This window comes from Chryseobacterium sp. II3a (assembly GCF_057815135.1).
This window is the reverse complement of record NZ_JBYPZJ010000006.1, coordinates 57,672-173,014: the sequence shown is the minus strand read 5'-3', so window position 1 is coordinate 173,014 and position 115,343 is coordinate 57,672. Positions and strand designations below refer to the sequence as shown.

The 115,343-nt window shown below is 35.2% G+C and carries 105 protein-coding genes and 4 tRNA genes (2 of these 109 cut by a window edge); 35 read left to right on the top strand and 74 right to left on the bottom strand.

The window, feature by feature from the left end:
• A protein-coding gene (locus AC3HD6_RS15690; protein ID WP_488897187.1) for an HD domain-containing protein crosses the window boundary here: on the top strand, positions 1-82 show its end. 536 nt of this gene lie to the left of the window's left edge; the window shows 82 of its 618 coding nt (coding positions 537-618); its start codon lies off the left edge, out of view; the stop codon is at positions 80-82.
• A 482-nt stretch (positions 83-564) separates the two neighbouring features.
• On the opposite strand, the gene AC3HD6_RS15685 is transcribed toward AC3HD6_RS15690, so the two are convergent.
• From AC3HD6_RS15685 to AC3HD6_RS15640, 10 genes are all read right to left on the bottom strand, one after another.
• Complete coding sequence (locus AC3HD6_RS15685; protein ID WP_488897186.1) at positions 565-1,341, bottom strand: alpha/beta fold hydrolase; 777 nt, start codon at positions 1,339-1,341, stop codon at positions 565-567.
• A gap of 36 nt (positions 1,342-1,377) precedes the next feature.
• Positions 1,378-2,367 carry an NAD(P)H-dependent flavin oxidoreductase gene (locus AC3HD6_RS15680; RefSeq protein ID WP_488897185.1) on the bottom strand — a complete coding sequence of 330 codons (990 nt, stop codon included), beginning with the start codon at positions 2,365-2,367 and terminating at the stop codon, positions 1,378-1,380.
• A 79-nt stretch (positions 2,368-2,446) separates the two neighbouring features.
• The gene (locus AC3HD6_RS15675; RefSeq protein ID WP_488897184.1) at positions 2,447-2,944 is read right to left on the bottom strand and encodes a hypothetical protein; all 498 of its coding nucleotides are present in this window, start codon (positions 2,942-2,944) and stop codon (positions 2,447-2,449) included.
• Positions 2,945-3,091: 147 nt separating this feature from the next.
• Positions 3,092-4,459, bottom strand: coding sequence for a peptidylprolyl isomerase (locus AC3HD6_RS15670; protein WP_488897183.1), 1,368 nt, complete (start codon positions 4,457-4,459; stop codon positions 3,092-3,094).
• A gap of 86 nt (positions 4,460-4,545) precedes the next feature.
• Entirely contained in the window at positions 4,546-5,469 is a 924-nt protein-coding gene (locus tag AC3HD6_RS15665; protein WP_068941885.1) for a PfkB family carbohydrate kinase, read from the bottom strand.
• Between the two features lie 27 nt (positions 5,470-5,496).
• Positions 5,497-6,054 (bottom strand): gliding motility lipoprotein GldD, encoded by a 558-nt coding sequence (gene gldD / locus AC3HD6_RS15660; RefSeq protein WP_488897182.1) that lies wholly within the window; start codon positions 6,052-6,054, stop codon positions 5,497-5,499.
• A 44-nt stretch (positions 6,055-6,098) separates the two neighbouring features.
• On the bottom strand, positions 6,099-7,133 hold the full coding sequence (gene mutY, locus AC3HD6_RS15655; protein WP_488897181.1) for an A/G-specific adenine glycosylase: 1,035 nt from the start codon (positions 7,131-7,133) through the stop codon (positions 6,099-6,101).
• Between the two features lie 79 nt (positions 7,134-7,212).
• Positions 7,213-7,668 carry a hypothetical protein gene (locus AC3HD6_RS15650; RefSeq protein ID WP_488897180.1) on the bottom strand — a complete coding sequence of 152 codons (456 nt, stop codon included), beginning with the start codon at positions 7,666-7,668 and terminating at the stop codon, positions 7,213-7,215.
• A gap of 77 nt (positions 7,669-7,745) precedes the next feature.
• Entirely contained in the window at positions 7,746-9,110 is a 1,365-nt protein-coding gene (locus tag AC3HD6_RS15645) for a DUF5458 family protein (RefSeq protein WP_488897179.1), read from the bottom strand.
• A 20-nt stretch (positions 9,111-9,130) separates the two neighbouring features.
• Complete coding sequence (locus tag AC3HD6_RS15640) at positions 9,131-9,577, bottom strand: hypothetical protein (RefSeq protein WP_488897178.1); 447 nt, start codon at positions 9,575-9,577, stop codon at positions 9,131-9,133.
• 482 nt (positions 9,578-10,059) lie between these two features.
• Between AC3HD6_RS15640 and AC3HD6_RS15635 the strand changes: the two genes are divergently transcribed.
• Complete coding sequence (locus AC3HD6_RS15635) at positions 10,060-11,106, top strand: hypothetical protein (protein WP_488897177.1); 1,047 nt, start codon at positions 10,060-10,062, stop codon at positions 11,104-11,106.
• 62 nt (positions 11,107-11,168) lie between these two features.
• Here the strand turns inward: AC3HD6_RS15635 and AC3HD6_RS15630 are convergent, their stop codons facing one another.
• The 5 genes from AC3HD6_RS15630 to AC3HD6_RS15610 form a co-directional block, all read right to left on the bottom strand.
• Complete coding sequence (locus AC3HD6_RS15630; protein WP_488897176.1) at positions 11,169-13,265, bottom strand: M13 family metallopeptidase; 2,097 nt, start codon at positions 13,263-13,265, stop codon at positions 11,169-11,171.
• Positions 13,266-13,628: 363 nt separating this feature from the next.
• Complete coding sequence (locus AC3HD6_RS15625; RefSeq protein ID WP_488897175.1) at positions 13,629-15,680, bottom strand: M13 family metallopeptidase; 2,052 nt, start codon at positions 15,678-15,680, stop codon at positions 13,629-13,631.
• Between the two features lie 191 nt (positions 15,681-15,871).
• A complete protein-coding gene (locus tag AC3HD6_RS15620; RefSeq protein ID WP_488897174.1) occupies positions 15,872-17,929 on the bottom strand; it encodes a M13 family metallopeptidase in 2,058 nt (685 codons plus the stop codon).
• A gap of 299 nt (positions 17,930-18,228) precedes the next feature.
• Positions 18,229-21,627: a trifunctional glycoside hydrolase family 18/polysaccharide deacetylase/glycosyltransferase family 2 protein gene (locus AC3HD6_RS15615; protein WP_488897173.1), complete on the bottom strand. Its 3,399-nt coding sequence runs from the start codon at positions 21,625-21,627 to the stop codon at positions 18,229-18,231.
• A gap of 89 nt (positions 21,628-21,716) precedes the next feature.
• The gene (locus AC3HD6_RS15610; protein WP_488897172.1) at positions 21,717-22,967 is read right to left on the bottom strand and encodes a CinA family nicotinamide mononucleotide deamidase-related protein; all 1,251 of its coding nucleotides are present in this window, start codon (positions 22,965-22,967) and stop codon (positions 21,717-21,719) included.
• Between the two features lie 105 nt (positions 22,968-23,072).
• Between AC3HD6_RS15610 and AC3HD6_RS15605 the strand changes: the two genes are divergently transcribed.
• The gene (locus AC3HD6_RS15605) at positions 23,073-23,546 is read left to right on the top strand and encodes a DUF7832 domain-containing protein (RefSeq protein WP_068941862.1); all 474 of its coding nucleotides are present in this window, start codon (positions 23,073-23,075) and stop codon (positions 23,544-23,546) included.
• Between the two features lie 196 nt (positions 23,547-23,742).
• Here the strand turns inward: AC3HD6_RS15605 and AC3HD6_RS15600 are convergent, their stop codons facing one another.
• The 6 genes from AC3HD6_RS15600 to AC3HD6_RS15575 all read right to left on the bottom strand — a co-directional run bounded on the left by AC3HD6_RS15600 (position 23,743) and on the right by AC3HD6_RS15575 (position 28,925).
• Entirely contained in the window at positions 23,743-24,285 is a 543-nt protein-coding gene (locus tag AC3HD6_RS15600) for a lipocalin family protein (RefSeq protein WP_488897171.1), read from the bottom strand.
• Between the two features lie 74 nt (positions 24,286-24,359).
• Positions 24,360-25,094 (bottom strand): LytR/AlgR family response regulator transcription factor, encoded by a 735-nt coding sequence (locus tag AC3HD6_RS15595; RefSeq protein ID WP_068941858.1) that lies wholly within the window; start codon positions 25,092-25,094, stop codon positions 24,360-24,362.
• Between the two features lie 84 nt (positions 25,095-25,178).
• Entirely contained in the window at positions 25,179-25,595 is a 417-nt protein-coding gene (locus tag AC3HD6_RS15590) for a DUF6326 family protein (RefSeq protein WP_488897170.1), read from the bottom strand.
• The gene (locus AC3HD6_RS15585) at positions 25,592-26,308 is read right to left on the bottom strand and encodes a DUF4386 domain-containing protein (protein WP_488897169.1); all 717 of its coding nucleotides are present in this window, start codon (positions 26,306-26,308) and stop codon (positions 25,592-25,594) included. Before AC3HD6_RS15585 ends, AC3HD6_RS15590 begins: the two co-directional genes overlap by 4 nt.
• 99 nt (positions 26,309-26,407) lie before the next feature.
• Positions 26,408-27,133, bottom strand: a complete 726-nt coding sequence (locus AC3HD6_RS15580; RefSeq protein WP_488897168.1) for a PA3715 family protein — start codon at positions 27,131-27,133, stop codon at positions 26,408-26,410.
• 10 nt (positions 27,134-27,143) lie between these two features.
• Positions 27,144-28,925 carry a tetratricopeptide repeat-containing sensor histidine kinase gene (locus AC3HD6_RS15575; protein WP_488897167.1) on the bottom strand — a complete coding sequence of 594 codons (1,782 nt, stop codon included), beginning with the start codon at positions 28,923-28,925 and terminating at the stop codon, positions 27,144-27,146.
• 198 nt (positions 28,926-29,123) lie between these two features.
• Here AC3HD6_RS15575 and AC3HD6_RS15570 point away from each other — a divergent pair, with 198 nt between their 5' ends.
• From AC3HD6_RS15570 to AC3HD6_RS15555, 4 genes are all read left to right on the top strand, one after another.
• Positions 29,124-30,878 carry an amidohydrolase family protein gene (locus AC3HD6_RS15570; protein ID WP_488897166.1) on the top strand — a complete coding sequence of 585 codons (1,755 nt, stop codon included), beginning with the start codon at positions 29,124-29,126 and terminating at the stop codon, positions 30,876-30,878.
• A gap of 176 nt (positions 30,879-31,054) precedes the next feature.
• On the top strand, positions 31,055-31,729 hold the full coding sequence (locus tag AC3HD6_RS15565; protein ID WP_488897165.1) for an SIMPL domain-containing protein: 675 nt from the start codon (positions 31,055-31,057) through the stop codon (positions 31,727-31,729).
• Positions 31,730-32,041: 312 nt separating this feature from the next.
• Positions 32,042-33,640, top strand: a complete 1,599-nt coding sequence (locus AC3HD6_RS15560; RefSeq protein WP_488897164.1) for a DUF4139 domain-containing protein — start codon at positions 32,042-32,044, stop codon at positions 33,638-33,640.
• 18 nt (positions 33,641-33,658) lie between these two features.
• The gene (locus tag AC3HD6_RS15555; RefSeq protein ID WP_488897163.1) at positions 33,659-34,846 is read left to right on the top strand and encodes a VWA domain-containing protein; all 1,188 of its coding nucleotides are present in this window, start codon (positions 33,659-33,661) and stop codon (positions 34,844-34,846) included.
• Positions 34,847-35,037: 191 nt separating this feature from the next.
• Here the strand turns inward: AC3HD6_RS15555 and AC3HD6_RS15550 are convergent, their stop codons facing one another.
• Positions 35,038-36,243 carry an NAD(P)/FAD-dependent oxidoreductase gene (locus tag AC3HD6_RS15550; protein ID WP_488897162.1) on the bottom strand — a complete coding sequence of 402 codons (1,206 nt, stop codon included), beginning with the start codon at positions 36,241-36,243 and terminating at the stop codon, positions 35,038-35,040.
• Positions 36,244-36,358: 115 nt separating this feature from the next.
• Between AC3HD6_RS15550 and AC3HD6_RS15545 the strand changes: the two genes are divergently transcribed.
• Together AC3HD6_RS15545 and AC3HD6_RS15540 are read left to right on the top strand one after the other, a co-directional pair.
• The gene (locus AC3HD6_RS15545; protein ID WP_488897161.1) at positions 36,359-36,739 is read left to right on the top strand and encodes a SpoIIAA family protein; all 381 of its coding nucleotides are present in this window, start codon (positions 36,359-36,361) and stop codon (positions 36,737-36,739) included.
• 174 nt (positions 36,740-36,913) lie between these two features.
• Positions 36,914-37,258, top strand: coding sequence for a mannan-binding lectin (locus AC3HD6_RS15540; RefSeq protein WP_488897160.1), 345 nt, complete (start codon positions 36,914-36,916; stop codon positions 37,256-37,258).
• Positions 37,259-37,377: 119 nt separating this feature from the next.
• On the opposite strand, the gene AC3HD6_RS15535 is transcribed toward AC3HD6_RS15540, so the two are convergent.
• Positions 37,378-38,580: an MFS transporter gene (locus AC3HD6_RS15535; protein WP_488897159.1), complete on the bottom strand. Its 1,203-nt coding sequence runs from the start codon at positions 38,578-38,580 to the stop codon at positions 37,378-37,380.
• A 178-nt stretch (positions 38,581-38,758) separates the two neighbouring features.
• Here AC3HD6_RS15535 and AC3HD6_RS15530 point away from each other — a divergent pair, with 178 nt between their 5' ends.
• Complete coding sequence (locus AC3HD6_RS15530; protein WP_488897158.1) at positions 38,759-39,664, top strand: AraC family transcriptional regulator; 906 nt, start codon at positions 38,759-38,761, stop codon at positions 39,662-39,664.
• A gap of 271 nt (positions 39,665-39,935) precedes the next feature.
• Here AC3HD6_RS15530 and lipA read toward each other — a convergent pair whose 3' ends face one another.
• Complete coding sequence (gene lipA, locus AC3HD6_RS15525) at positions 39,936-40,802, bottom strand: lipoyl synthase (RefSeq protein ID WP_066698565.1); 867 nt, start codon at positions 40,800-40,802, stop codon at positions 39,936-39,938.
• A gap of 114 nt (positions 40,803-40,916) precedes the next feature.
• On the opposite strand from lipA, the gene AC3HD6_RS15520 reads away from it, so the two are divergent.
• Positions 40,917-41,546 (top strand): hypothetical protein, encoded by a 630-nt coding sequence (locus AC3HD6_RS15520; protein WP_488897157.1) that lies wholly within the window; start codon positions 40,917-40,919, stop codon positions 41,544-41,546.
• 235 nt (positions 41,547-41,781) lie between these two features.
• Here the strand turns inward: AC3HD6_RS15520 and AC3HD6_RS15515 are convergent, their stop codons facing one another.
• A complete protein-coding gene (locus AC3HD6_RS15515; RefSeq protein WP_488897156.1) occupies positions 41,782-42,342 on the bottom strand; it encodes an RNA polymerase sigma factor in 561 nt (186 codons plus the stop codon).
• A gap of 206 nt (positions 42,343-42,548) precedes the next feature.
• On the opposite strand from AC3HD6_RS15515, the gene tyrS reads away from it, so the two are divergent.
• The gene (gene tyrS / locus AC3HD6_RS15510; protein ID WP_488897155.1) at positions 42,549-43,844 is read left to right on the top strand and encodes a tyrosine--tRNA ligase; all 1,296 of its coding nucleotides are present in this window, start codon (positions 42,549-42,551) and stop codon (positions 43,842-43,844) included.
• Between the two features lie 76 nt (positions 43,845-43,920).
• On the opposite strand, the gene AC3HD6_RS15505 is transcribed toward tyrS, so the two are convergent.
• From AC3HD6_RS15505 to AC3HD6_RS15490, 4 genes are all read right to left on the bottom strand, one after another.
• Positions 43,921-44,967: a fatty acid desaturase gene (locus tag AC3HD6_RS15505; protein ID WP_488897154.1), complete on the bottom strand. Its 1,047-nt coding sequence runs from the start codon at positions 44,965-44,967 to the stop codon at positions 43,921-43,923.
• Between the two features lie 193 nt (positions 44,968-45,160).
• Positions 45,161-45,538 (bottom strand): hypothetical protein, encoded by a 378-nt coding sequence (locus AC3HD6_RS15500; protein WP_488897153.1) that lies wholly within the window; start codon positions 45,536-45,538, stop codon positions 45,161-45,163.
• A gap of 44 nt (positions 45,539-45,582) precedes the next feature.
• Positions 45,583-46,611 (bottom strand): T9SS type A sorting domain-containing protein, encoded by a 1,029-nt coding sequence (locus AC3HD6_RS15495; RefSeq protein ID WP_488897152.1) that lies wholly within the window; start codon positions 46,609-46,611, stop codon positions 45,583-45,585.
• 365 nt (positions 46,612-46,976) lie between these two features.
• A complete protein-coding gene (locus AC3HD6_RS15490; RefSeq protein ID WP_488897151.1) occupies positions 46,977-47,447 on the bottom strand; it encodes a hypothetical protein in 471 nt (156 codons plus the stop codon).
• Between the two features lie 396 nt (positions 47,448-47,843).
• Here AC3HD6_RS15490 and AC3HD6_RS15485 point away from each other — a divergent pair, with 396 nt between their 5' ends.
• Both AC3HD6_RS15485 and AC3HD6_RS15480 read left to right on the top strand, forming a co-directional pair.
• Positions 47,844-48,029: a hypothetical protein gene (locus AC3HD6_RS15485; RefSeq protein ID WP_488897150.1), complete on the top strand. Its 186-nt coding sequence runs from the start codon at positions 47,844-47,846 to the stop codon at positions 48,027-48,029.
• A 68-nt stretch (positions 48,030-48,097) separates the two neighbouring features.
• The gene (locus AC3HD6_RS15480) at positions 48,098-48,316 is read left to right on the top strand and encodes a hypothetical protein (protein ID WP_488897149.1); all 219 of its coding nucleotides are present in this window, start codon (positions 48,098-48,100) and stop codon (positions 48,314-48,316) included.
• 378 nt (positions 48,317-48,694) lie between these two features.
• Here AC3HD6_RS15480 and AC3HD6_RS15475 read toward each other — a convergent pair whose 3' ends face one another.
• Both AC3HD6_RS15475 and AC3HD6_RS15470 read right to left on the bottom strand, forming a co-directional pair.
• Positions 48,695-50,392: a helix-turn-helix domain-containing protein gene (locus AC3HD6_RS15475; RefSeq protein WP_488897148.1), complete on the bottom strand. Its 1,698-nt coding sequence runs from the start codon at positions 50,390-50,392 to the stop codon at positions 48,695-48,697.
• Between the two features lie 152 nt (positions 50,393-50,544).
• Entirely contained in the window at positions 50,545-50,967 is a 423-nt protein-coding gene (locus AC3HD6_RS15470) for a hypothetical protein (protein WP_488897147.1), read from the bottom strand.
• Between the two features lie 203 nt (positions 50,968-51,170).
• Here AC3HD6_RS15470 and AC3HD6_RS15465 point away from each other — a divergent pair, with 203 nt between their 5' ends.
• Together AC3HD6_RS15465 and AC3HD6_RS15460 are read left to right on the top strand one after the other, a co-directional pair.
• Positions 51,171-53,144 carry a sensor histidine kinase gene (locus tag AC3HD6_RS15465; RefSeq protein WP_488897146.1) on the top strand — a complete coding sequence of 658 codons (1,974 nt, stop codon included), beginning with the start codon at positions 51,171-51,173 and terminating at the stop codon, positions 53,142-53,144.
• Complete coding sequence (locus AC3HD6_RS15460) at positions 53,134-53,772, top strand: response regulator (protein ID WP_488897145.1); 639 nt, start codon at positions 53,134-53,136, stop codon at positions 53,770-53,772. Before AC3HD6_RS15465 ends, AC3HD6_RS15460 begins: the two co-directional genes overlap by 11 nt.
• Positions 53,773-53,818: 46 nt before the next feature.
• Here the strand turns inward: AC3HD6_RS15460 and AC3HD6_RS15455 are convergent, their stop codons facing one another.
• Positions 53,819-54,253: a hypothetical protein gene (locus tag AC3HD6_RS15455; protein ID WP_068941820.1), complete on the bottom strand. Its 435-nt coding sequence runs from the start codon at positions 54,251-54,253 to the stop codon at positions 53,819-53,821.
• 350 nt (positions 54,254-54,603) lie between these two features.
• On the opposite strand from AC3HD6_RS15455, the gene AC3HD6_RS15450 reads away from it, so the two are divergent.
• The 3 genes from AC3HD6_RS15450 to AC3HD6_RS15440 all read left to right on the top strand — a co-directional run bounded on the left by AC3HD6_RS15450 (position 54,604) and on the right by AC3HD6_RS15440 (position 57,222).
• Complete coding sequence (locus AC3HD6_RS15450) at positions 54,604-55,242, top strand: alpha/beta hydrolase (RefSeq protein ID WP_488897144.1); 639 nt, start codon at positions 54,604-54,606, stop codon at positions 55,240-55,242.
• A gap of 121 nt (positions 55,243-55,363) precedes the next feature.
• On the top strand, positions 55,364-56,689 hold the full coding sequence (locus AC3HD6_RS15445) for a PDZ domain-containing protein (protein ID WP_488897143.1): 1,326 nt from the start codon (positions 55,364-55,366) through the stop codon (positions 56,687-56,689).
• 5 nt (positions 56,690-56,694) lie between these two features.
• On the top strand, positions 56,695-57,222 hold the full coding sequence (locus AC3HD6_RS15440) for a hypothetical protein (RefSeq protein ID WP_488897142.1): 528 nt from the start codon (positions 56,695-56,697) through the stop codon (positions 57,220-57,222).
• Here AC3HD6_RS15440 and AC3HD6_RS15435 read toward each other — a convergent pair.
• The 3 genes from AC3HD6_RS15435 to AC3HD6_RS15425 all read right to left on the bottom strand — a co-directional run bounded on the left by AC3HD6_RS15435 (position 57,215) and on the right by AC3HD6_RS15425 (position 59,809).
• On the bottom strand, positions 57,215-58,243 hold the full coding sequence (locus tag AC3HD6_RS15435) for a L,D-transpeptidase (protein ID WP_488897141.1): 1,029 nt from the start codon (positions 58,241-58,243) through the stop codon (positions 57,215-57,217). The two genes, AC3HD6_RS15440 and AC3HD6_RS15435, sit on opposite strands and share 8 nt — an antisense overlap.
• A gap of 122 nt (positions 58,244-58,365) precedes the next feature.
• Positions 58,366-58,842 carry a hypothetical protein gene (locus AC3HD6_RS15430; RefSeq protein ID WP_488897140.1) on the bottom strand — a complete coding sequence of 159 codons (477 nt, stop codon included), beginning with the start codon at positions 58,840-58,842 and terminating at the stop codon, positions 58,366-58,368.
• Complete coding sequence (locus AC3HD6_RS15425; RefSeq protein WP_488897139.1) at positions 58,829-59,809, bottom strand: heme-binding domain-containing protein; 981 nt, start codon at positions 59,807-59,809, stop codon at positions 58,829-58,831. The genes AC3HD6_RS15430 and AC3HD6_RS15425 overlap by 14 nt, the downstream gene beginning before the upstream one ends.
• Before the next feature lie 168 nt (positions 59,810-59,977).
• Between AC3HD6_RS15425 and AC3HD6_RS15420 the strand changes: the two genes are divergently transcribed.
• Positions 59,978-61,087, top strand: coding sequence for a LytTR family transcriptional regulator DNA-binding domain-containing protein (locus tag AC3HD6_RS15420; RefSeq protein WP_488897138.1), 1,110 nt, complete (start codon positions 59,978-59,980; stop codon positions 61,085-61,087).
• A gap of 28 nt (positions 61,088-61,115) precedes the next feature.
• On the opposite strand, the gene AC3HD6_RS15415 is transcribed toward AC3HD6_RS15420, so the two are convergent.
• The 28 genes from AC3HD6_RS15415 to AC3HD6_RS15280 form a co-directional block, all read right to left on the bottom strand.
• Positions 61,116-61,874 (bottom strand): response regulator transcription factor, encoded by a 759-nt coding sequence (locus AC3HD6_RS15415; RefSeq protein ID WP_488897137.1) that lies wholly within the window; start codon positions 61,872-61,874, stop codon positions 61,116-61,118.
• A gap of 514 nt (positions 61,875-62,388) precedes the next feature.
• Positions 62,389-62,823, bottom strand: coding sequence for a hypothetical protein (locus AC3HD6_RS15410; protein ID WP_488897136.1), 435 nt, complete (start codon positions 62,821-62,823; stop codon positions 62,389-62,391).
• Positions 62,824-62,888: 65 nt separating this feature from the next.
• Complete coding sequence (locus AC3HD6_RS15405) at positions 62,889-64,529, bottom strand: SWIM zinc finger family protein (RefSeq protein WP_488897135.1); 1,641 nt, start codon at positions 64,527-64,529, stop codon at positions 62,889-62,891.
• Positions 64,530-64,532: 3 nt separating this feature from the next.
• Positions 64,533-67,865 (bottom strand): WGR domain-containing protein, encoded by a 3,333-nt coding sequence (locus tag AC3HD6_RS15400; protein WP_488897134.1) that lies wholly within the window; start codon positions 67,863-67,865, stop codon positions 64,533-64,535.
• 43 nt (positions 67,866-67,908) lie between these two features.
• The gene (locus AC3HD6_RS15395) at positions 67,909-69,423 is read right to left on the bottom strand and encodes a retron St85 family RNA-directed DNA polymerase (RefSeq protein ID WP_488897133.1); all 1,515 of its coding nucleotides are present in this window, start codon (positions 69,421-69,423) and stop codon (positions 67,909-67,911) included.
• A gap of 638 nt (positions 69,424-70,061) precedes the next feature.
• Positions 70,062-70,135 (bottom strand) — tRNA-Asp (locus AC3HD6_RS15390).
• A gap of 32 nt (positions 70,136-70,167) precedes the next feature.
• Positions 70,168-70,241 (bottom strand) — tRNA-Asp (locus tag AC3HD6_RS15385).
• A 33-nt stretch (positions 70,242-70,274) separates the two neighbouring features.
• A tRNA-Asp gene (locus AC3HD6_RS15380) sits at positions 70,275-70,348 on the bottom strand.
• A 32-nt stretch (positions 70,349-70,380) separates the two neighbouring features.
• Positions 70,381-70,454: transfer RNA gene (locus AC3HD6_RS15375), tRNA-Asp, on the bottom strand.
• Between the two features lie 132 nt (positions 70,455-70,586).
• Entirely contained in the window at positions 70,587-70,904 is a 318-nt protein-coding gene (gene trxA / locus AC3HD6_RS15370; protein WP_027374941.1) for a thioredoxin, read from the bottom strand.
• Positions 70,905-70,988: 84 nt separating this feature from the next.
• Positions 70,989-72,164 (bottom strand): cysteine desulfurase family protein, encoded by a 1,176-nt coding sequence (locus tag AC3HD6_RS15365; protein WP_488897132.1) that lies wholly within the window; start codon positions 72,162-72,164, stop codon positions 70,989-70,991.
• 2 nt (positions 72,165-72,166) lie between these two features.
• Positions 72,167-72,637: a hypothetical protein gene (locus AC3HD6_RS15360; RefSeq protein ID WP_488897131.1), complete on the bottom strand. Its 471-nt coding sequence runs from the start codon at positions 72,635-72,637 to the stop codon at positions 72,167-72,169.
• 24 nt (positions 72,638-72,661) lie between these two features.
• The gene (locus AC3HD6_RS15355; RefSeq protein ID WP_488897130.1) at positions 72,662-73,249 is read right to left on the bottom strand and encodes an HAD family hydrolase; all 588 of its coding nucleotides are present in this window, start codon (positions 73,247-73,249) and stop codon (positions 72,662-72,664) included.
• Positions 73,250-73,252: 3 nt separating this feature from the next.
• Positions 73,253-73,978 (bottom strand): SDR family NAD(P)-dependent oxidoreductase, encoded by a 726-nt coding sequence (locus tag AC3HD6_RS15350; protein ID WP_488897129.1) that lies wholly within the window; start codon positions 73,976-73,978, stop codon positions 73,253-73,255.
• Positions 73,978-75,297: an FAD-binding oxidoreductase gene (locus AC3HD6_RS15345; protein ID WP_488897128.1), complete on the bottom strand. Its 1,320-nt coding sequence runs from the start codon at positions 75,295-75,297 to the stop codon at positions 73,978-73,980. Before AC3HD6_RS15345 ends, AC3HD6_RS15350 begins: the two co-directional genes overlap by 1 nt.
• Entirely contained in the window at positions 75,294-76,181 is an 888-nt protein-coding gene (locus AC3HD6_RS15340; protein ID WP_068941652.1) for a decaprenyl-phosphate phosphoribosyltransferase, read from the bottom strand. The genes AC3HD6_RS15345 and AC3HD6_RS15340 overlap by 4 nt, the downstream gene beginning before the upstream one ends.
• A gap of 108 nt (positions 76,182-76,289) precedes the next feature.
• A complete protein-coding gene (locus AC3HD6_RS15335; RefSeq protein WP_068941650.1) occupies positions 76,290-76,979 on the bottom strand; it encodes a YiaD family glycine zipper/OmpA-like lipoprotein in 690 nt (229 codons plus the stop codon).
• A 25-nt stretch (positions 76,980-77,004) separates the two neighbouring features.
• Entirely contained in the window at positions 77,005-77,496 is a 492-nt protein-coding gene (locus AC3HD6_RS15330) for a hypothetical protein (RefSeq protein WP_488897127.1), read from the bottom strand.
• Positions 77,497-77,722: 226 nt separating this feature from the next.
• Positions 77,723-79,396: a S8 family serine peptidase gene (locus tag AC3HD6_RS15325; RefSeq protein ID WP_488897126.1), complete on the bottom strand. Its 1,674-nt coding sequence runs from the start codon at positions 79,394-79,396 to the stop codon at positions 77,723-77,725.
• Positions 79,397-79,472: 76 nt separating this feature from the next.
• The gene (locus AC3HD6_RS15320; RefSeq protein ID WP_488897125.1) at positions 79,473-80,090 is read right to left on the bottom strand and encodes a WbqC family protein; all 618 of its coding nucleotides are present in this window, start codon (positions 80,088-80,090) and stop codon (positions 79,473-79,475) included.
• A gap of 57 nt (positions 80,091-80,147) precedes the next feature.
• Entirely contained in the window at positions 80,148-81,797 is a 1,650-nt protein-coding gene (gene lepB, locus AC3HD6_RS15315; protein ID WP_488897124.1) for a signal peptidase I, read from the bottom strand.
• 131 nt (positions 81,798-81,928) lie between these two features.
• Positions 81,929-82,630: a 4-hydroxy-tetrahydrodipicolinate reductase gene (dapB, locus tag AC3HD6_RS15310; protein ID WP_488897123.1), complete on the bottom strand. Its 702-nt coding sequence runs from the start codon at positions 82,628-82,630 to the stop codon at positions 81,929-81,931.
• 60 nt (positions 82,631-82,690) lie between these two features.
• Positions 82,691-83,329 carry a DUF5683 domain-containing protein gene (locus tag AC3HD6_RS15305; protein ID WP_488897122.1) on the bottom strand — a complete coding sequence of 213 codons (639 nt, stop codon included), beginning with the start codon at positions 83,327-83,329 and terminating at the stop codon, positions 82,691-82,693.
• Positions 83,330-84,220, bottom strand: a complete 891-nt coding sequence (locus tag AC3HD6_RS15300; protein WP_068941641.1) for a ParB/RepB/Spo0J family partition protein — start codon at positions 84,218-84,220, stop codon at positions 83,330-83,332. It lies immediately after the preceding gene.
• A gap of 69 nt (positions 84,221-84,289) precedes the next feature.
• The gene (locus AC3HD6_RS15295) at positions 84,290-85,063 is read right to left on the bottom strand and encodes a ParA family protein (protein WP_045494103.1); all 774 of its coding nucleotides are present in this window, start codon (positions 85,061-85,063) and stop codon (positions 84,290-84,292) included.
• Between the two features lie 163 nt (positions 85,064-85,226).
• Complete coding sequence (locus AC3HD6_RS15290) at positions 85,227-86,075, bottom strand: energy transducer TonB (protein ID WP_488897121.1); 849 nt, start codon at positions 86,073-86,075, stop codon at positions 85,227-85,229.
• Between the two features lie 196 nt (positions 86,076-86,271).
• The gene (locus AC3HD6_RS15285) at positions 86,272-86,562 is read right to left on the bottom strand and encodes a hypothetical protein (protein WP_488897120.1); all 291 of its coding nucleotides are present in this window, start codon (positions 86,560-86,562) and stop codon (positions 86,272-86,274) included.
• A 293-nt stretch (positions 86,563-86,855) separates the two neighbouring features.
• A complete protein-coding gene (locus AC3HD6_RS15280) occupies positions 86,856-88,142 on the bottom strand; it encodes an adenylosuccinate synthase (protein WP_488897119.1) in 1,287 nt (428 codons plus the stop codon).
• A gap of 187 nt (positions 88,143-88,329) precedes the next feature.
• Here AC3HD6_RS15280 and AC3HD6_RS15275 point away from each other — a divergent pair, with 187 nt between their 5' ends.
• The 3 genes from AC3HD6_RS15275 to AC3HD6_RS15265 all read left to right on the top strand — a co-directional run bounded on the left by AC3HD6_RS15275 (position 88,330) and on the right by AC3HD6_RS15265 (position 90,711).
• Positions 88,330-89,112, top strand: coding sequence for a hypothetical protein (locus AC3HD6_RS15275; protein WP_068941634.1), 783 nt, complete (start codon positions 88,330-88,332; stop codon positions 89,110-89,112).
• On the top strand, positions 89,102-89,584 hold the full coding sequence (locus AC3HD6_RS15270) for a type II toxin-antitoxin system VapC family toxin (protein ID WP_488897118.1): 483 nt from the start codon (positions 89,102-89,104) through the stop codon (positions 89,582-89,584). The genes AC3HD6_RS15275 and AC3HD6_RS15270 overlap by 11 nt, the downstream gene beginning before the upstream one ends.
• A gap of 194 nt (positions 89,585-89,778) precedes the next feature.
• Positions 89,779-90,711: an alpha/beta fold hydrolase gene (locus AC3HD6_RS15265; protein ID WP_488897117.1), complete on the top strand. Its 933-nt coding sequence runs from the start codon at positions 89,779-89,781 to the stop codon at positions 90,709-90,711.
• Between the two features lie 220 nt (positions 90,712-90,931).
• On the opposite strand, the gene AC3HD6_RS15260 is transcribed toward AC3HD6_RS15265, so the two are convergent.
• The gene (locus AC3HD6_RS15260) at positions 90,932-91,633 is read right to left on the bottom strand and encodes a LytR/AlgR family response regulator transcription factor (protein ID WP_488897116.1); all 702 of its coding nucleotides are present in this window, start codon (positions 91,631-91,633) and stop codon (positions 90,932-90,934) included.
• Complete coding sequence (locus tag AC3HD6_RS15255; protein ID WP_488897115.1) at positions 91,630-92,652, bottom strand: sensor histidine kinase; 1,023 nt, start codon at positions 92,650-92,652, stop codon at positions 91,630-91,632. The genes AC3HD6_RS15260 and AC3HD6_RS15255 overlap by 4 nt, the downstream gene beginning before the upstream one ends.
• Before the next feature lie 143 nt (positions 92,653-92,795).
• On the opposite strand from AC3HD6_RS15255, the gene AC3HD6_RS15250 reads away from it, so the two are divergent.
• Entirely contained in the window at positions 92,796-94,961 is a 2,166-nt protein-coding gene (locus AC3HD6_RS15250) for a TonB-dependent receptor domain-containing protein (RefSeq protein ID WP_488897114.1), read from the top strand.
• Between the two features lie 96 nt (positions 94,962-95,057).
• Here the strand turns inward: AC3HD6_RS15250 and AC3HD6_RS15245 are convergent, their stop codons facing one another.
• Positions 95,058-96,647 carry an ABC-F family ATP-binding cassette domain-containing protein gene (locus AC3HD6_RS15245; protein WP_488897113.1) on the bottom strand — a complete coding sequence of 530 codons (1,590 nt, stop codon included), beginning with the start codon at positions 96,645-96,647 and terminating at the stop codon, positions 95,058-95,060.
• A gap of 196 nt (positions 96,648-96,843) precedes the next feature.
• Between AC3HD6_RS15245 and AC3HD6_RS15240 the strand changes: the two genes are divergently transcribed.
• The 6 genes from AC3HD6_RS15240 (at position 96,844) to AC3HD6_RS15215 (ending at position 102,279) form a co-directional block, all read left to right on the top strand.
• The gene (locus tag AC3HD6_RS15240) at positions 96,844-97,398 is read left to right on the top strand and encodes a phosphoribosyltransferase (protein WP_045494079.1); all 555 of its coding nucleotides are present in this window, start codon (positions 96,844-96,846) and stop codon (positions 97,396-97,398) included.
• Positions 97,399-97,522: 124 nt separating this feature from the next.
• Entirely contained in the window at positions 97,523-98,101 is a 579-nt protein-coding gene (locus tag AC3HD6_RS15235; RefSeq protein WP_066698685.1) for an adenylate kinase, read from the top strand.
• A 64-nt stretch (positions 98,102-98,165) separates the two neighbouring features.
• Positions 98,166-99,149 carry a GTPase ObgE gene (obgE, locus tag AC3HD6_RS15230; protein WP_488897112.1) on the top strand — a complete coding sequence of 328 codons (984 nt, stop codon included), beginning with the start codon at positions 98,166-98,168 and terminating at the stop codon, positions 99,147-99,149.
• Positions 99,142-100,173 (top strand): DUF6438 domain-containing protein, encoded by a 1,032-nt coding sequence (locus AC3HD6_RS15225; RefSeq protein ID WP_488897111.1) that lies wholly within the window; start codon positions 99,142-99,144, stop codon positions 100,171-100,173. Before obgE ends, AC3HD6_RS15225 begins: the two co-directional genes overlap by 8 nt.
• 47 nt (positions 100,174-100,220) lie before the next feature.
• Positions 100,221-100,709 (top strand): DUF6438 domain-containing protein, encoded by a 489-nt coding sequence (locus AC3HD6_RS15220; protein ID WP_488897110.1) that lies wholly within the window; start codon positions 100,221-100,223, stop codon positions 100,707-100,709.
• Positions 100,710-100,965: 256 nt separating this feature from the next.
• On the top strand, positions 100,966-102,279 hold the full coding sequence (locus AC3HD6_RS15215; RefSeq protein WP_488897109.1) for a DEAD/DEAH box helicase: 1,314 nt from the start codon (positions 100,966-100,968) through the stop codon (positions 102,277-102,279).
• Positions 102,280-102,320: 41 nt separating this feature from the next.
• On the opposite strand, the gene AC3HD6_RS15210 is transcribed toward AC3HD6_RS15215, so the two are convergent.
• The 8 genes from AC3HD6_RS15210 to AC3HD6_RS15175 form a co-directional block, all read right to left on the bottom strand.
• Entirely contained in the window at positions 102,321-103,088 is a 768-nt protein-coding gene (locus AC3HD6_RS15210) for a TatD family hydrolase (protein ID WP_488897108.1), read from the bottom strand.
• Between the two features lie 5 nt (positions 103,089-103,093).
• Positions 103,094-103,615, bottom strand: coding sequence for a DUF4269 domain-containing protein (locus AC3HD6_RS15205; protein ID WP_488897107.1), 522 nt, complete (start codon positions 103,613-103,615; stop codon positions 103,094-103,096).
• A complete protein-coding gene (locus tag AC3HD6_RS15200; RefSeq protein WP_488897106.1) occupies positions 103,612-104,565 on the bottom strand; it encodes a GSCFA domain-containing protein in 954 nt (317 codons plus the stop codon). The genes AC3HD6_RS15205 and AC3HD6_RS15200 overlap by 4 nt, the downstream gene beginning before the upstream one ends.
• A gap of 74 nt (positions 104,566-104,639) precedes the next feature.
• The gene (locus tag AC3HD6_RS15195; RefSeq protein WP_185245414.1) at positions 104,640-105,611 is read right to left on the bottom strand and encodes a polyprenyl synthetase family protein; all 972 of its coding nucleotides are present in this window, start codon (positions 105,609-105,611) and stop codon (positions 104,640-104,642) included.
• Positions 105,612-105,773: 162 nt separating this feature from the next.
• On the bottom strand, positions 105,774-106,079 hold the full coding sequence (locus AC3HD6_RS15190; protein WP_082811081.1) for a hypothetical protein: 306 nt from the start codon (positions 106,077-106,079) through the stop codon (positions 105,774-105,776).
• 140 nt (positions 106,080-106,219) lie between these two features.
• Positions 106,220-107,362, bottom strand: a complete 1,143-nt coding sequence (locus AC3HD6_RS15185; protein ID WP_488897105.1) for an inorganic phosphate transporter — start codon at positions 107,360-107,362, stop codon at positions 106,220-106,222.
• Positions 107,363-107,385: 23 nt separating this feature from the next.
• Positions 107,386-108,024, bottom strand: coding sequence for a DUF47 domain-containing protein (locus tag AC3HD6_RS15180; RefSeq protein ID WP_045494045.1), 639 nt, complete (start codon positions 108,022-108,024; stop codon positions 107,386-107,388).
• Between the two features lie 151 nt (positions 108,025-108,175).
• Positions 108,176-109,870, bottom strand: coding sequence for a DEAD/DEAH box helicase (locus tag AC3HD6_RS15175; protein WP_068941589.1), 1,695 nt, complete (start codon positions 109,868-109,870; stop codon positions 108,176-108,178).
• A 227-nt stretch (positions 109,871-110,097) separates the two neighbouring features.
• Between AC3HD6_RS15175 and AC3HD6_RS15170 the strand changes: the two genes are divergently transcribed.
• The 5 genes from AC3HD6_RS15170 to AC3HD6_RS15150 form a co-directional block, all read left to right on the top strand.
• The gene (locus tag AC3HD6_RS15170; RefSeq protein ID WP_488897104.1) at positions 110,098-111,408 is read left to right on the top strand and encodes a TolC family protein; all 1,311 of its coding nucleotides are present in this window, start codon (positions 110,098-110,100) and stop codon (positions 111,406-111,408) included.
• Positions 111,409-111,411: 3 nt separating this feature from the next.
• Positions 111,412-112,668 carry an efflux RND transporter periplasmic adaptor subunit gene (locus AC3HD6_RS15165; RefSeq protein ID WP_488897103.1) on the top strand — a complete coding sequence of 419 codons (1,257 nt, stop codon included), beginning with the start codon at positions 111,412-111,414 and terminating at the stop codon, positions 112,666-112,668.
• A gap of 41 nt (positions 112,669-112,709) precedes the next feature.
• On the top strand, positions 112,710-113,459 hold the full coding sequence (locus AC3HD6_RS15160; RefSeq protein WP_488897102.1) for an ABC transporter ATP-binding protein: 750 nt from the start codon (positions 112,710-112,712) through the stop codon (positions 113,457-113,459).
• A 22-nt stretch (positions 113,460-113,481) separates the two neighbouring features.
• Positions 113,482-114,711 (top strand): ABC transporter permease, encoded by a 1,230-nt coding sequence (locus tag AC3HD6_RS15155; protein ID WP_488897101.1) that lies wholly within the window; start codon positions 113,482-113,484, stop codon positions 114,709-114,711.
• A 101-nt stretch (positions 114,712-114,812) separates the two neighbouring features.
• On the top strand, positions 114,813-115,343 hold the 5' portion of the coding sequence (locus AC3HD6_RS15150; protein WP_488897100.1) for a DUF2461 domain-containing protein. The gene runs 138 nt beyond the window's last position; only the first 531 of its 669 coding nucleotides appear in the window; its start codon is at positions 114,813-114,815; its stop codon lies beyond the right edge, outside the window.

The window sequence follows — 115,343 nt, the reverse complement described above, 5'->3', positions numbered from 1 at the left end:
TATCTTTAAAACAGATTATTTTAAAGAGAAATATGAGAAACAGGCAAGATCAAATATTGCTGCTGAAATCCAAATATTATAATAAAAAAGAGATGCAAATTTGCATCTCTTCACACATTCATATCGAACAAATATTTAATGATTTGCATCATTAATTTTCGTACCTCTTACTAAAACCTTATTTTCAAAAATAGAAAATATAATATCTATTCACTGTGATAATCATTGTTTATTTATTGTAATTTCCAGGCTAAAATTAATACTATAACTACACATTAATGTTATCCTTTTTTTTAGAAAATCAATTATAATTTGTCTTATCTAATTGTTTATAAACTGGAAAATAATCGAACTATTATTCTCTTCAACTTAAATATTTTTAATTGTTTCGATTTCAATTTTAATACATATTGTACAATATCGTAGTCAATATGAAAGTTTAATAATACATAAACCTATATACCTATGGGGTATTTTTTTTAAACCATATAGGAATACACATCAGTAAAATGAAAAAAGCTATCCCAAATTGAGATAGCTTAATGTATTATTTCATCAAATTTATTAGAATTTGGAATTATTCCTGATAAATTCTATTGCTTTTGCCAATACCAGTTCTGGAACTTGCTTATGTGGTGTATGCCCAACTCCGGGGATAATATATTGCTCCGCACTTCCACTAACCTGAGTAACAGTTTTCTCCACCTGATCCAAAGTACCATATTCGTCGGCTTCTCCCTGAATAAACAGAAGCGGGCAGATAATATCTTTTAACAGGTACTCTATATTCCAGGATATGTAATCATCACGAGTCCATGTTTCTGTCCATGCTTTGAATAGCATTTCTACCTTATCTCCATGGTATTTCTGAAGTCGCTCCGGCAAGTTGGTAGTCTTATAAGCCTCCCAGGCATCATAAACCCCTTTTAAAGTCACTTCTTCCACAAAAATATGACCCGCTTCACAGATTACAGCATCTACTCTTTCCGGATATTTCGCTGCAGTAATTAAAGCAATGGTTCCTCCATCACTGTGTCCAAACAAAATAGTGTGGTCAATATTGAGTTGTACCAATAATTCATTTAACAGATCTGCTTCCAGCTCCATATAATTCATCGGCCTTATGTGTGTAGGCATAGAATTAGATTTTCCATATCCTAAACGGTCATAGACCAGAACATTGCATTGTACAGCTTCTGAAAGTTTGGCTGGAAAATCCCGCCAAAGCTGAACAGATCCAAGTGAATCATGCAAAAAGACAATGGTTGGTTTATTTTCGAACGAATTGTAATATTCTGTATATAGTTCTTTCCCTTTTACATCAATGATTCTTTCCTCCATCAATTCAAATTATAATATTATATCTCCTACAGCTTTTTAAAAAGAAGGCATTTTTGTTTCTTCAAATTCTTTTAATAAATGAGTAAAGACTGTTTCTACAGGAAGGATATCATGAATCAAAGCAGAAACCTGGCCTATTTCAAGCTCACCATCTTCCATATCACCTTCAAACATTCCGCGTTTTGCTCTGGCTCTCCCCAATGAAGCAACCAATGCTTCTTTATTTCTTCCAGCCTGGTAGATGTCTTCCAGTTCACTGAAGAATTTATTTTTTACCATCCTTACCGGAGCAAGTTCTTTTAACGTAAGATGAGTATCTCCTTCCTGGAGTTCTGTAATTTTCTTTTTCCAGTTTTCATGTGCACTTGCTTCTGTAGTAGCTGCAAAGCGGGAACCGATTTGTACACCGTCAGCTCCAAGAATCATGGCTGCCTTCATCTGAGAACCTAAGGCAATTCCTCCAGCTGCAATTAATGGTTTTGAGATATGTTGTCTAACGTTTGGAATAAGGCAGAATGTTGTAGTCTCATCTCTACCGTTGTGCCCCCCGGCTTCAAATCCTTCTGCTACTACTGCATCCACTCCTGCATCTTCACATTTTACTGCAAATTTGGTAGAAGAAACTACATGAGCGACCTTTATCCCTTCTTTTTGCAAGGTCTCTGTATATGTTTTCGGATTTCCGGCTGATGTAAAGACAATCTTTATGCCTTCTTCCATAATAATCTGAATGATTTCTTCAATATTAGGATACAACATCGGAACATTCACTCCAAAAGGCTTATCTGTAGCCTGTTTACACTTCTGAATGTTTTCTCTAAGGATATCAGGATACATACTTCCTGCTCCAATTAATCCTAGTCCACCACAATTGGAAACGGCTGATGCCAGTCTCCATCCGGAATGCCAGATCATTCCTGCCTGGATAATTGGATATTTGATATTAAAAAGTTCTGAAATTCTATTTTGGCTGGCCTGCATATCATGTAATTTTTTTGCTGAGTTGAAATCTATAAAATTGCTCATGTTGTAAAAATACTAAAAACAAAGATTGTCAAGCACCTATATCCATTAAAAAAATCACTACAAAAGCAACTAAATACCACTATTTCCTATACTGCTCCAGAGCTGTATCTATTAGAAAACTGATCTTAAAAAAATTCTGAACTAATTCGCCTATGTTTTCCTGTATTTTATCCATTTTTAAGTCAACCCAGCCCTGCATTAATGTCAATGGACCGTATTCGACATCTACATTAGGCCAATCTTTTTCATATTTCGCAAATTTATCTCTAAAATCTTGTGCAAATTTCCTGCTGGATAATGTATAATTCTTTAATTCTCTAAGTTTTAGAGCATGGATATTATAATACATCCTTTCTTCCTGAACCGTTTTATCATTGATCCATATTGAAAAGAAAATTCGGCCTAAAGACTCTAAGGGCGACGTCAGGTCTGAGGACCATTCCGGTTTATAAATTTTAAGAGCAACAGAGTCCATAACAATAGTAGCAGATAATTTTAACCCATTATTATCAAGTTTTTCCTGAAACTCTTTTGTTATCGCCGAGTGGAATTTATTCAGATAAAAATCGTAATCCATCTTTTCATTTTTGTAAAGTTATCAAATAATTACATCCACTGTACAGGTACTTAATATCTGTTTACAACTATCACAAGGAATTATTTTATTTATAATCATAACTTTTCAGGCACAAAAAAACCTTCAGAATTTCTGAAGGTTTTGATTTTATTTTTTGATTGATTCTTTCTTCCAGTTGGATTTGAAGTTACAGTTATCATAACGTCCGTCGATGGAGATGAAAGTAGTTGGCAACTTGGAGTTAACAAATTTCTCAACCATTTCGTTTTTCTTTTTATTGAGCGCCATCTGCTTGATTCTGCTAAAGTCTGTTTCCAGAGTGATCTGGTGTGAAGGAATGACATCATCAAGTTTAATGATTTTCACAGCTTTTCTTCTGTTATCTTCATCTTCAAAAGCAGTTGTAATATCTCCTTTGTTCAGACCAGCCAATTCATAGCTGATAGTTCCCGGGATACTTTCTCTTTCAATTTTATCAGAACCGTCGCCACCGGGAATGATACCTGCATTGAATTTAGTTCTTTTATCATCTGAGAACTTGAATGCTGCATCTTTAAATGTCATCTTTCCGTCTACAATTAAACCTCTGATGCTGTCTAATTTTGCTTTCGCCATTTTAAGTTCTTCATCAGTAGGAGTAGCTTTTAAAAGAATGTGTCTTGCATCATATACTTTACCTGATCTCTTCAATAACTGAATGATGTGATATCCGAATTCAGATTCAATAGGATCTGAGATTTCGTTTTCCTGAAGGTTTAATGCTGCAGCTTCGAAAGGCTTCACCATCTGTCCTTTGTTGATGTTTTTATATAATCCACCATTAGAAGCAGAACCTTCATCTTCAGAATAAATTCTCGCCTGGCTTTCAAATGTTTCCCCACCAAGAATATCCTGCTTGATCTTTTTCAGTCTGTTGATAAGATCTTGCTTGTGAGCTTCCGTTAAGGTAGGATACATCATGATCTGAGCTAAAGTAACTTCATCTTTTACCTGTGGAAGCTGAATTTTATACATATTATAAAAGTCAGTTACCTCATTTGGCGTAACGTCTGCTTTATCTGTAACTCTCTGATATTTTGCCTGTCCGTAATATTGATCCGTATCGATTTTCTCGATAGCGTTTTTCATTTCGTAAGAATTTCTGAATTTATAAGCCGCTAATAGTGATTTTTCATCCGGAAATTGAGAAAGCAACTGACGGTATTTTTGATTAGCCTGCTCTTTGATTGCAGCAGAACGGTTTTCAATTAACGTATCTTTTTTTGCTTCGTATACAAGAAGTTTGTTGTTGATAAGGCTTTCAAGGAACTCACATTTATCTGTGTTGCTGGCTCCCTGTTGTTTCCCATAATTCATCTGCTCCGTAACATCTGATTCTAAAACAATTTCATTTCCGATCACAGCAGCAATACCATCCACTAAATCTCCTGGTTTAAGCTGGGCTTTCATCATATTAGAAGAAAATATCATGATGAAAATCCCAAGAAGATAAGTGATTTTTAGTTTATTTGTCATTTTACTATTTTAACAAGTTGCAAATTTAGAATTCTTAACGAAATTCACTCAATTTTTTATTATAAATATTTCTTAAAAAGACTTATTTACTGCAGTTCAACATCAAATGTCGTCAATTCTTTAAATTGTCTCAATCTGCCAAACATATCTGATTCGTTTACTTCTTCTATTCTTTGTGTTCCGAATTTTTCTACAGTGAAAGAAGCCATTGCAGATCCTACGATTAAAGCAGACTTCATTGTATCAAAATCAATTTTACCTTTTTTAGCAAGGTAAGCGGCAAAACCACCTGCGAAAGTATCTCCAGCACCGGTTGGGTCAAAAACATCTTCTAATGGAAGTGCAGGGATTGCAAATACTTTATTGTCATGGAAAAGTAAAGCTCCGTGCTCTCCTTTTTTGATGATTACATATTCAGGTCCCATTGTGTGGATCTTCTTAGCAGCTTTTACCAGAGAATACTCTCCTGAAAGTTGTCTTGCTTCTTCATCGTTGATGGTAATTACATCAGTTTTAGCAATCATATCCATCAAAATATCCCACGCACAATCCATCCAGAAATTCATGGTATCAAGAATCACAAGCTTAGGACGGTTGTTCATTTTTTCCAATACAGATAATTGAACTCCAGGGTGTAGGTTACCAAGTAATAAAATTTCAGCATCCTGCATTGAATCCGGGATTTTCGGGTCAAAGTTCTCCAATACGTTTACTTCAGTAGCTAAAGTATCTCTGGTATTAAGGTCATTGTGATATTTTCCTGACCAAAAGAATGTTTTTCCTTCTTTTACGATTTCAATTCCTTCGATATTTACATCTCTGTTTGTAAACATATCAAGGTGTTCCTGTGGAAAGTCTCCTCCTACTACAGAAACAATACCGGATTTAACGCCTAAAATAGATGAAGTGATCCCAATATAAGTAGCAGCTCCGCCTAAAATTTTGTCCGTTTTACCAAATGGTGTTTCAATTGCATCAAATGCAACACTTCCTACAACTAAAAGTTTCATATATTTTTCAATGTATATTAAAAGTAATTATTTTTTCCATTCAAAAGAGTCCAGCAGGTGTTTCATATCATTTTTGATATAGTTCACTGCAGGAGCCAAAGAGTCCGGTTTCGGTCTCGTATTAAAGTATAAGTAACCAGTCACGAAGTGCTTCGTGCTGTCTGTAATGTAAAATTGAAGATTGGAAGCGCTCTGCCCTTTCAGTTCATAAAAATTCCCGTAAACTTTCTTTTCAGGGTATTCAAAGGATTTTGTATCTATGGAACTGGCTTTAATGGTATGTTCATATACCATTTTTTCAGCTTCTTTGATATGTTCTGCAAAGTCGTTCTGTATCGGATAATAGGTTACAAAAACCTTTGCTTTCATTTGAGGGTAGTTCAGATAATACCAGCACGGTTTTTTCGCTGCGGTAATATTAGCAAAATCCGAATACTCGAAAGTATAGGCACAGTTGTTTTCAAACTTTTGATATTTCGGAGCCGGATATTCCAGACGCAGTTCTCCGTACGGTTTCGGAACCGGGTCTTTTCCACATGAAATTAAAAACAGTGATACAAAAATAAAAATGACTTTTTTAATCATTTTGCAAAAGTACAAATTAGATTTCAGATTTCGGAAGACAAATTTCAGTCTTTCAATGAGTTTTGAATGTAATTTTCCAGAGGCTTCGGAAAGGATTTTTCATGAGACCCCTCAACATCGGTAATCTGGTATTGATTTTCAGTCATAAAACTATTCCAGATATCTTCTGAAGGTACCTCAACCTTAAATATTTCAATGCTTAAATTCTTGTGTGTCAGCTTATGATTAACGGTCTTCGAGCCTGTAATAAAGGTTTCCATTTCATCAGAAATAGAAGTTGGAAATTCAAATAATTTTTTCCAGATAAAGTCATCTTTTCTCTGACGGATAAGAAATTTACCATTTCTCTGAACAAAATAATAGGTTAAAGCAAGATCTTCAGCCTTTACTTTTTTTGTTTTAACAGGGTAATCTGAAATTTTTTGTAAAGAAAAAGCAAGACAGTCTTCATTTATCGGACATTCACCACATAATGGATTTTTAGGTTTACAGATTTCTGAGCCAATATCCATCATCGCCTGATTAAAATCTCCAACATTATCCGGCATTATCAAAGTTGCCAGCTCTGAAAAATAAGTAAAAGCCCTCGAATTTGAAATATCAAAATCGTCTGCAAAGAAACGACTGAGAACCCGGTAAAAATTACCATCAACGGCTGGCATTTTTCCATTAAAACAAATACTTGAAATAGCTGCAGCCGTATATTTACCAATTCCTTTCAGCTTTAAAATTTCTTCGTACTGATTGGGAAATATACCATCGTAATCATTCATAATCTGCTGAGCAGCTTTATGAATATTAATCGCTCTTGAATAATATCCTAAGCCTTTCCAATAAAGTAAAACTTCATTTTCTTCAGCTTCAGCCAAAGTTTTTACATCTGGAAATCTTTTAATGAAATTATTATAATGATTAAGCCCCTGATTAATTCTTGTCTGCTGAAATACAATTTCACAGATCCAGATTTTATAAGGATCTTTTGTCTGTCTGAAAGGCAGATCCCTTGCATTATTGCGATACCATTCCAAAAGCCTGTTTCCTACATGAAGAAACTCTGAAGCTGTATTATTCTTTTCCAAAAACCAATCAATTTAAGTCGCTGAAGAGGTTCTATCTCTTCGCCCTGCATTATTTCAGAAACGCAAAGATAGGTTTATTTTATTTTTTCTTCACAGAATATACAGACGCACCTCTTAACCATTGGTATTTGAGGTTTCTGTCTTTCGCAATAAAACGATACCCATTCAATTTTTTCAGATATAAGTACATAGAATCTTCTTTAAGTTTTATCTTGTGAGGAGATAAAAACATCATTGGCATTTCCAACGTGGAATCTCTTACTGTTTTTACAATTCTCCCTGATTTTACTTTATAAAGGAAAAACGGTTTTCCACGCCCCTTTGAACTGTCTGCCAGTTTTACTTCCGAGCTTGCTAACACCAGTTCACTGCCATCAAAGCATTCTTCTGGACTCATGATATAAGCTTTTCCTTCCTGACGTTCGTCAGCAAAAAGATCTTCCTCATATTGGTCAGGGCTCTGATATTTTTTTTCACAGCTTATCAAAAATACCATCAGGGCGAGTGGCAGGCCAATGGCAAGTTTAATATTCATTTTAATATTCATAGGTATTGGTAGAAAAAAACCGATGTAAAAAATGCATCGGTTTTTATATTTAAAATAAGGTATTATTATTCCTGAGTGTATTGTGCATCCCATTCGTTACCATCATCTCCTTTATGTCCGTCTAGTTTAATAACGAAACTTTTTGTAGGGAAATAAGGCGTCATACGAATATCCAGCCATACTCTGTCTTTGTTTACTCTATCCTGTTCGAAACGAACAATCTTAAATTTCTCGATCAATTTGTCCGGTCCTTTGATGTTATCAAGGAAGGTTACGATTTGTCTTCTTAAATCATCTTCGTTTTTAGCATTCCAGTTTTCGAAGGCTCTTCTGTTCAGGAAATCTAATAATACTTTAGTTACATAGTCGAATACACGAACTACTGAATACGTCTGAAGACCGATGTTGTCTCCTGTAAATAATGTCTTCGCAGAGAAAGCCATAATTTTACCATATTCGTTAACCATTGGTACAAGACCCATTTTTTCCAACTGAGAAATTTCACTTTTCTTCAATTCGAATTTTACAGCGTCTACTTCGTTGATATTACCGTGTTTCTTACCTGCCGCTACCTGAGACATTAATGTCTTGTGGATTTTACCTGCTAATGAAGTGGATGGTGGAAGTTCTACGTTTTCTTCTTCTCCTACTTCTTCAGCTTTTCCACGTCCTACTAGCCAGTTACACGTCATGATCACGTTACTTCTGTGAAGTTCTCCACCTGTAAGGTTGGCAGAATGGAATAAGTCTACAACGTCATCCGGTTTATCAAGGTTAGCAAAGTCTGTAACCATCATCACTTTGTTCTCGTTACAGATTTTAGCCCACTTTTCAACAACTTTATTAGATCCTAAGTATCCAGGAATAGCAAGAAGTGAGTAATTATCTCTAAGGTCTAAACGGTCGTAGTAATTTTTGAATTCTTCAGCAATGGCATCAATGAATAAAGGATTATCTAAGTCTGAAACCTGATCAAGGCTTGCATTCACAATACTTACGTTATCCACTTTATCCAATTCTGTATTTTTATAGAATTGAGCTACGGTTCTGTAGTTGGTTTCTAACATACGAACTGCATCCAGTGTATTTTTCAGATTTTTCTTTAAGTTCTGATCAGCCTGTTGTGCTTTGGTTTTGCATGTATCTGCCATTTTATCAGCAGATTCACTACCTTCCAAAAGGTTTACCCAAAGGTTAATCTTTTGAAGAAGTTCTTTTCTTTCTTCTGATTTATTGTTATCGTTAAGGAAGATTTCTTTCCTAGCTTTTCTTGTTGGGTTCATATTGGCGATACCGTCTACAACGGATTCAACAAAGCCAAAACCTCCCAATTTATTGAGCTCTGCAAGCGGGTTGCCCTTTGGCTGCCCCGAGTGCTGCTGCTGTTGTCCCTGCTGCTGGCTTTCTTGCGCCTGTAATTTGCTATCCATGATTTAATGTAAGTCTTTAATTATTTTTCAAGTTCTTGTGCTACTTCTTTCAATACTTCGATGAACGCCGCTCTTGTCTGGTCGTTCTCCAGCATATTACGAAGAATTTTATTGGTTTTCAACTGACGTACAATTTTGTTGTACTGCTCCTGTTCCATGCTCAGCTGCTGAAGATAGTCAGATTTCTGAGTAAGGCTTTTAGGAGTAAAGTCTCCAAGATTTTGAAAACGGAATTCTTCGTCAACCAATCCTCCGTCTTCTGTTTCATGCTGTACTGCTACAGAAGGTTGAAAGTGTCTGAACACATCTTCCACAGTTTTTAATCCTGTTACAATTTCAGGGTTATAAGATTCTTCTGTTGTAAGCTGGCTTACTATCAGTGATTTATTTTCCTGTATTTCCTGAATAGCTTCATTAGCGTCTACTTTTACTTCGTTTCCGCCAACACCATAATTAAACATTGCCATATTATTATTATTTTGAGATTTACTATTTTGGTTTGGATCTGTCTTTTAGTAATTTACAGATAAATCAAATAAATTACGAATCCAAAGTTTAAATTTAAAAAAAAACTGTAACATACAAAATTTTTCTTAAATTATTTAATTTCCCCTACATTTATTCAACATAAAATCAACATTTTACAATGTCACTAAGCTATGAAAAAATAAATAAACTTAAGCGGGTCAGAATTAGAAATTAATATTATTTGGTCAGAGGATAGAAAAGGAGAATAGAAGTTACACATATCAACGCTTAAAATCTTGATATGTATAGAAAAAAGGTCATTAGAAATGTCTTAAGTTCTGTTTTAATTTCAATAACTGTCTTTTTCCGGGTCCTGACATCATTAAAAAACGAAATACCTTATGCTGAACTTATATTAAAATAAGAACTTCTGCAACCTGAGGAAGAAATTTTCTTTATATTTAAATCAAGAAAACAGAATATGAAAGATGTAAAGATTGCATTCAGAAAACCCATATATCCTGTTTCAGAAGCATTAGAACAGTATTTGGAAAAGCATAACAGAACTACCAAAATTAAATTTCTGTATGAGGATTTATTACGATTCACAGATAGTGTAAATATTCTGGACAAAGAGGGCAAAGATACTTTATGGCTCGGTGTAATGTATCCTGAATACGAGTTTAAAGAAATAGAGGCTAATTTAAATAAAATTTATACCCTTCTTCATTCTGATGGTGATGAAGCTACTTTACCTTATCTGACGGTGGATACAATCGACTTCTGTACTTTCGGCAATTCTAAACCTTTTCGAATTCGGGTAAGAAATATTCTGAATGATAATTACACTAATTTTTATATTAAACAGGCAGATGCTTCCCGAATATACGGACTGGAACTAGAAGATCTGCTTTCCCCCAACCGAATTAATTTCCTGATTTATAAAAACACTTTGATAGAAGAACATATCTTAGGAATTCCCGGTGATGTGTTTATTCAGAAACATTTACCTCAGTGTACAGAGTTGGAAAAGGCGCAGATTTCTAAGGAATTTGTAAAATTCAATGAACGTTGTCTCATTGGCTTACTCGGTGATATGCGTTCTTATAATTATGTGGTCATTCCCATACACGACTTTGATCAGGTTATCTATAGAATTCGCCCCATCGATTTTGACCAGCAAAGCTATGAAGGGAATCTGAAGGTTTATCTTCCCCAGTATTTCAAAGAAAATAACTTGATGGTCACTATGGTATTGGAAAAACTAAAGCCAAATTCTATAGAACAGTATCGTAAAGAGGTGCGTTCACAAATTGTAAAAAGAGTCACCAGCAGCAAAAACAGGTTTGATGAACTTATTTCTATTATGAAAAAGGAAAATATTGCACCGGAAGCTCATATTACAGAACTCAAAACAGCTTTGCAAAAGCTTACCTATGATGTCAATTTCAAATATTGCAAAACGATGGGAGATATTATAGAAACCGGAATAAAATTCGTTATCCGGAATTATAAAAAAGCATATTAAGAAAGAATCCGCCTCATATTCGAGACGGATTCTTTCTTTTCTAACAATTCTTTTGGTATTTCTTACCAAATTTTTATTCTGTCCTCAGGAGTTTTATACATTTTATCGCCTGGTTTGATATCAAATGCCTTGATAAAAGAATCCTGGTTCACCAAAGGCCCGAATGCTCTGTACATTCCCGGAGAGTGCGGATCTGTTTTCACCTGGTTAATCATATATTCATTGGTTGCTTTTGTTCTCCAAACGGTAGCCCAACTCATAAAGAATCTCTGATCCTGAGTGAATCCACTGATTTTCCCTGGATTTCCTTTATCTTTAAGATACATTTGAAGAGCATCATAAGCTACTGCTACTCCACCTAAGTCACCAATATTTTCTCCACTTGTAAATTTACCGTTCACAAAGCTTCCTTTTACAGGTTCATAAGCACTGTACTGAGCTGCTAACTGAGCCACTTTTGCGTCAAAATTCTTACGATCAGCATCCGTCCACCAATTGTTAAGGTTTCCATCACCATCGAAACGGGAACCACTATCATCAAAGCCATGAGAAATCTCATGACCGATTACAGCTCCGATTCCACCGAAGTTTACGGCGGCATCTGCTTTAGGATTGTAGAAAGGGGGTTGAAGAATGGCTGCCGGGAATACGATCTCGTTGTTTGATCCGCTATAGTAAGCATTTACTGTTTGCGGAGACATTCCCCATTCTGTTTTATCCACGGGCTTTCCTACTTTATCTAAGTTTCTTTGATATTGCCAAGCTGATACATTTTGTAAGTTAGCATATAATGATCCTCCTTGTTTTGGAGATTCTACTTTTAATTGGCTATAATCTTTCCATTTATCCGGGTAAGCAATCTTTACTGTGAACTTGGATAGTTTTTCCTGAGCTTTTACTTTTGTTTCTGGAGACATCCAGTCGATGTTCGCAATATGGGCTTTGAATGATTTTAAAAGATAATCAATATAAGTTTCCATCTGCTGTTTTGCTTCTGGAGTAAAGTATTTCTCTACATATAATTTCCCGAATGCTTCTCCAAGAACACCATTCACAAGCGTTAAACCTCTTTTGTTCATAGGACGTTGCTCTTTTTGCCCTTGTAGATCTTTTGCATAGAAATCAAATCTGATCTGCTCAAGATTTTCGTCTAGGTTACTTGCATTACCATTAATCAGGTGATATTTCAGGTAGTCTTTCAATAAAGGTAAGTTTTTCTGCGTGATAAACTGATCCATATTCTGGTAGTATTTCAGTTCTCCGATGATTACTCTGTCTGTATTTACTCCTGCATCTTTAAGATATTTTGCAAGATCAACGTTTTTCACTACTCCAGATAATTCAGAAACATTTTTAGGATTGTATCTTAGATTAGCATCTCTGTTCTGCTCCAATGTCAGTAAATAGTTGGCCAGCTGCTTTTCAAAATCCACTACATTCTGTGCCGCCTGAGCAGCGTTTTTATAGCCTAAAACACCGAATAGTTTTCCAACATAAGCCTGATATTGTCCTAATGTTTTAGTATTAGCTTCGTTTACTTTCTGATAGTAATCTCTTCCTAAACCAAGATCCGGACCACCAAGATATACAGCGTTCATTTTGGAGTTTTTCATATCAGCTCCGGCTCTCCATCCGTAAAAGGAGTTATCTCCTATTTTTGTAGCTTCTAAAAGGTATTTCTGAAACTCATTAAGATTTTTAATGGCATCAATTTTTGCAAGATCTGCTTTGATAGGATTTAATCCGTCTGCATTTCTTTTCGCTGTATCCATAAAAGATGCATAAAGGCTCTGGATTTTCTGTCCTTCAGAACCTGCCGTATAGTTTTCGGAAAGGATTTTATTCAAAATATCCAATGAAGCATCATCTACATTTTCTCTCAAAGCATTGAAAGAGCCCCAATTGGCTTTATCTGAAGGAATCTGAGTAGTTTTCACCCAATTTCCGTTCACATAGCTAAAAAAGTCATCCTGTGGACGAACACCTTTATCCATATAAGATAAATTGATTCCTTCCTCTTTTACTTCTTCTTTTGCCGGTGTTGCAACTTTTGCAGCAGCCTCTGTTTTTGTCTCTGTCCCTGCAGTTTTTGCTGCACCACACGAATTTAGCAATACAATACCTGAGAAGGCAAGTATACCAATATTTAGCTTTTTCATTGAAGATAATTTTTGATTATACACAAACTTATCAAATATACAAAGTTTAATGGTAAGTGATGAAGGATAATTGCTAATTGATAAGAATAATAGTGAGTTTTGAGGTTTAAAATTTAAGGGTAAGGGTTAATGGGTTCATTATTTTAATTTTGTATAGGGTTGTTGTATGTGTGTGAATGAACCACCCCGTCAAAAATTCAAAGAATTTTTGACACCCCTCCGGAGGATGGGAATGATGGTAGTCATTCCTTATTGATTTTTGGTTAAAATAGTTCGTATGTGCCGCCCTATTACCTATTACCTATTACCTATTACCTATTACCTAATTAAAAAAACCGCTCATTGCTGAACGGTTTGTCTATTTTACCAGATTTTGATTCTTTCTTCCGGTGCTTTGTATAGTTTATCTCCTTTTTTCACATCGAACGCCTCATAAAATGAATCAATATTAATTAATGGGGCAAAACTTCTGAGATACCCTGGTGAGTGTTTATCAATTTTGATCTGAAGAAGAAGATATTTTTCAGGTGCTTTTGTTTTCCATACAGTAGCCCAGCCCATAAAAAACCGTTGGCTCTGAGTAAAACCACTGATCTTTCCTGGATTTCCTTTGTCTTTTAAATACATTTGAAGAGCATCATAGGCTACCGCTACTCCACCCAAATCTCCAATATTTTCACCATTCGTATGGATTCCGTTGATGAAAGATCCTTTTACCGGTTCATATTGGGAGTATTGTGCGGCAAGAGCTTTTGTTGCTTTCTCAAAATTGGCTTTATCTTCAGGCATCCACCAGTCTACTAGATTTCCGTCGCCATCAAACTGAGCTCCTGAATCATCAAATCCATGGCTTATTTCATGGCCGATGACTCCACCAATTCCTCCGAAATTAACAGCCGCATCAGCCTCAGGGTTAAAAAACGGTGGTTGGAGGATGGCTGCCGGAAATACAATTTCATTGTTCACCGCTCTGTAATACGCATTTACAGTCTGTGGAGTCATTCCCCATTCTGATCGGTCAACTGGTTTTCCTATTTTTTCCAACTTTTTACTATAGTTCCATACAGCAATATTCTGAAGATTGTTATACAATGAACTTCCCGGAATAATTTCTAAAGCTGAATAATCTTTCCATTGATCAGGATAGCCTACTTTTACACTAAATTTATTAAGCTTATCCATGGCTCTTTCTTTAGTGGCTGGTGACATCCATGTTAAATTTTTGATATGAACAGCAAAACTTTTCTTTAAATAATCAATAAGCTCAACCATTTGGGCTTTGGATGCTGCAGGAAAATATTTTTCAACATATAGCTTTCCAAAAGCTTCTCCTATATTTCTGTTAATTAATTCAAGGCCTCTTTTATTCAAGGCTCTCTGTTCTTTCTGCCCAAATAAGTATTTTCCAAAGAAATTAAAATTAATAGCATCCATCTTTTCACTTAAATAGGCCGCATTTCCATTAATTAGATGGAATTTCATATAATCTTTAACCACGGGAAGGTTTTTCTCATTGACTAACTTATCCAGATTTTTATAATAATTAAGTTCTCCAATAATCACTTTATCTGTATTTACTCCTACTTTTTTAAGATAAGCCGGAAGATCTATTCCTTTTACCAGATCCGAAAGCTCAGCCATAGTCTGTGGGTTGTATTGAAGTGTATTATCACGACTCTGTTCATTGGTGAGATAAGTTTTTGCAATACTTTTTTCATACTCTACCACCCCTTTTGCGGCTTCATCTGCATGAGTATATTCTAATTCTTTGAGTATTGAAGCAACATACTTTTGATATTCCGCAAGGGTTTCCGTATTCTTCTCATTGACTTTCTGATAATAGTCTCTTCCCCAAAGCCCTAAAGCCGGAACGCCTAAGTAAATAGCATTCATTTTAGAATTTTTACGATCTGCACTTACAGACCATATGTAAAAATTGTTTTCTCCCTCTCTTGTTACAGCAATCAAATAATTTTGAAGATCAGTAAGGTTTTTAATGGCATCAATTTTACTAAGCTTCTCCTGAATAGGCTTAATTCCATCAGCATTTCTCTTCTGCATATTCATATAAGAAGCATACAGATCCTGAATTTTTTTTCCTTCACTTCCGTCTGTAAATTTGTCTGTTAAAAGAGAATTCAGAATTGTCATAGAGTTGTTATCCGTATCTTCTGCGAGCTTATCAAAGCTTCCCCAAGCTGGTTTATCTGAAGGGACTTGAGCTGTTTTCATCCAGGTTCCGTTCACATAATTATAAAAATCATCTTGTGGACGTACTGAAGTATCCATTGCAGAAAGGTCTAGTCCTTTATCTACAATTCTTACTGCAGTTTTAATAGTTTTAGTCTGTGCATTCACCAAATTCTGAGTGCAGATCCCTGTGAGTAAGAATAGGGAAAGTATCAGTTTTCTCATAGTATTAACTTTATAACAAATAAGTACATATTGATTTACAATTCGTTACACTATTCACGAATAATTATTAATATTTCCCTTCGTTTTACTAAAAATTATACTAAAAGTTACAGTTAAAAATTTCTTTTTAATTCCTAAAATTTATTCCTTGAAAACAAAAAAACCGCTCATTGCTGAACGGTTTGTCTATTTTACCAGATTTTAATTCTTTCTTCCGGTGCTTTGTATAGTTTATCTCCTTTTTTCACATCGAACGCTTTGTAGAAGGCATCAACGTTGATTAGCGGACCAAAGCTTCTGAAGTAGCCTGGAGAGTGCGGGTCTGTCTTCACCTGGTTAACCATATATTTTTCACTTGATAAAGTTCTCCAAACGGTTGCCCAGCTTAGGAAGAATCTCTGATCCTGAGTAAATCCACTGATTTTTCCTGGGTTTCCTTTATCTTTTAAGTACATTTGAAGGGCATCATAAGCGATATTTACTCCCCCTAAGTCAGCAATGTTTTCCCCATTTGTGAAAGTACCGTTTACAAATGTTCCTTTTACAGGCTCATACTTGTCATATTGAGAAGCTAAAGCTTTTGTCGCTTTTTCGAAGTTAGCTTTATCTTCCGGAGTCCACCAGTCTACCAAGTTACCATCTGCATCAAACTGAGCTCCTGAATCATCGAATCCGTGGCTCATTTCGTGACCGATAACAGCACCAATTCCTCCAAAGTTTACAGCTGCATCAGCTTTAGGGTTGAAGAATGGTGGCTGAAGAATTGCTGCAGGGAATACGATTTCGTTATATACCGGGTTGTAATAAGCATTTACAGTCTGTGGAGTCATTCCCCATTCTGTTTTATCAACTGGTTTTCCAACTTTAGCTAATTCTCTGTTGTATTGCCATTCTCCAATGTTCTGAAGGTTTTTGTATAACGTACCTCCTTTAGCTTCAGAAAGAATCTCTAATTTTGAATAGTCTTTCCATTTATCTGGGTAAGCCACTTTTACAGTGAATTTGTTCAACTTCTTAAGAGCTTTTTCCTTAGTAGTAGAAGACATCCATGCTAAATTATTGATATGAACTACAAAGCTTTTCTTTAAGTAGTCGATCAATTCTACCATTTGAGCTTTAGCTTCTGCCGGGAAGTATTTTTCAACGTATAGTTTACCAAAAGCTTCTCCTAAGTTTCCATTGATTAATTCATACCCTCTTTTGTTCAAAGCTCTTTGCTCCTGCTGACCTCTTAGGTATTTACCATAGAATGCAAACTTCATATCTCCTAGTTTTTCACTTAGATAAGAAGCCGTTCCGCTGATCATGTGGAATTTCAGATAATCTTTAATTACAGGAAGATTCTGTGCATTGACCAGTTTATCGAAATTTTTATAGTAATTCAATTCTCCGATAATTACTTTATCTGTATTTACTCCAACTTTTTTAAGATAAGCAGGAATATCAACTCCTTTTACCAAAGCTGAAAGTTCAGCCATAGTCTTAGGGTTATACTGAAGGGTATTATCACGGCTTTGCTCATTAGTTAAAAGCGTTTGTGCAATACTTTTTTCATAGTTTACGATCCCTTTTGCTGCTTCATCAGCATTTTTATATCCTAATTCTTTCAGCATGGAAGCTACATATTTCTGATATTCAGCAATAGCTTCTGTATTTTTTTCATTTACTTTCTGGTAATAGTCTCTTCCTAATCCAAGAGAAGCATCTCCTAAGTAAACAGCATTCATATTAGAATCCTTCAAGTCAGCGTATACTCCCCATCCGTAGAAAATATTTTCACCTTCTCTTGTTACAGAAATAAGATAGTTCTGAAGGTCAGCCATATTTTTGATTGCATCAATTTTATTCAGATTTTCCTGAATAGGCTTAATTCCGTCAGCATTTCTCTTCTGCATATTCATATAAGATGCATATAGATCCTGGATCTTTTTACCTTCACTTCCGTCTGTAAACTTATCTTTCAAAAGAGAGTTCAGGATGGTCATGGAATTGTTATCCGTATCCTCAGCCAATTTATTAAAGCTTCCCCAAGTTGCTTTATCAGATGGGATTTTTGCTGTTTTCATCCATGTTCCACTCACATAATTATAAAAATCATCCTGTGGGCGTACTGAAGTGTCCATTAAGCTAAGGTCTAAACCTTTATCTGTATTGTTTACTGCTACTTTAGCAGCTGTGCCTTGTGCACTCATCGTGTTTTGAGAGCAGATCCCTGCTATTAGAAACAAAGAAAGCGTTAGTTTTTTCATTATGATAACAATTTATACAATATGTATGATTTATTTCTTATTTGTTACTTTTTTGTGAAACAAATTTAAACAAATACAATCAGAGCGCGATAAGAATTTATAAATTGGATAGGCCTGAAGCTAGATGTTGGAAGCTGGAAGTTATAAAAACCATAAAGAATAACTACTCTATTTCTTTATCTTCTTTCAAGTGGTTTAGAGCAACATTCAGTAATATTACAACTAAAAGTACCTTCTAACTTCCAACTTCCAGCTTCCAACCTCTATCCTCCAGCTCCTATCTTCCAGCCTCTAACCTTTTAAGTCGTTGCTATCTCTTTTACATTTCCTGTACGTTTCAGGAATCCCCAAGACTGCATTTCGCCTTTCAATGCTTTTCTTAAACTTTTAAATAATACGATATACATCAGCCATCTATACCCGAATCTTTGCGGAATGATATAGAGCAGATTCACTAGTTTTTCCCGTTGCATAATAAATGCTATTAAGGCAAGGGATGCGTCCACCAAAAGAAAGATCAGATAATAGCTGAATATCTTCCCCCCGTTTCCTGATAAAATTCCTAAGAACATGATCACATCTGCCAATGGTGAGAAAAATGGAATGATATATTGGAACAGTAAAATATTCGGCATTGCCCAAAGTCCTAATCCTTTGTATTTAGGATTAAGGAAAGTTTGTCTTTGTTTCCAGAACATCTGCATGATTCCGTAGGTCCAGCGGAAACGTTGTTTAAGGAACTGTCTTACCGTTTCCGGAGCTTCCGTTACAGCAACAGCTCTGTTTTCATTGGCGACGGTATATCCGGCTTTTAAAATTTTCACGGTAATATCACAGTCTTCAGCCAGTGTATCAGAAGAATATCCTCCTGCTTCAAGAATCACAGATCTATTAAACGCTCCAATGGCTCCAGGAATAACAGTAATTGCATTAATATTGGCGTACGCCAGTCTGTCAAAATTCTGGCTTGTAGTATATTCTATTGCCTGCCATTTGGTCAGCCAGTTTACGGTATTCCCTACTTTTACATTTCCTGCTACTGCGGCTATTTTCTCTTCAGAGCCGGCATTCAGGAATCTTGCGATCAGATATTTCACAGCATCCTGCTGCAGTTTGGTGTCTGCATCTATACAAACTACATATTCAGCATCCGTCTGTGATATTCCAAAGTTTAAGGCTGTAGCTTTTCCACCATTCGTTTTGGTGAATATTTCTAATTTCGGATGATCCGGAAATGCTTCTTTAGCTTTTTTATACGTTGAATCTTTACTTCCATCATCTACCATGATGATGTTAAAGTTCGGATAGGTTTGCTTTAAAAGGTTATTCAAAGAAGAAACAATATTCACTTCTTCATTGTAAGCCGGTACAATGATGGAAACCTTTGGATAAGATTCAAGGATTGGAAACTCACTTAGCTTTTTCTCTTTTTTTCTTTCTTTAAAAGCCCAGTAAGCCATTAATAATAATCTTATCAACCCCAACACAATGAAAATAGTAAACAAGGCAACCAAAAAGTGGCTTACTCCATAGATGATGGTTGCCAGCACCAGATTAAGCTGCATGATATAATAAGCTCTGGTTTTAGGAACTTCAGGCATCAGCTCGCTTTTGCTCTTGTGTAGAATACTGGTAAGATTGGTAAAATGATAGCCTTGTTTTTGAAGGCTTGGAATCAAAATCTTCAACGCTTTTACGGTTTCTTCTCTGGTATCACCACCAGCATCGTGAAGCAATATGATATTCCCTCTCTCCTGCTTAATCCCAGCCATTACCCGTTTTACAATTTCATCTGCTTTTATTCCTGGCTGCCAGTCTTCAGGGTCAATATTTTCCCCGATATCCAGGTAATTTTGCTGTCTTGCCAATGCTACCGGAATAATCTCTTCTGAAGTAGTGGGCTCAGAGTCTGCGTTATAAGGAGCACGGAAAAGAATTGTACTGTGTCCTGTTATACATTCTATCAGTAGTCTGGTCAGTTTCATTTCAAGTAAAGCTCTTTCCGGACTTACTTTCGCCACATTTTCGTGGGTAAAGGTGTGATTTCCTATTTCGTGGCCTTCACGATAGATTCTTTTAACCAGCGGAAGGTTCTTTTCTGCATTTAAACCTACCAAAAAGAAGGCGGCCGGAACATGGTATTTGGACAATATATCTAATACCTGAGGAGTATAAGTTTCATCCGGTCCGTCATCAAATGTCAATACTAATTCTTTCTGTGGAGCACTTCCATATTTTTTTACTTCATAAGAACTTGGATAGGTAATATAGTTCTCATCGGTAATAATTTTCTCTTTCGGATCTACCTCCAAAGCGATTTTCCCATCATGAGGAGTATTCAGAACATCCAATACTTCTCCATCTCCAATGTAATCTACCATGGTCTGTCCTTTTACATTTTCCAGCGTTTTCAAATTCAACTTAGAAAGTCCGGCAAATGTAAGATCCTTATCATAGTAATTCCAGACTCTGCTGTCTTCGCTTCCTAATCTCCACAATGCTGTTCCGGCCAACGGATATTCCGATGCAAAACGCATAGTATTAAAAATAGATGCTGCATCATTGAAAAATACGGTATGGGTATTATTCTTGGAATCTGTATAAGAATAATTCAGATTAAAGGTATTATCATTAAAATCTATAACCGCTTTACTGGCACTTGCTTTAGTGATCGCTTGCATGTACGTTACGGAAGTATTGTCATCTTTGTTGGAACTCCAGTCATATCCATACGCTCCCAGTCCAAGAATGATTTTATGAGGAGAAGTTTGTTTAATAATTTTACCCGTCTGAGCTTCGATCCATTTCTGTGAAGAAACAGGCCCGGCATCACTGCCTGCTGAATATTCATCATAAGCCATCAACACAAAATAGTCTACATACGGATCGAGTCTAGGGATATTGTAATCATCATTATCCGTCATAATATCCATTGTTACCAGTAATTGATTCTGTTTGAATGTTTCTGAAAGCTCTTTCATGAAAGCAATCAGATTTTCATCAGAATTAAGGTTCATATCTTCAAAGTCAATATTAATACCTTTGAAATGATATTTGAGACATTGCTGGGTAAGCTTTTGGATAAGAGCAGTTCTTTTCTTCGGATCATTCAAAACTTTTCCCAGTCCTTCAGCACGGAATTCCTGATTAGAATTATTACTAAGAATAGGCATAGCTGCCACTCCTGTTCTTTTGATAATTTTATATCCTTCCGGGTCAACATTAGTCTTCAAGTCTCCTGTTTTAGGATCAAGGAAAAACCATTCCGGGAAAACCAGATTGACATGTTTGATATTTCGTTTCAAAGACATTAAAGACTGCGGGTCCCATGCTACATAAAATGCAGAACGAATTCCTCCAGGAAACTGAGCCCAGTTTCTATTTTGATTTTTATATCGTTCTGCTCTCGCTTTTTCGATCTTAGCAAGATTGGTATGAATATTTTTTTCAGAAATAAAACTTCTGAAACCTTTATATTCTTTAGAAATTTTATTCTCCTGAAGGTAAGGTTTATTGGCCGTAATAACAGCTTTATAATCTTCTTTGAAAGGAATTTTTGGACTTTTGTCCAGGGTCATCATCAGGCCTAACGCTAGCAGAAGGAGCGCCGCAACAAAAATAAAGATACGGCTGCCCCATTGTACACTTTTCCAGCGTTTCTTGTTGTTGGTCTGAAAAATCTGTTTGGAATTTTCCACGATTTTAAAATTTTAATGAATGATGCTCAAAAAGTGTGAAAAACCCTTCAAAAATTCATTAAAAAAAAATTAAAAAATCAGTCTTATGTTTATTGATTTATTAAAAGTCCTACAAGGTCTTGAATCACTTTTTGGGAAACAAAATTCATAAAATCAACTCTTTCCAGATGAGGCATATATAATTTTGAAGTAACTTCCTGATTATTGATCCGTATCGTATAAAAAACCGTTCCTATATCTTTACCATCTTCCCCTTTTGCCGGGCCTGCCACTCCAGTAGTAGAAAGGGAAATATGAGTATCAAACAACTCCTGGCATCCTTTTGCCATTTCCTGTGCCACCTGCTCACTAACTACGGTAAACTGATCTACCGTTTCTCTGGAAACATTTAAAATTTTTATTTTTTTCTCCGTGGCATAGGCAACCATTCCACCCAAAAAGTATCTTGAACTTCCGCCAACTGAAGTAATCATTTTCGCCAATTCTCCTCCAGTACAGCTTTCTGCAGTTGAAATAGTCAGTTTTCTCTCGGTAAGAATTTCTGCCAGGATATTTTCAATTTTATCTTCAGATGTAGCAATTACATTCTCCTTTATGAGCGGAAGTAATTTTTGAATTTCATCTTCTGTCTGTTGTTTTAAAGCTTCTTCATTTTCTCCTGATGCTGTTAATCTCAACTTAACCCGGGTTCCCACCGGAAGATAAGACAAGGAAATATTTTCAGGAAGGGCAAGCTCCCAATCTTCAATAGTATCGGCAAGAATACTCTCTGGAATCCCTACCACAGAAACAATTCTTGAATGGATGTAATTAAGATTGAATTTCTCTTGTAAATAAGGAATAATCTGGTCTTTAATCAATGGTTTTACCTCATAAGGAACACCTGGCAAACTGTAACTCAGCTTTCCATTCAGTTCCATCATCATGCATGGTGCTGTACCAAAATGGTTTTGAAAAACAATAGATTTTGTAGGAACAAAGGCCTGCTCTTTATTTCTTTCCAGGATATCTGTCCGTCCTCGTCTTTCCATATATCCTTTAAGATGATTAAAAGTAACTTCATCAAGAGCGATTTCATCATTGAAAAACTCTGCAAGTGCCTTTTTTGTTTTATCATCTCTTGTAGGTCCCAGCCCTCCGGTGGTAATGACCAGATCCCCCAATTCAAAAGCTGTACTTAATGTATTTTTAATCGTTTCAATTTCGTCTGAAATCGTAAAGATCTGTACAACCTTTATTCCAATATTCTTTAGTTCAGTAGCAATAAAATTGGAGTTTGTATCTATTGTATTTCCAGAAAGGATTTCGTCACCAATAGTGATGAGGATTGCTTTTTCCATATATGAGATTCTTGAAAAAAAATTCTCCTGCAAATGACGGAAAAATATGCGGCTGCGACAATATAAATTGATTTTTTCTATTTTTGACGGAAATTAGTTAAAGTTATGTCTAAATATGATGATGCCTCATGGCATTATGGCGGTGATTTTCCTGAAGGACTTCCTCAGAAAAACGGAGCAACACACACTGGTATGTTCCTAAATTGGTGCATCCATAATGATCTGATCTCTGATGAATTGAAGGAAGATAATGAAGAGGAAATTGAAAAAGTAAAACGAAGAGAAATTACAGGCGCTGAATTTATCATGGATTCTTGTGACGGAAAATTCTCGGAATATGATCTGAATGATCTTGGAAACAGCTTTGCAAAAGATTATTACGCAGATGATACCGATTTTGGAAACAGATACAGTTCTTTTGCAGATGATTACGTAAATCTTTTTGATACCAAGGCAGAAGAAAACGATTATGAATATGAAACCTTCTATCACATTGAAGATACTTATGAAAATTATGATCTGATGAAGCAGGTCATTGATTATCGTTTTGAAGAATGGAAGGAATATATTAAAGGATAAAAGATAAAGTGCATATTTAATTATTATATTCTGTCATCCTGAATGTAATGGATTGAAATGAAGAATCTAAGTCATACATGTGATTCTTCTTCGTCAGAAATCCAAGATTCGACGTAGTCAATGACATTGATAATGACTATATATTTCTAAAAATAAAAGGCAAATCTGCAATAGTATGATTTGCCTTTCTACTTTCCTATTGATTATGGTTTACCCAGATCAACTCATCCGTATTATAGCCAATCTTTCTGGCTTTTTCAATGAAACGTTGTCTGATGCTTTCCGGGATGGTAGTGGTTCTGGAGAGGATCCACAGATATTTTAGGCTGCTTCCTGCTACCAGAGCATATTGATAATCTTCATCAATGTCAATGACATTATAACCGGCCCATATGGGTTTAAAAAAAGATACTTTAAGCCGGGCTTCAGTGGAATCTTTAACAAATTTAGCTTCCCCAATAGACTCATTCCATACTTTTTTGATATAATCATACCCTTTATTTCTAACCTGAATACTCCCATTAGAATTTTCTGAATATTCTGCAGTGACGTTATTCATGTTTTTCTCAAATCTATAATCAAAACGGGCAATTTCGTACCATCTTCCGAGATATTTTTTAACATCAAAATTCTTTACTGCCACCGCTCCCCTCGGAATTCCTACAGAATATGAATGAAAAGCAATATAGGCTAAAGCTCCCAATGAAACGGGAAGAATTATTTTGTGAAAGGTTTTCATAACAGAAATATTTTGTGTGATTCTGATAAAAACGTCAAAAATAGTGCCTTTGGGTTGTTAAGGAACGATAAATTCTAGGAAAAGACCTTCAGAAAATTATCTTTAAAGCTTCCTGAAACCTCAATTTCAGTATCGTCAGCCAGCATCACTGTTCCGCTTTTATGGTAAGATTTAACGAAAGATGTATTGATGATATGAGAACGGTGAACTCTTACAAAAGGATTTTCCAAAAGATCATCAAAATGTTTCAAAAATCGGCATACCATTTTTTTTGAACCATCCGTAAGATACACCTGAGTAAAGTTTCCGTCTGCCTGAAGTCTTACAATATCCTCTGTTTTCACCACATCAAAACCTTGTAAAGTAGGAAGAATAAGCTGTTGTTTTTCGGGTTTTAATTTCAAATTTTCCAATAGAATTTTATTCCGGTTCAGCTCTTCTTTTTTTTCAAGGCTCTCAACTACTTTATTTACGGCCAGAATGAGTTCCTGAATGTCAATTGGTTTCAGAATATAATAACTTGCAGATTTATTTAAAGCCTGTAAAGAATACTGTGAAAATGCAGTAATAAAAATAGTCTCATAGGAAAATTCTTTCGTAGCTTCCAATACATCAAAAGCGTTCCCGAAAGGCATTTCTACATCTAAAAAAACCAATTGGGGTTGTTTCTCTGCAATCAGGGGTACAGCTTCTTTAATATTTTCCGCTTCACCCAGAATTTCTACCTGCGGGCAGTATTTAGTAAGATAGCTTCTCAATACTTCTCTTGCTATCAATTCATCATCTACGATTACAGCTTTAATCTTCATTGGATTTAAATATTAGGTTGCAGGTATAGGTTGCAGATGCAAATTAGGAATATTTGATCAACCCCGCAATCTTCCTAATGCAACTCATATTCTTTTCCATTTCCAGGCATATATTACAATCAATATCGTGATGATGCATTCCACTGCTGCAAGAAAAACATAGAATAGATACCATTCTGAAAACGATGAAATGCCAATAAGTAGCATCACCACAGTGAAAAAGATTCCGAAAGCAATATTGAGCATCCTGTTGATAGCAGGTTTCAGAATAAGGGAAAGAAATACCATGACGGCTGGTATTGCCAGGGCTACCGCAGCTATTAATAAATTCAATGGAGTATTCAATAGATTATGCCCATCCACAAGCCCCTGAGTTTTCCCGGGAGTATATAACTCGAAGTAATCGCCGTATAAATAACATAATGTAACAGAGGTCCAGAGGCCGGCAAGTATAACCTTAACATTTACCGGAGTGTCTTCTAATTGGATAGAATTATTCATGATATATTAGTTTTATGAATATTATTAACAGATTTATTTTTCACTCCTGCAACCAGTAACCACAGACACATTCCTATTTCACCTATTGAAGCGGGCAATGTGATATATCCTGATATTGCATACTCCGAAAAATCAGAAATCATAGTTCTTCCAAGAACATTCATGATATAACCCAAACAGCCCAGCATTAAAAAAACACCTAAGATTTTGGGTAAAAAACCGGATCTGTACACTAAATAACCGAAGGGAAATAACCAAAGACCCCAGAAAACCTGAACAATTAAAATTCCTTTATTATAATTACTCAGCAGAAGCATCACCTGAGCCTGTAACTGTTTGGCATCAAATACTTTTAAATAATCAGCCCCCTCAACAAGGGTAAGTACAGAAAACTTACTTTGAAGATTAATAAATGAAATAGGAACGCTTATGATCGCAAAAATCATCATCAATCTTGCTGCATTTTTATGAGTTTCTTTTAACAACTGATACAAAACCAAAGGGAGTAATGCAAAAGCAATATAGCAAAGCATACTGCTTGCAATACCCGACCTGAATAGAGAAGCGGATGAAGAAATATGACGAAAAGTAAGTCCCGGATCTTCCCATACAATAAGCTGTGAGGGTACATACATTAGGCTGTAAAAGCCGGTGATGATGACAACAAGATAAATAAATCCTGCTAATCGCGCTGTTTTATTGTTGATATTCATCTGATTAGTTTTATACTAATAAGACAATATTTATATCATTGTGGTTACACTAAAAAGTAATTATAATAAAAAATTTCTTTAGAATACCATTTTGGAAAACTACTGATATTTTCCGTTTTTGAATTTCAGTGTTTTATAGAATGTTTTTGAAGTTTTTTTTTCTTCACATTCTCCTTTTATTTCTTTGTTTATGGAAGTTACAGAAATGGTCTTAATTGTAAGATCTGTAAAATTATTCGTTTTGGATGCATCCATCATGATGTAAGAGTGATCATCTTTAAACTCACCGTTGCATCGGGTATCCCACTCCCCTGTTGTAGAATTTAATTCAAACTGATCAAGAACTTTTTTCAGGGTTTTCCCTTCCGGATAATACATTGATATGGTACCGGAAGCATAAGGGTTGGGCTTACTGCTTCCTACAAAATCTGCTTTTACTCCAAAAGCACGAACATTCGGGCTGATATTATACAGTCCGGTATCAATGGCAAAGCTTCTTAGGGTTATAGCATCAGAATTCAATTCCGTAGGATCAAGATATTTGTTCTTTATGATTCCTTTGCTGTCTGTGATTAAAATATAGTTCTTGACTGTAAAAACATACTCTTCTTCCTCTTGGCTCACAACCACTGGAATGACTGAAATATAAGAGTCTTCAACATTAGGCATTTTCTTTTCAGTACAAAGCTCTTCTTTGATCTTGGTTTTATCCAGTTTCAGGCTTTTAAGAATATGAGTCAGTCTGACACTGTCAATATCCTGGGCAGTTACCATTCCCGAAAACAAACTAACCATCAAAGTGAATAGAAATATATTTTTTTTCATGGTATTGTTTTTATGCCAGATTAATCTGAATAGTGACTAAAACCCCGCTATGATTTTCCTTATCTTTTACAGAACAGGCAATATCTTTTTTATACAGATCATTCAATAGCTGAATTCGTTCCAGGGTATTTTTCATTCCTCTCCCTTCACGGGTTTTCTGATGGTGGGTTTTCTGTTTTCTACTTTCCTCAATTCCTATTCCGTTGTCTTCAATAATGATCTTTAGATATTTATCCCTTTTCTCAAAGTTTAATTTTAAAAAGCCTTTGTCTGTTCTGTAACGCAGTCCGTGCCAGATGGCATTTTCAAGGAACGGCTGTACCAGCATTCCCGGAACCTGCAAACTTTGAAGATTCAGGCTTTCATCTACCTCAATTTCATAATCAAATTTATCTGCAAAACGTGTTTTCTCCAGCGCCAGATAGTTTTGCAGAAGATCCAGCTCCTGTTGAAAAGGAATAAAATCATTGGTAGAGTTTTCCATAACCCCTCTCATCAGTTTGGAGAACTTAGTCAGATATTGATTAGCTTCCAACTCATTATTGGTGGCAATGAAGTGATTGACACTATTCAGACTGTTAAAAATAAAGTGGGGATTCATCTCCCGTCTGAGAGACTGAAGGGCTATTTTTTTATTCTTAACCTGGACTTTCTTCAGGGTTCTGAAAATAAAAATAATGAGACCGGTCAACAAAATCAAAGCTCCGATCAACCCATAATTAAAGATATTTTTCTTACGGATAAGTTCATCTTTTAGTTCTTTCTCCTTTTCAAGCTGAGAAATTCTCTGTTCCGTATCTTCCAGTATCTTATTATCTACCAGACTTCTGTCTTTGGAAACCAGATTAGGAAGTTTCCCAAGAAAATCTCTGTACAGTTGAACAGAAGCATCAACATTTCCTGAAATAGCATATAAACTGTCCAGTTTCTTCACACTCTTCTGAGCTTCCAGCGTATGGCCTTTATCCAAAGCAATTCCATATGCATTTTTCAAAAGATCTACGGCTTCTTTAGGATCATTCTTTTTAATATAAATATCGGCCAGTTCCTGAATCTGATTAACTTTTTCCTGAGAATTATCCTTTACAAAATCTTCCTTTAAAACCTTTTTTTTGGCTTCAATCGCTTTATCAAAGTTTTTATTTTCAACATAAAGATTGGCCAGCTTCTGATTAATTTCCAGTGCTTGCTGAGGAGCTTCTTTTTTAGAAATTTTATAGGCTGCATTAAGGTTTTCTTCAGCTTTGGCAACATCTTTCTGCTGGATATTGATATCTGCCAATTGGCTGTAGCCTATTGCAACATCAGCCTGCTCATTCTCCTTTTTGCTTAAATTAATATTATTCTGAATGGCCTCTGCTTTCACTTCAGGTGCCGGAGAAGAAAGCCTTGCTGCATCATTTGAATTAACGGCCCTGCTTTTTGTACTATAAGACATCTCTGCCGCCATATTGTAATTACTGATAGCCGGGGTAATTTTATTTTGTTTTTCCTGAGATTGGGCTAATCTTCGGGTAACGATTTCCAGATTTTTCTTATCATTTAGATTCTGATAAAGATTTTTAGCTTTAATCAGATACTCTTCACTTTTGGCATAATTTCCCTGGCTGTAATAATCATTAGCCATCCCAACATAAGCATCAGCAACCCCTTTATTGTCATTTTTATCTACTGCTCTCTTCAATTTCGCGACAGCTTTCACTGCCTGCGAAACCTTCGTAGTGTCCTGTGCTGAGAAGTAATTCCCCATCATCAATATTGAAATAAACAGTATTTTAAAAACTAATTTCACGGATTTTAAATCTTTAGTGCAAAGTAAGTAAAACTTTATCGATCAGCTTCTATCCTTCACCAAGTCAAAATATAATTTCACCAAGTTTGCATTTCTCTATATTTACCTGGTAACCAACTGCATTTTAAAAACCGTTTACAATTTTTGATTCTATCGAATAAGGCTTTATGTATATTTGTACTTCACTTAAAAGAGATCATGAAAAAATTTCAGTTCCTATTGGCTTTGGTTTGTTGCTTTGGTGGTATCAAAGCACAGACTTATATTCAAAATGTTAACATAGCTGATGTTATCCATAAAAAAATGATTCCTAACCAAACAGTGATCATTACTGATGGCGTCATTACTGCTATTAAATCCAATAAACAGGTAAAAATCCCTCAAAACTCGCATATTATCAATGGTAAAGGAAAATATCTCATTCCCGGAATGACTGATTCGCATATCCATTTTTTTCAGAGTGGTGGATTGTATACAAGACCCGATGCACTTAATCTGAAAAAACATGTTCCCTATGAGCAGGAAATCAGCTGGGCACATCATCATATGGAGAATTTCCTTCAATATTATTTGCGGTCAGGAATTACTTCTGTAATTGATCCCGGGGCTACCTATAATTTTCTTACACTCCGGGACTCCTTAAAAAAGAAAGAGGACCTTCCTTCTGTATATATGTCAGGCCCTCTTATCACGACATATGAACCGGAAGCTTTTAAAAATCTTGATAAAGACGAACCTTTTAAACTGGCACTAACTGTTGAAGATGCAAAAAAGTATGTTCAGGAACAGCTTCCATATAAGCCTGACTTTATCAAAATATGGTACATTATATTGGAAAAAGATCCTCAAAAAGCAAAAGAGCAGACTAAAAAGCTCGAGCCTGTGATTAAGACCATTATTGAGGAATCCCATAAGAACAATTTAAAAGTTGCTGTTCATGCCACAGAACGCTTTACAGCCGAAACAGCAGTTCTGAACGGAGCCGATTATCTGGTTCATAATATCGAAGATGAAATAGTTTCTGATGATTTTATAAAACTTTTAAAATCCAGAAAAATCGTCCTTTGTCCTACCCTGACTGTATCTGACAACTATTATGATACCTATGGCCAAAAGAAGCATTACAACACCTATGAACTGGAAAACTCCAATCCGAAAAGTATTGGTTCAATCTACGATCTGAAGCATCTGGAAGAGACTGCTGATTCAACATGGATTAAAAAATATAAGGTAAGATTTAATTCACAACAGATGAAAACTTATGTTTCCAAAGTGGATTCTATCCGGGAGGTCAATTTAAAAAGGCTTGCAGATGGAGGGGTAACGATTGCAGCCGGTACAGATGCAGGAAATATAGGAACCCAGCATGCCTCTTCTTTTATGAGTGAACTCAATGCAATGAAAGAAAGTGGGCTGAGCAACTGGCAGATTCTGCAGTCAGCCACAATAAACCCGGCAAAAATCCTTAATAAAGAGGCGCAATATGGCAGTATTGAAACTGGAAAAACCGCGGATCTTGTTCTTCTTAGTGCCGATCCCATTGAAGATCTGAACAATTTAACCAAAATTGAAACTGTTATCAAGAACGGCAAGACGTTCGATCCTCATAAAATACTGAAGATTACCCCTGAGATACTTGTACAGCAGCAGGTAAATGGCTATAATGCACGAAATATAGATGCTTTTCTTGAACCCTATGCGGAAGATGTTGAAATCTATTCATTTCCCAATACTTTGCGAAGTAAAGGTAAAGAAAGTATGAGAAAAACATATGAAGCACTATTTAAAAAGGTACCGGACCTGCATTGTGAGATAAAACAGAGAATCATTAATCATAATACGGTTATTGACAAGGAAAGTGTTTCCGGAATAAAACCTGGTCAGAAGATAGAAGCTACTGCGATTTATGAAATTAAAGACCATAAAATTTCAAAGGTATATTTCCTTTATTAACTATTATCTTTCCCCGTTTACGAATATAAAATATACTTTATAAAAGACAGTTTCTATATGAACTGTCTTTTTTTATGTATCCACCAAGTGAAAGCCTTCTTCCACCAAGTCTTCCAATTTCCGGCTCCAGATCTGCCTAATTTTACATCAGAATTTAAAAGTAAAAACAAGAAATTATGAAATTGAAACATTTTTTATTAATCGGAATTGTAACGCTGGGAAGTTTTGTAAACGCTCAGGAAGTAAAGAAAAACGGAATTGAAGTAACAGGTGTTGCTGAAATGGAAATAGAACCGGATGAAGTGATCTTCAACATCGGAATAAAAGCAGATAACAAAAACGATCTTGCAGACAATGAAAAGAAGATGTTCGATATTCTGAAGAATGCAGGAGTAAAGAATGAGGATATCAAATTCAAGTCGATGTACCAAAACATTTATGCCAAAAACGGGAAGTTTTCTAAGAGCTATGAGTTTAAAGCCAGTGCAAAATCAAACCTGAGCAAAGTATTTGAAGACCTGAACCAGAAATGGGTAAGCAATCTAAGCATCTCAGAAGTAAAAAACACCAAGATTGCAGATTTCAGAAAAGCTGTAAAGATTAATGCTTTAAAAGCAGCGAAAGAAAAGGCAGATTATCTGTTGGAAAGCATGGGCAAAAAAGTGGGTAATGTTCTTGAAATTGTAGAGATTGAAGATTATACCAGCGACACAGTGATGCCGGTTGCCTACAAAAGCAGAATGAATAATGTACAGCTTGAAATGGCAGATGCTCCGGTAGATTTTTCTTTTGATAATATCGAAAACATCAAACTGAAATACAGTATCAAAACGAGATACGAAATCCTTTAACATAACAGATTTAAAAGAGGCTGCCACATTGTTGGCAGCCTCTTGTTTTTTGCCACTAATACACTAATAATCATGAAATTACTCAATCCTATATTTCTATGTGGTTATAAAATATCAAACCATATAGGAACATAGCCAATTGGAAAAAATAATTGTAATAAGCTTTTATAAAACCATTGATGTATTCATGGCAAAAAAGAATAAAAAACTTGTGCCCGTCTACTCACCAAGTGAAAACCTAGCTTCACCAAGTGTCCTCATTCTGGGGTTTAAATACAGGTAATTTTACTTCATAATTTAAAATAATAAACGATGAAACGCTATCTTTTAATCACCCTATTTTCAGTGGTTTTCTTCAAAGCACAGGAAATTAAAAAAGAAATTGAAGTAAAACAGGCAACGGTATTTCTTCAGGGAGCAAAAGTTTTCGGAAATACCAATGTTACTCTTCAGAAGGGACGTAATATGATAAGAATTATCAATCTTCCCAATAATCTGGATGAAAATACTTATAAAATCAATCTAGAAAAAAACACAACGCTTTTATCTATCACTCCGCAAAGTAATTTTTTGAAAGAAGACCAGCTTTCTGAAGGAGAGAAAAAGCTGGATGATGAAAGAAAAAAACTTCAAAGACAGGTAAGTCTGTTAGGAATCCAGATTAAAAATCTTACCGGAGAACAGAATATCATCAATGATAATCTAAAAGTATCTACCAATGACAAATCTACTCCTCAGGAACAGCTTATTAAACTTACTGAGTTTTACAGAAAAAGAATGCTGGAAATCGACAACCAGGTCTTTATACTCAATGAGCAGAAAAGTATACTGGATGAAAGCATTGCCAAACTTAATAAACAATCTGATGAGGAACAAACACATAAAAATACCAATCGAAAAGAATTGCTGCTTGAGATCCTTGCTGATAATGATACAAGCTTAAATCTGGGAGTCAGCTATATTGTTTCTGATGCAGGCTGGATTCCTTCTTACGATCTACGGGCTGAATCGGTAAAGAAACCTCTCGAAATGGTTTACAAAGGAAAAATTTATCAAAAGACCGGACAGGACTGGAAGAATATCAAGTTGTTTGTCTCTACTTACAGACCATCATACAATCAGAACCGCCCTGTTCTTTCGCCATTATATGTTGCAGAATATACAGCACATAATCCAATACTGGAGGTTGCTGATTACCAATCTAAAAAAGAATCTGCATTAATGAATGCTTATCAAACGAGACAGGAAATAGCTGCAAAACCAAGCCAGATTCCAATAGCTTCTGTTTCCGATAACCAGATGAATGTGATCTATGAACTGAATTATAACCAAACCATTGTAAGCCAGGAAAAAGAACAATATGTGATTCTGGATAAAAAACAAATTGATGCTGCTTACAAATACCATACAGTTCCTAAGGTAAATAACCAGGTCTTCTTAATGGCTTTTGTAAAAAACTGGCAAAACCTCAATCTCATTAATGGGGAAGCCAATATCTATTTTGAAGATAATTATATCGGAAAAACCAATATTACCAGCAATTATGTGAAGGATGAATTCCCAATCTCTCTTGGCGTGGATGAAAGAATCACGGTAAAAAGAATCAAATTGGAAGATAAAGCTTCTCAAAAACCGATGAACTCAAATAAATGGGAAACTGAAACCTACCAGATCAGCATCAGAAATAACACCAAAGAAAGTATTGAACTGGAAGTACTGGATCAGCTCCCAATCAGTGAAAATTCTAAAATATCAGTGAAAGCTATAGAAACCGGAGGCGGAAGCCTTGATGAAAAAACGGGAAGCATTCTTTGGAACAAAAATATAAGTTCCGGAGGTTCTGATAAGATCAATTTCTCTTATGAAGTTAAGTACCCGAAAGAAATGCAAATCCAATATTACAACAGATAACCTATAAAAAATAATAATATGACAACTTTAAAAATCTTAGCCATTACAGCAGCTTTTTTAAACTCCGGGGCAACAGCTCCTCTTAGCTGCTCGAAAAGTGATCAGGAAAACAGAAGCTCAACCATACAAAATGCTTCTGTACCTACAGCAAGTACAATATCAAAGGATAATAAAATCCAGGTGGCTCTTTTACTTGATACTTCCAACAGTATGGATGGATTGATTGACCAGGCAAAATCAAGACTCTGGAACATCGTGAATACATTAACCACCTTAAAGTACAACGACCAGAATCCACAAGTTGAAATTGCCCTTTATGAGTATGGAAATGACGGCCTTCGGGATGAAAACTATATCCGCCAGGTCACTCCTCTTACCCAGGACCTTGATCTGGTTTCTGAAAAATTATTTGCCCTAAGAACCAACGGCGGAAGTGAGTACTGTGGGGCTGTGATCCGCGATGCTGCTACCAATCTGAACTGGGATGGCAATGAGAAAAGTATGAAACTTATTTATATTGCAGGTAATGAACCTTTCAACCAGGGAAAGATTGACTATAAAGAAGTGATCTCAAAAGCAAAAAATAAAAATATTTATACCAATACCATTTTCTGTGGAAGCCGTGAAGAAGGAATCCGGGACTACTGGCAAAACGGTGCCACAACCGGAGGTGGAAAATACTTTAATATCGATAGTGACAAAAAGGTTATTTATATTGAAACACCTTATGATATCAGAATTTCCGAATGCAACGCCAAGTTGAATGACACCTATATATATTATGGAAACCGTGGTTCTGAATATAAGATGAAACAAATTGCCCAGGATAAAAATGCAGAAGTACAATCTGTTTCTAATCTGGTAGAAAGAACTGTTTCTAAATCTAAAAAGAATGCTTACAAAAATGAACATTGGGACCTGGTAGATAAAGCGGAAAAAGATGACCACTTTATTGCCAACATGAAAGAAAGCGAACTTCCTGATGAATTGAAAGGAAAAAGCAAAGAGGAAATTAAAAAGTCGGTGGCCATAAAATCGGCAGAACGTGAAAAAATTCAAAGAGAAATTGGAGAACTTTCTAAAAAACGTCAAACCTATATTGACGAGGAAATGAAAAAAAGAGGAAATGATGATTCTGATGATCTTGGAAAGGCTATTGAAAACTCTATACAAGAATTAGCTAAAAAGAATGGATATAGCTTGTAGCAAACGGTTTAACAAGCTGTGAAAATAAAGTACACTTAAGTTTTGAATCTTTTGATTTTCCTGCTTTAGTGTACTTATTTATATTTAGGCGATTATAAACAACATCATTGCCATTGTGAAGAAGGAAGAATCTAAGGCATGTATGAGATTCTTCCTTCGTCAGAATGACAGAGTCATATATAAAAAACGTTCTAACGTCCAAACTTAAAATATCTGGATAATAGATGTTTTTTACCCTTCATAAACAAAGAAGCCATTTCCATTCCCGTTACTGAAAAAGTAATTCCGTTTCCTCCAAAACCCAACACAAAGTAAGAATTTTTGAATTTGTGATGTTCACCGATATAAGGAAGTCCATCCTTCGTTTCTCCAAAAGTTCCTGCCCAGACAAAATCGGGATAGAAGTGATAATCCGGCTTTATTTTCTTCAAATTTTTTAAAATCTCTTTTTCTTTTTTATTGAGAATAGCGTCGCGCTTTTTAGCATTATAAAAGTCTTCATCTCCCCCGCCTATCAATAATCTGCCATCATCAGTAGTCCGCATATACAGATAAGGATCATCAGTATTCCAGACTAAAGTACTGGTGATATTTTTAAATTTATCTTTATCCACCTCAGAAACCACAGCATATGTACTTTTTAGATTAACGAAATTTTCTTTCAATAAATTTTTGCTTTCATAGCCGATACAATAGATGATTTTCTTCGCTTTAATCTGAAAACCGCTGTCAACTTTAGCTATATTAAAACCCTTATGATATTCTACTTCCACCATTTCAGTTTTATCAAATATCTTTAATCCTTTTTTTACATTATGCTTAAATAACTCATGAGCAAACTGAAAAGCGTCAATACTGCCACCTTGCTTCGATAGGATTCCACCATAAGTATTTTCAAATCCAAACTCTTTCACAACCCGATCTGAATTGAGCCACTGAACATCAAATCCTGCCTTTTTCCTGGCTTCATATTCTTTCTTTAGCCATTCAACGTCTTTTTTCTTCGAAGCAAAATACAAGGATTTTTTACGTTTAAATCCTGCATCAGAGTGTATTTTACCAGCTAGTGCTTCAATGATATCAATCGCCTCTGAACATGATTTATAACTTGCAATGGCACCTTTTTCTCCTATTTGTTTTATTAATTCATAAAGGGGAGTATCTATTTCGTATTGAAGCATTGAAGTGGTAGCAGAAGTACTTCCATTACAAAGCTCGCGCTGATCAATGAGAATAGTTTCATACCCGTCTTTTATCATTTGATGGGCAATAAGACTTCCTGTAATTCCACCACCAATAATTAAAACATCACAGTTTTCATCGGATTTTAAAGACGGATAAGTAGCGATCAGGCCATTTTTTAAAAGCCAAAAAGGTTCATTTGATTTGAGATCCATATTGATATTTTACATTAAAAATAACAATATTTATACCTTTTTTAACAATTTATGAAGAATCTATGGTTTAATTATTGTTGTGCTATTAAATTCAAACCACCATAAAATATTTACTATGATAACAATTATTCCAGAAGCCCCGGAGAATGTTGCGGCTTTCAATGCAACCGGAGAAGTGACGAAAGAAGATTTTGAAAAATTGGTAATTCCGCGTGTGAAAGAGAAAGTAGACCAATTTGGTGAGCTGAATTACTTGCTGTATTTGGATACCGATCTGGATAAGTTTACCATGGGAGCATGGCTTGAAGACCTCTTGCTTGGATTAAAAAACCTTGCAAAATGGAACCGGGCAGCCATCGTTACAGACAAAGAAGGTGTCCAGAATTTTACTGAAGTTTTCAGTGTTCTGATGCCGGGAGAGTTTAAATCTTTCCCAAAAGAAAATTTATACAATGCCCTTTATTGGTGCAAAAACGGTGATGAAGTGGAAGCTTAATCAGCCTAATACAATGATAAAAGACTGTCTTTTTGAGGCAGTCTTTTTTATATATCCCAATCAATACCAAACAGATACGTAAAAATACCTAATGATAAATTTGGTACATTCTACTGTAATTATATCCCATAATGGTGAGTACATTTGTAATGTTAACCAACAAATACTTACACCATGTCAACATTCAAAACAAACATTATTGCAGGACCACTTTGGAGCAATGACGAAGCACAAAAATTAGGACCACGCATTGCGGCCGCACACTTAGGAAAATTTACCGGACAATGGACGACCATTGTAGAAGGACAAATGAGCGTTATAGAAGTAGAATTAAATACTGAACCAATGGGCAGTACAGAATATACTTTAAACGTATTGGCAGGTCCTATCTGGAGTGATGAAGATGCTAAAGCGATCTGTCCAGCTATCTGTGCATCGTACGGCGGTACATGGAATGGACAATGGACAACAGTTGTAGAAGGCAAAATGAGCGTTTGCAGCTGTGTATTCAAATTCTAAACTGAAAAGAATAATGTATTAATTTAAAAAAGCTGTCTCAAAAGTCAGTTTCCGGACTATGGGACAGCCTTTTTTAATACTTTAAGTTTTGTACTCTCGATTCAAGAGAGTACTCTTTTTTATTTATCGCAGGAAACACATTCTGCAACAGCTTCTTCTTCATGAACTATTTGTGAACCATAGAGATACATATATCTTACACTGATGGCAAACCCAATAAAGGTCATTCCTACTCCTACCAATGAAGGATAGTTGTACGGCAATCCATATTCCAAAGGAATTCCACCAAAAAAAGCTCCCATTGCATTCGCAATATTAAAACCTGCCTGCATAAATGCGGCAGCCATCATTTCACTTTTCGGAGCGGCTTTCATCATCATAATATTAATAGGTGCTGCAATAGACATTGACAATGCACCGCACATAAAGGTCAATATGAAAGCAATATTCTGATGCTCGGAAAGTAAAAATACACCCACCAGAGAGATCATCATTAAAAAAATCAGAAGTGCACAAGTCTTTTCCGGGCCTAATTTATCTGAAATAATCCCTCCGGCAAGATTACCAACAACCATTCCGGCGCCGGCAAGAACCATGACATAAGCCATCTGACTGCTCTCCACTCCGGAAATCACTGTCATTAAAGGGGTAATATAGCTTAACCATGTGAAAAGTCCCCCAAATCCGATGGCTGTAATTGCCAGCACAAGCCATGACTGCTTCTTTTTCAGGAATTTCAGCTCTTCCAGGAAATGGGTATTTTGATTGGCCTCCGTTGCAGGGAGCCATAGCTTTAAAAATAACAGAGCAAAAACACCAATCAAAGCTACAATCGCAAAATAGAGTCTCCAATGGAAAGTATGTCCGATATAGGTTACCAGAGGAACCATTACCAGATTGGCTACAGTAAGTCCAGTGAACATCATCGATATATAAAAGGCCTCCTTCCCTTTTCCAGCCATTTTAGCCGCGACCACTGTTCCCACCCCAAAGAAAGCTCCATGAGGAAGTCCAGACATAAATCTGATGATCAACATTGTTCCATAATTGGGAGCAATAGCAGAAAGGCCGTTAAATAAAGTGAAAAGGATCATAAAAGCAATCAGAACCTTTTTAGGAGGAAATTTCACTGAATATCCGATCAGAATGGGCGCTCCAATTACTACTCCCATAGCATAGGCCGAAATCAGGTGCCCTGCCTGCGGAATCGTAATTTCAAGTGTTTTTGCGATGTCCGGTAAAAGTCCCATAACGGTAAATTCCGTAGTTCCTATTCCCAATCCGCCAATCGCAAGCGGTATTATTCGTTTATCAATCTTCATTGTATATTCTTTTCTGAATTAATATGTTAAAATTAAAAATGGTGAGCCATCTTTATTTTTGAAAGTGCAAAATTCGAAAGAAATATTGGATTTCACACCTCTTTGAATGATAAAAATTTGCTCCATATTAACCTTTTTATTTAATTTTATCTCTACAAACTATCAAATCAGAACAAAAATGAAAATTCAGAAAGAGACCATTGCGTTTGAAAAGGGAAAATCGTTCAAGATATTCGCTCCCAGTCTGAAAAACTGTTTTTTCTGGCATTATCATCCTGAAATAGAACTGGTATATGTAGAAGCATCCAATGGAATCCGGCATGTTGGGAAAAACATTTCCGGTTTTACAGACAGTGAGCTTCTGCTCATAGGGGCTAATGTACCCCATCTTAATTTCGACTATGGTATACAGACAGAATGTAAACAACTGGTCCTGCAAATGCGTGAAAACTTTCTTCAGGATATTATTCTTCCTGTTCCTGAATTTGAGAATATTAAAAATCTTTTAGAACGTTCTTATCTGGGATTATCTTTCTCTGGAGAAACCAAAAAGATTGTTGTTGAAAAACTTCAGCTCCTTAAGAATAAAAATTCCTTTGAATCCTTAATGGGATTAATTGAAATTCTGCAGATGTTGGCCCACTCCACGGAGGTACATGAGCTGAATAAGGAAGATACAAGGATCAAATGGTTTCTGAATGACAAGATCAGGATGGGAACCATCTATGATTATATTCATGAAAATCACGATAAAAAGCCCAATGTGAATGAAATTGCCCAAATGGTCAGTTTAAGTACCCCTGCTTTTTGCCGGTATTTTAAAAAGCAAACCAATATGACTTTCACAGATTTTGTCAATAATTACAGGATCAATCAGGCTAAAATATTCCTGTTAAAGGATTCTTCTGTAACAGAGGTTTGTTTTCAGGTAGGTTTTGAAAGCCTTTCCTATTTTAATAAACTGTTTAAACAGCATACGGGAGAGACCCCATCAGAATTCAAGAAAAAACATTTTAAGCCTATCGAGATCAATGGACGGATTGGTGTGATTAATAGAGAGTCTTCCTGTAATAAAGGGTTTTGATATGATCCCAAGATTTATATTTTATAAGCTTACCTGGCTGCTTTTATTTTCCCACAGATGACACGGGTTTTCACAGATGTTTGGGAATAATTTTGATATCTGAATGTTATAAACCACCCCGTCAAAAATTCTTTGAATTTTTGACACCCCTCCAGAGGAAGGGAATGATGGAGATCATCCCTTATTGATTTTGGTTAAAATATTTCGTATGTGCCGCCCTATTAACTATTATTACAAAAAAATAACCGCCCATTACTGAGCGGGCTATATTTTAGTGAATATGTTTTTCTGCGTGGTAAGAACTTCTTACAAGAGGAGAACTTTCAACATGTCTGAAACCTAAGCTTCTTGCAAAATCACCCAACTCATCAAATTCCTCAGGAGTAATAAATCTCTTTACAGGAAGGTGTTTTTTAGTTGGCTGAAGGTATTGTCCAAGCGTGATGACATCCACATTAGCATTTCTGATGTCTTCAATGGTCTGGAAAACCTCATCTTTAGTTTCCCCTAAACCAAGCATTACCCCTGTTTTGGTTCTTCTTTGCCCAGCTTCTTTTAAATATCTTAAAACCTCAAGGCTTCTTTCATATTTTGCCTGAATTCTCACTTCTCTGGTCAAACGTTTTACCGTTTCCATGTTGTGAGAGATCACTTCCGGAGCTACATCTACCAATCTGTCAATATGTTTGGTGATTCCCTGGAAGTCCGGAATTAATGTTTCCATTGTGGTTCCCGGAGAGATTCTTCTTACAGCATTTACTGTTTCTGCCCAAAGGATAGATCCCATATCTTTCAGATCATCACGGTCTACCGAAGTAAGAACGGCGTGTTTAATCTTCATTAATTTGATAGAACGGGCCACTTTTTCAGGTTCATCCCAGTTTACATCAAGCGGTTTTCCTGTTTTTACTCCACAGAATCCACAGCTTCTTGTACAGATATTTCCTAAAATCATGAACGTTGCCGTACCTTCTCCCCAGCACTCTCCCATATTCGGGCAGCTTCCGCTTTGGCAAATAGTGTTTAATTTATATTTATCAACCAAGGTTCTCAATTCCCTGTAGTTCTTTCCGGTAGGAAGTTTTACACGAATCCACTTTGGTTTTTGAACGGTAGTATCTTGAACTAAATTTTCCATTTCTAAAATTGAAGTTCAAAGTTAAGGAATTTTTAATGGAAACCATCAACCAGAGAAATTGATGAAACTTATAATTCAAAATATCATTGTACATTTAGGCTTAAAACCTATCCCATGAAAAAGTATTTTCTCCTTTTATCAATTACTGTCAGCACTTATTTTTTTGCTCAAAAACAGTTCCAGCCTGAAGGCTCTACCGTTCTTCAAACCGTAGATGGAGATTTGGATGGCGATAAAATTCCTGAAAAAGTAATTGTATATAATACCAAAGATCCGGGTGACCTTGGTGAAATCCGGGAAATTCAAATCCTGAAAAAGGTTAATGGACAATGGACGGTTCTTGAAAAATCAACCAATGCCATTCTTGATAGCGAATCCGGAGGTATCATGGGAGATCCCTATTCAGGAACCAGTATAGAAAAAGGAATTCTAATCATCAATCATTTTGGTGGCAGCAGCTGGAAATGGCAGTATACCGATAAATACAGATTCCAAAATGGGCATTTTGAGTTGATAGGCCATACTTCAAGTTCAGGAAGGCCGGGAGATTATATTCAAAATGTAGACTTTAACCTTTCTACAGGACAGATTAATTTTAAAAATGATGTTGATAATACTAAAGAATATGGCCCTTCTCAGAAAGAAACCTACATTAAAAAAGGAATAAAAATCAATCTTCAGAACAGAAATGATAAAAGTGTGAAAATCATACTTCCTAAAACAAAGCAGGAAATTTTTATATAATTAACTACAAATACTCGAACTATTTAACTCTATCTACCTATGTGGTTCAAGAAAAAATTTAAACCACATAGATACATAGATTCTATATGTGAAATTGCACACGCATCATTTTTCATCCGTGAATTCATGACATTAAAGTAGGCAGTATAAAATTTTATAGCAGATAAAAGCCCTGCGCCTTAAAACATCCTCATCGCATAAAAACTTAGCGTCCTTGCGTTTTCCAACAACATTCTCAGTTATCTTCAAACTCATTATTTTTCAAGAGCTCGGCAAGAACTTTTTTAGCACGCATCACACGAACTTTTGTATTGGCAACGGAAATTCCCAGTTCTTCGGCTATTTCCTTGATGCTTTTTTCTTCAAAAAAACGAAGCTTAATGATATCCTGATAATTGGCATCCAGAGATTCAATGGTTTTAATGATCTTCTTTTGCTCTTCTTCAGAAATCAGCAGTTCCTCAGGAGATTTTGCATATTGATTTTTTACCTCATCCAGATTTTCAACAGCGTCTTCGTTTTCACGGTTTTTTTTCCTCCAAAAATCAATTACGGTGTTTTGAGCAATCGTCAGAATCCAGGTCTTAAACTGAAAATGCGGATCGAACATATCCAATTTTGATAATACTTTGGAAAAAACATTCACTGTAATCTCATCGGTGTCATTTTCATCTTTTACTTTTTTCATCACAAAAGAGAAAACATCCACCCAAAAAACATTGATGAGTTTAGTCTGGGCCTTCTGGTCTTTATCTTTGGCCTTTTGAATGAGCAGGAATAGCTGTTCGTCGTTCATTAATAACAAATATAGATTATTTGGGTTGAAAATGCAAAGACGAACCCCATCGGTATTGAATTTTGCTTCGCAATTGAAGGGCCAGTCAGGAAAATAACCGTTTTATTTGTTATCTCAATGCTTTTTATCATTTCCCACCTTCCCCTTTCAACTTTATACTTCTGAATTTATTATCTTTGCAACTTAAAATTTTAAAGAAAAAATCAATGAATTCCTTTATAGAAGAACTGAAATGGCGTGGTCTGTTTGCTGATATGATGCCTGGAACCGATGAACAACTGAATAAAGAGGTAACTACTGCATATATTGGTTTTGATCCAACGGCCGATTCTTTACATATCGGAAGTCTTATTCAGATAAAAATTTTAGCACACTTCCAGCAGCATGGCCACAAGCCGATTGCTTTAGTAGGTGGAGCTACAGGAATGATCGGTGACCCGTCCGGAAAATCGGCAGAGAGAAACCTTTTGGATGAAGAAACGCTTTTACATTATGTAGACTGCTTAAAGAACCAGCTTTCAAGATTCCTTGATTTTGCAGGGAATGAACCGAATAAAGCGGAACTGGTCAACAACTACGATTGGATGAAGAATATTTCCTTCCTGGATTTTGCTAAAAATGTTGGAAAGAACATCACGGTAAACTACATGATGGCTAAAGATTCTGTAAAGAAAAGATTTTCTGGAGAATCTGGTGCAGACGGGATGAGTTTTACAGAATTTACTTATCAATTGATCCAGGGATATGATTTCCTTCACCTCTATCAAAACAACAATGTGAAGCTTCAGATGGGAGGTTCTGACCAGTGGGGAAATATCACTACCGGAACAGAATTAATCCGTAGAAAAGCCCAAGGAGAAGCCTTTGCATTAACAGTTCCTTTGATTACCAAAGCTGACGGATCTAAATTCGGAAAATCTGAAAGCGGAGAAAACTACTGGTTGGATAAAAAGAAAACTTCACCATACAAGTTCTACCAGTTCTGGTTGAACGCTACAGATGAAGATGCTGAAAGATTCATCAAATTCTATACGTTCCTTGGAAAAGAAGAAATTGAAGCATTAATTGAAGAACATAAAACGGCTGCCCACGAAAGAAAACTTCAGAAAAGATTAGCTGAAGAAGTAACTGTTTGGGTACACGGAAGAGAAGAATACGAAAAAGCGCTTAAAGCTTCTGAAATTCTATTCGGCCGCTCTACAGCTGAAGATTTGGTAAGCCTTGATGAAGAAACTTTCCTTGAAGTTTTTGATGGAGTTCCACAAAAAGAAGTAGCAAAAGCTGATGTTTTAGGGGTAAATATTATTGATCTTCTTTCTGAAAAATCAGGATTTCTAAAATCTAAGAGTGAAGCTCAGAGAGAAATCAAAGGAAACTCAATCTCTGTTAACAAACAAAAAGTAAATGATACTTATACAGCTAATGAAACAGATCTTATTGATGGCAAATTCTTATTGCTTCAAAAAGGGAAAAAAAGCTATTTCATTGTAAAAGTTATTTAACTTTTAATACCTTATAAAACCGGCGCTGGGATTCATTTCAGCGCCGGTTTTATATTTTGAAAACTCAATTCTTACTCTATTTTGAATATTCCCGAAAGCGGTTGGCTCTTCTGAAAGTTCCCAGATCATTAAAACGGACCCCATATTTTTTCAATACTTCCTGTGCCTGTTTTCTTCCGATATGACGGACATAAAATGTCTCGTTGACTACAAAATGATGAATGCTGTGTGTCCATCCGAAAAAGAAGCAAAACACCTGCATAGGAAAAGTCCACCACACATTAAGTATCTGTGTCTGTTCTATAACATTCCCCTCTTCCACATCACCAAAATAATGCATATTAGAAGTGATAAAATGTAAACAAAACTGACGAAGCAAATTGGGAAGAAAAATCGTATAAATAATCACCTGTAAGCTGCTTAATGTATTTTCAATATAAGAAGGGAAACTGAAGTCTGTCTTCATCTTTACATTGATCCAGTGCAATAGTAAATCTGCAAAAAAGAGATACAATATCACATGAGCAAATATGGTCAGGGGAATCAAACCCAGAAATGTAATCAGTTTCAAGGTGGAAGAGGTTTCATCTTTAAGGTTTCCGTTCTTTACCTCCGCGTCCATATCCTTAAACATTTGCTGAAGACGCAAAAGTCCGCCTAAAACAATATCTGCAGTCGTTAATAATCGTTTAAACGACCAACGTTCACCATTTGTCACTCCACGTTCTTCCACATCGTGTAATGTTCCTGAAAATTTATGGTGATGGTAATGCAAAGTACGCCTGATCCAGGGATTGATTGTCAAAGGACGTAAAACCCAGACACTCAAAAGCATAAAATGATGTACGGATTTTTGTTTTTTAAAATAAAGCCAATGAATAAGATCATGTTCAATCTCGTGAAGAACTCCCATAAAAAAGGCATTCATAATGATCATCAACCAAGTTGGAATAAGAGCTTTATACCAACCTACAGATGCAGCAATAATGGCAATAATTGAAAGTAAAAATATAGAAAACCCAATGCTGTTCTGTCTCTTCAATAGAGGATATTGTTCTTTAAGCTCCTGATAGGATTGATTAATTTCTTTCCTTATCTGTCTCGATTTCTCCTGATGTTTCACTATTTGGTGATTTTGTAATCAAAAATAGCAATTTCCAAGACAAACGTAAACATAAATCATTATTTTTTCTAAACCAATATAAAAAAGGGACTGCCAGAGAAATAAGCAGCCCCTATCCAATATTTCGAAAAAGTTACTTTAATGATGGAAGTAAATATTAATGGCAGTATATTTTTTCGATTTAATTATCTGATCAACTTTCCAGTTCGTTTTTCACTTCTTCAGCGATTTTTTTCATGCTTAAAAAGCCTGTTCCCATTTTAATGAAGGTAATAGTCACTTTAATGGCCCCTCCTGTCTCTACAGCAGTAGCATCTGCAACAAAATAATCAGCTTTAGACATTGTAGTTCTGACTGCATTGAGAGAATTTTTCTGTACCCCGTTGGCTGATACAAACTTTTTTTTCAACAAAACATTTTTTACAGCTGTTAGAGCATCTTCTTTATTTTTTTGTTTCATGATAATTTCAATCACGACCGGGTCTTTAAAGGGGGAAAAAGAATAGTTTGAAAAGGCTAACCCCGAAATCATCAGGAAGAATAAGCCAAACACAAAAATTGGATTTTTCATACTTTATTTTTTTATATTTTATGAATATCTGATATGACTTATCTTTATTTAATCTGTATAATTTCGGTAAAGGTATTTTTATCCGTTTCTATTTTTACAATATAATTTCCTTCTGCATAATTCTGTAGATTAATACTGTATTTTCCTCCAAGCGAAATAAATGAGCTTTTATCTTCAGCAAAAATCTGTTTTCCAGTCATATCATAAATAGTAACTGATTTTATTTTATAATCCCCCCCCTGATCAATCCAAAGTTTCCCATCTTTTACAGGATTAGGATATACCATTAAAGATTTTTTTAATTTACTTTCCTCAGTAGCTAAAACATTATTGTTGGTATATTGAAAAATTGAAGGTAACGCTTGCGGGACTGGTAATAGTAGATTAGCTACTGAAAATGCTGCTATCAGTTCTCTGTTATTTTTATACCATGCGTAAGCTGTTATCTGTGTGGTGGTAGAAGCAGATCCAGCTACGCTTACAGTGACCGTACTTTCTTTTTTTATTCTCAAAACATTGGTATAGGTACCAGCCGGAGTTTTCAAAGTTCCATATCCGTCTGCAGTAATCATACTATTAGTATCAGTAATTACATTATTGACTGTGGATGAAGAACTATCTGTAAAGGACTGCAAATAAGTGGTTGGGAATTTCAATTCAATCGAAGTATCTGTATAGGTAACTGTAATATCATTAGCGATGTTCCTTGATCCTAATGTTTCAAATTGTGTACTGGTCAATTTGAATAAATTTTTAGTATCATTTTGAGTGCCATTACTCTCCAGATTGACGGCATACATATTTGCTGTTGGAAATGATGCACATTCGGGTACAGATGAAGAACAATTTCCATAAAGTACTCTCACCCCACCTATTGTCCCTTGTATGTTAGAAAAGTCCCAGGTTACATTGGCCCCTCCATTACCTGGATTATAAACTCCCTGATTAAAACTAACTGTTGTATACTGAAAGGTACCCTTAATAATATCTGCACTTGTCATTACAGGTTGTGCATTCATTGGTATGCTAAAAAGAATACAAATGATGTTAAAAAGTAAGTATTTTGTTTTCATATTAATTGTTTTTGTTATAAATCCACAGACACATTCTGAAATCAGTATTCAATAATAAAAACCTATTGCTTATCCAGGAAAAAACTAAGAAAATGGAGAAAGTATATTCACGTTTGTTTAAACTTACAAAATGAGCACCTATAGAATAAAATTTAATTGGAAAATAACAGGCTCAGATTTTTTTCAATCACAAAATTCTGATAATTAACACTTTAAAATTTAACGAAGAATTGAAATATTTTGCATTGACAAGAAGTTTAAGCAGAATGATATATAACAAACAACCGATCAGAATATATCTGTGGAGTTACCAGATAATTTTTAAAGTTTTTAAAATAATTTTTTCATTTGTTTTTTTACCTTCATTACTTCATATTGATTTCAATCAGTCCCTCATCAATTCCCTGTATATTTTTATCTGTAAAAATATCTTTTGCTTTTGACTGAATATTATCAAGCAATTTTGATGTACTGCCAGTATGCATAACAGTAATACTAGATGAGGCTGAGTTGTATTTCATATTGGAATTGGTTACTCCTTTTGACTCTGTTATAATATTATTTAGCTTTTTAAGGTTAATAAGATCTATTTTAGAGATTTTTATCACTGTTTTAGAAGAACCTTCTGATGCTTTATCTTCAGCCTGCTTATTTTTATTCTTTTTACCAAACAATGAAGTTATTTTCCCTCCGGTTTTAGAAGCTCTATCAGCTGTATTAGCAGCATTATCTGCCTTATTTACCATATTGTCTATTTTATCTAAAAAGCTTTGCGCTTTTATCATTGAGATGCTGCTTACTGAGAGAGCAATACTCAGGAATATTATTTTTTTCATAACTGTTTTTTTAAGATTCATAGAAAATTCTTATTAATTATTTTACAGTACAAATTTTGTTTAATTCACCTTTTCAAAAAACAGTACTACTCAATTTTTTATAAAAAGACATAGAACTTTTTATAAAAAATCAATCCTTCAAAACACAATAAACAACTGTTTTACAAGTAAATACAAAAACAAAAACAGATTCCAAGTATTGTACTACAATATGACAATATTGAAACCCATTAATTTTTAACTTTGTATTATTCAGCTGATTGGCGGCAGTCTAATATGAAGAATCATTATTAAAGAATCAAATAAACCATATTAAGAAAGCTACCCGAAAAAAAGTGATCAGCGGTATCATGGCAAAAAAAACAAGATTTTAAAATAATTCAAAAATGCAATCCTATGAAAACACAAGCAAAACTTACTTTAAAAAAATTATCAAGAAAGACACTTTCAGTAATAGTTGGAGGAGAAGCCGCCAATTGTAATGGCAGCAACATCCCAAATAATGAAAACGGAGATGGTGGGACAAACAATGGAAACGGATGCGGAAGTATTATTGGTCTTCCTAATTCTGCTAATGAATAACTAACAAAATTATTATCCTTATTTATTTCTGAATCTAAAGGATATTCCTTAAAACAAACTAGAAAATAATGAAAACACAAACAAAATTTAATTTAAAAAAATTAGCGAGAAAGGCACTGGTAAAAATAACTGCCGGAAATACGAGCATCAATGATAATGGATCTATTGGAGGCGGAACAAATAACGGAGGCGGATCAGGAAATGTGATTAGCCCTTGTTTAGTTCAAATTTCAAAATGCCTTACTTACAACAAATGTAAGGATCTATATATTAGCCATTGTGAATAAAAATTTGAATATAATAAAGCATCAGTACTTTTATCTTTGAAAAGAACCGGAAAAAATGAAAACACAAACAAAATTTAATTTAAAAATTATTAAGAAAGGAACTATCAATAATAGTTAGAGGTATAATACATCTTTCATGTTATGACAACATTATATCAAATAAAGGGAATGGGGATGGCGGAACAAATAATGGAAATGGCTGTGGAAATATTCAAGGTTGTGATGGGTAATCTCCTCTTCAAAAAAATGGTCTAATTAGTAAATACCCTAATTGAAGTCACAGATAAGAAGAGTCCATTCAAATATATGCAGATTGATCGCTCTAAAATAGAAAGACACAAAGATAAAGTTGATTTTACTTTTTTCTTAAACCAACCATCAAAAATCTTCATTTAGCTTGTTATCAGCATTTAATTTCTCAATATATTGAAACGGGGTCACTCCCGTTTTTTCTTTGAATGTTCTGGCAAAAGAAATCCCACTTTTGTATCCCACTAAATCTGCCAGCGCCTGGGTTGTATAATTTCGCAGTTTTTTATCCTCGGAAAGTACTTTTAGGATATAATTAATCCTTAATTCATTGGTGTACTCACTAAATGTTTTTTTCATATATTTATTGATGGTCTGCGAAAGATAAGTTGTATTTGTATTAAGCTTTTTAGCAACATATACCTGGTTATATTCACTTTTAAGATAAAGTTTTTTTTCCTCAAGCTCCATCAGCTTTTCTATAATCTCTGCTTCTTTTTCATTGCTTATCGTAAAAGTATTTCTGCTTTCAGCAGTTTTTAAATTATTATTCTTTACCTCCAGCATAAGAACCTCCAAACGTTTTTCAATATTTTTCTTTTTCCGCATCTGGTATAGTAAATATATAATAACCCCAATAGCCAATAGAGTTAAAATAATAATAACCAACAAACGATTTCTGATTACGGAAGAACTTTTACTTATTTCATCATTCAGATTTTTAGAATTGATTTCTCTGTAGATATTAGCTATATTTTCTTTTTCTTTCTCAGAATTTTTTTGGTACAAGTCTATAAATTTATTATTATAAAATGCTGCAGAATCTGTTTTTCCTTCTTTCTGATAAATCTTGGACAAATAATTTTGTGTAAAGATATAATCTGTGTATAATAGGGAGTCTCTTTCCATGATACGAGATATTTCAAGAAAATTGAGTTTGGCCTGTGCATATCTATCAGACTCATAGAAGTTGACCCCAAGATTATATTTAAGATTGAGAACTTCATCTTTGTGTTTCAACTGATCATAAAGACGAAGGCTTTTCAGATAATACTCAGTCGCTTTACTGTAATTTTTCTTTTTATTATTAAGAGTTCCCAATTTTAAATAGGTTCCTGCTAAAAGTTTATCATCTTTTGTAGTACGAAGAATCTGATTAAAACTTTGCTGGGCACTGTCTGCATATATTTTGTTTTTTTGAGGATCAGAAATGTATTTATCTGAATACAAATGTCCAAGGTTAGAAAATACAACATTATAAATCACTTCAAAATTCTGTGGTTCGTATAAATGTTTATTGACTTGTAAAAGAGAGAGAACTTCATGGGACTCTGTAATAGCCTCATCAGTCTGTTTTATATTGAGTTTTACATAAGCTATATTTCCTTTTATTTTTATATGCTGCTTTATGTCATTGCCTTTTGCAGCAAAAAAATCCGCCTTTATAAATTTCTTTAAAGCTTCATTAGGCTCCTGATTAGCCATATCAATATTACCCAGAATATTATAAATCTGAGCCAGACTCACATAATTTTCTTCATTTTCCGGGATTCTATTGAGATGAGTATTACATTTTGAAAGATAGCTTTTTGCTTCTTTTTTTTTACCCGTAATGGTCTGTAAATACATTTTGGCCGAATATCCGAATGCCAGATCAACATCATTCTTTGAAGCGAGTATTTTATCTACATATATCAAAGCACTATCTGTTCCTATCTTTGAATACATGGAGAACTTATCTTTATAAGCTTGAATATCTTTATCACTTTGAGAAAACAATAAACATGATCCTATTAAGAATAGAAATGAAATATTTTTTTTCCACATCTCTTGTTTTTTATTAAGGTTACACCAATATACTTAATTTTACTATCAAAATATAATTAAAAATCAATACATCTTTATAAATCCATATTTAACAAAAATAGCGTTGAGATGAATCTCAACGCCACTTTTTATTTTGAAAGTATTATTAGTTTTTAAAATACATAACTTGCAGAAGCTGATAAATACTGGCCGCTGGAAGTTCCTTCTTTTTTCAGTTCACCATCTACCCAGATCTGAACTTTTAAAGTAGAAGAGGCATTAAGACCTACAGCATTTACCGCTACATTTGCATTATAAGCACCTTTTTCTGAAGTAACTTCAGGGCTTGACCAAGTTGTTCCGCTAAGGCTGGAAGCAGTAGTTGGATTACCATCAATTCCATACACTGCTACGTCTATATCAGCTCCTGAAGAAGCGATTGCTTTAAAAACTACTTTGTGACTCTTCCCTGCTCCATTCACGTTAGGGGTATCATCATCATCTTTACTGCAAGAGGCAACAAATCCCATTAGCATGGTAGCAAGAAGCACTACAAATGTACCTTTCAACAGCTGGTTTATTCTTGTTTTTTTCATAATCTTTTTGTTTAAATTTTAGTTACTTTATTTGATATTCTATGATTAGTGATTTCGTCTCTGCAAAGCTATTAGAGTCCTGAAACTTTATCAATCCAAAAAAAGGAGTATTTTTTTCTACCTAAATTCTGGTATTTTTTATGCTAAAATTTTTAGTTAAATTCAGCGTTTATAAAAAATACATTCTACAGAACTGATACCTGATGAAGAGATTACTGATCCTGTTAAGCATATTACTATCTTTTGGTGTACCATCACAACAATTGATCCCCCTTGATGAAAAGCCTTATTTAGACAGCTTACAAAATATTATAAGAAATAGCAGAACTCCTGTGGCAAAAGCAAATTCTACTTTTCTTTTATCAAATTATTACAGAAATATCGATTCTCTACTGAGTAAAAAATATCTGGAAAATGGAAAAACACTCATCAAAAATGACGCTTTTCTCTCCGCTAAATATGATTTCTACGAAGCACAATATAATCTGGACAGAAATAAGGCAAAAGCTGCCATTTTTTATCAAAAGGCAATTAAAGCTTTGTCAAAAATTAAGAATGAAGAATCTGATCTCCTTCAGGCAGCAGCATGGTATAGCTATGGAGTCACCCAGAAAGACAAGGAAGGCTATCCTTTTCTAGTAAAAACCATTCTTGAAAAAAGTATTCCATTAGCTAAAAAGTATGAGAACAGCAGGAATCTTGGCTTTCTGTATACCCAGCTCGCCGTCATCCTTACTTACAATGCAGAGTTTAAAAAATCTGAGGATTATAATACTAAAGCCTTGAAAATTCTTGAAAAGCAATACCCTAATTCACCTGAATTATTTTTTACCTACTTAAATTTAGCCAATAATTTCTGTTATCAAGCCAAAGGAGATGAAGCTAAAAAGTATTTAGATAAAGCTGATGCACTCATTAGCCCTCACCCCGATTCCTCCGTTAATGCATTTTATTATTACGCTCAAACACTTTACTGTATTACCAGACAAAAGAATCCGGAAGCATTACCTGTTATTGAAAAAGGTCTTGCTTATGCTAAAAGATTTAATCAGAATCTACTGGCACAAATGTTTTATTTCAATAAGTATGATATCTTAAGAAAATTAAAAAGATATCCCGAAGCAAAAGGTGCTCTGGAAGATATTTTAACCGAAAAATCTCTTGCCCTTGATCTTAATAACAGAAAAACAATTTATAAGCAGCTTTCTTCTTTACATGAGGAAATGGGAAATACCAAGGAAGCATTAGTCTGGGAACAAAGATATTCTAAACTCAACGATAGCCTGAATACTGAGAATGTAAAGCTTGAAATCAATAAAATTGAATCTAAGTTCAATGCTGCGGAAAAGGAAAGAAAAATAGCTACTTTAAATGCAGAGAAAAATCAAAAAGAACTGGAAGTTAATAAGAAGAACTCCTATTTATGGGGATTAAGCCTTATTTTACTATTAATGATAAGTTTGCTGATCTTCCTCTATATCATTTTTAGAAAAAATAAAAAAATCTCTGAGCAAAAGATTAATGACATCAAACAAAAGGAAGAACTTTCTTTAACAAAAGCTATTCTTGAAGGAGAAGAAAGAGAAAGAGAACGTATTGCAAGAGATCTTCATGATGGTCTGGGCGGGATGCTAGCAGGCGTAAAAATCAATTTCTCCACATGGTCTGCCAGTCATTTAGATCCTGAAAAAGATCAGGAGTTTTATAAAATTTTAGGACAACTGGATAATTCTGTAGGGGAACTGCGGCATGTGGCAAGGAACCTGATGCCTGAATCATTACTTAATTTCGGGTTGGAAACCGCCTTGAACGACCTTTGTGAGTTTTACAATAGAAAAGATATTGAAATTGATTTCCAGGCGATCAATATTGAAAAGAATCTGCCCTTAAATATCCAGCTTAATATTTACAGGATTGCACAGGAATTGCTGGCCAATGCTATCAAACATTCTGAAGCCAGCAGTATCTTATTACAATGTTCCCAATCTGAAAAAGATTTTTTTATTACTATTGAAGATAACGGAAAAGGATTTGAAAGCGGCAAAGAACAAAAAACAAAAAGTATGGGACTCCGTAATTTAAAGAACAGAGTCGATTATCTGAAAGGAAATATGGAGATCAGCTCTGACAATCAAGGTACAACGATTAATATAGAACTCAACATAGATGGAGAATGAAAAAATAAATATTGTCATCGTAGATGATCACCCTATCGTCATTGAAGGACTGAAAATGATGCTGCAAAGCCAGCCATCTTTCAATATTCCGGAAACCTTTACTTCCGGTTCAGAGATTATCAGCTTTATTGGCCGCAATAAAGTTGACATTATTCTTTTGGATATCACATTACCCGATGCCAATGGAACAGAACTTTGCAGGGAAATCAAAAAAATATCTCCTGAAACCTCGGTGATCATGTTCAGTAACCGTTCTGAAAGAAGTATTATCATGCAGGCTATCCAAAACGGCGCTAGCGGTTATCTTCTTAAAAATACATCCATTGAAGAATTGGTAATCTGTATCAAAGGAGCATTATCCGGAGATATTGTTTTTTGCAATGAAACCAAACAGATCATTAGCAGACCTTCTCAAAATGAGCTGCCAATTCCCAGGCTTACTAAAAGGGAAAAACAAATCCTGCATCTTGTTGCACAGGGCAAAACAAGTAATAAGATTGCAGAAGAGCTCTTTCTCAGCCCGCTTACGGTAGATACTCACCGAAAAAACCTACTTCAGAAATTCCAGGCTAAAAATTCTACAGAACTTGTGAACCAGGCCATAGAATATAATCTGATTGAAAAATAAAAAAACCGCTCTAAGAGCGGTTTTTTTGTTATATAGAATATTTTATTTAGTATTCAAGGAAACTATAAGCAATCTTGACAACCTGATTATCACCTTTCCCTGTAACTTTAGCAGTTTTGGCAACTTCTCCATCTATCAAAAGAGTAATTGTAAGTTCCGAATTCGCTTGTGGCAATACAGCATTAGCTGCAAAATTCAGTTGTGCCTGGCTGGAGTTCACAAACATTTCATCGCTCTTCCAGTTTTCTTTTAAAGGGGCAGTAGGAGTACTATATATAGTATTCTGGGCAGTTCCTACCTGAGTTACTACAGAGATGAGCTCTGATCCTGTAGTTGCTTTGGCTACAAATTGAACCACATGATCCTGAAATTCATCATCGTCATCTTTTTTACACGAATTTACAACAGTAATCACTGAAAATAACAAAACGAATAAAGAAGAAAGTCTAAGTAAACTTTTTAAATTGTAAAATTGCTTCATTTCTCCAAATAGATTTTTTAATGTTCCAAATATAGGTTTTTTATTAATATAAAAATATCTTTAATAAAAAATTTACAACATTTTTTTACAATAAATATCAAATTAATAAAAATAAAACCAATGTTGAAAAACCTAATAACACAACGTAATTTCCTAATTATTAAACATAAAATACTTTTATATCCTTAACTATTTCCATACTGATAAAAGCCAGCCATAAAAATAGAATTATGGTGCTTTTAAATAAAGATTGGTTTTCCTTTTTTATTTCTAAAAATGATTTTTCAACACCTTTACAGGAATCCTAAAAGTTAGGATTTACAATGTAATTTATTAATTATATTTGCTGTATGAATTTAGATTACATAGTAAGAGAGCCGGAAAATATCACCTCTGCTACCCCTATACTTTTTATGCTTCACGGCTACGGCAGCAATGAGCAGGACCTCTTCAGTTTTAGAGAGACCCTTCCCAAAGATTGGATTATCGTTAGTTTCAGAGCACCGAGAGATACTCAGTTTGAGGGATATTCTTGGTATGATATTAATTTTAATGACCCAGAACATTTCATTAATGTTCCCCAGGCTACAGAATCTTTAAATGCTGTATTGGAAAGTATATTAAAAATAGTCAACAACTACGGTCTTACTGAAAGCAAGGTGCATTTATGCGGGTTCAGTCAGGGAGGAGTATTATGCTATGCTCTTGCATTAAAATATCCTGAATTATTTACCAATATTGCCTGTTTAAGTGCTTATACGGAAGAAAAGATTCTGGATGGAATTGTAAAGGATAAAAAGAAACTGGAAAAGCTAAGATTCTTTGTATCTCACGGTACAGATGACGCTGTAATTCCTATTGACTGGGGAAGAAAGGCTGCTGAATTACTTTATGATCTTAACTGTTATTTTACCTTCAGAGAATATATGAGCGGACATGGAGTGAACCAAAAAAATTATATGGATTTAATGGACTTTTTCTCTAAATAGGCAGAATCCATATTTAAAATAAATTCAATAAAACCAAACACATCATTGCTGTTTATACAAACATTCCTGTATTTGGAATGTTTTTTTATTATTATAAAGATAAATTCAGTAAATTCAGTAAATGAAACTAAAGCTACTTTTACTGGGTTTATTGTTGGGTATTTTTGTCCATGCCCAGAACTCCTTCCGGCTGGTCAATACTCAAAAAGCAGTGATCCCTTTCCAGCTTATCAATAATCTGATTTTTATTCCGATCAATATCAATGGAGCCAGCCTTACCTTTATGGTGGATACCGGAGTAGCAGAAACTATCTTATTCAGTTTAGACAATAAAGAAATCCAGCTGAGTAATGTGGAAAAGATAAAATTTTCCGGACTTGGAGGAAGCTTAAGTATAGATGGGTTAAAATCTGACCGTAATATTGGCAGAATTGGGGATGAGGTCGTCAATATGTCTATGTCTCTTTATGTGATCCTGGATGAGGAATTCAATGTTTCTTCCCATGTAGGAATTCCTGTAAATGGGGTTATCGGTTATCATTTTTTTAAAGATCATCCTATCACCATTGACTATATTTCTAAAAAAATAACGATTTATGAGAATGCAGATCTCTTAAAAAGAAAAATCAGAAAATCTGATGAAATTCCAATCAGTATTGAAAATAATAAACCTTATCTTAATGCTGATGTAGAAATGACCCGCGAAAAGAAAGCTTCAAAACTTCTGATTGACCTTGGAAACAGTGATGCTATATGGCTTTTCCCTACCCTTATCAAAGATTTTGTTTATAACCGCCCCAATATTGATGATTTTCTGGGCCGTGGATTCAATGGGGATATTTACGGTAAAAGAAGCAGGATTCATAATTTTTATCTTGGTGATTTTAAATTTGAAAAACCTCTTACTGCTATGCCCGATGAGTACTCTATTCAGCATGTAAATCTGGTAAAAGATAGAAAAGGTTCGGTAGGTGGTGAAATCATGAGACGGTTTTCCCTCATTTTTGATTATCCCAACAATAAACTATATTTGAAGAAAAACAGAAACTTTGATGATCCTTTTCACTTTAATATGAGCGGCCTCGATTTTAAACAGGATGGATTGGAATGGCAACAGGATCGAGTGAAAATTGACACTCAACCGATGTCTGGCACAACCAATTCAAATGAAGTATATAAAGATTCATTTCAATATAAATTCAGCCTTAAACCGTTATTTTCTATTGCAGGCGTGAGAAAAGACTCACCGGCTTATGCAGCTGGCTTAAAAAAGGACGATAAAGTGATCAGCATCAACGGGGATAAAACATCAGACATGACTTTGGAAAAAATCCTTGAAATCATGAAATCATCCGAAGGACGAAGTATTACTATGATTATTCAAAGGCAAGAAGAAAAACTGACTTTCCATTTTAATTTGGAAGACCCAATTCCTTATCAAGAATAAATAATATGACAACCGAAGAAACAACTTTAGACAGAATAAGAACCCGGCCAAGATTTAAGATGTTTACCCATCTTACTAAGGAAGAGTATGCAGAAAACCTGAAAAAATACCTTGCCGAACATAAAAATGAATTCTCCGGTAACATCAATAAAGAAGTTGCTACCATCTGGGTGGAAACATCCAATGACAATTACTGGAAGCCTCGTCTTGCTTTAAGGGTTGAAGTAGAAGATGATGAAACGGTAATACGTGGAATTTTTGGACCTAGTTCTGCTGTATGGACCTTTTTTATGTTCCTGTACTTTTCCTTTTCCATTTTTTGGATGACATTCTTTACTATGTATTACGTAGAAAAGCAAATAAAAAGCGCTGAATACCCTTGGGCACTGAGCGCTTCTTTTGTCATGTTATTTTTTATTCTTCTCACTTACATTGCCGCAAGATTCGGACAGCATAAGGGGAAAGATGAAATGCTTAAATTAAGACAATTTGCAGAGGAATCTACTTTACAATTCGAAAAGAAGATTATTTAGACAAAGTATCTGTAGGTCTTTCATTCTGGATAGGTGCAGCCATTGCCTTTGCTGATCTAATAGAATCGGCCACTTTTTCTCTGTTGGCCTGTTCTTTCAGCATTTTAGGAACATCCGGCTCCAATAATTTTGTTAACTCTTCTACTGATATATTATTAGCATTCGGATCATCCAAAAGTTTCTTCCACGGCCTTCTTCCACCCCAATTATAATCCCCAAATACCATTACTGCAGTACCTCTTGCTTTTGTAGTAGCACCACCGGGATTCAGAATCCAGGTATCAGCATAGGAATACAGCCATTGGGCATCTTTTCTCAATAATCTCAAACACGAGTGTGAGGCAGGATATCCGGGAAGTGTATATTCATGCCATCCAATACCACCTATATTGTGAATATTAAAGTTGTAAGGAAGTTTCCATTCGCTGCTTACTGTAGAAATGGACAATTTCTTTTTCCAGTTGGCAAAAGTAAGACCTCTTGTAGTCTGTGCAGTTTTTTTACCCATACTCGTTGGGCCCCATTTCACAAGACCCCCATTAGAATATACAGCATAAGCCTGAATTGGATAAGAAAAGATTACAAATTTCTTGACACCACTTAATACATCAAGCTGCATAGGAAACGGCGAATATGCCATCAATGTCGTGTCTATTTTAGCAGGAACTACTAATGTATCAGCATTCCATTTGCTTTTGGAATCCAGTCTGTTTAACGCTAAAATTGCATAACGTTCCTTCTCATCATATTTTTTACTGAATTCTGCATATACAGAATCCCGCATCTTTTTATCTTTTGGAAGGACAAAGGCATTATAAAAACCGTTCTCCTGCATCATAGGCGGAACAGATTCTTTTTTCACCACAGGTACAGAATCTTTCTTTATAGAGTCTTTTTCTGCTTCCTGAGTTTCTGATGAAGAAACAGTATCTTTAAAAGTATCACTTATTTTATCTATTTCTTTTTTACAAGAAACGAGGAACATTGCACATAAGCAAGCATATAGAAATGATTTTTTCACAAATATGTTCATTATAAATAAATTGGTATTTCAGTTTTTCTACTCAGTACAAATATCAGACCTAAAGATGAAATAACAACTATCATTAATAAAAATACCGGGAAAATACGGAAATATGAAAATTATGGAGACACTGCCATTTTTTGAGAAAGTATTGCATTTATCCTTAGATTCTCATTCTTACTATCTGTATTCACCCTCTTTAAGGCCTTTCCATGAAACATTTCGTATATTATAAGACCTTTGTCAAAAAAGCTAATTTTCTCAACAGAGATCATATTTTTGGGGATATTTGCTCCAAACCATAATTCATCAGATTTTTGAGCCCAGGTTACCTCATACAGAACTGCATTAGGAGGATAATCAGAACTAGAATTTGCTTTTGCATATTCGAATGCAATATCATTTCCGTACAAGGTTGACATTGTTTTTATCTTGGGCTGAATGGAAGATGTAATAGGTTTCATTAAAAGCGGGTTTTCTTTCAGTTCATCACTTTGTTCAATAGATGCTTCCAGATTAAGAATATTCTCAGCATCCTTTTGACAGGAAACCAATAATACAAAAGCAAAAAATAAAAATAAACTATAGTTTTTCATTTTGTCTGATTTTTTTAAGTTGAGAAATTAGGTATAACGGTGACGTGAAAACATAGTCACGATTGGCTACAGGCTTATGGCACTCAATACATTCCTGCTCAAAATTTGGTGTATCACCTCCATAAGGTTTTAGATCAGCACCTTTCCATCTCGCCCAGTTCCAGCCTTTCGTTTTTGAATATTTTTCAGCATCTTTAACCATAAATTCAACTGCTAAAAACTCACCTGAAGAAATACTTCCATCTTTTTTCAACTGCTGTTTCCAAACAGTTTTTGCAAAGACAGTTCCATCCGGCCAAGGGTTTACTTTATGATCCTGAATTGCTTTTACAGCAATAGTATTCCCAAAAATAATCCGCATCGTTCCGTTATCAAAGCGATCTGTTGTACTGATCGCTTTCCAGTTTCGGTAATCCGGAAAATAATGCTGTCCGTTTGGCGCATCTTTTACATGAGTGTTTTTCAATTCTCCTTTTACCCAGGAATTGTATTGAATCTCCGCCTCTTTTATTTGTGAATCATCTGAAATTTTACGAGGTGTGAGTGATAAAGCATAGTTCTTTAGTGTCTGGATTTGCTCCTGATTTAATTTTGCTGAGGAATGAACAGCCGCATAGCTTGGAAGCGGCATTTCTCCTGACAAAACTTTATTGAGTGCATAGTAAATCGTTGAATTTTGCTGTGCTTTTGGCCAAGAATCCCATTGAGAGAAATCTAATACTTTTCTAGCCTCTGTAATGTGTGATGCAACCAAAAAATTAGCCGGTGTAATTTTATCATACCATCTTAAATTGGCTTGTGAGGAATGACAATCAAAACATGAGCTTCTCAAAATGGCATTCACTTCTTTTGGAACGTTGGTTAGGTTTTGTGTTTTTGTTCCATGATCAATTTTTTCAGGTCGAAAAAACTGTAAACCGACAAATCCAGCAAGCAAAACCAAGATCAGTTTATTCTTATTTTTCATGAGAGAATCATTTTTAATTTATTTAAATTCTAAATTCAAAGTTATGGTAAACCAATACCTTAGCTCATTAAACAATCAATGAAAAGGAAAATTTAACCCTTAAAAGCGAATATTTCCTTGTGAATAAATCCGTAATTTTGAAGCGAATTAGAAATTCCCTCTTCATTAATGAAAAAGATCAATCTTTATACGATCACTTTTTCCGCCATAAGTATTGTGATCCTGCTTGTCAGTTTTTTTTCTTTCCGATATTTATATTCTTCTTCTAAAAAAGATGTTTTCAAAAGTACTTTTGAGGCGGGAAAAAGAGAAGCTCGTGAAATTGGTAAATTACTAGAATTGCAGCTTAAGCAAGGTCTTTCAGAAGAAACCGTCATTCAGAATCTTCAAAGCAGTATTGTAAATACCGATACACAAAGCGGGTTTATTTGTATGTATAATCAGAAAGGTATTGAGCTTTGTCATCCTAATCCGGCTTTAGTTGGCAAAAAAGTTGAGATCAACAGCTCAGAATTTATTTTAGATAATAAGCCATTTGATTTTCTGGACATATTACATTCGGGAAAAGCCAGTACAGGAATACATCATTTTAATAAAACATCAAAACGCGCTTCCGAAATTGTAAGTTTTTACCCTGTAGAAGGCAGTGACTGGATGGTAGCCTCACACGCCAATATTGATGTAATAGAACAGCAGATTTCTGATTTATATTTAACCTTTCTCATTGTATTTTTAATTGCCACTTTATCCATTCTCGGAATAAGCTTCTTTCTCATTCGAATGATCTATAAAAAATATGAAACTCAGAAAAATGATGAGATTAAAAACCTTAATGATGAAGTTAATACTTTAACGGCTATCAATACTCAGCTGCATTTAATTCATGAAAAACACAAAGAAAATAACAATGACTTTTTAAGGGAAGAATCAACTGATGGTTTAAAGAAAAGAATCATTACCTATCATAAAGACGAATTAATATCTTTAGAAATCTCGGAAATTGCTTATTTCTTTCTTGAAAATAACATTGTTTACATAAAGACATGTTCAGGAAACCAATATTCTATCAACTCTAGTCTGGATGAACTGATCAAAACGTTAGATCCGCAAATGTTTTACAGGGCAAACCGGCAATTTATCATTAATGTAAAAGCCATTAATAATATTCTTGTGTATGGTAAAAACCAATTAAAGCTAATGGTAAAACCTGAAAGTGATGAAATGATACTCATCAGTAAGAATAGAGTTTCAGAATTCAAAAAATGGCTGGAACAGTAAACATTTTTCCATTTCTTTCCTCCAAAATTTAAAGCAATTTATTGGTTTTGGCATAAGATAAAGCCTCTGCAATATTGCTTACTCCGATTTTTTCAAAAAGTTTTTTACGATGAAATTTCACCGTATCTGCTGTAATAAAAAGTTTGTCTGCAATTTCACTGATCGTATGACCACTGGTGTACAGGCTTAAAATTTCATATTCTCTTGAAGATAATTTTAGCTTTTCACTTTTCTCCCATTTATCTTCTATGAGATCATATTTCCAGATCTCATCAGAACCTTCCTTGCTGAGAACTACATTTCCGGAAGAAGTATTATTAGAAAGGGAAACAGCACACAGGGCTTTCCATACCTGCCCATCTTCAGTAAGAAACATAGGGGCAAGCTTATGATTCACCAAGATCATATTCTTTTTACTATTGATCAAATTAAAGTCATAGGAAATGGAATACAGCTTCCTATCCTCTATCGGAATAGTATCAAAAAATTTAAATCCTGCTTCATTGATCTTAATCAACATTTCAACATCCTCCGGTTTTACATTCTGAAAATAGAAGGCGTAGCCAAGATTCTTTACTTCCTCTGAAGTTTTGCCACATAAAAAAAGTGGATTTTCTGAAACATATTCAAATCCTTTAGTCTGGTAGTTAATAACGTATAAGCTTTGATAGGTAGTTCTGGCAAGTGCCTTTACAGCCTCAAGATAATCTCCTGCCTGGCTGAAATCTATGTCAGCATCTTTACTGACCTCATTTTTTTCGTTAAAAAACCTTTTAATCTCTTCCATATTTTTTTTAAGCTTTTCTCACGACTACACTAAAGGATAGTTTTTAGCTTTCATACCACAAATCTACACAAAAGTGTAGCAATTCTCAAAATGGCGTGATATACATTTGCAAATGATTTGCATGATTGTACCATTCTTCTAGAAACACCACCATTAGGAACTTCTGGAAGACATAGCTAACAAGCGATCAGAAAAAGAACACCAACAATGTCATCAATAACCATGATATAGAAGTTGCCAAAAATTCGGTCTAACTAAAGTTGATTCGTCAGGTTTTTATCGTAAATAACTCAGACAATGACACCTAATTCAGACTAAATATTAAATAATTGACCGAATAAAAAAGCAACATCAACGATCAGCCTTTTAAACAGCATAAATCTCTGCTTTAAATTACAAACTGATCAGCCACCATATCACTGATTTTTACTATTACTGTCCCACAAGGCAGTAATTTTTTTTATATCATCCTCTCCTTCTTTTCTATTTATCGAGAGTCAAAAATCCTTAACAATTATGCTCCAATTGCCTGATTGAAATAAAGCATTCTAAATCTAAAATAATAAAACGTCCAAAGTATTAACCAAGGCAAATTGGCAATCAGAAAAAACAGAATATCTTCTCCACTTATTTTTTGCCCTTCCGCAATCATAAAGAAATAATAAATGATAAGAAGGATCGGAAACAAAAACCAACATAAGAGAGTTTTCATTTTATTCTGAAACGGTCTTAAAAATGAAAGAAAGCTACTGAAAGAAGCTATACCAAGAACAAAAATCCAAAAAATCACAAGACCGTAAGCCAAACCACTCATATCACAGTTTCTTGGCCGTCCTTCTATTCCCGGTTTAGTCAGGTTCATAAATATAATCAGAAGAATGGTTGAAATAACCGTTGAGAAAAACCAGGTCTTCAATATTGATAATAATATGAACTTCTTTTTTGACATCACATTCTATTTTACATGCTAAAATAGTCATAAAATGGCAGATCATTTTATTTATCCCAAAATATTTAACCCTTCCTGTTAATCATCATTCTCGTCGCCAGAATATGCTCACAAGGCCCCTGTCTCAATCCGTTTGCTTTATAAAAACTACATTGACAGTCTCCATCAATCAAACGTTGATCTCTATCGATAGAAGCTTCTGTTTTGTGAGTGAAATTATTCTCTTTGATCGTTCCCCGAATATTGAGAATATCATTCTTTACACTATAATCAATTTTCACCTTTCCTTCCGAAATCAACCAATCAGCTTTTTCCTCTAACGGACTTGAGAAACGAAGCTGTTTCATATCCAAAGGCTCCTGAGTCAGTTCACGAACCCTGTATAATCCCGAATTAAGATCATAAATGACTCTTCCCGCCTGTGTATAAGAGGTAAGCGAAGATGAAATGACAGCTGTATCCAGATTCAGTTTTTTTGAAAGGTCAGCAGTAGTTCCGAACCATGTTTCCTTTAAAGCATTAAAAACTTTTTCCTGAGTCAGTAAATCCACATGACCTCTTGGAGCCATTAGATCAAAGTTTCCTGCTTTGCTCCAGTCATTGGTAGTCCATCCTGAAAGTCCTAAGGTAAAAGACATGTCACCCAAGTCTGCAATATAAAATGAAGGCAGCCCGTTTCCTAATAAGACCACTCTAAAATTTTTAGCTATGGGAATCAATCTTTCGAGAATCAACAGCCTTCTTCTCCCCCATATTCTGATCGTTTTACTTTCAGGTCCTTTATAAATAGAACGGTGAAAAGTTAGCACCTCGTACCATGGCTCAAAAACAGCCTGAATCGGTTTTCCTGGTTCAAGAATAAAACGCAGTGCTCTCGGCCCTTTTTTCTCCTTAAATCTTCTTAAAAACTGACAGATACTAAAAATATCCATCGGATGAAGATCGAAAGTGGTTGCCGGCAGAGTCATTGCAGAACTTACCTGTAAAAATCCACGGACCCAGGAATCCGGCAAATCTATTTTTTCTTCCTTGTAAAGTTCTTCGTTTGTGGTAAGCGCTTCAAAACCTGAAGGATCAATTTTAAACTCGGTGTCCTTATAATCTCTTATCTTTTGGAACTCATTATACAGCGCGGCTGAATAATCAATATTGGTAGTTCCACATTTAAGCTCATTGATTTCTGTGAAAACATTGTAGCTACTACTTAGTTTTCCGTAAGTAGATTCGTCCTGACTGAAACATTCAAAGAAAACTTCATCGGGATGAACTGTAATCACCGGATCTAGCACAAACCATGCGTCTTTATCTTTCTCGTACAAGTAATCAAAGTAAGCCTTTTTAGCAGTATTGAAAGGACCTAGCACTCTGTTTTTTTCTTTATAAACATGATCCAGTTCTCCTCTTACTTCAGCCATTCTTTTTCGGACTTCTTCTATCTGAAATTCCGCCATATAATCACTCAGCCAAAGTTTTTCCTGTTCTGCAGCCCATGCTCTGTATTCTTCTCTATCCTTTGGTTTGAAACGAAGATCGGAAACCACTACATCATGCAAAGCTGAAATCGCTTCCCGGAAAGGGATCTTTTTATTAAGCTTCCCTACAAAAAATGTAGGATCTCTTTGCAGATCAGGTGAAAAGCTCATCTGCGTACTCGTTGCAGAGTTCGTAACTGCAGTATCTTTATGAAATTTATAATCGAATAACATGGCTTAAGAGATTAATTGAAGATGAACATTCAGTTGAGGATAAATCATTTTCAGCTCAGAGATAATATTGATACATTTAGCTTTATCCTGAATGGCTGTTGTTGCTGATAAATCGTCTAAAATTTTACTGACAGTTTCAGCTGATTCTATATTTTTTCTTCCTTCCTTTTCCAGAAAAGTGAAAATTCTGTTTTTGGCAGTTCGTGCTCTGTTTACCCTTGAAAGTACAGACCGGAAATAAAAACTTAATTCCTTAAGCTTTTCAGAATTATCTGCAGCATATTCTTCAAGATAAGAGGTCACGAAAAGCTGGATGTTCTGACTTGGATGCTGGCTGAGTTTTGTAAGATACTCTAAGCCCTGCTCTTTTTTGAAAAATTTCATGATCAGGTTTTTACCAAAACTCTCTACATCAGAACGTACAGAATCTACAATTCCTACTAAACAATCGGTATCCCAATCTTCATCGGTGAATTCAGTTTGGAAGAAATGAAAAGCAAACTCTCTGCTATCATCCCATTTTGCATCTAAAATTCCGAGGGCATGGCTGCGGTCTGATTTAATTCTTCCCACATTGTTTTTATAAAAACTCCACGACCATTGTCTCACTGCCAGGAATTCATGATTGGCAAGGGAAATAATCTGTTTTAAAGTGAATCTTGTATCATCATTCACTTTTTTAAGCAGTTCGAAACCAAAAAGCTGATTTTTCACACTGTTGGCAAAGATTAACCTTATGATCCATTTTACAGGAATCTCATCAATGGATTTTGCGACCATTTTACCCAAATAATCTCTGAATAGCTGATGTGAATTTTCAAATTTTTGCTCGATCATCAACACATCAAACAATCTTCCGGTAGTTCGCTCCTGAATTTCAGATTGTGACTCAAACTGATCATTCAATGACAGAATATTTTCGACAACATCTTTATGGCTGGTAGACAGCAATTGAAGAAGCTGCGACCAATGATTCCCAATTTCTTCTTTCGGATACTGCTTTAAAAGACTAATTCCATTTTCCCTGATAGATTCATTTTCATTGCTTAATAATAATTCAATAATTGACAATGGAATTTCTGTAACAGGATATTTCCCGGATTTGGAAAGTAAAATTTCACTGGCCAAAAGCCTGTTATTATTCAACGGAGAAGTCAATAATTGAGCAATAATATCCCAGCTGATCTCAGAAAAATTAGAATAAGCCGTTATTTTGAGTTTTTTGGTAGCTGCATCAGCAATTTTATCATTTTCTTCATTATTTTCCAGGGCAATCAATTGTATGATTACTTTTCCAAGCACCGCTTTTTGCCTGTCTTCTGATAAAGATGCTTTTTGAAGTAAATTATTGATGAATTCATTGGACTCTCTTCTTGAGTTCATGATCAAAATCGTGAGAAAATCTGTAGAAGAAAGAAAATAGTGTGTATTATTCTCGATATTCACTTTCGCCCAGTTTCTTGCTTTTTCATTTTCTGAAACCAGCACCAATGCTACAAAACTTTCATTTTGCCTTAGTTCTGTTTCTCTTTTCTCCAAAGCATCAAAACCTAAACTTTGAGGATATTTTGAAGATTTATTAAGCAGCAGAACCATCATTTCAGGTTCTATTCTTTGTAGTAAATCTTTGTAATTCGCATGAACAGAAAGATTTTCATAAGCAAATTTCATAACCAGATCCATTTTCCCCTGCATCAAAAGCTGAATGTACGCTTCCGGCATCTCATCCCAAAATTCAGGATACAATTCAGGTCTTGAAAAATTTGATTCAGTCCCTATTACAATGTTTTCCTGACTAGGCTGAGAAATGGTTTGCTTTTCTTTATTAGAACCAAAAATATTTTTAAATGTACTAATGATATTATCTAATGCTCCCTGCTGTTGATTTTTTGTGGAAGAAACTGAATTTTTATTTGTTCCGGAGTCTATTTTTGTGACCTTGTTTTCCTGATAATAATAATCTGAGCTCCAGAATTCTTCTTTTTTAAGATAAAACTGAAGTTTCGAATCCATTTTACGGGTTGTATCATTCCCGAAAAGAATGCTAGTAAGCAGTAAAGACTGGTAACATTCAGGGAAATCAACTACAGTGTAATGATACCTGCTGCTCTGCCAGTCATAAGTTCCATAAGTACTTAAAGGTCTCCTGTTTGCAGGAGTGTAATCTGCATCGGAATACTGAATAAGAGCATTGACTGCAAACCTTATATATTCTTTTGCTTTATTTTGTTTTCCAAGATCTTTTAAATAGTAAAAACTATTCTTTTGGAAATAAAGTTTAGTGAAATTTGAAAATGCCAAGCGGCTTTCATTATTAGAAAGCTCTTTTCTTACGTTCACATACCCTCCGAACTGATAAAAGTATTGGTCCTGATTCCAGGAGTCTTTATCTAAACTTGCTGTCCTGTTGAATGCTGGTGTTTTCTTTTCAAATAGAAATGAAAGCATTCCCAGAATCTGAGCATCATCCCTGAAACGAGCAAGCTTGTATATGGCCCGGATAATTCTGAAATAAGGTGATTCAAATGGAATTTGCCACAATACATTTTCAATCACTTCAACCAACGAAGGATAAGCCTTTGATAAAAGATAAAGGGAAGTCAGCTCATCTGTTTTTTCTTTTTTGTTGAATTTTTCAGCATAATACTTTTTCATGCTGTTATAGTCTCCTTTATCAATTGCGTATTTTATTTCTGCAGGCAAGCTTTCCAGCAATTCTGAAGCAATTTTTTCCAGTTCTGAACCTTCATTAATTGCCAAAAGAGCATCAAATGCAACATTTCTGATGTATTGCTTATGTCTTGTACTATGTGCAATGCTATGAAGAAGTTCAGAAGCCTGAATTATTTTTAATCTTCTTATTGCAAAAACAGAAGCATACAGCTGCATTTCATCCCCTTTTGTAGCCAATTTCAGAATATAAGGAGCAGCTTCTTTGATTTCCATTTGGGCAGCTTTCCAGATGACGCGGGACGTTTTCCATTCTGTTCTGAAAGAATTGATTCCCTGTGTGGCATCCTCCAGACGCTTCAGTATTACTCCTTCTTTAGAGTCTACATTCAGTGTTTCCAATGAAGGAAGCTCTACGAATACTTCCACTTCAGACTGATATCCTTTATTTCTCTTTTCTTTTTCGAGTTGGTCAAAAATATGCTCAGCTTTTTCTCTGGAAACAAATTCAGGTGTTTTCGATCCTTCTTTCAATGCAGCTCCCCGCCTTCCATAACGGAAATTGACAATGAAAGCATCAGGATTGATTTCACAAAGATCGATTTCGTAAACTTTATCTGATTTTCCCTCGTGGAAAAAGAGTTTGGTTTGTTTGATGATTCTCATCTATCTTATGGCTTAAGATGTTGTTATTATGTGTTGGTTCAGGCTAAAAAATATTCCACCAATCGGTCTTATCTTCTTTTGGTGTTATTATTTCTTCTTTAACTTCGGAAACTTCAATTATTTCTACTGTTTCAGGAATTGGTTTTCCACTTTCTACAATTGGTTTACCATGTTTGGCAATAATTGCATGTAATTTATCTTTGAAGACTGATGCTTTGGAAGGATTTACCATGTTGACAAAATTGATATACCCTTCAATGGCATTGATCAGGTGAAATGCTTTTCCCCAGGTTTGGTTCTGCCATCCATTGACTTCAATATTGTGTAAAAGCGCTCTGAACTTCCTTAGCTTTTGTCTCTCAACATTCAGTTTTTCATTCACCACAATTCCGGTTACTTTCTGCTGGTGCTTTTTTCTCATGATATGGAGCTTATCAGAATGAACCGTAAAATTTTCGCCGTTGATAACCTGTTTTACAAAATATAAAAGCTTATTAATATGATCTTCGTTGGCCTGATCAGTAGAGAAAGTAAGATCATCCGCATAGCGTGTATACACAAACCCCAACTTCAATGCTAAACCCTGTAATCTTTTATCCAGTTTATAAACAATAAGATTGCTTATTGCAGGACTGGCAGGAGAGCCCTGAGGTAAAAACCGGTCTCCTTTATGAATAAAATATTTAACACCATCAAGCAATGCTTCTTCTGTGTGAGCCTGGGTACAGACTAAGGCAAAAATAGTTGAAAGTTGTTCCGAGTATCCAAGCTTAGCAAATAAACCTTTCACTCTCTTATAACTGATTGATGGGAAAAAATCCTGAAGATCTATATTGATAATGATATCTTTACCAAGATGTGGTTCTGCGTTGGTAACAATTGATTTTTGAGCAGTGAAACCATGCACCATCTCTCCTACCGAGATCTTATTCAGAATATTTTCCAGAATCCACTGCTGGAAACTTTTCAGCTGTGACTTTGGAGCAGAAATTTTTCTTTTTCCGCCCGATTTTTTAGGAATCTCAAAAATGTGGTAATGAGATTTTTTTGAAACCCTCCGGTGAAAGGCCAAGTATTTTATTACTGAAAGACTGAAGCCAGACTTTTGACTGAAATCTAATATATTTTCAAAGACAGGAAGCGAGAACTGAAATAGCTTTTCTGAATCAGACTCAGTTTGATGAAGCCCCTTCGAAACGTTTTCACCAAGATAGATGACTTGCTGCTCTTGCAGCTGCTTCCAACGGTCAGCTTTATCCTGTCGTTTTTGTTCGTTTTTTTGTTTGGTAACTTCTCTTTTGGCTTTGGCTTCCTGCATCCGTTTTTTACGCATTTCACGAAGCATTGCTTCCTGATTGCCATACTTTCGGTCTTTCGCCAGTAATTCTTGTAATTCCTGCTGTAAGACGGCTTCTTTTTGGATCAGCTGTTCCGGCAGAGAAGGAGTAGATGTTTCCTGCCAGAAACCAAGCCTTTTCATTTCTTCCAAAATATAGCTGTCTTTGGAAGATGCTTTTATGCGATCATAAATCTGTTGTCTGGTGAGACTTTGTGACATGGGTGTTTTTTTTATAAATAAAAAGCCCTACAATTGAATAGGGCTTTGTTTTGATATACCTTCGTATCTTCTGAGAACTATATCTATCAACTCCAGAAATGGTACTAGTGCGTACCTTTATTTTCCCGGAAAATGAACTGAAAAGGCACGCACTAGTACCAATTTCACCATTAAAGATAGTATGTAGTGCAGTATGCTAAGCAATTTCACATCGATGACGAAACATCATCATTTCTTAAAAAGAAAAGCAAGGATCTATCTTTTCCAAATATATAAAAAAAATGATAATAGCATCAAATCTCATTGAAATTCTTTGTTTTTTTAGATGAACATTACAATGGAGAACCCAATATGGCTTGAGAATGTTTTAAAGGTACACAAATCAGGTTGAAAATATTTAAGCAAGAGTTTGTAAAGGACTAAGAATAGCAGGGAGTATATAGGATTTGCAACTCAGCATAGAACATCAAAAAACGATCTGTTTCATTCAAGATTTTGGACTCATTGATACCTTCTGGGATTGATTTGATGGATCCCTAAATTTTGATTAATTCTATACACTTAACAGGTTTTGAAGACCTGTTAGGTTGTTAAAGTTTATAAACAAAAAAAGTCTTCTATTTCTAGAAGACTTTATGCGATCCGGACGGGACTCGAACCCGCGACCTCCGCCGTGACAGGGCGGCATTCTAACCAGCTGAACTACCGGATCAATTTTTTTAAAGTAAATTGAGAAAACTTCTGCGATCCGGACGGGACTCGAACCCGCGACCTCCGCCGTGACAGGGCGGCATTCTAACCAGCTGAACTACCGGATCAATTTTTTTTTAAAGAAATTGAGAAAACTTCTGCGATCCGGACGGGACTCGAACCCGCGACCTCCGCCGTGACAGGGCGGCATTCTAACCAGCTGAACTACCGGATCAATTTTTTTAAAAGTAATTGAAAAACTTTATGCGATCCGGACGGGACTCGAACCCGCGACCTCCGCCGTGACAGGGCGGCATTCTAACCAGCTGAACTACCGGATCATGTTTTTTGTGTGAAAGAACGTCGTTTCTTTTTCGTGGTTGCAAAATTACACCTTTTTTTATTACCTGCAAATTATTTTCAAAAAAAATGCCTCCCAATAGTGGAAGGCATTCATTATCAAACTTATTTTTTTATAAGTGTGCGCTTAATTTTTCAGCGATTACCTCTTTTGGAGCTACACCTACTAATTTATCTACTACTTCTCCGTTCTTAAAAATAAGAACTGTAGGGATATTTCTGATACCATATTGCATTGAAATCTCTTGGTTGTTGTCCACATCCACTTTCCCTACTACTGCTTTTCCTTCAAAATCGGAAGCTACTTCTTCAATGATTGGTCCTAACGTTCTGCAAGGTCCGCACCATACTGCCCAGAAGTCTACCAAAACTGGTTTGTCTGATTTTAATACTGTATCCTGGAATGAGCTGTCTGTAATTTCTAAAGCCATTTTTGTTTCTTTTATTTTAATTAATATTATTTTTCTTTTTCAATTCTATTGAGTGTTCAAAATTACGACTTTTACATCATAAGACTATCTATGCTCAACATTAGTTTTTTCTATAGCATAGTCCTTTGAAATCTCTTTTAAAGCATCTACTAATGCATCTATATCAGCTTTTGTAGTCATATGACTAAAAGAAATACGTAACGGCGTACAATGATCCATTTCGTCCTCAGAAAGTACCATCATCATCACCATTGACGGTTTAGATGCTCCGGAAGAACATGCACTTCCCTGAGAAATAGCAATTCCTTTCATATCTAGCTGAAGTCCTATTAATGGGTTTTTATAAGGCAGTAAGGCACTTAAAACCGTATAAAGACTGTTTTCCTTTTCAGCGCTTCTTCCATTGAATTTTATGCCAGCAACTTCAGCAGATAATCTTTCGATAGCATAATCTTTAATTTCCTGCATATGCTGAGTATATTCATTCATATGATCCAGAGAAAGCTCTAAAGCTTTTCCAAGTCCAACGATACCACAAACGTTCTCAGTTCCGGCTCTCAGACTTCTTTCCTGAGGCCCTCCGGTAATGATTCCTTTCAGCCCTGTGGATTTTCTAATGTAAGCAAAACCTGCCCCTTTTGGACCGTGAAATTTATGAGCACTGCATGAAGCGAAATCTACAGGAATATCGGAGAAATCAAGATTCATGTGAGCCATTGTCTGCACTGTATCTGAGTGGAAAAGCGCATGATGTTCTTTGCACAGTTCAGCCACTTTTTTAAGATTAATAGTGTTACCAATCTCGTTATTGGCATGCATTAAACTTACCAGAGTTTTTTTATCTGAAGCTTTTAGTAATTCTTCTAATTTATTAAGATCAATATCTCCTTTTTCGTTAGGACGGATATAATGTACTTCTACTCCTTTTCTCGCTTTCATATCAAGGATACTTTCAGAAACACATTTATGTTCTAAAGGCGAGCTGATGATTCTTTCTACTCCAAGGTGTTCTACCGAGGATTTAATAATCATATTATTGGATTCTGTTCCACATGAAGTGAAAATGATTTCAGCAGGAGTTACATGAAGATAGTCTGCAACCTGTCTTCTTACATTTTCAATAAGGATTTTGGCTTCCTGTCCAAAGCTATGAGTTGAAGACGGGTTTCCAAAGTTCATCTTCATCGTACCAACCATTGCATCTATAACTTCTTCAGCAAGCGGAGTGGTTGCGGCATTATCTAAATATATTTTATCCATTATTATTTTGAATATTTTAATTCTACAGAGGTAAAGTGGTAATTGGCAGGAACGGCAAAAACGAACCACGGATTAGAAAGCACCTGAATTTCCATTCCGCCGGAAGGTTCTCCAGCCGGAACTTCTACATACAGCACATTATCCTTTACAGATACTCCTTTAATCTCATTGATGGTATGACTGCCAGATCTGAATCCTCCAAGATTGTATACAACAACGGTCTTGTCTTTTGGAAATTTCGGATAATTGGATGCAGGATCTTTTCCCTCTTCTATAAGTTGAAAACCACCTTTACCCAGAGCAAGGTATTCTTTTTCATCTTTAATAATCCTGAAACCCGATTGTTCGGTACCCCCTTGAGAGCTGGTTACAAGAAGTTCTGCTTTCTGCTGCATATCAGACAATTTTTGTTGGGATGATGTTGTTGCGCAGCTCATCAAGATAGCTGTACATGCCATTAACAGACTTTTCATTTTTTACACTTTTATCACCCAAAATTAGTGAAAAAATTGGTAATGTCCCTCATTTGCCCATTTCAACATTGGCTTATCCCCGGAAGTATCACCAAATGCAATAATTTTGTCATACTTAGAATCGTTGATTTCTTCCTTTATTCGTACCAGCTTTTCCTTTCCGTTACAATTTTTCCCGATAAAATTTCCTGTGAAAACACCGTTCTTGAACTCTGCCCGCGTAGAAACAAGCTGCATTTTCAATACTTCAGCAAAAGGTTTTACCCAGATATCTAACGAAGCGGTTACTAATAAACTCTGTGTATTATTCCTATCGATATTTTGAATAAAATCCAGCGCATTTTCTCTTACAATTTTAGGATAATGCAATTCAAAGAATTGTTTGGATTTCAATTCTATTTTTTCCTGAGACTGTCCTTTTAAAATAGATCCGATAAAGCTTTTCTTTACTTTTTCTGTTTCAGCCAGTTTAAGCTTCAATAGAATGAAAAGGGGTACATGTCTTAAAAATTGTATTCTGTATTTTGTAGAATCATAGAATTTAAGATACATAAACATGGTATCCTTATACGTCAGGGTTCCGTCAAAATCAAAACAATACAACTTTTTCATTTTTTAAAGCTTTAACTTTTTAAATATAAATTCAGGGATATTCCTGATAATCATCATAATGACACTCCAAATCGGCAAAACATATGCCACGTTCTTTTGCTTTTTGAACGCGTTATAAATACAGGCAGCTGCTTGTTTAGGAGTTGCTGTTAATTTAGGGTTTAAAGGCAGACCTTCGGTCATTTTAGTTGCCATAAACCCAGGTTTTACAGTCAGTACATGTACCTTTTTACTGAAAAGATAGTTTCTAAGCCCGCTCAAATACGCTGTAAAAGCAGCTTTTGCACTTCCGTAAATAAAATTACTTTGTCTTCCTCTATCTCCTGCCACTGAAGAGAGTCCGATGATGGTTCCTGATCTCCTGCTTTCAAATTTATGGGCAAAATAGTTCATGACCGGAATCAATTTAGAGTAATTGATATTGATAATACGTTCTGTATTCTTATTATCATACAATCCTTCCTCTGTTCCTTCGCCTAAATATCCTACCGCACAAAATAATACATTTGAATTGATATAATCAAATTTGTTATAATCAATTTCTTTCATCAGGTCCAGCTCTATGACTTCGGACTGCTGCAGAAATTTCACATCAATATGTCTTGCAAACCTTTCTGTAGTTTCTTTATTTGAGGTAAAAAGATAGACTTTTTCAAATTTTTCTCCTTCCTGAAGTGCTTTTTCCACAAAAGCCTGTGCCACTTCAGATGTACTTCCCAGAACTATCATTATGAATTGTTGTTTAAAATTCTTTTGTGCTGTAAAGACACAAATTTAGGACTTCGAATATTTTTCAGGTAGTTGGTTAATGATGATCTGCTCATGCTGTCTTTGGTAAGATAAATTCTTCCCCCGAACTCCTGAACAATACTATCCAGCTGATCTACCAGTTTTTTCAGTTTTGAATTGACTTTAAAATCCAGCGCCAAAGTATACCCTTCCACAGGGAAAGAATTGTAAGCCTCCGGATTATTCTTTCCAAAAAGCTTTAATACGGCTAAGAATGATCCATTTCCACTATTGGCAATGGTTTCAAGAATTCTCTTCATTCCTTCTTTTCCTGCTTCTTTCGGAATCACCATCTGATACTGTATGAAACCTGATTTCCCATAGATCTTATTCCATTCATTAATGGCATCTAAAGGATAGAAAAATGTTTCGTAGTCAATAAAGTTCTTCACTTCTTTTTTGGATTGTTTTTTATAATACAGCCAGTTGAAGATCTTTACCGTAAGGGCATTCAAAACAAATCCCGGAAAATAAAAAGGTACTGTAGGCTGTAATTTACCCTTTAATCTTAAAGGAGATTTTGACATACTCTGAGGCAATTCATGCTGAAAAGCGTGCTCACCTCTCATCAGAATACTTCTTCCTATATTTTTTCCTTTCTGTAGACAATCGATCCACGCTACGGTATACGTCCAGCTTTCACTTTCCTCAAACAGTTTAAAGATTTCGTCAAGGTTATCTGCTTTGATACTTTCCTGGCGGATATAGGCAGATTCAATATTTTTAAGCTTAAATTTTGCAGTCAGAATAATTCCTGTAAGCCCCATTCCACCGATAGTAGCCCAGAACTTTTCTGAATTTTCTTCTCTTGAACAGGTAATAATTTCCCCGTTTTCAATCATCAGTTTAAACTCAATCACATATTCTGAAAAACAACCTTCTGCATGATGGTTCTTTCCGTGTACATCAGAAGCAATCGCTCCTCCAACAGAAACAAACTTCGTTCCTGGTGTTACATAAAGGAAATATCCCTGCGGAACCGATATTTCAAGCACGTCCGAAAGCAATACTCCGGATTCGCATTCTATAATTCCGTTCAGGCGGTCAAAGCTGATGAATTTATTTAATTTTTTGGTAGAAAAAATGCTTTCACCCAATGAAGCATCTCCATAACATCTTCCGTTTCCCCTTGCAATAACTTCATTGTGGCTGAGTACGAACTCTTTTATGTTTTTGAAGCTGTCCTCAGATCTCATTTCTTTTTCCACTACCGGGAAATTACCCCAGTTTGTAACTTTCTGTGTGAAATTTGGCTTCATTTCTTAAAGTAAATTTGAATTAAAAATGTGGCCACCCAAAGTAATAAAGTAACCTGTATATAACGGTCTCTGTACACAATTTTTGTGGGAGATTCTGTTCGGTTGTACACCAATGTCTGCTGCAGATATCTTAAAAGAGCAAATACAACGAAAACGACTGTATAAAATACTCTTTCATGGAATCTTGCCTGTACCTCCGGTGAAAGGGTAAACATCAGATAGCAGACAATAGCTAGTGTAATGGAAATAGACAGTGCAATATCCGCAAACTGTACATTATATCCATCCAAAGCCTTTCTTGTTTTACCTGAAACCTGAGCATTAATAAGCTCTCCTCTCCTCTTTCCAATAGCTAATACCAGTGCTAATACAAAGGTCAGCAAGATCGCCCATTGGGAAATACTGATCCCAGTAATATAACCTCCTGCTAAAACCCTCAGGACAAATCCTATGGCAATGATAAAGATATCAATGATCGGAACATGCTTCAATCTGAATGTATACGCCAGATTCATCACCACATAAAAAGCGATAATAGTTGCAAATTTCCATAATGGCTGCTGGAAATACATTTGGGCAACACCTACAAAAGCTATATCAGCAATCACCAATCCGATGAGGATTCCTATTGCAGTAGATTTCGAGATGGCCCCACTTGCCAGCGGACGCCTTCTTTTCTCTGGATGCTTACTATCTGCCTCAATATCATTATAATCATTAAGAATATAAACAATGCTTGCAGCCAACGAAAAGATGATAAAAGCAAAGATACTTTTGGTAAGTAAATCAAGATTGGTAATATTACCAGAAAAAAATAGAGGGACAAATACAAAAAGGTTTTTCACCCATTGCTCTACACGGAGCAGTTTTAAATATTTTTTCATTTATGTTATTTCAATTGCAAAAATAATAAATTCAAAATTGACAGGCATAAAAATACAAAAAAAACCGCCAGGGCGGTCTTTTACGAAAATATTTATATGTTAAATTAATTACTGCCCTTGCTTGGCATCGTTAATCATTTTTTCATTTGCAGTAATTGCGAATTCAACTCTTCTGTTTTTAGCTCTTCCTTCGTCTGTATCATTGCTTGCAACCGGCATATTTTTCCCTTCACCTTTTGTGAACATTCTGCTTCCTGCCAAGCCTTTTCCTACTAAGTAAGCTTTTACAGCATCAGCTCTTCTCTGAGAAAGTGCCATGTTGTACGCATCTTTACCTACGCTGTCTGTGTGACCATAGATATTGATATTAGTATCTGGGTTATCTACCAATACTTTAGCTAATTTATCTAAGTTACCCTGTGCAACAGAAGTAAGGTTTGAAGAGTCGAAAGCAAAGTTTACAATACTTTCATTCATGGTAACTTTAATACCATCACCTACTCTTTCTACCTGAGCACCTGGTAAAGTTTCCTTAATATCTTTTGCCTGCTTATCCATTTTGTTACCGATAACGTTACCTGCAACACCACCGATAATACCACCTAATACAGCACCAATAGCACCGTTTCCACCTTTTCCTACATTGTTTCCAAGGATACCTCCCAATACAGCTCCTGAAGCGACTCCTACAGCTGTACCTCTTTGTTGGTGATTTGAATTTTGAACGGCTTCACAACTTGTCAATAATAATGCTGATGACAAGAAAAGAGCTCCTACGTATGTTTTTGTAAATTTCATTTTTTTTATCTTTTATGTTATTTTATTATTTCATTCCGGTTCTTTCGAAATTGTAAACAACTTTTACACTTCCACCTTCAAACGGAACGTCTTGCTGAAGAGAAAACTGATCTGTACTTTGGTTGATTACTGATAAAGTATACCCTGCAATATTCTGTTTTGCTTTTGTACCTGCAAGAACTTTTTTAAACATAAATGTATCACCATTCTTGATTTCAAACTTGATAGGCTGTGTAATGGCTGGGCAGCTTCCTCCTCCATTCAGAGTATAAGCACCTGTCCAGTTATTAGGAATTAGTCTCCAGTGGCTTCCTACGAAACACTGCGCATCTGCCCCTTCGTCAAAAGGCTTAATTTTATACCCTTTATCGTAGTCTATGCTCACAATCTGCCAATCTCCTTTTAATTTAAGAAAATCTGCTCTTTGATTCTGAGATGTAGCTGCTTTATTCACAGAGGAACAAGACACTGCAAAAAGTGATGTTCCTAACATCCCTGCAAGTAGTAACTTTTTCATTTTGTTGTTTATTATTTTGTTACAATAAAGTTACAAAAAACCGTGCCAAAATTGTATTTAAAAAATAAAAAAGTCCGAAATTCTTCGGACTTTTTTATTAGCTATTTAAAAATGAATATTTTACTTATTTTTTTTATAAAGCAAAACTGTGTGATATTGTCGATTACTCTTTATATCATTCAGTTCTCTATTTATTAAAACGGCTTCCATAATCATTTATAAATGATTATTTTTTAACTGCTTTACTTGCTTTTTTAACAACAGGAGCTTTGCTTCCGCTATAGAAGTTATTATACGCGTATTCAGCTGCTTTTTTCACATCTATAACACCTCCAGCAGCAGAAAAATCAGCGAAACCATTTGCTGTACTTGGATTGCTTGATTTTTTTAATGCTTCAATGATCTGAACTGGCGTAAGGTTTGACATATAAGCTAATAGAACAGCCGCAGCTCCAGATACTACCGGAGAGGCCATAGAGGTTCCATCTAGATACTCATATTTACTTCCTTTAACAGTAGAATAGATTCTTTCTCCCGGAGCAAAAACATCCACCATTTTTTTATTGAAGTTGGAGAAGCTTGCTCTAAGAGCATTATCATTATTAGTACTCGCCCCTACCACAATCACGTTATTAACAAATGGTTTTTCATCATTAACATTTTTGTAGTTCGTAGGATATGCCAAATGCTCTGCAACATCTTCATTTTCGTTACCTGCTGCTTTTACTAAAAGAACGCCTTTATCTTCTGCATATTTGAAGGCATCCCAAACTACATTTTTCCCTGGAGAAACTGGTTTGCCAAAACTCATATTCAGGATTTTCGCCCCATTATCCACAGCATATCTGATGGCATTTGCAACATCTTTATCTCTTTCATCACCATTAGGTACAGCTCTTACCGTCATAATTTTAGCGACCCTTGAAGCAATTCCATGCTGAATTTCTTTTCCTTGCGGAAGTCCAGCAATGATTCCGGCTACGTGTGTACCATGTTCTGCATCAGGTCCTTCGTAATGATTATTTCCGTAATTCTTTTCTGAATAGTCATCATAATTATCTCCTACGATGTCTTTTCTGGGATCATATGAAAGGTCGTATTGCTTGGCTGCCGGTGCATAATGATCGATCGCCTCTTTCATATCCTTTTTCATCTTGGTTTCAAAATCAGCAGAAGATACTCCTTTAAAATCCGGACTTTGAGAAACTTGGCTTAATATTTCCAAAGCAACGGCATCCTTTTGATCTGTAGGCTTCTTAATGGCTGCGATATTTTCAGCCGTTACTGGTTTTCCAGCCAACAGCTTCACCATATTAGGGATAAGCTCATTGATCATAGAATATGTTCTGAAGTTTTGCTGAGCCTCAATACTTTTCTTTGTGAAAAGATCTTTAGCTTTCATATACATAGCAAAGTCTTCCGGCATTTTAGCCTGATTGTCTTTGTTCTTTGCAGAGTCATTTCCTTCAAAAAGAGGTTTATATTTGGCAACGACTCTTGTTACTTCCATGTTATCAATGTCGATATCACCATTTTTTCCTCCAATGAAGTTCCATCCGTGAATATCATCAATATATCCGTTTCCATCATCATCCTTACCGTTTCCAGGCACTTCATTAGGGTTACTCCACATATTCTTCACCAATCCCGGATGATCTACCTGCACTCCACTATCCAAAACTCCAACAACCACTGTTTTAGGCTTTAATCCTTTTGATTCCAAATATTTGTATGCATTTTCAGTATTGACTCCATATACTTTTGAAGTAGCAAAATCTTTGTGATACCACATCATCAGATTTTTATCTTCATTAGGGTCAACACTTTTAGCTTTCGACTCCTGTGCAAAGGAGAAACCAAAACCTGTTAAAAAAACTGCAGCTAATAATACCTTTTTCATATACTGATATTTGTTTTAAAGTCATATATAACCGTCATTTGCTGTTATAATAGATACCGAGCGCAACGATTTTATATTAATGTTTTATATTCTTTACGTAAACAAGCGATTCAGGGCCTTTGTTACAAACAAGATCCAAAATCGATAAATCTTCTAAAAATCCGAATTTGTCTGAGAAGGTCTGATAATAGCTTTCCATTTCAAATTCTGTAGGTTGTTTGGCAGAAAATTTTTCTCTGAAATTTATTCCTTCCGGATTTTTGATATATTCTTCATTCAAAGAGTGTGCCTTTTCTGTTTTCAATATCTGTTGGATGATTTCTAACCCTTTAAGGTTAAAGTCCAGAAGAAACTTTTCTTTGAGATCAAAAATCTTTCTGAACTTATCTTCATAATATTCGAAATAAGGCGAACTCTGATAAGCTGTTTGAATTGATTTCCAGTGAAGTGTTCTCCAATCTTCCCTGTAAGAGATTTCAATATCTTTAAATTCTCTTTTCCCGTTATGGTTGATAGGGATAATCAAAGATAATTTTCCATTGGCCCCATAGATATTAGCTCTGTTTCTATAGGTTTGCTTTGGAAAGTTTTCAAACTGTTCCAATACTACTTCATTTTCAGCATCTAAAAATACTGAAAACCATGAAACCGGTGGCATATAAAATACCGGCAATAAAACATTCTTCATATTCATAATACAAAAATGAAGTATTTTTTCAAATACTTCATTCTATTTTAAGTTTAATTTTATTTATAACTCGTCTTCTGTTTTTTTCTTTTTGAATAATTTCACAAAATACTCCCAACCGAAGAATAATATTAAAATCATTGCAGCAATCCACCAGTATGAAGTTTTATTGGCTTCTCCTGTGTTAGTTGCTTTAAACATTCTTTCCCAACGTATCTTGAATGGTGCCTGATATGTAGAACTACTGTCTGCAAAGGCTCCCTGAAGGCTCATCCATGTAAACATTGGTTTTCCAACGATGTTTTCTTCCGGAACGAAACCAAAGAATCTTGCATCTAATGAAGCATCTCTGTTATCTCCTACCATCATATAATAATCCTGTTGGATCGTATATTGATTGGCTTCTTTTCCATTAATAAAGATCTTTCCGTTTTTCTTTTCTAAGCTGTTATGCTCATATTCGGAAATAATCCACTGGAACATGGGAAGGGTTTCATTATTGATAGCTACTACATCTCCTTTTTTAGGAATTCTAACCGGGCCATACCAATCCTGGTTCCAAGGTTTATTAACCGGGAAAATAGATTGTGTTGTGTCTATTTTCGTTCTGGCTTCGTCTTTATAGGCTATTGCTGCTTCTCCTTTTACTGAAACATCTTCTTTCATGTCAACTACATGAGGAAGTTCTTTGATCTCTTTAGCAATCTTATCGGTCAACCCTTGAAAGCCATAAATAAATCCGCCGTTATTCTGTTGTATTTCCTGTACTGGTAAGAAACCATAGGCTTTATATAATGTAGGAATGTCTAATTGACTGTCCGTTGTTACAATATATCTGTGCTGTACTTCCTGATCACCTAAAACAGTTTCCGGTTTTCCGTTTACGAAAAGTCTTCCGGCTCTCATTTCAAAGGTGTCACCTGCTGTAGCTACACATCTTTTTACGTATGGATCTTTTCTATCAATTGCAGTATGAACTGAATCCTGAGGGTAGTTGAAAACTACTACATCGTTTTTCTGCGGCTTATTGAACTGTAAGATTCTTGTGTAAGGCAGTTTTACTCCATCCACATAAGATTTTGGATCATCTTTTGGATTTCCTTTTACTCCAGTGTCCATAATGGTTCCCTGAAGGAAAGGTATTGCTACAGGACGCATTGGAAGTCTGTATCCATAGCTCCATTTGTTTACGAAAAGAAAATCTCCCACTAGTAGGGTTCTCTCCATAGATCCTGTAGGAATCCCGAACGGCTGGGTTACAAAAACGTGAATAATCGTTGCAAATACTACTGCGAAAGTAATAGATCCCAAAAATGTATCTTTCTTTTTTGCTTCTTTTTCTTCATCCGTAAGGTACAGCTCATTGGCATTTTCATCTTCCAGCTCTGCATCTTTGGAATAATTGATGGTTGCCATATAGATAAACGGAAGAATCACTGTAAGGATTTGATCCTTGAAAAGTGTTTTCCCAAATTTCTTCACTAAATAAAGATGAAAAACAGACATCATGATGGGTCCTACAATCGGAAGATATGAAAGGATGGCCCACCATTTCGGATGTTTTGTCTCTTTCAGGATAATAAAATAGTTATAGAAAGGTATAAATGCCAATAAAGGGTTATACCCCATTTTCTTAAACAACTTCCATGTTGAAATCCCCATTAATATGGATAAAATGAGGACATACACTGTATACGTTAAAAAATAATTCATAAATTTTTTGTGCCTGTTCTTATGATATAAAATGATAAATGATGAGTAATAAATGATTACAGCGGTCTGCCATCTACAATTTACTATTCATCATTTTCGTATTGGTCTGCAATTTACAGAATTTGTTACAATTAAAGCCCTAAAACGTCCTTCATTCCGAAGTTACCTTTTTTGTCTTTGATCCATTCGGCAGCTACTACCGCTCCCAATGCAAAGCCATTTCGGTTGAACGCTGTATGCTTGATCTCAATTTCATCTACTTCGCTTCTGTAGAAAACACTGTGTGTTCCCGGAACTTCATCTTCACGAACCGCAAAAATTCCCAGTTGACAGCCTTCTGTTTCCTCCAGCTTCCATGCATCAAATTTCGGATTATTATTGATAATCCCTTCTGCTATGGAGATGGCTGTTCCACTTGGAGCGTCTTTTTTATGGATATGGTGAATTTCCTCCAACTGACAAGAGTATTCATTAACATTCTTCATCAGATCAGCCACCTTTTCGTTTAAAGCAAAAAATAAATTAACCCCTAAACTGAAGTTGGAACCATATAAAAATGCGGTATCATTATCTACAGCCAGTTGTTCTATTTCTGCTTTTTTATCCAACCATCCAGTGGTTCCGCAGATTACCGGAATTTTATTTTCAAGGCAAGCTTTGATATTGTCGTATGCAACTTCCGGCAGGGAAAATTCAATCACAACATCCGGATTGTTAAGATTTTCAGCAGTTGGGGTTTCCTTTAGGCGGGCAACCACTTCATGACCTCTTTTCTGTGCGATCTCATCAATGATCTTACCCATTTTACCGTAACCAACTAATGCTATTTTCATGTAATCTTTTTTATTTTGATTGTTACTTTCCACCTTTCGGTTTTGTGTATTTATTCTGTATTAAAATCTATAACTTAAAGCGAATCCTGTTTTTGGAGCATCAAATCCATATTGATCCTGGATTACTGACGGCTTAAACGTTAAATCAGGGTCATGGCGGCTTTCATAAAGGTGTGCATCTACGACAGCATCTACAATATTCAATATATAGATCAATCCCGTAATAGCAATTGCATAATCTCTTTGCCTTTTTGCTCTATCCTGGGCATTTCCCAGCGCTCTCTTATCTAACCATGGACGTGCGTCTACGAATTCGTTGGGCGTACCGTTTAACTTGGCAATATAGTACTCTCTGTATTTCTTATATTGATTATCATTCCATACCGCAATACCTACTCCTGCTCCTACAGCTCCCCAAACGATTGGAATTTTCCAGTATTTTTTATTGTAGAACTGTCCTAAACCTGGTAATACTGCCGAATACAGTCCGGCTCTTGTAGGATTCAATTTTACGGTAACCTTTGTTGGTCCATTGGCTTTTTCAAGATCTTCAATGATCTTGGCTTCCGTTTTGGTTGGTTTTACCACAGGAAGTTCCTCTTTCGGAGGTTTCTGTACCCGAACCGTATCAATAGGTGCAACTTGTGAGTAAGCTACTGCAGCAATACACAAGAAAAATGTGAAAAATATTTTCTTCATTTATTTAATATGGGATAAAATATATTCCAGCTCTTCTTCATTTTTGAAGTCCAGAACAATTTTACCTTTTTTACCATTTCCAGAAGCCTTGATTTCTACTTTTACATCCAGGATGTCAGCAATGGTCTTCTGAGCTCTTTTATAGTTATTGGATAACTCCGCATTTGCTTTTTTAGCAGCTGGAGATTTTGGATTTTTCAATGCTGCGGCAGCTTGTTCGGCCTGGCGTACATTCAATTTTTCTTTAATAATCAGATCAAATAAAATCTGTTGATTTTCTTCACTTTCAAGGCTGATGATTGCTCTACCATGCCCTGCAGAAATCTCACCGCTTCTGATAGCATTCTGAATATCCGGATTCAATCTTAGCAATCTGATTGAATTGGTAATGGTACTTCTGTCTTTACCTATTCTCTGGCTAAGATTTTCCTGTGTAAGACCTATTTCTTCTAAAAGCCTGTGATAAGTAAGGGCAATTTCGATGGCATCAAGATCTTCTCTCTGGATGTTTTCAACAAGAGCCATCTCAAGAAGTTCCTGATCATTTACCAAACGGATATAAGCAGGAACAGTTGTTAATCCTGCAATTTTACTTGCTCTGTAACGTCTTTCCCCGGATATGATCTCGAATTTCTCACCGTCTTTTCTTAAGGTAATCGGTTGGATGATCCCTAAATTTTTAATAGACTGCGCTAATTCTTCTAATGCTTTTTCATCAAAATAAGTTCTCGGCTGCGTTGGGTTCGGATATATATCTTCAAGCGCAACTTCTACAATATTTCCCACAAACTTATCAGCTCCCTCATCAGTAGCTGAATTTACAGTTGCTTTGGATTCTGCACTTAAAATGGCGCCCAAGCCGCGTCCCATAGCTCTTTTTTTGTCCTTCATAGATATAATTGATAAATGATGTTTGCGAAGTGATGACTAGCAATCACTTTTTGGCCATTTATTATTAATTTAATTCTTTACTAAGTTTTCGTTCTTTAAAAGAACTTCTTCAGCTAACTGAATATACTGAACAGCACCTTTGCTTTCTGCATCATAGTTCAGGATACTTTCTCCGAAGCTCGGTGCTTCACTCAGTCTTACATTTCTGCTGATAATGGTTTCAAAAACCATTTCCGGGAAGTGAAGGTTTACTTCTTCCACTACCTGGTTAGACAATCTTAATCTGCTGTCATACATGGTAAGCAGAAGGCCTTCGATTCCAAGATCTTTGTTGTGGATCTTCTGAACATTTTTAACGGTGTTCAAAAGTTTCCCAAGTCCTTCTAATGCAAAATACTCGCACTGGATCGGGATAATCACAGAATCTGCTGCCGTAAGCGCATTTACTGTAATCAAACCTAAACTCGGTGCACAGTCGATAATGATATAGTCATAATCATCTCTTACACTGGCCAAGGCTTTTTTCAGCATATATTCACGATCTTCTTTGTCTACCAATTCGATCTCTGCTGCTACCAGGTCAATGTGTGATGGGATGATATCCAGATTCGGCGTTGCCGTTCTTTTGATACATGCTCTTGTATCTGCACTATGCTCCAGTAGATTATAGGTGGAATACTGAACATCTTCTACTCCCAAACCAGATGTAGCATTGGCCTGAGGGTCAGCGTCAATGATCAATATTTTCTTTTCCAATACTCCTAATGCTGCTGCTAAGTTTACAGCGGTAGTAGTTTTCCCTACTCCACCTTTTTGATTAGCAATACCTATGATTTTTGCCATTATTAGAACTTTAAGTTTCAAAAATACACTTTTTTCTTTGCTCCCGATAGATAGAGAAAATCAAAATTGAGTTAAAATATTGTTAATAAGCAATTTAACAATAAAAAAAATTATCCACAAAAAAAATTCTTTGTGGATAACTCTTAAAAATTGATTTTTGATATTAATTATCAAACTTCATGGAGATTGGAAACTTGAAGTAACTTCTTACAAATTCTCCTTTTTTGTTTTTGGCAGGAACCCAGGTTCCTTTGCTTGAAATTGACTTCACTGTTCTGATGGCCTCATTGTTAAAATCGGCATTGGTTCCGTTAGCTTTTACCCCTGAAATTGTTCCATCCATTTCTACAATGAATGTAACCGTAGTTTTTACTATTTCTTCTGATTCGAATCCCGAACCATCGAAATTATTCATTACTTTATTTCTGAAAGAATCTATTCCGCCTTTAAAACTGGCTTCTATCCCAAGTTCTCCGGCTTCTGCAATTTTGTTTTTATCTACCGGCTCTGAAATTACCGGCGGTGCAGTATTGATAACCGGCCCTGAAACAGGTAATGTTGAAGGAACATGGGTATTAGGTGTTACCACATCTCCTTTAAAATTATTGGTAAAGCCTGCTACAGCATCATCCGGAATAGGATCTTTTTTTACGTTATCCTGAGCATCTTTTGATGGTGTAGGAACTGTACTGTCAAATGTTTTTGTATTAGACGCAGCAGCTGGTTTTACTGGAGTAATTTTTACAGGCGGATCTTCTTTTATGATTGGAATATCTTTAATTATACGTGTTCCATCATCACTCGTTCTTTCCACTACTGCATCTGATTTAAATGCAGAAATTACAGCTGGTGTAATGGAAACTGCAGCCATTAGACTTATTCCTATAAAAAGTGCTTTAGTTAATATTCTATCTGATTCGTTTCTTAATACATAGGCACCGTATTGCTTGTTTCTGTGCTCAAAAAGAACTTCGTTGAAGCGAAATTCCTCGTTTTGATTCTGGTGTTTCATCACTATTACTATTTAAACTGTTAAAAAATGTGATTATTAGTTTTATTAGTTCTTATCGATAAGCAATGTTTCAATATCAAAAGATCTGCCAGAATTTTACCAAAACAACATAATATTATAAAATTTTATGAAAATGTTTAAAATTTAACATTTTACCTATTGAAAATATACACCTAAAATCCATCGAAGTGTTGAATTACATAAAAATCATCAGTAACATGATCAATGGTATTAATAGCCCCAGTGCATTGATCACAATGAGAATAACCGAGCTGATCTTTGCTTTCTTATAACTTTTAGCAGCAAAATATATAGCAGCAATACTGAACAGTAGACTGCACACAACAAATAGCATCAGCAGAAAATTACTGCGGATATTTATTGGAAATGCTAAATAAACACTTAGTAAAACAGCATATGCAATGGTAAAGTATAAGCTAATTACAATATTGTCCAGAAAACGCTGGGGTATTTTATTTTCTTCCATTATTTCATTTACGCTTTTGTCTTAAAACAAAAGTATACAAAAATTCAAAACTAAATTATTCCTTTACAATTTAAACCTACACTTATAAATTGTAAGTATTTAATAAAAGAGGATTAGAAAATGGGTGTTGCCAAACAAAAAAGGTAAATACCTCAGTGTAACCATATCAAGGTTTAAAACCTTGACATGGTTGTATAAGCAAGCTAAAATAAAACGAAAGATCACTCATTTTCAGACAAAAAAAAGAGACTATCAAATCTGAGAGTCTCTTTTCTTTATATGTTCTAAGAATATTAGAATAATTCTTTTCTGATGATGTTCTGACTTCTTTCAGGACCTACAGAAACTAAGTATACATTGATTCCTAAATATTTTTCAATAAACTCGATGTACTTCTGAGCGTTATCAGGAAGTTCGTCATAGCTTCTAGCTTTTGTGATATCTTCCGCCCAACCTGGTAAATCCTGGTAGATTGGCTCATAGTTGTATAGTTTTTCTGTTGACGAAGTGAAATAATCGATAATTTTTCCGTCTTCAGTTTTATAATGCGTAACAATTTTAAGGTTTTCAATTCCTGTAAGAACGTCTAGTTTAGTAATTACAAGGTTATTGATCCCGTTAATCATACAAGCATGCTTTAAAGAAACAAGGTCTAACCAACCTGTTCTTCTTGGTCTACCTGTAGTAGCCCCGAACTCACCACCAATTTGTCTGATCTTTTCACCTAATTCATTGTCTAATTCAGATGGGAAAGGTCCGTTACCTACTCTTGTACAGTATGCTTTTGCAACTCCGATCAAGTTTTGAAGTGATGTTGGCGGAACTCCTGCTCCTGAACACACCCCTCCTGTAGATGGAGAAGATGAAGTTACGTATGGATAAGTACCGAAATCGATATCAAGCATCAATGCCTGTGCTCCTTCAAACAAAACGTTTTTACCGTCTCTGATTGCTTCGTTTAATTCTAATTCAGTATCAACGATTCTATCCTGAAGCTGTTTTCCGATTTCTAAATATTCATTATAAATTTCTTCAACATCTAACGCCGGTTTTCCGTAATATTTTTCAAAAAGAGAGTTCTTAACTTTTAAGTTTTTCTCAATTTTATCTCTTAAAATCTCAGGGTTTAATAGGTCAACCATTCTGATTCCTACTCTTGCAATTTTATCTTCATAACAAGGTCCGATTCCTTTTTTGGTTGTTCCGATCTGAGTTCCGCCGTGTTCCTCTTCACGGTAAGTATCCAAAAGGATGTGGTAAGGCATGATGACATGCGCTCTTCTGCTGATAAAAATGTGGTCTGTTCTCAAGTTTTTGCTCTCGATCTGACCAACTTCTTTAATAAAAGACTTAGGGTTTACCACTACTCCGTTTGCAATGATACATTTCCCTTTGCATTGAAGAACTCCTGAAGGAAGAAGGTGCAGAACGAATTTTTCATCACCAACATAAACCGTGTGACCAGCATTGTCTCCTCCTTGGAAACGTACTACATAGTCTGATTTTGCAGATAAAACATCCGTGATTTTACCTTTACCTTCATCTCCATACTGAAGACCTACAACTACATAAGTTGACATATTTTACTTTTGTTTTAAGATTCGTGCAAAATTACTTTTAAAAAAAATGACAGCCAAATTATAGGGGATATTTATTTTTGGATTGGGTGAAAATCATAGGGTTGAAGGTATTAAAATTATTTAATCCAAAAATAATAAAGTCATGTCGTATAATTTTTTGAAATAAAAATTTGTTTACTTTTGTTTTGTGGAAAAACATGGTCAAATAGAAATAAAAGTTTCTGGAAAAATTGGAAACGTAGATATAAATCCTGATAACTTTGATATCAAGGAAATAATTTCTATATTAAACAATGTTGATGACTTGTTATATTCTGGAGATAAAAAAAATAGGCCTTTAATTTCTTATGATATTAAAGAAGGATCTGTTAGAAATATTTTTAAAACCGGCATACAATATATAGTTAGTTTTAATGCTATATTAGGTTTAATTTCGCAGACTAATACTATTGATTATTTAGATTTAGCAACAGCTAAAGCTATTGAAAACCTTCAAGATTTAGCAAAGAAAAAAGATTTTGCTTTTGATATAACGACATCACTTGAAGAGTCTAATAGTATTCGAATTGATAAATTCTCTGATTTTAAAAGAACAGAAGCAATTTGGGCTGAAGCAGAATTTTATTTTTATGGAAAAATAACTAATGCAGGAGGTAAAGATAAAGCTAATATTCATTTATTGACTGATGAATATGGAACAGTTAGAATTCAAACTCCAATTTCATTCTTAGAACAACAAGAAGAAAATATTCTATACAAATCTTTAGGTATAAGAGCTAAAGGTAATCAGCATTCAGAAAACGGGGAAATTGATTTTACAAATTTAGAATTCATTGAGTTAATTGATTATAATCCCATTTTTGATGAAAATTATTTGAAAAAATTAAGAGATAAAGCAAAACAATCTTGGCTTTCAAATATTAATCCTGATGAATGGTTAAGACAAATAAGAGGAAGCTATGAAAGTTAATGGAGTTTTACTAGACACTAGTTTCTTTATTAGGTTTTTAAATGATGCAGATCCATTATTTAGAAATGCTTTGGAATACTATAAATATTTTTTAAACAATGACATCAAAATGCACATTTCAACAATTTCAATTGCTGAATATTGTGTTGGAGGTTCGATATCAGAACTACCTTTAAGAAATTTAGCTATTCTTCCATTTAATTTGAATCATGCTATTAAAACAGGAGAAATTGCTAAAATAGTTTTCACAAAAAAAGGAAAATTAAAACTAGCTGAAAGAAATATAATTCCAAATGACTCAAAATTATTTTCTCAAGCAGATGTAGAGAAAAATACCATTTATTATTTGTCTTCAGACACCGAGAGTATTAAAATTTATAATCTTCTCCAAGAAGAAGGACAAAAGCCAAATTTTAATTTTATAGATTTAAGTATTCCACCAAATGAATATTTTGGTTATTTAGATTTATAGATACTTTTAAGTTTTGATTAACAAAGCTTAAGAACAATTACCAATCAATTGTTCTACCATCTTATCTCCAATAAAATACTCATCATCCAAAATTGAAAACACTAACAAAGTCTCATCATAATATTTAATGGAATTGTTGGAAATTATAAACTCCCTGACATCAAAATAAAATAGCTTACCACTTAAACATTCTTATGAATTCATCACAAAAATCAGCATACCTTCCCTCCAACCTCAACAAAGAGTCAGACCTGTTTCACACTCTATTCACTCCACAAACCGCAAAAGCCACCCTGCTCATCGTTCACGGCATGCAGGAACACAGCGGAAGATACACAGAAATCGCAGAGTTCTTTGCCAGTCACGGGATTGCAGTGCTGACGTATGACCATTTGGGACATGGAAAATCTGTAAAAGATAAAAATGAGATTGGCTTCTTCCAGCTTGAAAAACCGGATGAGAGATTAATTGCCGATGCAGGAATGATGGCAGATCATCTTGCTGAACAATATCCGGATGTTCCGCATTTTATTATCGGGCATTCTATGGGATCTTTTATTACGCGTTGTCTGCTTCAGAAGGCAAGTAAAAAATTTACAGGAGCCATTATTACCGGAACTGGTGGTCCTTTGCCGGGAATTGACCTATTAAGAGGATATTTATCTTTGGCTAATGTCATAGCTCCAAAACATCATACTTTTTTAAATTCTGTGTTTACTAAGGTCAATAATAAACATTTTAAGAAGGACAAAGACTTTGGTGATACAAGCTGGCTCAGCATTAACACCAAAAACAGAACTGCTTTTGAACAGGATGAATTGTGTGGAATTCCTTTTACCAACAATGCTTTTTATACGCTATTTACGGTTTATAAAAGAGCGACTTCAAGGAATTGGGCTTCTTCTATTTCTCCGTCATTTCCTTTTCTGTTTGTAAGCGGTCAGAATGATCCGATTGGTGATTTCAGTAAGGGGGTGATGGTGACGGTCAATAATTTAAAGGCTGATGGATTCCAGGATGTGGAGACAAAGATCTATCCGGAGATGCGCCATGAAATTTTGAATGAGGAAATACGGGAGCAGGTGCTGAGTGAGATTTATGATTGGATGTTAAGACATTGTAAATAGGTTCTCGCAAATAGAGGCGATGCAATAGTCTTTTTCCCACAGAATACACGGATTTTCACAGATGATTATGTATAAATTCTGCGTAATCTGTAAAATCTGCGAGATAATTTAGATTCTTGTATTTTAGGGATAGTGATTTTGTTATCTGTCCTGATTTTTTCTTGAAATTGAGAATTCAACATCATCAAAAAATTATATAATATAAAGGCTTAAGGCAGAATTATCTGCTGGTTTCAATCCATTCTGAGAAAAGTTTTCGGTAGGTTTCTCCTACTGTCACAAAATCCATATTTCTCATCTGGATTCTGTTTCCATCAATAACTTTGATTTTATCAGTTGCTATAATGTAAGACCGATGGATTCTCATAAATCTGTTTTCCGGAAGTTTCTCTAAAATATCTTTCATATTTTCCAATACCATTACTTTATCATTGATAGTGTGAATTCTGATATAATCTTTTAATCCTTCAATATAAACCACCTCATCAAAGGCAATTTTATAATATTTTCTGTCTGCGCGTACAAAAAGGTGTTCTGTTTGTGGTTCAGGAATAAAAGCCTGCTGCCATTGTATAAATTTCTGTACTCCCTGATAAAAGCGATTGAAGGTAATAGGCTTCAGCAAAAAATCCACCACATGAAAATCGAAAGCTTCCAAAGCATATTCAGCATATGCAGTGGTTACAATAAAATTATGATTCTTATTAAACATTTTCATCATTTCAATTCCTGTAAGCTCAGGCATCTGAATGTCAATAAAAATAAGATCTATATTTTCTGAACCCAGCAATTTCATCACTTCATATACATCACTGCCGGCATATATGATATTCAGCAGATCAGTTTTTAAGGCATAATCATTCAAAAGCCTTACTGCAAAGGGTTCATCATCAAGGATAATACAATTGATCTTTTGTTTCATGAAAATTGAATTTGTATGGATGCTTTAAATGTATTGTCAAGCTGGATGGTTTCCAGTTTATATTTGTCATGATACAGCATATCTAATCTGTTTTTAAGGTTATCCAGCCCAATACCTCCTAATTTATCTGTTTTTTTGTTTCCTATCGCATTGAGTACTTCAAAATTCAAATGCTTGTCGTCTGTAAATATATTGATCTCAATTGGGTTTTGCTCTGAATATGCACCATGTTTCAAGGCATTTTCTACCAACGGCGACAGAATGTAGGGCGCTATCCTTTGTTTTTCATCTTTAATTCCCGACTGCCATTTTACAATATTATTTTCATAATGTCTTAATTCTTCCAGTTCTATATAGGCTTTTATATAATCCAGTTCTTCTGACAAGGCAATATACTCCTTCTGTGCCTCATAGGTAGTAAAACGCATGATGCTGCTCAGTTTTTCAATAGCAGAAAGGGATTCCGGTGATTGAAAGTGAACCATTGAATAGATATTATTTAAAGTATTGAAAATAAAATGAGGATTGATCTGAGCTTTAAGAAATTTAATCTCCGTATTTTTCTGTTCTTCCAGAATAACCTTATTATATTCTAAAAGCCTTATGACATGGATAATTAACCATAAAAATGAACTAAAAATAATAGGTCTGCTGCTATACGCAAGATTGTCGAAAAGATAACTTCCTAAAACCGGATTTGTATAATTCACCTGCCCCAGCCACCAGTCTGTAAAAATCTGTTCAATGACAAAACGAGTTAATGTAAAGAACAGATAAGTAATGATAATTCCTACTAATAGTTTTATCCATTTAAAATCTGTGAAGATTCTTGGCATTACCACAACATAATTAAAATAGAAGGTGAGTACAAAGACTACAGCATAGGTTTTAAGGAACAAATCCAGTTCCGGCATTTCAAAAGAAAGCGGTTTCCCTATCAGCATAAAGTATAAGATCAGCAGCCAAAATAAGACGTGCAGCCCAATCTCTGTCTTTTTATTCAGATATAGTTTTCCCATATCGGTTATAATTTTTTTGTAAAAATAGGTTTTTATGAAAGAGCTCCGCTCCAGGTTTGTCGACAAAATAGGGAGGAACGTCGATAAAATTGGTTTCAGCTGGCTCAAAGCTGCAGTTTTGCTGAAAAACAAAGACAAAGATTATGAAAACTTTACTTCTTCCAGCGATACTTCTTCTATTCATCAATACAATGAATGCACAGGAAAAAGAAACCAACAATGAAACTTCTTTAGAAACTGTTGTTATAAAAAAACAGAAAAAAATTATTGAAAGAAAGGTAGACCGTCTGATTTATAATGTTGAAAATTCTACAGCTTCAACAGGAGGCAACGCATTGGACGCTTTGAAATCTGCCCCGATGGTAAGGGTACAAAATGAAACAATTTCGATTGTGGGTAAAGGTGAAGTATTGATTATGATTGATGACCGTCTTCAAAAGATGCCCGCAAGCGAGGTAGCCGCTTTTCTGAAAACGATTCCTTCAGATAATATTAAAAGCATTGAGGTGATCACTTCTCCTCCAGCAAAATATGAAGCGGAAGGAAATAATGGTATTATCAATATTAAACTTAAAACAGCCAAAAGCAATTCATGGAATGCGAGTGTGGGAACCAATTATACGCAACGATTTTATGCAGCAAACAGCGTACAGGGCATGTTTAATTATAATCATGGAAAGCTTTCTCTACAATCTTCCGTGTATATGGAACAACAAAAATCCCGATCAAGCTCCCAAAGCAATACTTATTATCAAAATGAATTGTGGGCTATGGATACTCAGAGCGCCAGCAAAAATAAAAATCTGGGAATCAGTTTAGGAGCTGATTACAAAGTTACAGATCAATGGACAACCGGATTAAAATACCTGGGAAGTTTCAGTACAGAAAATGGTTCAAGTTCGCCGCTTACTTCAAGAATTAATTATCAAACTTCTCAACCTGATTCTTTTATTTCTTCTGACACTCAATCTTCCAATAAACCTAACATTAACAGTTTGAACTGGTTTAACACCATAAAAATGGACAGTGCTAAAACTGTACTTACTACAGATTTTGATTTTTTTGAATATAAAAAGGATGATGCAAGAGATTTCTACGGAAGTGAACTTAATTCTAAAATGCAAGTGCTTCCCGGGACTTATTTTTCAGCTTTAAACTCAAACGTGAACAAAATCCGTAATTATTCAGGAAAAGCAGATCTGGAAACCAAACTTTCCTGGGCAGACTTTAATTTTGGCGGCCGTTTTTCTTTTACCCGTACTGATAATAATTTTTTAGCGTACAATAAAGAAACCGGTGTTCCAGTCCTTAATACCGATCAATCCAATACCTTCATTTATAAAGAATATAATGAGGCTTTATATTTTTCATTAAGCAGAAAATTTAATAGCCATTGGGAAGCTAAACTTGGATTACGTGCTGAAGCAACCCAAACAACCGGGTTTTCAGAAACCCGTAATCAAACTGACAAAAATGATTACATCAAACTGTTTCCAACAGCTTATCTTACTTATACGATGAACAACAACCATTCTTTTTCATTGAATTACAACAGAAGAATCAGACGTCCGGATTTTGATTACCTGAATCCATTTGTTGTCCGTTCAAGTCCTTTTTATTATTCCGAAGGCAACCCTTATCTGAAGCCTTCTATTATTGACAATGTTGAGTTTTCTTATATCAAGGGGCAAAAATGGACTTCTTCATTATATTATTCGAAAGTTTCAGATTTCGGTCAGGCATTATCTATTTTAAATCCGGAAACCAATGTGACCAGGAATACTCCTGTAAATTATGCAAACACTTACCAGATTGGTTTTTCCACCTCTTATAATTTCAGTGCTGTAAAATGGTGGAACAGCTTTTCAGGATTCAATGTTAATTATCAGAATGTAAAATCTAAAGTTCCTTACACCGCTTCTATTGATGGCTACAATGCTTATCTGTATAGTAATAATGACTTTACTCTGAATAAGAAAAAAACAATTTCTCTGAGTGTCAATTATGGGTTACAACTTCCGGGCAGATACCAAATTTTCCATATTTCCACAATGAATATTTTGGATGTGACAGTAAAGGTTCTGTGCCTTGATAAAAAATTCTCTGTATCTCTTACCGGAACTGATCTTCTGAACAGACAAAGACCTTTGATCTCCTATCAATCCAATGGTATTGAAACCAATTTCAGAAACAATAATTATACAAGAGGGTTCAGACTTTCATTAAGTTACAGATTCGGGAATAATGATCTGAAATCTAAGGATAGAAATTTTGGAAATGAAGAGGAAAGAAACAGGATGAATCAATAAGCTTCGAATATTCTTAATTTAATAAACTCTCGCAGATTCAGCAGATTCAATTATACAGAAACATCTGCGAAATCTGTGAAATCTGCGAGAAATAATTTATTCCAGAATGACTTCCCTATCAATTCCAATCTCTTCCAGAAAAACTTCATCATGTGAGATCACCATCAGCGTTCCTTGATAATCTTTAATAGAATTGGTCAGAATTTCTACATTTTGCAAATCAAGGTTATTGGTAGGTTCATCAAGGATGATCATATCTGGAGCTTTATTGCTGACAGAAAGTCCGCATAAGAGAAGTCTCAAACGCTCTCCACCACTTAAAACTCCGCATTTCTTGTCCCAGGTTTCCTTACTGAATAAAAATCTTGCAAGCAATGTCTTCACTTCCGATTCCTGTAAAGCACTATCATTGAACGTCTGTACAAAATCATACAATGTGAGATCATTATCAATCAGAGAATATTCTTGATCTATATAGAGACTATTGAATTCAGCGCGGTTAATATTTCCAACAGAAGGCGGTATACTTCCCAATAAAATTTTGATGAGAGTCGTTTTCCCTGAGCCATTGGAACCTTTAATTGAAATTCGGTCTCCACTTCGTACTTCAATATCCATATTTTCCTTCCAGAGCTTTTCTTCTGCATAGCTAAAATTAATACTTTCAGCGGTAATCAAAATTTTCCCTGTATGCAAACCGGAATCGTTGAAATTAACTTTCATCTGATCAGAATTCCTTACAGAAGAGCGCAATTCCCTCAAGTCTCCTGAAATACCTGTAATCTTTTCAGCATGTACACTCTTCAATTTTGAGGTATTTTTCTCCGCATTGTTCCGAAGTGTATTCATCATAATTCTGGCGACTCCGGATTTTTCTTGTTTCTGTTTTCCGCGGGCATCCAGTTTCTGTTTGCGTTCTATGGTTTCACGTTCTTTCTCTTTAGCTTTTTTTAAGGCACGTTCCTTAGCGTGAATATCATTTTGTAAAGCCTCCTCTTCCACTTCTTTTTGTTCTGTGTAGAAATCATAATTGCCACCATAGGAAGCTATTCCCTGATTGCTTAATTCAAAAATTGTATCTACAAGGTTCAGCAATATTCTGTCATGGCTCACCATTAAAACAGTGGCATTTACTTTTTCAATAAGATCATATAGCAGCTTTCGTCCCTCTAAATCAAGGTGATTCGTAGGTTCATCCAAAATAATGATATCAGGCTGATTGATCTGAATTCCGGCAAGGAAAACTTTAGTCTTCTGCCCACCGCTTAAACCTTCTAGTTTTTGGTTTAAATCAAAATCTTGAAGATTCCAGTATTGTAATGCGTTCTGGCAGCGTTCTTCAATATCCCAATCGTCATTCAGAGTTTCAAAATACCGTTCATCTACTTCCCCACTCGTAATTTTTTCAAGTGCTAAAAGCTTCTGATCTATGTTCAAGCATTGTGCAATGGTTAAATGATTAAAGTTTCCGAACATTTGGGGAACATAGAAAATTTCGCCCTGAACGTTTATCGTTCCCTCTAAGGGTTGTATTACATTTGCTATGATCCTCAGCAGGGTAGATTTCCCCATGCCGTTACTTCCTACCAAAGCTGTTTTGGTATGAGAGGGTATTGTTAAATTGATACGATTAAAAAGGAGATTTCCTCCCGGAAACCCAAAGGATATATTTTGCAGTAAAATCATGATTTCTTTCTTAATAAAGGTTAAACACCGGCAACTCGTTAGTTACCGTTTCGTTGAATCTGAAAGAAATTATATCCTACATGTCTGTATTTATGGGTTTTGAGAGAACAAATATAGTACAAATCTACGATTAAACACAAAAAGATTTTAATGAAAAATCTAAAATCCGTAACTTTGCCAACTACTAAAATTTTTTATGGAAAGTATTAAAGTTCACGACAAAACTTTCGTTCCTTATTTAAAGGATGCCGAAATTCAGGAAATTGTAAAAGAGACAGCATTAAGAATTTATGAAGATTACAAAGACGAAGTTCCTGTTTTCATTGGTGTTTTGAATGGAGTTATCATGTTCTTCTCAGATCTTTTAAAATATTATCCTGGGGAATGCGAAATTGCGTTTCTTCAAATGAGTTCTTATGTGGGAACTGAATCTACAGGGATTGTTTATCAGAAAATGGAACTTACAAAAGATGTAAAAGACCGTCACATCATTCTTGTAGAAGACATTGTTGATACAGGAAATACGGTTGAAAGTCTTTTCAAATACTTCCAGGAAACACAGCGTCCTAAATCTGTAAAACTGGCAAGTTTCTTACTGAAGCCTGAGATTTACAAGAAGGATTTCAAATTGGATTATATTGGAAAGGAAATTCCAAATAAATTTGTTCTTGGTTATGGATTGGACTACGATGAATTAGGAAGAAACCTACCTAATTTGTACCAATTAGAAGACGGACAAATCAATCATTAAATGCCTATAGCTATTAGCTACTTGGCTTTTAGCTTTAAATATTCAATCGAAATAAAGTAAAATATTAACTAAATAAAGCTAAAAGCAAGAAGCAGGTGCTCATTGCTGGAAGCGAAACAACATTATGATAAACATTGTTCTGTTCGGCCCTCCAGGAAGTGGAAAAGGAACACAAGCTCAGAATCTAATCGAGAAATTTAATCTAAAGCAGATTTCAACAGGTGATCTTTTCAGATACAATATGAAAAACGACACTGAACTAGGAAAACTGGCTAAGTCTTACATCGATAAGGGAGAATTGGTTCCGGATCAGGTAACAACAGATATGCTGATTGATGAGATCAGAAAACCTACTGATACTAACGGTTTTATCTTTGATGGTTATCCAAGAACAACTGCTCAGACAGAAGCATTGGAAAAAATCGTTAAAGAAGAGCTTAATGATGAGATCGACATTTGTCTTTCATTAATCGTAGAAGATAAAATTTTGGTGGAAAGACTTCTGAAAAGAGGAGAAACCAGCGGTAGATCAGACGACAGCAATGTAGAGATCATCGAAAACAGAATTAAAGAATATTATACTAAAACAGCAGAAGTAGCAGAGCTTTACAAACAACAAGGAAAATATGTTGAAGTAAACGGTGTAGGAGAAATTGATGAGATTGCTCAAAAACTTTTCGCTGAGGTAGAAAAAATTAAATAATCGAGGTTCGGGATACGGGATACGTATTTTCGTCCCGTAGCTCGCAACTCGTAACAAATACTATATGTCTAACTTTGTAGATTACGTAAAGATCCATTGTAAAAGCGGACACGGAGGTGCTGGTTCTGCCCATCTTCGCCGTGAAAAATATATTCCTAAAGGTGGCCCTGATGGAGGTGACGGAGGTCGTGGTGGACACGTCATTATGAGGGGAAATGCTCAGGAATGGACTTTACTTCCGCTTCGATACACCCGTCACATTAAAGCAGAACGTGGTGAAAACGGAGCAAAAAACCAGCTTACCGGTGCTGACGGTTCTGATATTTATATCGATGTTCCTATTGGAACGATCGCTAAAAATGAAGAAGGAGAAATTATCGGTGAAATCCTTGAAGACAAGCAGGAAATTATCTTGATGGAAGGAGGAAAAGGGGGAAGAGGAAACGAATTCTTCAAATCTTCTACCAATCAAACTCCAAGATATGCTCAACCCGGAATGGATGGGCAGGAAGGATACATTGTCTTTGAGCTTAAAATTTTAGCCGATGTAGGATTGGTTGGCTTTCCAAATGCCGGAAAATCTACACTCCTAGCTTCTGTTTCTGCGGCAAAACCTAAGATTGCCAACTATGCCTTTACCACTCTAACTCCTAACCTAGGAATCGTGGATTACAGAAATTACAAATCTTTTGTAATGGCTGATATTCCTGGAATCATTGAAGGAGCAGCAGAAGGAAAAGGATTAGGACACAGATTCCTTAGACATATTGAAAGAAACTCTATCCTATTGTTTTTAATTCCTGCAGATTCTGAAGATCATTTCCAGGAATTTAAGATTCTGGAAAATGAATTGAAGGAATATAATCATGAACTTTTAGATAAAGATTTCATTGTTTCGATTTCAAAATCCGATCTTTTGGATGATGAACTGAAAAAAGAAATTTCTGCCGAGTTCCCAGAGAATAAACAACCTCTATTCTTTTCCGGAGTTACCGGAGAAGGTCTTGTAGAACTAAAAGATGCTATTTGGAAACAACTGCATGGATAAGAAAATAATTACAGTTTTACTTTTTGTAATTCATCAATATTACTTCTCACAAAGTAATCCTTCAAAAATAGACAGCCTCGGGACAATCCCCGAGGTTGAGTCTTTTATAAGATCTTGTTCCAAAAGCAAAGATGATTTTCTCTCTGAATTTACGTTGAAAACAATTAAAGATTTTGACAATGAAATTATTTCTCAAAAAATTAAGAAAAAAGCAAAAATCTTAGGGGTCAACAAAAGTTTTTACAAAGGGGATTTCAATCATGATGGCAGGACCGACCTCCTTTTTATAGGTGATAATAAAAGCTGTATACAAACTTCCATGGGCCAAAAAAAAGAGACTTCCTGTAATACCAGTGTGAAGGTAATCTTCGATTTGGCATCAGGATATGTACTTAAAGATGTGATGCGCCGTTATCGTGATTTTACTATTCCCAAAGTCATCAAAATTGATGGAATGGATTATATTAACATCTACTATAAAGATAACAGTATGTTTTCTAATACACCCGAAAAAATGTTATCTAAAATTCTAACCTATAAATTTGATGATTTCATAGAATACAATCCCAAACCGAAAACGTATTCTGTTAAACAGATTTCTTATAAAGCAGGGCCATGTTACGGAACTTGCCCTATATTTGAATTGGAACTCCATAAAAATAAGTTTTCTACATTCACAGCACTTGCTTTTAACTTCATAGATGATAATGATCAAGTTGCCGCCGCTAATGCAATCGGAAATTTAAATAAAGGTAAAAATGAAGGAGTTTTTAAAAGCCAGATAAAGCCTTCAGATTTTGCTGCTATTGAAGAGCTATTGAATTATATTGACTTTCCAAACCTCAATAACAGTTATTCAATCTCTGCAACTGATAATCCTTCCTCTACTCTTACGATTGTCTACAATACTGGAAAAATAAAGAAGATTGAGGACTACGGATTAGTAGGAACTTATGGGCTTAAAAAACTTTATAAAATCTTGTTCAACCTAAGATTTAATCAGGACTGGGAAAAGATACCATAAAACTCTTTGGAACAATTATTGAAAGAGTGTCTATAAAATTGTCAACTATGAAATATGTACTAAGCCTTTGTGCTTTTATATTTTTATTTTCCTGTACTTCTCAGAAAGTAAATTCAAAATATTCTAAGATAGAATACCAGGCCACTCCATGTTTCGGATTCTGCCCTGTATTTACAATGACCATCAATCCGGATAGAACGGCTATTTTTGAAGCGGAGCACTTTAATTTTTCCGATAAACCTTCAAAAGACGAATTTTCTAAACCCCGCGAAGGAACTTTTAAAGGAACTATTAAGGAAGAGGATTATAATAAGCTTATCAGTTTACTGGATGGTTTAGAGGTAAAGAATTTAAAAGATAAATACGGAGAAAAAAATATTACAGATTTGCCTACCTCTTATTTAAGAATCAACTTTGCGGATGGTACATCAAAGAATGTGGAAGACTATGGAAAACGAGGAAGTGAAAAGCTTTCAGAAGTCTATCATTTTTTTGAGAATCTGAGAAAGAACCAACAATGGACCAAGGTAAAATAAAATATCTAAGTTATATTCAGAAAAACAATTCCTTTTTAGATTTAAAAAGGAATTGTTTTTTACAAGCCTTCCAGCCATCAATTTCGAAATAATCTTAAAATATTTAATTAAAAAATATTCAAGTCTCCCTTTCCTTACTTATAACGATCTACCTATCAAACCGAATTTATTAAGTTCTTAAATTTTTAACCTACCTTTGCAAAATGTAATTCTTTCAGACAGAAGGAATTTTTATTTAAATTTTAAAATAATTCATTTGAATTTTACAGACTTAAACTTAATAGAACCTATTGCTAAGGCAATCAAGGAACAAGGATATACAACTCCAACCCCCATTCAGGAAAGATCTATCCCTGAAATTTTACAAGGCAAAGACTTTTTAGGCTGTGCACAGACAGGAACAGGAAAAACAGCAGCGTTTGCAATTCCTATTTTACAGAATCTATCTAAAAATAAAATACCGAACAAAAATATAAAAGCCTTAATCCTTACGCCTACTAGAGAATTGGCGATTCAGATTGAGGAAAACATTCATGCTTACGGTAAATATCTTCCGCTGAAGGAACTTGTTATTTTCGGAGGAGTAAAACAAGGTAACCAAGAAGCTGCTATAAAAAAAGGGGTTGATATTTTGGTCGCTACTCCCGGAAGACTTCTTGACTTCATTGCACAGGGCATTATCAGCTTAAAAAATCTTGAAATATTTGTTCTTGATGAAGCAGATAGAATGCTGGATATGGGATTTGTACATGATGTAAAAAGAATCATCAAGCTGTTACCACAAAAAAGACAAACCTTATTCTTCTCTGCCACAATGCCGGGAGAAATTCAGAAACTAGCTAATTCAATATTAAATAATCCTGTGAAGGTAGAAGTTACACCTGTCTCTTCTACAGCAGATACGATTCAACAATCTGTTTATTTTGTAGAAAAGGAGAACAAGCTGAATCTTTTATCTCATATTCTTCAGAGTGATATTTCAGATTCTGTATTGGTATTCGCCAGAACAAAGCATGGTGCAGATAAGATTGCCCGAAAGCTTCAAAAAGACAATATCTCTGCAGAAGCGATTCACGGGAATAAATCTCAAAATGCAAGACAGAATGCCCTTAATAATTTTAAATCTGGGAAAACAAGAGTTCTGGTAGCTACTGATATTGCTGCAAGAGGAATTGATATTGATGAGCTGAAATTCGTTATCAATTTTGAACTCTCTGATGTTTCTGAAACGTATGTACACAGAATTGGTAGAACTGGTAGAGCCGGAGCAGAAGGAACTTCTATTTCTTTTGTAGACGGGCTGGATCTTCTTAATCTGAAAAATACAGAAAAACTGATCGGAAAGAAAATTCCTGTTATCAAGAACCACCCATTCCATACGGATGATCTTGTAGCACAGAAAAGAGATTCTAATAACAAACCTGTTGCTGCAGGTGGTGAAAGACCACAAAGACCTAATAACAGCTCCAGACCCAATAATAATAGAAATAAAAAGAAGCCGAAGCCTTCAGAAACTCCTTCTACTGGATTTAAAAAGCCTAAGAATAAGAATTTCACCAGAAAAAAATAAAAAACAAACCCTCTCAAAAATGAGAGGGTTTGTTTTTTTATTTAACCGTTTACAAATATTTTCTTTGCATTTTCAGTTGTAACCCTATCTATCTCAGAAAAGTCTTTACCATAAATATTCACCATTTTTCCAGCGACCAGATCAAGATATGAGCTTTCGTTTCTCTTTCCCCTGTGTGGAACCGGAGCTAAATAAGGAGAATCTGTCTCCAATACGATTTTATCCAAAGGAATTTCACTCAGAAACTGATCTATTTTCCCGTTTTTAAAAGTTACTACTCCACCGATTCCTAAAATGAAATTCAGATCGATGGCATGCTGGGCCTGTTCCAGATTTCCAGAGAAACAATGGAAGATTCCTCTTAATTTAGGATGTTTTTTTCTTTCCAACACTTCAAACGTTTCATCAAAACTTTCTCTGGTATGGATCACAATTGGCAGGTTCTTTTCTATGGCCCAATCAATCTGTTGTTCAAAAGCTTTTACCTGAATATCCAAAGTTGTTTTATCCCAATACAAATCAATCCCAATCTCCCCTATTGCAGGAAAATGCCTTTGATCGAGATAATTCTTAACGATCTCTAATTCTTTTTCCCAGGATTCCGGTTTTACATAACAAGGATGAAGTCCCATCATTGAAAAAATTTGTCCTGGATATTCAGTTTCCAGCTTCAACATTTTCTCATGGGATTCGGAATCAATAGCCGGGAGATAAAACTCTGTGATTCCTTTATCTAAAGCTCTCTGAATAGCTTCTTTTCTATCTTCATCAAATTCTTCTGCGTATAAATGGGTATGTGTATCAATCATTTTATTTACAATTTTAATAGATCTTCATAAGGGTTTTCAAGGCCGAGTAATATTCCGAAAGCCGGTTCTGTCTTTATTCCCTGTTTTTTAAGCTCTATTATTTTTTGTTTAAATTCTTCTCCTTTTTCCTGTAATATTTTGTGTTCAGCAATCATATGAAGATAAGCATTTTGCTGAATCGTAGGTTTATTCTGTCCGAAAATCTCAATGGGAAACCCATCCAGTATAAAATTTAATGTAATGGACTTTTCACCATTTACAATGGGGTATTTCACCTCTACATCATAAGGAATAAACCGACTAAACATTAAATCATCCAGAAAATCTTCCTCAAACCTTAAGTCTACCTCAAAAATGAGGTCCAAATCACTTTCTTCTGTATCAATTTCAATAGGAATGGTCCCTGCTAAAATTGGGGAATATTCTTTTAGTTTTTCAAAAATACGGTGTTTTGTAAGAAGTGCATATACCCTTCTTTGTTTGTCATTTCCTGTTTTCAAATAGTCAATCTTTGTAAAATCAATCATTTGAATATAGTATGTTTTACTTTTTTTCGTTGATTTTCAATTCTCTTATCCAGCTTCTCTCTGAATTCAATAAACTTAGGATCTTTCACATCATTGGTTCTATGCTCCAGTGCTCTCATGATCTTAAAGTTTTCTTTTATAAAATCTTTGGTATCTTCTGAGAAATAAGAATCTCCGAACTTATCAAAAATATAATTAACGGCTTGGCTGCTCGGATGGATCATATCTTCTTTATAAAAGCGGTAATCCCGGAGGTCATCCATCAAAATTTCGTAAACAGGCAGATAATGACAGTCCTCAAACATGGATATTGATTCATGAATGGCAGTAATTAACTTAGATTTACTCAGTTGATTCTCCACCATCCCGTCCTTGGTATGCCTTACGGGAGAAACGGAAAATAAGATCTGAACTCCTTCTTTGCAGATATCTTTAAGTTCCAGAATAGTATTGTAAATGGAACCTGTAAGTTCCTGATGAGATAATAACCTTTTCTCAAAAAACTTCTGCGGAATTTTATGGCAGTTAGCCACAAGCTTTTGTTTGGGAAGGAATTCATAGATGAAAGAAGATCCATACGTAATGATGATCCAGTCTGCTTCCTGAAGGAAGGCGTTTCCTGTCTCAATGGCATTATTGATCTTGTCTAAAGTCTGATGAATATACCTTGTATCAAAACTGGTATGATGATCTAAAGAGATATATTCTTCATTATAGATAATCAGTTCATCTTCTATATAAAATTCTGAATCATGAAGCCTTTTTACCGCATTATTGATGGAAAAGGGATTAAAAATTGTTCCAAAATGGTTATTCAATGTCTGAAGCTGTCCATCCTTCAGTAGTTCCGTCATTTCAGAGGCAAAGCAGGACCCAATGGAGAATATCCTGTCTTCAATCTCTATCTTTTTCTCTGATTTCGGAATATCAACTTCTGTTCTGAATTTCATTGTATAGATTTTAGCTGGCAGGTAATAGGAAACAGGTAATTCGACTACCTGCTACCTATTATCTGCAACCTTATTTAGCTTTCTCTTCTTAATAAGTAATTTGCCAACTCAATGAACGGCTTTTTCTTTTCTTCAGGAATATCAATTTTCTGAAGATAGCTTTGTCCGATCTCGTTATGTTTTTCGATCAGACGAAGGGCTTTTTCATCCACTTTTGTTCTTCTGAAGATCTTTTCAACCCCGTAGATCTTATCAATATTATCAGTCTTTTTAGAATACCAGTAATCCAGTTCTTTTCTTTCTTCTTCTGTAGCATGTTCTCTTGCCAACAGATAAAGAACTGTTTTCTTGTTCTCATAGATATCTCCGGCATGTTTTTTACCAAACTGCGCCTGATCTCCAAATACATCAAGATAATCATCCATAATCTGGAATGCAATTCCGATGTGTTTTCCGAAATTGAAGATCGCTTTTGCATCTTTAAAATCTGCTTTAGCAATCAATGCTCCGATCTCAAAAGAAGAAGCACTCAATACTCCCGTTTTATAAGTAATCATTCTGATGTAATCATCAAAAGTTACATTTTCCTGGGTTTCGAAATTGATATCATATTGTTGTCCTTCACACAATAGAAGTCCTGTATGGGTAAAGATTCTGATGCACGCTTTAAAAATTTCAGGTTCTAGATCTTCAAAGAATTTATAGGCTTTAAGCATTAATCCATCTCCGGAAAGAATTCCTACATTGATCCCGTGCAAAGTGTGGATTGTAGGCTTATTTCTTCTTAAAGGCGCCTCATCCATAATATCATCATGGATCAGGGTAAAATTATGGAAAAACTCGATGGCTAAAGCTGGTTTTATTGCCTGCTTCAGGTCTCCTCCGAACAGATCACAAGCCATCAGCACCATAATGGGACGAAGACGTTTTCCACCGTGGGAAATGATATAGTTCATCGGCTCATACAGCTCCGTAGGTTTATCTTTAAAAGTGTATTTATTGATGGCGTCCCCAACAATCTGCTGGTATCTGTCTAAAAATTCCATAAAATCTTATAATTTGAACAAAAATACGATTTTTCGAGGCTTTATAAAACAAAAAACTTTGTGCAAATGGTTAAAGTTTTTTGTCATAAAAGAAACTAGCATACTTAACTGAGAGCATTTCTTTTACTTCAATTGATAATATTGCTTAAATAAGCATTCAACTTACTTATAAGGCTTTCCTATACAATACCAATCATGTCTGATAATAGTATCTTTTTTATGAATGGCAAGTTCCAAGTTTCCTGCTCTCTTCATTATCGTATCTCCCGTTTCAACTTCGTTGTAATCGTCGATCCAATTATTATGAACCATAATATTAGATTTTTTATTTGTTATGGGATCATAGCCTGTAATTTTAATCCATGTGTTATCTATACTTGATGCTCCAACAATCAAATTATATTCATCAGGATAGAAAGCTTGTTTTACATTATTGCAATCGGGTTCTCCACATGCAGATAGCAACATTAAAAAGCATAAAAAAACAAATATTTTCATAATTTAATCTAATTGAGGCCTATGCCCGAAATTTCTTTTAAATCAACTTTCAAAAACAAAAAACTTTGCCCAAACGGACAAAGTTTATATGATAATTGTGATTTTTTATCTTAAGACAAGAAAGTTACAATAAGATAAGTGATACCAGCTACTAAAGCTGAAATCGGAATGGTTAATACCCAAGCCCAAAGTAAGCTTACCGTAATTCCCCATCTTACTGCTGAAATTCTCTTCGTTAATCCTACCCCGATGATAGAACCTGTAATCGTATGTGTTGTAGATACAGGAATACCGAAGTGGTCTGTGATAAATAAAGTAATTGCTCCTGCAGTTTCTGCACTTACTCCTTCTAATGAAGTTACTTTAGTAATCTTTGTTCCCATTGTTTTGATGATCTTCCAACCACCGCTCATAGTTCCTAATGCAATCGCAATAAAGGATACTAAAGGAACCCAGATATAATGCTGTGCAAAGTAATCAAAACGTCCAGCAGCAGGAATGTTTAAATAGACTGGATCATGAAGCATTTCGACATGATAATAAATTAAAGCTGCTCCAATGATTCCCATTACTTTCTGAGCATCATTCAAACCGTGTCCTAAGCTGAATAAAGCCGAAGAAGCAAGCTGTAGTCTTTTAAAAGACTGGTCTGCTTTGTGTGGGTTTGATCTTTTATAAAGGTGAACAATAATTAACGTAATAATGATCGAGATAATCATCCCTATGATTGGTGCCATGAAAATGAACAGGAAAATAGGAATTACTTTATCAAACTTCACAACGCTCTGATGGGTAACCTGGTTAAGAGCTTCTTTCGCAGTATCCCAGAATCCAAGTCCTGGCTGTGCTGCTGCTACATCGTGATAATCCATCATAAAAGCATGCATCAAAGCGGCTCCCAGGAATCCTCCGATTAAGGTATGTGATGAAGAGGAAGGAATTCCAAACCACCAAGTCAGAAGGTTCCAGGCAATAGCTGCCATCAAACCGGAAAATATAACTTCAAGCGTGATAAAATTCTCGTTAACTGTTTTGGCAATTGTATTACCAATTTTGAATTCTCCAATAATATAAGCAGCAATAAAGAAAGCTGCAAAGTTCCAAAGTGCTGCCCAAAGTACAGCCTGGAATGGAGTTAAAACTTTTGTAGATACGATAGTTGCAATCGAGTTGGCCGCATCATGGAAACCATTGATATAATCAAAGATTAACGCCAACGCAATAATAACTACAAGTAAAATCGGAAATTCCATTTTTTGCTATGTATTGTTATCTTTTAGGCGTATTTAATCATGATGTTCTCAATTGTATTGGCAACATCTTCTGCTTTATCTGTTACGATTTCAAGATAGTTCAATACTGATGAAACTTTAATAATGTTAATAGCATCATTCGTTTCGAATAAATCTACCATTGAGTTAGAAAGCAAATCATCTGCAATGTTCTCAATAGAGTTTACTTTAATACAAGCTTCTTTCACCTGCTCCATATTCTTAAACCCTTTAAGGTTTTTCATTGCATTCTGAATTTCAAGACATGCTTTGTGAATCAATAGAGAGAAATCTGAATAAGCTTTCATCTCAGGAGACTTGTATAAGAAAATATATTTTGTAGAAGCATAGATATAATCAGCGATATCATCTAATCCTGTTGCCAACGTGTGAATATCTTCACGATCGAAAGGAGTGATGAAATTTTTCCCTAGTTCTACGAAGATTTCGTGAGTAAGTTCGTCATTCTTATGTTCGTAATCACTCATTTTTTTCAACATTGAATCGTCATTAAGATCGAAATCCTTGATTCCAGCGTTGAATTCTTCAGACATTGCAACTAGGTTTTCAGTTACCTTCTCAAAAAGTACAAAGAAGATTTTATCTTTTGGTTGAAAAGCGTGGAAAATATTACCAATTCCCATTTTTTAGTATTTATAATTCGAGTGCAAATTTCTTAAAAAAGGATTGTACCTGAAACTATATAACATTAAGTTTTGTTAACATTCGCTTACCTGCTGATTACCAAATAAAAAAACCGACATTACTGCCGGTTTTATATGGTATAAAAAGAGATTAGTTAGCTACTTCAGCTCTCATATCTTTTCCTTTAAATTTCATCGATTGAATGTTGCTTAAAACATTATCTTTGAATGTTTTTTCAACTTCGAAGAAAGAGAATTTCTCAAGAATCTCAATATCTCCGATTTCAGCTCTTTTCTTGGTTTTTCCACCAGCAGTAGCTTTGTTGATAATATCTAAAACATCAAGTTTCTTTAAATGATCTTTTTTACCAAGATTGAAGAAGAATCTTACCATGTTTTCATCTTTTCTTCTTGGTTTTCCACCACGATCTCTGTCTCTTCGCTCTCCTCTATCTCTGTCACGACCTCTGTCTCTATCTCTATCACGCCCACGGTCTCTTCTTGAGTAATCATCATCTCTGCTGCTTAACTTCTGCTCAACAAGATCGTGTTTATCTTTGTAATATAAAGCAAGGTCCTTCAATTGGAACTGTAACAACTGGTGTACTAATTCTTCTTTCGTGAAGTTGCTTAGATCCGGGATTAAGCTGTCATCAAATTCAAAAAGATCTTCGTGTTCTGTAAATAATTTTTCAAAAACACCTCCAACCTGAGCTTTGATAATATCTTCTCCTGTAGGAATAAACTTTTCGTTAATCTCAATTTTAGTAGAAGATTTGATTTGCTTCAGCTTTCTGCTTTCTTCAGGCTTGATTAAAGCCATAGAAATACCGTCTTTTCCTGCTCTACCTGTTCTTCCACTTCTGTGAACGAATACTTCAGGATCATCAGGTAAAGAGAAGTGAATAACGTGAGTAAGAGAGTTTACATCTAGTCCTCTTGCTGCAACGTCTGTGGCTACAAGGATATCGATATTTTTCAATCTGAATTTCTTCATTACCGTATCTCTCTGCGCTTGAGAAAGGTCTCCGTGAAGGGCATCAGCTGCATAACCGTTCTGCATTAAGAAATCTGCAACCTCCTGAGTTTCCATTCTTGTTCTACAGAAAATAATGGAATACTGGTTCGGGTTAGCATCAATTAATCTCTTTAATGCTTCTTTTTTCTGACGGTATCCTACCACATAGTATTCGTGTGTAATGTTCTTCTTCACTTCGTTGATAGAACCTACTGAAATACGGTGTGGTTTTGTAAGATAGTTTTTGGAAATTCTTTCCACTTCTTTATTCATCGTAGCCGAGAATAAGAAAGTTTGTTTCGTCTCCGGAGTTTCGCTTAGAATGGTTTCCAATTCATCCTTGAATCCCATAGAAAGCATTTCATCAGCTTCGTCTAATACTAACCAATGAATCGCAGAAAAGTCTAAAGCCTTTCTGTTGATAAGGTCAATGACCCTACCTGGAGTTCCCACAATAATCTGTGGCTTATCCTTTAAAGATCTCATCTGATCTACAATACTACTTCCACCGTAAACTGCAGTAGTTTTGATGTCCATGTATTTAGAATAATTCTTTATGTCTTTAGAAATCTGAAGACATAATTCCCGTGTCGGACAAAGCACCAATAATTGGATTTTGCGACTCGTATCGTCAATCATATCCAAAATCGGAAGCGAAAACGCTGCTGTTTTGCCTGTCCCTGTCTGCGCAAGTGCGATCAAATCGCGAATATCTGAAAGAATGAAAGGGATAGTCTGTTTTTGGATTTCTGTTGGGCTTTCGTAACCCAGTTCGCCAATTGCCTTAAGGATATCAGGACTTAAATTGGTTTCCGTAAATAAATTCATTAACTATTTTAAAATTTTTGCAAAGATACAATAAATATTTGACTTGTTTTTGAATAAAGTTTTAAATATACAAACTTAAATTCATAATCTTTTAATATATTTTTAATATTTTAAAAATTAAACGTAATAAAATAAGCTCCAGGTTAAAAATTTGTTAAACATTAGTTTTTTTTATTAAATTGGATTGATTTTTTCTGGATTATTTATGAATTTTCAAAAACAAAACGATGAAACGCAGATTTTTCTTTTTGATATTCTCATTGATAACGCTTGAAATATTTGCTCAAACACCCAATTACCCTACTCGCTGGACTCTGGATAATTGTATTGAATATGCAAAGGAGAACAATATTTCCATCAATTCATTAAGGCTTTCAAAAAATTCAGCTCAGCAGGATCTGCTTCAGGCTAAAGAAGCAAAATATCCCAACCTCAACGGAACGGTTTCACAAGGTCTTTTTTCTCTTAACGGAAATGACGGGCTTCATCTCACCGGAGCACAAACCCAAAGTATAGGCGTCAATTCTTCTATGACGCTTTACCATGCCAATTATATTAAAAATAATGAATCTTCGAAAAATCTACTGGTTCAGATGGCTGATTTATCTGTTCAGGAATCTGAAAACAATATCACCTTAAACATCACTCAAGCCTATCTGAATATTTTAATGAACGAGGAAAATATTATTTCTCTGGAAAGCGTTTTAAAAACCACTCAAACCCAGTTAAAACAAGGAGATCAGCTTTATAAGGCAGGGAGTCTTTCCAAACTCAATTATCTTCAGATTCAGTCACAGGTTGCCCAAGATCAATATAATTTAACATCAGCTCAGAATAATTTAAGAACCAATATTGTTAATCTAAAGCAAATTCTACAATTACCTACGAATTATGACTTCCAGATCGTAAAACCAGACAGTATTATGGTAGATGACCAGCTAAAACCTTTGCAAGAAGTTCAAAGTCTCGCTCAAAGTCAACGCCCTGAAGTAAAATATGGGGAATTGAATGTGGAAAACTCCAATACCAATCTTAAAATGGCTCAGGCATCTATTCAGCCCACCCTGAGTGTAGTAGGAAATATTTCAACCAATTATTCTAATGGTAATGGAAACTATTTTAATCAATTGGGTAACAATTTCTATCTGCCTATCGGATTAAGCCTTGGAATTCCGCTCTACAATAACAGGATCTACAAAACCCAGATTGAAAAATCAAAAATCGCCATAGAACAGGCTAATCTTGATCTTCAAAACACCAAAACAGTTCTCAATCAACAGATCGAACAATCTTATATCAATCTGCAAAATGCGGTATCACAATATGATTCTGCTTCCAAACAAATGGATATCAGCAAACAGAGTTATGATATTGTGAATGCCCAAATGAAAATAGGCAGTATTGATTATGTACAGCTTCAACAGCAACGATTGCTTTACATTCAATCTATTCAAAATTATCTGCAGGCTAAATATACTGCAGTTCTCAATAAACAGATTTACGAATTTTATGCAGGTAACCCTATAAATCTAAAATAAACTATGAAAACAAAGAATAAAAAATGGTTGTATTGGGTTGTTGGCGGCATCATTGTTATAGGTGCAGTCTGGTTTTTCTTCATCAGAGAAAAAGAAATAAAAATCCAACTGGAAACGGTAAAGCCTGAAATGGGAGAAATTTCAAACTCCATCACCGCTACTGGAACCATTCAACCGGTAGATACCGTTGCAGTAGGTACTCAGGTATCAGGAATCATCAAAAATATTTATGTAGATTTTAATTCTACGGTAAAAAAGGGACAGCTTTTAGCGACTTTGGATCCGGATCTTCTCAAATTTCAATCTGAGCAGTACCAATCTAATCTACAAAATGCAAAAAGCAACCTTGCTTATAACGAAATTAATTTCAACCGACAGTCACAACTCTATAAGGTGGGAGCTATCAGCAAAGCAGACTATGATAATGCCACCAATCAATACAATATGGCAAAAGCACAGGTAGGTACCGTAACCGCTCAGCTTTCCACTGCCAACAAAAACCTGTCGCTTACCAATATTTATTCTCCGATAGATGGCACGGTTCTTAACAGAAATGTGAGTGAAGGACAAACTGTAGCATCCAGTTTCAGTACTCCTACTCTATTCAGTATTGCTAAGGATCTGACGAAAATGAGAGTTCGTGCCTCCGTAGATGAAGCTGACATTGGAAATGTAAAGGTGGGACAGAAAGCCACTTTTACTGTAGATGCTTTTCCTGATGAAACATTCAATGGAGAAGTTTCTGAGGTACGGCTCCATCCTACCGTCTCATCGAATGTTGTCAATTATACGACCATCATTAATGCAGACAACTCTGGCTTGAAATTAAAGCCAGGAATGACGGCAAACATTACCATTTACACACAGGTTTTAGAGAACGTGATGAAAATACCTGCTGCTGCAACCACTTTCAGACCAGATAGCCTGGTTATTCAAAAATACAAGATCAGCTCTTCATTTGCCAACACCCACGAAAAAGGACAAAGGAAAAAGCAAGGGGTGAAAAGTGCAGACAAAAAAAATGAAGCCGGAGTATGGGTCATTGCTAAAGACAGTACTCTGTCCCGTAAAAAGATTAAAACCGGAATGGATAGCGATACCGAAATACAAGTTATTTCAGGTTTGGATAAGAATGACAATATCATTACAGGCTACAAATTATTATCTAAAAAATCTTCAGGCGGACAAGCAAAAAGCCCGTTCATGCCTCAGAGAAGAGGTAGTGGAAACAATAAAGGAGGTGGTGGCGGGCCTAGATAATAGGAGTTTCAATATCCGGCAAATGTTAAAAGCGACAAGTCATGACAGAAAAAATTCTTAATATTATGGATCTGAAAAGGGAATTCAGGATGGGTGAAGAGATTGTTCATGCCCTGAAAGGGGTTACTTTTTCGGTAGAGAGAGGAGAGTTCGTAACCATTATGGGAAGCAGCGGTTCAGGAAAATCTACTTTACTCAATATTCTGGGCTGCCTGGATAAGCCCTCCAGTGGCGACTATATTCTTGATGGAGTCAATGTTAAAAATCTTGATCGTGACGAACTGGCTGTTTTGAGAAATCAAAAAATAGGTTTTGTATTTCAGGCATACAATCTTCTTCCCAGAACTACGGCAAGGGAAAATGTGGAACTTCCTCTTCTTTATAACGCTAAAATCTCAACAGAAGAAAGACATAAAAGATCATTAAATGCTTTAGCCGCTGTGAAACTAGAAAGCAGAGTTGATCATCTTTCTAATCAGATGTCCGGCGGGCAACAGCAAAGAGTGGCTATTGCGCGTGCTCTAGTAAATGAACCTGTTATGATTCTTGCTGATGAAGCTACCGGGAATCTTGATACCAGAACCTCATACGAGATCATGGCACTCATGCAAGATCTTCATAAACAGGGACGAACCATCGTTTTTGTAACGCATGAGCCAGATATTGCCACTTTTAGCAGCAGAACTGTAACATTAAGAGACGGAAAAGTAATTAAAGACATTAAAAACGATAATATAAAGTCAGCCAGAGAGGCCCTTGACAATCTACCTGTCAATGATGACTATCAATAATTTTCATTAAAAGTCTACTGAAATGAACCTATCCAATCTCTTTAGAATCGCCTGGAAAGCGCTTTTAAGAAATAAGCTTCGTGCATTTTTAACGATGCTCGGGATCATTATTGGTGTTGCGTCGGTAATTGCCATGACTGCCATTGGTGAAGGTTCTAAAAAAAGTATCAGCGACCAGCTTTCTTCAATGGGTTCCAATATGATTACAATTCGGCCTACCAGCAATGTGAATGTTTCAGGAGGAGCAAGAATAGGAGCTTCCGGGCTACAAACCTTAAAGCCGCAGGATGCTGAAGCCATTTCCAAAGGTGCCCCGGATGTTTCTTATGTTTCTCCGGCTGTACAAACCAATGGACAATCCATCAATGGACCTAATAACTGGCCTACTCAATTGCAGGGTGTCAATGAGGAATATTTTCAGATCAGGGACTGGAATGTAGCCAATGGCAACCTTTTTACCAGAAAAGACGTTACTTCTTCCAATAAAGTCTGCCTCATAGGACAAACTGTTTATACGAATCTGTTCCCCAACGGAGAAGATCCAATAGGAAGTGTTATAAGATTCAATAAAGTCCCTATGAAAATCATTGGAGTTCTTTCTCCAAAAGGATCCAATGCATTCGGGCAGGATCAGGATGATGTCATTATTGCCCCTTTTAATACGGTTCAAAGAAGATTTTTGGGAATTACTTATGCACAGACTGTTTATGCTTCATCTACGAATGCAAACACTTCGCAACAGGCTACTGATCAGGTCTCAGAAATTTTACGAAAACAACATAAGCTGCCGGCTGATGGTAGTAACGACGATTTTAGTGTAAGAACCCAGGCGGAATTGATCTCTACCATGAGTTCTACCAGTCAGCTTCTGACTGTACTGCTTTCGGCAATTGCAGGGATTTCACTTATTGTAGGAGGGATCGGGATTATGAATATCATGTATGTTTCTGTCACTGAAAGAACTAAAGAAATAGGTTTAAGAATGTCAATTGGAGCCAGAGGAAAAGATATTTTGTATCAATTTTTGATTGAGGCTGTGCTCATTAGTATTACCGGAGGAATTCTGGGAGTTATTCTGGGAGTTCTCACCTCGGAACTGGTCACTTTTTTCCTTTCATGGCCAACCTTCATTACCGAATCATCTATTATCATTTCATTCATCGTTTGTGCTGTAACCGGCGTATTTTTCGGATACTACCCTGCCCTAAAGGCATCAAAACTTGATCCTATTGAGGCATTGAGATATGAATAGTTTTATGTAAATTTGGATAGCGTTGCCAGGTACGGTTTTCGAATTTCAGGATAATCAAATTTGGGATTGCAACTTATAAAATTAATAAACACCAACAAAATATGTCAGCCAGCATTTCTTCCAAAACCTTCGATTTTCTTAAGAAACTAAGTAAAAATAACAACCGTGATTGGTTTAACGAAAATAAAAATCTATATACGGAATCTCAGTCAAATGTCATTGAGTTTTTAGATAGTTTGATAAAGGAAATGTCTGAATTTGATGAAGAGCTTGCCAAGATAGACAGTAAAAAATCATTATTCAGAATTTACAGAGATACTCGGTTCTCCAAGGACAAGTCACCTTATAAAACCAATTTCGGAGCATCTTTGGGAATGGGAAAAGGAAATCAAAAAGGCGGGTATTACCTTCATATGGAACCTGGCAAGTCTTTTCTGGCTGGTGGAATTTATATGCCTGAATCTTTTGTATTGAAAGAAGTACGAAAAGAGATTTCGCTGTATGGTGATGATTTTCTCAAAATTTTAAATCATAAAGATTTTAAAAAACACTTCCCTGAGCTGGATCAGGATGATAAATTGAAGAAAGTTCCTCAGGGTTTTGAAAAGGAAGATCCTATGGCAGAATATCTA

Coding starts and splice junctions, on each gene's coding strand:
- AC3HD6_RS15460 (WP_488897145.1), top strand. CDS start 53,134: ATGGAGAATGAAAAAATAAATATTGTCATCGTAGATGATCACCCTATC.
- AC3HD6_RS15325 (WP_488897126.1), bottom strand. CDS start 79,396: ATGAAAAAGGTATTATTAGCTGCAGTTTTTTTAACAGGTTTTGGTTTC.
- AC3HD6_RS15220 (WP_488897110.1), top strand. CDS start 100,221: ATGAAATATGTACTAAGCCTTTGTGCTTTTATATTTTTATTTTCCTGT.
- AC3HD6_RS15255 (WP_488897115.1), bottom strand. CDS start 92,652: ATGGGAAAACTATATCTGAATAAAAAGACAGAGATTGGGCTGCACGTC.
- AC3HD6_RS15185 (WP_488897105.1), bottom strand. CDS start 107,362: ATGGAATTTCCGATTTTACTTGTAGTTATTATTGCGTTGGCGTTAATC.
- AC3HD6_RS15530 (WP_488897158.1), top strand. CDS start 38,759: ATGAAAATTCAGAAAGAGACCATTGCGTTTGAAAAGGGAAAATCGTTC.
- AC3HD6_RS15635 (WP_488897177.1), top strand. CDS start 10,060: ATGAAAGATGTAAAGATTGCATTCAGAAAACCCATATATCCTGTTTCA.
- AC3HD6_RS15555 (WP_488897163.1), top strand. CDS start 33,659: ATGACAACTTTAAAAATCTTAGCCATTACAGCAGCTTTTTTAAACTCC.
- AC3HD6_RS15285 (WP_488897120.1), bottom strand. CDS start 86,562: ATGGAAGAAAATAAAATACCCCAGCGTTTTCTGGACAATATTGTAATT.
- AC3HD6_RS15580 (WP_488897168.1), bottom strand. CDS start 27,133: ATGAAAAAAAATATATTTCTATTCACTTTGATGGTTAGTTTGTTTTCG.
- AC3HD6_RS15445 (WP_488897143.1), top strand. CDS start 55,364: ATGAAACTAAAGCTACTTTTACTGGGTTTATTGTTGGGTATTTTTGTC.
- AC3HD6_RS15320 (WP_488897125.1), bottom strand. CDS start 80,090: ATGAATATGAAGAATGTTTTATTGCCGGTATTTTATATGCCACCGGTT.
- AC3HD6_RS15425 (WP_488897139.1), bottom strand. CDS start 59,809: ATGAAAAATAAGAATAAACTGATCTTGGTTTTGCTTGCTGGATTTGTC.
- AC3HD6_RS15500 (WP_488897153.1), bottom strand. CDS start 45,538: ATGAAAAATCCAATTTTTGTGTTTGGCTTATTCTTCCTGATGATTTCG.
- AC3HD6_RS15640 (WP_488897178.1), bottom strand. CDS start 9,577: ATGGCAATGTTTAATTATGGTGTTGGCGGAAACGAAGTAAAAGTAGAC.
- AC3HD6_RS15480 (WP_488897149.1), top strand. CDS start 48,098: ATGAAAACACAAACAAAATTTAATTTAAAAAAATTAGCGAGAAAGGCA.
- AC3HD6_RS15470 (WP_488897147.1), bottom strand. CDS start 50,967: ATGAAAAAAACAAGAATAAACCAGCTGTTGAAAGGTACATTTGTAGTG.
- AC3HD6_RS15670 (WP_488897183.1), bottom strand. CDS start 4,459: ATGACAAATAAACTAAAAATCACTTATCTTCTTGGGATTTTCATCATG.
- AC3HD6_RS15600 (WP_488897171.1), bottom strand. CDS start 24,285: ATGAAAACCTTTCACAAAATAATTCTTCCCGTTTCATTGGGAGCTTTA.
- AC3HD6_RS15175 (WP_068941589.1), bottom strand. CDS start 109,870: ATGAATTTATTTACGGAAACCAATTTAAGTCCTGATATCCTTAAGGCA.
- tyrS (WP_488897155.1), top strand. CDS start 42,549: ATGAATTCCTTTATAGAAGAACTGAAATGGCGTGGTCTGTTTGCTGAT.
- AC3HD6_RS15605 (WP_068941862.1), top strand. CDS start 23,073: ATGTCTAAATATGATGATGCCTCATGGCATTATGGCGGTGATTTTCCT.
- AC3HD6_RS15485 (WP_488897150.1), top strand. CDS start 47,844: ATGAAAACACAAGCAAAACTTACTTTAAAAAAATTATCAAGAAAGACA.
- AC3HD6_RS15300 (WP_068941641.1), bottom strand. CDS start 84,220: ATGAAGGACAAAAAAAGAGCTATGGGACGCGGCTTGGGCGCCATTTTA.
- AC3HD6_RS15610 (WP_488897172.1), bottom strand. CDS start 22,967: ATGGAAAAAGCAATCCTCATCACTATTGGTGACGAAATCCTTTCTGGA.
- AC3HD6_RS15410 (WP_488897136.1), bottom strand. CDS start 62,823: ATGTCAAAAAAGAAGTTCATATTATTATCAATATTGAAGACCTGGTTT.
- AC3HD6_RS15550 (WP_488897162.1), bottom strand. CDS start 36,243: ATGGATCTCAAATCAAATGAACCTTTTTGGCTTTTAAAAAATGGCCTG.
- AC3HD6_RS15645 (WP_488897179.1), bottom strand. CDS start 9,110: ATGGATAGCAAATTACAGGCGCAAGAAAGCCAGCAGCAGGGACAACAG.
- AC3HD6_RS15400 (WP_488897134.1), bottom strand. CDS start 67,865: ATGAGAATCATCAAACAAACCAAACTCTTTTTCCACGAGGGAAAATCA.
- trxA (WP_027374941.1), bottom strand. CDS start 70,904: ATGGCTTTAGAAATTACAGACAGCTCATTCCAGGATACAGTATTAAAA.
- AC3HD6_RS15190 (WP_082811081.1), bottom strand. CDS start 106,079: ATGTTGCTATCTGCATGTGGAGAACCCGATTGCAATAATGTAAAACAA.
- AC3HD6_RS15260 (WP_488897116.1), bottom strand. CDS start 91,633: ATGAAACAAAAGATCAATTGTATTATCCTTGATGATGAACCCTTTGCA.
- gldD (WP_488897182.1), bottom strand. CDS start 6,054: ATGATTAAAAAAGTCATTTTTATTTTTGTATCACTGTTTTTAATTTCA.
- obgE (WP_488897112.1), top strand. CDS start 98,166: ATGTCTAACTTTGTAGATTACGTAAAGATCCATTGTAAAAGCGGACAC.
- AC3HD6_RS15395 (WP_488897133.1), bottom strand. CDS start 69,423: ATGTCACAAAGTCTCACCAGACAACAGATTTATGATCGCATAAAAGCA.
- AC3HD6_RS15280 (WP_488897119.1), bottom strand. CDS start 88,142: ATGTCAACTTATGTAGTTGTAGGTCTTCAGTATGGAGATGAAGGTAAA.
- AC3HD6_RS15540 (WP_488897160.1), top strand. CDS start 36,914: ATGTCAACATTCAAAACAAACATTATTGCAGGACCACTTTGGAGCAAT.
- AC3HD6_RS15200 (WP_488897106.1), bottom strand. CDS start 104,565: ATGAAATTCAGAACAGAAGTTGATATTCCGAAATCAGAGAAAAAGATA.
- AC3HD6_RS15165 (WP_488897103.1), top strand. CDS start 111,412: ATGAAAACAAAGAATAAAAAATGGTTGTATTGGGTTGTTGGCGGCATC.
- AC3HD6_RS15595 (WP_068941858.1), bottom strand. CDS start 25,094: ATGAAGATTAAAGCTGTAATCGTAGATGATGAATTGATAGCAAGAGAA.
- AC3HD6_RS15450 (WP_488897144.1), top strand. CDS start 54,604: ATGAATTTAGATTACATAGTAAGAGAGCCGGAAAATATCACCTCTGCT.
- AC3HD6_RS15330 (WP_488897127.1), bottom strand. CDS start 77,496: ATGAAAAAGTTACTACTTGCAGGGATGTTAGGAACATCACTTTTTGCA.
- AC3HD6_RS15195 (WP_185245414.1), bottom strand. CDS start 105,611: ATGGAATTTTTAGACAGATACCAGCAGATTGTTGGGGACGCCATCAAT.
- AC3HD6_RS15245 (WP_488897113.1), bottom strand. CDS start 96,647: ATGATTTTACTGCAAAATATATCCTTTGGGTTTCCGGGAGGAAATCTC.
- AC3HD6_RS15180 (WP_045494045.1), bottom strand. CDS start 108,024: ATGGGAATTGGTAATATTTTCCACGCTTTTCAACCAAAAGATAAAATC.
- AC3HD6_RS15665 (WP_068941885.1), bottom strand. CDS start 5,469: ATGAAACTTTTAGTTGTAGGAAGTGTTGCATTTGATGCAATTGAAACA.
- lipA (WP_066698565.1), bottom strand. CDS start 40,802: ATGGAAAATTTAGTTCAAGATACTACCGTTCAAAAACCAAAGTGGATT.
- AC3HD6_RS15350 (WP_488897129.1), bottom strand. CDS start 73,978: ATGATAGTTCTGGGAAGTACATCTGAAGTGGCACAGGCTTTTGTGGAA.
- AC3HD6_RS15565 (WP_488897165.1), top strand. CDS start 31,055: ATGAAATTGAAACATTTTTTATTAATCGGAATTGTAACGCTGGGAAGT.
- AC3HD6_RS15340 (WP_068941652.1), bottom strand. CDS start 76,181: ATGAAAAAATATTTAAAACTGCTCCGTGTAGAGCAATGGGTGAAAAAC.
- AC3HD6_RS15335 (WP_068941650.1), bottom strand. CDS start 76,979: ATGAAATTTACAAAAACATACGTAGGAGCTCTTTTCTTGTCATCAGCA.
- AC3HD6_RS15235 (WP_066698685.1), top strand. CDS start 97,523: ATGATAAACATTGTTCTGTTCGGCCCTCCAGGAAGTGGAAAAGGAACA.
- AC3HD6_RS15365 (WP_488897132.1), bottom strand. CDS start 72,164: ATGGATAAAATATATTTAGATAATGCCGCAACCACTCCGCTTGCTGAA.
- AC3HD6_RS15495 (WP_488897152.1), bottom strand. CDS start 46,611: ATGAAAACAAAATACTTACTTTTTAACATCATTTGTATTCTTTTTAGC.
- AC3HD6_RS15240 (WP_045494079.1), top strand. CDS start 96,844: ATGGAAAGTATTAAAGTTCACGACAAAACTTTCGTTCCTTATTTAAAG.
- AC3HD6_RS15475 (WP_488897148.1), bottom strand. CDS start 50,392: ATGTGGAAAAAAAATATTTCATTTCTATTCTTAATAGGATCATGTTTA.
- AC3HD6_RS15360 (WP_488897131.1), bottom strand. CDS start 72,637: ATGAAAAGTCTGTTAATGGCATGTACAGCTATCTTGATGAGCTGCGCA.
- AC3HD6_RS15585 (WP_488897169.1), bottom strand. CDS start 26,308: ATGAATATCAACAATAAAACAGCGCGATTAGCAGGATTTATTTATCTT.
- AC3HD6_RS15295 (WP_045494103.1), bottom strand. CDS start 85,063: ATGGCAAAAATCATAGGTATTGCTAATCAAAAAGGTGGAGTAGGGAAA.
- AC3HD6_RS15305 (WP_488897122.1), bottom strand. CDS start 83,329: ATGAAGAAAATATTTTTCACATTTTTCTTGTGTATTGCTGCAGTAGCT.
- AC3HD6_RS15205 (WP_488897107.1), bottom strand. CDS start 103,615: ATGATTGATTTTACAAAGATTGACTATTTGAAAACAGGAAATGACAAA.
- AC3HD6_RS15620 (WP_488897174.1), bottom strand. CDS start 17,929: ATGAAAAAACTAACGCTTTCTTTGTTTCTAATAGCAGGGATCTGCTCT.
- AC3HD6_RS15680 (WP_488897185.1), bottom strand. CDS start 2,367: ATGAGCAATTTTATAGATTTCAACTCAGCAAAAAAATTACATGATATG.
- AC3HD6_RS15630 (WP_488897176.1), bottom strand. CDS start 13,265: ATGAAAAAGCTAAATATTGGTATACTTGCCTTCTCAGGTATTGTATTG.
- AC3HD6_RS15345 (WP_488897128.1), bottom strand. CDS start 75,297: ATGAAGCCAAATTTCACACAGAAAGTTACAAACTGGGGTAATTTCCCG.
- lepB (WP_488897124.1), bottom strand. CDS start 81,797: ATGAATTATTTTTTAACGTATACAGTGTATGTCCTCATTTTATCCATA.
- AC3HD6_RS15570 (WP_488897166.1), top strand. CDS start 29,124: ATGAAAAAATTTCAGTTCCTATTGGCTTTGGTTTGTTGCTTTGGTGGT.
- AC3HD6_RS15160 (WP_488897102.1), top strand. CDS start 112,710: ATGACAGAAAAAATTCTTAATATTATGGATCTGAAAAGGGAATTCAGG.
- AC3HD6_RS15650 (WP_488897180.1), bottom strand. CDS start 7,668: ATGAATATTAAACTTGCCATTGGCCTGCCACTCGCCCTGATGGTATTT.
- AC3HD6_RS15490 (WP_488897151.1), bottom strand. CDS start 47,447: ATGAAAAAAATAATATTCCTGAGTATTGCTCTCTCAGTAAGCAGCATC.
- AC3HD6_RS15155 (WP_488897101.1), top strand. CDS start 113,482: ATGAACCTATCCAATCTCTTTAGAATCGCCTGGAAAGCGCTTTTAAGA.
- AC3HD6_RS15355 (WP_488897130.1), bottom strand. CDS start 73,249: ATGAAAAAGTTGTATTGTTTTGATTTTGACGGAACCCTGACGTATAAG.
- AC3HD6_RS15455 (WP_068941820.1), bottom strand. CDS start 54,253: ATGAAGCAATTTTACAATTTAAAAAGTTTACTTAGACTTTCTTCTTTA.
- AC3HD6_RS15625 (WP_488897175.1), bottom strand. CDS start 15,680: ATGAGAAAACTGATACTTTCCCTATTCTTACTCACAGGGATCTGCACT.
- AC3HD6_RS15415 (WP_488897137.1), bottom strand. CDS start 61,874: ATGGAAGAGATTAAAAGGTTTTTTAACGAAAAAAATGAGGTCAGTAAA.
- dapB (WP_488897123.1), bottom strand. CDS start 82,630: ATGAAAATAGCATTAGTTGGTTACGGTAAAATGGGTAAGATCATTGAT.
- AC3HD6_RS15545 (WP_488897161.1), top strand. CDS start 36,359: ATGATAACAATTATTCCAGAAGCCCCGGAGAATGTTGCGGCTTTCAAT.
- AC3HD6_RS15225 (WP_488897111.1), top strand. CDS start 99,142: ATGGATAAGAAAATAATTACAGTTTTACTTTTTGTAATTCATCAATAT.
- AC3HD6_RS15405 (WP_488897135.1), bottom strand. CDS start 64,529: ATGTTATTCGATTATAAATTTCATAAAGATACTGCAGTTACGAACTCT.
- AC3HD6_RS15430 (WP_488897140.1), bottom strand. CDS start 58,842: ATGAAAAACTATAGTTTATTTTTATTTTTTGCTTTTGTATTATTGGTT.
- AC3HD6_RS15250 (WP_488897114.1), top strand. CDS start 92,796: ATGAAAACTTTACTTCTTCCAGCGATACTTCTTCTATTCATCAATACA.
- AC3HD6_RS15675 (WP_488897184.1), bottom strand. CDS start 2,944: ATGGATTACGATTTTTATCTGAATAAATTCCACTCGGCGATAACAAAA.
- AC3HD6_RS15420 (WP_488897138.1), top strand. CDS start 59,978: ATGAAAAAGATCAATCTTTATACGATCACTTTTTCCGCCATAAGTATT.
- AC3HD6_RS15515 (WP_488897156.1), bottom strand. CDS start 42,342: ATGAACGACGAACAGCTATTCCTGCTCATTCAAAAGGCCAAAGATAAA.
- AC3HD6_RS15265 (WP_488897117.1), top strand. CDS start 89,779: ATGAATTCATCACAAAAATCAGCATACCTTCCCTCCAACCTCAACAAA.
- AC3HD6_RS15685 (WP_488897186.1), bottom strand. CDS start 1,341: ATGGAGGAAAGAATCATTGATGTAAAAGGGAAAGAACTATATACAGAA.
- AC3HD6_RS15210 (WP_488897108.1), bottom strand. CDS start 103,088: ATGATTGATACACATACCCATTTATACGCAGAAGAATTTGATGAAGAT.
- AC3HD6_RS15270 (WP_488897118.1), top strand. CDS start 89,102: ATGAAAGTTAATGGAGTTTTACTAGACACTAGTTTCTTTATTAGGTTT.
- AC3HD6_RS15290 (WP_488897121.1), bottom strand. CDS start 86,075: ATGAAACACCAGAATCAAAACGAGGAATTTCGCTTCAACGAAGTTCTT.
- AC3HD6_RS15170 (WP_488897104.1), top strand. CDS start 110,098: ATGAAACGCAGATTTTTCTTTTTGATATTCTCATTGATAACGCTTGAA.
- AC3HD6_RS15560 (WP_488897164.1), top strand. CDS start 32,042: ATGAAACGCTATCTTTTAATCACCCTATTTTCAGTGGTTTTCTTCAAA.
- AC3HD6_RS15440 (WP_488897142.1), top strand. CDS start 56,695: ATGACAACCGAAGAAACAACTTTAGACAGAATAAGAACCCGGCCAAGA.
- AC3HD6_RS15520 (WP_488897157.1), top strand. CDS start 40,917: ATGAAAAAGTATTTTCTCCTTTTATCAATTACTGTCAGCACTTATTTT.
- AC3HD6_RS15465 (WP_488897146.1), top strand. CDS start 51,171: ATGAAGAGATTACTGATCCTGTTAAGCATATTACTATCTTTTGGTGTA.
- AC3HD6_RS15535 (WP_488897159.1), bottom strand. CDS start 38,580: ATGAAGATTGATAAACGAATAATACCGCTTGCGATTGGCGGATTGGGA.
- AC3HD6_RS15590 (WP_488897170.1), bottom strand. CDS start 25,595: ATGAATAATTCTATCCAATTAGAAGACACTCCGGTAAATGTTAAGGTT.